Source organism: Mycolicibacterium houstonense, assembly GCF_900078665.2.
GTDB classification, from domain to species: domain Bacteria; phylum Actinomycetota; class Actinomycetes; order Mycobacteriales; family Mycobacteriaceae; genus Mycobacterium; species Mycobacterium houstonense.
Map to the genome: position 1 here is coordinate 3,721,782 of NZ_LT546207.1, position 115,343 is coordinate 3,837,124.

Here is a 115,343-nt window from a genome sequence, read left to right on the forward strand (position 1 = left end):
GCGTGGGCAAGAACGTCGTCGACGCTGCCCCGGTCGTGAACGGCGCCATAGGTCAACCAGATCGGGGCTTGCCGCGTATCAGGCAGTTGTTTCGCCAATGCATCGACGAGGGCCAGCGTGGCGGCTTTGCTCGAGAATCCCAAGACCAGGCACGCGGTGGCATGGATCTGTTCGAACGACGGAAGACCGTTGACCAGATGGCCGTCTTCCAGATCCGACATGTCGATTCTGATCGGCACCAGGTGAGGCAGACCGTTCGGCGGGTCGGCAGGTAGTGGGCGACTGGGAATCAAGTCCTGCCGGTGGGAACGGACTGCATCGAACAGATCCAGCCGAGAGCCGATGTTCTTCAGCAGCAGCGGCGTGACGCTCAACCGCGGGCGTTCTGCCGGGGAAGCGACCTGCCTGCGATGGTCCTGGACGAGTGCCGCCGCCGAAGCGACGGACACCTCGCCAGTCTCACTATCCCGCAAGACCTCTGGCACGCAGTGCTTTCGGTACTCCATCGGGGACTTGTGAAACCAGTCCACGAATGTCCGGGTGAAGTACTTGACGTCGGAGAACCCACACGCCGCGGCGATCTCCAGCATGGTGAGGTCGGTGGTCAGTAGAAGCAGCTCTGCTCGCGACACCCGAAGAAACCCGAGCAGATCACTGAAGCTGACCGCCGCGACGTCTTTGACCAGATGCGACACATACGATTTCGAGTAATGCAGCGCCGCGGCCGTCAGTTCCAGGACGTCGCGGCGGTCCACGTTGTCACGAACGAAACCGAGGATGGTGAGGAACTTTTCGCGCTGCCCCGACCGGGGCGCGGTCTCGCGGTTGTAGTAATTCTCCAGCGAGTAACCGGTGCAGAGCAGCCGCACCAGCTCATCGGCCACGGCGCGGGTCCGCTCCGGATCGATACCGGCAGATTCCGTCCCGCCCCCGATGAGATCGAGCAGCATGCCCCGCATCAACGCCTCTTGGCGACGGTAGCGCGGAAGATCGAACGATTCGCAGGCGAAGATGATCTGTTGGACAAACGGATCCACAGCGTCGAACTGTGCGAGATCGATATGCACCAGCGCGGTCACGTTGTCGGCCGATCCGCTCAGAATGTGCGGATCGCCGGCGTTGATGACCGCAAAGTCGCCGGGTTCCAGTTCGAAGGTCTCGCAACTGACCTGGACATGTAGACCGCCACGCAGCGCATAGGCGATTTCGACGACCCCGGGGTGTCTGTGCAGGTTGGTACGCCGGATCGATTGCACGCCGGTCCGCACCGCTGTGCCAGCAGCGAAGTTGACGACCGCCTCGAACATCACCGTGCCGCCCGCGCGGGGCGCCTCCATTGCCCCGGCGAGCTGCCGGGCTTCTCCGATCCGGACGACCGGAGCGCCCAGCGTATCGCCCGGACAAACCACTACCAAACGAACTGACCGTTCTCCACCGTCAGCCTGCCGTCGCAGAAGGTCAGGTAGATGTTCGAGGCGTCGTAGACGACCATGGGGTCCTCGGTCGGATCACGCCGCAACACCAGCAGGTCCGCCAGCTTGCCCGACTCCACGGTGCCGAGCACGTGAGACATTCCCACGGCCTCCGAACCCGTCAGCGTTGCCGCGGTGATGGCCTCGCTGGTGGTCAGCCCGTGTTGGACCAGGGCGCGAAATTCGAGGGCGCTGTATTCGCCGTACTTGGTGAGGGGTTCGTAAACGGTGTCGGAACCCAGCGCGATCTTGACCCCCGCGGCCTTCGCCGTCTGGAAGCTCTCGACCGCACGCTTGCTGTATTCCTCGCCGAAGGCCTCGTCGTGGTGGTGATAGTGGTCGCGGTACAAGAAGGCGTCGGGTCGCGTCTTGGGCTGGGCTGCCTCACCGACCGGGATGAAATCCCGATACCAGTTGACGATCAGTTGCAATGTCGGCACCAGGATGGTGCCCTGCTCGGCCATCTGGCGGGCGAGTTGTTCGTCGATGTCCTCGCCGTGTTCGATGGTGTCGCAGCCGGCGTCGACCGCCATCTGGATCGCCTCGCGGTTTTCGGCATGGCACAGCACGATGGTGCCCTTCTGGCGGTGTGCCTCCTCCACAGCCGCTCGCATCTCCTCCAGCGAGTAATGCACGTCCCCGTTGCGGTCGTGCGGCCAGTTGTCCCCGCCGCTCGCCCAGATCTTGATCGCGTCGGCCCCTTCGCGCAGAAGGAAGCGGACCGCCTTGACTATCTCGTCACGGCCATCGGCAACCAGGCCCCACACCCCGTTCTCCCGCACATACTCAGGGGTGAACTGGAACAGGTCGGCGTGGCCGCCGGTGCGGGTAAGGCCGGGGCCGCAGGCGATGACCTTAGGGCCGGGGATCTGCTGCTCGAAGAACAACCGTTTGAGATACAGTCCGTTCCAAGAGATGTCACGCACGGTGGTGAATCCGCGCTTGAGCAGTTGCTGCGCCTCGTACACCGAGCGCACCGCCCGCATCAACTTCGGCTCGGCGATCACCCCCAACTCTTGGTCGTCGATCTGCGCGCGGCCGCCGGACAGGTGGACATGGGCATCGATGAGCCCCGGCATCACGTAGTGACCGTCGAGGTCCAGTTCGGTGATGTCGTCGCAGCGTCGGTACTGCGCCATCGGGACGACCGAGTCGATCCGTCCATCCCGGACAACCACGGCCTGGTCCGGGACCGGATCTCCGCCGCGGCCATCGACGACGGTCACAGATAGCAGAGCGAAATTGGTGTCGACATTCACGATGTACTGGCCTCCCGTAGTGGTGTGTGGTTGTCCTCGGGGTCTTCGCGGGCGGCGTCCTCCAGACGCAACGTGACCGGAGGGTTCCGGAACCCCTTGGTGGTGAAGGCGATATAGACGACGCCCAGAGCCAGCCAGCTCAGCCCCAGCAATTTGGCCGAGTTGTCGACGTTGAGCCAGAGCAGCAGGCTCACGGCGACGCCGACGGCCGGCAGGATCAGGAAGCGCAGCATGTCCGCACCTTGGCGCCGCCGATTGCGGATGAAATAGTGACTGATCACCGAGTAGTTGACGAGCACGAACCCGGTGAGCGCACCAAAGCTCATCAAAGATGCTGCACCAGTAAGGTTGTCGGCGTATAGCACTGCGCTCAGCGCTATCACCGAGGTGAGCACGATGTTGTTGACCGGCGTGCGGAACCGCGTATTGAGCGAGCCGAAGAACCGCCGCGGCAGTGCGCCGTCCCGGCCCATTCCGTAGAGGATGCGCGACGCGGCCGCCAGTCCAGCCATGGCACAGATCAGGCTGGCCAGGTTGTCGGTTACCAGGAATACGGTGGACAACGTGGTTCCGCCGACTCTGGTGAGCAGCTCGAAGATACCGGCGTCCGGGTTCGCTATCTCCGAATTGGCAGCCGGCCAAGCGATCTGAGTGAAGTACGAGATGATGGCGAATCCGGTGCCCGCGGCGATCGGGACAATCATGATCGCTCTCGGCACCGTCCTGGCGGGGTCGACGGTCTCCTCCGCCATGGTGGACACGGCGTCGAATCCGAGGAACGACACCGCGAGGATAGACGCCGCCAACAACACGTTGCCCGAGTCGAAGGTCTGCGGATCGAACAGCGCGGCCGGGGAGAACAGCGTCCCGCTGCCTCCGCCTCGCACCACGTAGAAGCCGATCAAACCGATCAAGGCCACCGAGAACAGGACCTGGGCGGCGATGATCACGGTGTTGATGCGCCCGGTCACCTTGACGCCGACGATGTTGGTCCACGCACCGAGGGTGGCGGCGGCGACAACCCACACCCAGACCGGCACCGCAGGCATGAACTCGTTCAGGTAGATGCCGACCAGCAGATAGCAGACCATCGGCAGCAGCAGATAGTCCACCAGCATGACCCAGCCGGTGAAGAAACCGAGCCACGGGCTGACCGCTTTCTGCACATACGTGTAGGCCGAGCCGGCCACCGGGAACGCCTTGACCATGTTGGCGTAGCTATAGGCGGTGAAACACATGACGACAGTGGTGATTACGTACGCGAGGGCCATCATTCCGCCGGTGAGGCTGGTGATGATGCCGTAGTAGTTGAAGACCACCGTCGGGGCCAGATAGGCCAGTCCGAAAACGACCAGATACCGCAGCGTGAGTACGCGCTTGAGCGTTACGTTGTGCCCCTGCTGGTCTTCGTTCGCCATGTCACCTCCGCGTCGGCGCCTGATCCCTGAGTTCAGGCTGGAAATCTATGAGACTTCCCCGCCGTCGGAACATGGCTACGACGCTGGATCGACATGACGATTGCGCTCGCTGCCGGATACCGCCACTTCGCTTCAGACATGCGAACGGCGCCCCGGCCTAGTTGGTCAGGGCGCCGTCGACAATGGATCATCGTGCCGGTTCCAACACCCGCTTTCTCGGTCGCGCCGACGCTTGCCCGTTCACCGTTCCAGGCTGGCCAGCACAGTGTTGCTGGCGTCGACGATGTTCAGCTTTCGGAGCTTCGGCATCGGAATGGATGTTGCCCCTTCGACGATTCCGGCCCCGTTGGGCATTGCCGCCCAGGTGGCCGCGGGCTGCATCGCACCGCTGTCGTCCATCGTCCGCAGCGTGAATACGCCGTCGGGTGGCAACTGTTTCAGGTCGAGCAGGATGGCGGTTCCCCACGGCTTCGGCGTCAGGGTTACCGACCCGGAGGCGCCGGCGGCAGCTACCGAATGCATGGTGAAGGTGCCCGTACCCGGCGGGATCGGCTGGCCGCGCGGAATGACCAACACAAGTGCGACGACGGCGAGTACGGCGGCACACGCGGCCAGCACTACCCGGCGGCGGACGCGACGGTTCGCTGCCGCACGTCGGGCGGCGAGCATGTCGCGCAGAGCCAGTTCCGACTCCCCGTCCTCGGTCGTGTCGGTATCCAGATCTGCCGGGTCGACTTTGCCCAGGAGAGCCGGCAGCGGCGCGAAATCCGCGGCTTCGGCGCGGCACTGTGCGCATTCTTTGAGGTGCGCCTCGAACCGCCCACGTTCCTCGGCGTCGAGGCCGCCGAGGATATAAGCGCCGAGAAGAATATGAGGTTCGTCGATCACAGCAGCCCCATCTCGTCGAACACCGCTCGCAATGCGCGCACTGCGTAGTAACTGCGTGACTTCACGGTACCCACAGCAACATTGAGCCGATCCGCGGCTTCAGCAAGAGTGAGGTCGTCGAAGTACAGCGCCTTGACCACCTCGCGATGTTCTGGGGACAACCGTTGCAAGGATTCACCGATGACGATCCGCTCCAGTGACTTGTTGACGGCGTCGGCGGTAGGCAGTGCAATATCCGTGTCGACAAGCACCTCGCCTCGCCGTGACCTTCGCCGCCATTGATCGACGATGACGTTCCGGGCAACCGTGAACAGGAACGATCTGGGATTGCCTTCTGCCGCGTCGATCTGGTCGATGTTCTTCCATGCCCGCGCGAACGTCTCCTGCACGACGTCCTCACGGTGCTGTGCATCGACGACATGGCCGGCGACGAATCGCCGGACCGCCTCGCCGTGAAGGGTGTACAGCATGGTCAAGAGCCGGTCGTCAGCCGCACGTTCACGCTGTGCGGCCGACGATCGGCGACCTCGTGGACGGTTCGGCACGTTCAGTACCGCGGGAGCCCGTCAGATTGCACAATCCCCCACTTTGAGTTCCCCAATTCCTTACCGACACCGTTGTGCTGCCCCACCGCCTTGTCCTTGACGAACGTGTACAGCGGGTGTGAATTCAAGGTCAATTGGCGGGTGCCATCCGGACGTAGGTACACACCCAATACTCCGTCAACCCCTGCCACGTGCGTCGGCAAGGGATCAGGGGCGAGGACGACGGGCCACTTCTGCAGGCAGCCCTCGACGCATCCACTGCTCGCGGGAGTATCACCTTGGAACGCGTACACCGTCATTCCCCTGGCGTCGACGATGATCTCGCCCAAGTCCGATGCCTGTTTTGCGAGGATCGGTCCCGGTTTGACCGGCTCGTCGGCGTTCGCGTAGCCCGGCGCAGCGAGTCCGGCCACCACGCCCGCGGAAAATAGGGCTGCACCAACAGTTCTTCTCATCCGATTGATATCCACGGCCTTACGTACGCCGGCGAAGCTCAAGTGGTTCACCGCGCCCGAAAGTCATTCGGCGCAGCATGCCATCACGCAGTGCCAGGGTGTGTAAGAGCACCGCCGACACGTGTGCGGCGATCATCACGACCAGCGCATACGCCACGACCGAGTGGCCGTTGCGAAGCAATCCGAACAGCTCAGCGTCCACGGGGGCGATCGATGGCAGCCGAAGCGCGCCGCCCAACACGACCGGAACCCCACTCGCCGACACCATCGCCCACCCCAGCAGCGGCTGCGCCAACAGCAATACGTACATGCCGAGCTCGGAGCCGATGATCGCGACGCGCTCGACCCGGCCGACAGTCACGGGGAGGGCCGGCCCACGATCGATGAGCCTGTTGATCACGCGGATGACGAACACCACGAACACGAGTGTGCCCAGCACCTTGTGCACGCTGAGGAGCACTGCGTAGTCCGCAAGGGCGTTGGCCAGGACGAACCCGGCCAGGAGCGTGCTGAACACGAGCACTGCGGCCAACCAATGCAGAACGCGAGTCCCGGAAGCGTAGCGGGAGCCGGATCTTGGCGCCGATGCGATCACTGCTCGACCTGCTGTGCCTCGACCTGCGGGACGGCTCCGGCGACCCCGGCGCGTCGGCGAAACGACGCCGCGTACACCGCCGAGCGAGCGGGCAGCAGCGGGTCCTCCGAGGGCTCGATCCCGTCCGGCAGCACCATGGGGTCGAAGTTGACATCGCGGCCGTTCCCGGCCGCCTCTGTCGCGATGGAGTCGAGCACCACCGTCCCGGTGTCGATGGTGCGTCGATCGGCCGGCCAGGCGATGGTCGCGTCGCGCACATCGTCCTCCGGCTCACCGACCGTCACCAGTAACCGCCACCGCAGGGGCCCGGTGCGGATGTCGCGAATAACGGTGTCGAACAACATGTTCGGGTCGTTCGATGATTTGCCGGGAGGCTTCACCTCACGCATCGGGCTCAGTGACCAGCGCACGGGTGTGCGGTCGCCGTCCGCGTTCACGAAGTAGAAGGCGTTGAGCCCCCGGAAGGTGCTGTCGGCAAAGCCCGAGGTGAGCGGTTGCCGCTTGATCGCCGTCATGGCGCGCGCGGTTTCGGGATGCACGGCCAGAAAATGCGCCATAGCCTCGGGATCCGGTTTACCGGTGCCGGGCACCGGCCGAGAGGCAAGCAACCGATCGTAGAATCCCTGTACGGAATTGTCTTGGAATACCGGAAGGTTCAGCATCGCGGTACGCCATTGCCCGTCACCGGGATATCCCATGACCAGACCCAGCCCGCGCGGAGCATTGACGGTGTCGGCCACCGTGGGATTACCACCCGGCACAGAGAACCGCCCGACCAACGGGGTCCGGCCGGTACGGAAAACGGCAGCCTTCGTAACTTCCGCCCCGGCACCGTTGCTCTCGAAGAACCCGCTGACCGCAACGCCTTTCGCATGATTGAGCCGGTAGCCGGGATGGACTCCGGCGACCTCGTGGAATGCGTCGACGAACTTCTGCGGGGTTAACCGTCCCCGCGATCCGAGCGGCCCGCGGGCGTACAGCACCGCGCCGAGATCTGCAGCCAGGAAACCGCCGACGGCCGCGATACCGAGGACGACGCTCCGCCGAGTGACCACACCACTCCGCCGTGAAGGAGAAACCACCGATCTGCGAACCATGAGCGACCTACCTCTGTGTGTCGGGTCAGTACCCGTAGGAGTACGCCCAAACGCCACCGAAGGTTCACCCGATCGATGAGGGGTCTCTGGCTCGGTCGCCCGAGCGGCATGCCCAGCCCTGCCGCCAGAGTCCGGGATCCCGGGCCGACGCTGGTCAGCGTTGGTCCGGGATCAGTTTTACCTGTCGATCAACGCCAAGAGCTTCAGAGGTGCGGCAGCGATGAGGACGGCGACGAGGGCCGAGAATGCCAGCCCCAAGAACGCAGCCGTGATCGCGATGTACATGGCAGTTGCCAGCCGCTCAAAAACACCACTCATGAAGCAACCTCTACAGACGAACTGACTCTTTTGCAGTGCCGTCCCCTCAACGGGTGATCGCGCACACCGGAGACCTTAGGTGGCCCGCCCACCAGGCAAGGATTACGCAATGTAACGAATCCGGTGGAATTGTTGACACTCTGACAAGTAGGCGAGCGGCATGGCAGCGAGCAGCCGTCACGCCCGCCGGGGAACCGGGATCCGCATCAGGTCCTCGGCCGCGATCACCTCGCCGTCGAAGACGTCCGCCGCCTCGTCACGGTGGCGCCAGGCATCCTCGTACCGTTGGGAGAAGTGCGTGAGCACCAGCCGTCGCACTCCTCCAGCGGCGGCGACCTGCCCGGCCTGTCGTGCGGTCAGATGCCCGTAGCGCGAGGCCAGTTCGGCATCCGAGTCGAGGAAGGTCGCCTCGATCACCAGTAGGTCGGCATCCTCGGCCAGCGTGAAGACCGCGTCGCACAATCGGGTGTCCATGATGAAGGCGACTCGCTGTCCCCGTCGCGGCTCGCTCACCTCGGACAGCGGCACCCGCCGGCCACCGACGTTCACCTCCCCGGTCCGCTGTAATTGCCCGACGGTTGGTCCGGCGATGCCGAACCGTGCCAACAACTCGGGCACCATGCGCCGGCTGTCGGGCTCGATGAGCCGGTAGCCGATCGACGGCACCGAATGATCGAGCCGACGTGCCTCAAGCCGGCCGAAGGCGCCCTCGGCGACCGGACCGTCGGCCTCGACCGGATGCTCGCGGACGTCGAGCGTGTCGTGGAAGACGCTGGCATGCCGGAGCCGGGTGAAGTACTGCTGCCCCGAGGCCGGGTAGTACGCCCGCAGCGGATGTGGAGCGCGATCCAGCGACATACGCTGCAAGACCCCGGGAACGCCGAGGCAGTGGTCACCATGGAAGTGGGTGAGGCACAACCGGGTGACGCTGCTGGCGGCGACGCCTGCCAACAGCAGCTGTCGCTGGGTGCCCTCACCGGGGTCGAACAACAGGCCCTCGCCGTCCCAGCGCAACAGATACCCGTTGTGGTTGCGGTGGCGGGTGGGCACCTGGCTGGCGGTACCGAGCACGATCAGCTCGCGGATCGACACGTTTCCGACAGTACGGTTCGGGTCAGCTCAGGCAATCCCTTACCGCGGTACGTGCCAGGTTTGCCGGGCCGGTGTTCGGGTATGCCCCGGCGAAGCGCCGAGCAGGAGGCCAGATGGATACCGAAGATGCGGATCGCACCGGCGAGGACCCTGAATACGATCCAGATGCCGATCCCGAGATGATGCAGCCGCAGCGCCTACGGCCCCAGCCTGACCAGGCGGAGGGCGCCGACGACCCCGCCGAAACCGGTGGGCCGGGCTCCGGCGCCGACTGATACCCGAAAGCGCCGTTCAGGCACCGAGATTCGATACGGCCGAGTCCAGCTTGGCGGCCTCTTCGGCCAGCTGTTCCTCGGACAATTGCGCGCCGCGGCTCTGCTCGATCAGATCCGAACGGGCGGCCACCCGCATTGCGCCGCGGTACTCATCAGACTCGAGTTGTTCAGCGGACACCACCTCGGTGTGGCCCTGAACGAGCACCAGCACGGCGTCGGCAACATCTGAGGCCAGCAGCCGTCGCACATCGTCAGCCGAGATTGTCATGGGTGGTTCCTCACCTTCGTATGGTGTTGGCCTGCCCTACTGCTATGCCCGTTCGCGTTCTGTCCTATTCGCCGGCCCGCTCCACCTCGAAGACGGGAATGGTGCGGCGCATGGCTGCCTGGTACTCGCCGAAGAATGGGTGCTTCTCCACCAGGACAGCGAAGATCTCGTCACGTTCGTGGGTGTCCAGTTCCCGGACGGTGGCGGCGAACGACTCGCCGGCCACTTCGGCGGTCACCGAGGGGTTGGCCCGCACGTTGAAGATCCACGCCGGCGGGGTCTCCTGCCCGCCGTTCGAGCCAGCGACGTAACGGCGCCCTTGATGGTCGATGTAACCCAACGGCGTCAGCCGTTGTCTGCCCGATTTGGCCCCCTGGATCGTCAGGATCAGCACTCGCATCTCCGAATCCGGGACACCGGGAAGCACGCCGCCGTTGGCTCGGAGCGAGGCGATCATGCGGTTGTTGTGGGCTTCCACCCCATCGTGCGAAAGCTCTTTGTACGTCTCGGACGTAACCCCCTCGGTCATGCAGCCACCGTACCGAGAAAACTGGAACGTGTTCTAAAAAATTCGGATTTGTGGGCACCCGCGGCCGGACTCGAACCAGCTACCTCCTGCTTCGTAAACAGGCGCTCTCTCCGTCTGAGCTACGCGGGCATCGCGTGCCGCGCCCCTGGACGGACTCGAACCGCCAACCTTCGCCGCCGGAGGACGACGCTCTGTCCGATTGAGCTACAGGGGCATGGACACAGGTGAGGTGACGAACGGGATGCGAACCTGTCTCCCCACCCTCGTTGACCCGCCAGGATTCGAACCTGAACCGGCTGAACCAAAACCAGCCATGCTGCCAGTTACACCACGGGTCAAAGATATCAACGCTGCCCGCTCAGGATTCGAACCTGAAACCTTCTGGCTCAGAACCAGACGCAGCTACCAATTGCGCTAGCGGGCAAGGAAAGTGGTCTGCGCGGAGGGATTCGAACCCCCTGAGCCGAAGCAACTGGTTTACAGCCAGCCGTGACACGCCGTCGTCACCGCACGCAGGTAGGGGCGGGGCGGACGACTCCCGTTTGATCTGGTCGCCCGCCCCGCCGGGCGAACCGCTTGTCGATCAGGCCATCTCCGGCACGCGGTAGCGGTCTCGGTCGCGGGGCTCGTAGGGCTCCCAGAGCAGTCGCATCCCGGCCTCTTCGGGAGTGCGATTGCCCTTGCGCCCGTTGCACGGAGCGCACGCGGCGACGAGATTGAGCCACGTGTTCTGGCCACCGCGCGACTCGGGCACCACGTGGTCCAGCGTGTCACCGTGCCCACCGCAGTAGACGCAGATGTAGCCATCGCGTTCCAGCACACCTATCCGCGCCGCCCGAGCACGAGGCCGGTGCGGAACGTGGACGTATTCGCGCAGTGCGACCGACACGGGCAGTTCGATGACCGTCGACGGGCTCTGGATGTGGACCACGGGGTCGTGGCGCTCGATCACGTAGACCGAGCCCCGCAGCAGCAGCCGAACGGCCTCCTGCCAGGTCACGTGGCTCAGCACGCGGTAGTCGGCGTTGTACACCGTCACAATTCGTTGACGGCTTCTGTGTTGGCGAAAGTGCTTCATGACCGCGTGCCTCCTTTCTCGTTGTCGTCGCGGACAGGTTGTCGACGTACCCCCGGGGAGATTCGAACTCCCGCCATCCTCGTTGTAAGCGAGGCGCTCTCCCGCTGAGCTACGGGGGCCAATGTGGTCGAGATGGCACGATTCGAACGTGCAACCTCCTGGACCCAAACCAGGTGCGCTCCCAAGTTGCGCCACATCCCGTTGGCACGGACGGAGGGACTCGAACCCTCAACCTGCGGTTTTGGAGACCGCTGCTCTTCCAATTGAGCTACATCCGTCGATGTTGTGCAGAGCATGAACATCGGTGCGCCGTGAGGGTTTCGATCCCCCGTCCCCAGATTAAGAGTCTGGTGCTATCCCAACTCAGCTAACGGCGCGTGCGACTCTTCGGTGGGTCGCCCGGGACTCGAACCCGGAACTCATGGGTAAAAGCCAAGAGTGATACACGATTTCACCAACGACCCCATCCAAGTGCGCTCGGCAGGAATCGAACCTGCATGCCCGTGTGGGCACCCGGGTCTGAGCCGGGCGCGTATTCCAGTTCCGCCACGAGCGCGGATGCCATCACTATGAAGTTTTCAAGTACCGGCAGGACAAGGCATTCAGCCCCGCCACGCCGCAGTGCACGTTGGTCGTGCGCTTTGCTGGAAACAGCATGCGCCGCCGAGAAGGGGTTGTCGAGTGCATTTTTCGCCGAATCATGTTGTTTACCAACAAAATTGGGCGCGCTGAACTACAGCGACGTCAGGCGACGTCCCTGCCAGCGACAACAGCGAGGTTGAGATATTCATGAGATTGTTTTTGTGGCCCCGGCTTCCGGCCTGCGCTCACACCCATCGGTCGGGTCGAAGTCGGTCGACGAAGCGACCGGAGGAAGAACGTGGGCCATGTGACGCCTTCGGCGCCGGCCGTGCCAGCGCACGACAAACTCGCCGTGGATGCTTCCTGCATCCCGGCGAGCAGAACATAGTCGTCGCAGTGATCGGCCACGCCGTCACGGTAGTACCGCGTTAGGCCAGGTACCAGCGATTTTTGCGGCACCATGAACAACATGGACCGCGAACTGCTCGCCCGCGACGTGAACCGCGCCTGCCGCCTTCAGGGACGATTTCAGCTGCGGTCAGGCCAGATCTCGCACGAGTACTTCGACAAGTACCTGTTCGAGTCAGACCCGCGGTTACTCCGCCGCGTGTGCGAGGCCATGGTTCCGCTCATCCCCGCTGATACCGATCTGCTCGGCGGCCTGGAACTCGGCGGTGTTCCACTGGCCACAGTGCTGAGCCAACTGACTGGGATACCAACGCTGTTCGTCCGAAAAGCCGCCAAGACCTACGGCACCTGCAGGCTGGCCGAAGGCGCCGACATCGACGGAAGGACGATCACCCTCGTCGAGGACGTCATCACCACCGGCGGCGCCGTGAGGGACGCCACCGAGGCGCTGCGCCGCGAACGCGCCACCGTCTCGACCGTCATCTGTGCGATCAACCGAAGCCCCGATCCCGCCACTGTGCTGGGTGACGTCGGACTGACCGTTCACGCTGTCTTGACCAAAGCCGACCTCGACACCGCCTGACCCGGCCTGGGCGGCTGACCTCGTGAGTTAGGCAAATCACGCGTCACCGGCGACACCCGTGGCCGTGGTGGTGGGTGGCTGTCTGTCTGCCAAGGCACAATGCTTACGGCCGCCCGCCAACCGGAGCGGCCTGGTTGGAAGGGACAGCAGTGAGTTACAACGCCTCAGACATCACCGAGCTCGACGATGTCCAGCACACGCGGCTGCGGCCGGCGGTGAACCTGGGGCTTGACGTACTCAACACCGCGCTGCGTGAGCTGGTCGACAACGCCATCGAAGAGGTCGCCGACCCGAGCCACGGCGGGTCCACCGTCACCATCACCCTGCACGCCGACGGATCGGTGAGCGTCGCCGACGACGGCCGCGGTCTGCCCGTCGACTCCGACCCCGCCACCGGGAAGAACGGCATCGTCAAGACCCTCGGCACCGCGCGGGCCGGCGGCAAGTTCTCCGCCCACACCGATGCGGCCAGCACCGGCGCCGGCCTCAACGGCATCGGCGCCGCGGCGGCGGTGTTCATCTCCGCACGGACCGACGTGACGGTGCGCCGGGCCGGGAAGACGTACGTGCAGTGTTTCGGCCGGGGTTATCCCGGGACGTTCGAAGGCAAGGACTTCGACCCGGACGCCCCGTTCACGCGCGCCGACACGCAGAAACTGCGCGGCACCGGCAACCGCAAGCCCGATGCGCACGGCACCACGGTGCGCATCCTGTTCGACACGGCCGTGGTGCCGGATTCCACCGTGGACATCGGCGAGGTCCTGCTGCGGGCGCATGCCGCGGCCCGGATGTCGCCGGGCGTGCACCTGGTCGTGGTCGACGACGGCTGGCCGGGCGAGGAGATTCCGCCGGCGCTGCTGGAGCCGTTCAGCGGTCCGTGGGGCAGCGACACCNTTCCGTGGGGCAGCGACCCCTTGCTGGACCTGAGGTGCACCACCGCAGGCAAGCCGTGGCCCGTCGTGCGGGCCGTCGTGGAGGGCCGCGGCGAGTACACCACCGGCCGCGGCCCGACCCCGTTCCGCTGGTCGCTGACCGCGGGACCGGCCGAACCGGCGACCGTGGCCGCGTTCTGCAACACCGTGCGCACCCCCAACGGCGGATCGCACCTCACCGCCGCGATGAAGGGGCTGTCCGAGGCGCTGGCCGACCGCGCATCCCGGATCCGCGATCTGGGCCTGGCCAAGGGTGAGGACGGCCCAGAGCCACAGGACTTCGCCGCGGTCACCGCGCTGGCAGTGGACACCCGCGCCCCGGACGTGGCGTGGGACTCCCAGGCCAAGACCGCGGTGTCCTCGCGGTCACTGAATGTGGCGATGGCCCCGGACGTGGCGCGCAGCGTGAACATCTGGGCGGCCAACCCCGCCAACGGAGATGCGGTGTCGCTGTGGACCAAGCTGGCGCTGGAATCGGCCCGCGCCCGCCGCAGCGCCGAAGGCGCCAAGGCCCGCTCCCGCGCGGCATCCAAGGCCAAGGGACTGGGCACCAATCTGTCGCTGCCGCCGAAACTGCTGCCCAGCCGGGAGACCGGACGCGGATCGGGCGCCGAGCTGTTCCTCTGCGAGGGCGACTCCGCACTGGGCACCATCAAGGCCGCTCGCGACGCCACCTTCCAGGCGGCATTCCCGCTGAAAGGCAAGCCGCCCAACGTCTATGGCTTCGCCGTGAGCAAGGCGCGCGCCAAGGACGAATTCGATTCGATCGAGCGCATCCTGGGCTGCGGAATCCGCGACAGCTGCGACCCCGAGCAGTGCCGTTACGACCGCATCCTGTTCGCCTCCGACGCCGACCCCGACGGCGGCAACATCAACTCCAGCCTGATCTCGATGTTCCTGGATTTCTACCGCCCGCTGGTCGAGGCCGGGATGGTCTATGTGACGCTGCCGCCGCTGTTCGTCGTCAAGGACGGTACGCAGCGGATCTACTGTCAGGACGAGTCCGAGCGCGACACCGCCGTCGCCCAGCTGAAGGCCACCTCCAAGCGCAAGGTCGAGGTGCAGCGCAACAAGGGTCTGGGCGAGATGGACGCGGACGACTTCTGGAACACCGTGCTGGATCCGCAGCGCCGCACCGTCATTCGGGTGCACCCCGACGACAGTGAGAAGAAGTTGCATCACACCCTGTTCGGCGGGCCACCGGAAGGCCGGCGCACGTGGATGGCTGATGTCGCCTCCCGCGTCGACACCTCCGCACTGGACCTCACCTAGGAAGAAATACCGTGACCGCCACCCTGGACGTTCCAGAGCAGAACCAAGACCTGGTGCTCGACCAGAGCGCCGACGACTACTGGAATCACTACCAGCTGACGTTCGCGCTCTACAGCGTCAGCGACCGCGCGATCCCGTCGGCGTTCGACGGACTCAAGCCGGGCCAGCGCCGGCTGCTGTACCAGATGCACGATTCGAAGCTGTTCCCTGGCAACAAGCCGCAGAAATCGTCGAAGATCTGCTCGGCGGTGACCGGCAACCTGCATCCGCACGGCGGCGCCTCGATGTACGGCGCCGCGGCACTGATGGCGGCAGAGTTCCAGCGCGTCAAAGTCATTGACGGGCAAGGCGCTTTCCCGCGCATTCAGGGCGACATCCCGGCCGCCGACCGCTACACGGAAATGCGGCTGTCCGCACCGGGTGCGGCGCTGACCGCCGAACTCGACGATCACGCCGTGCCGATGGTCTCGACGTTCGACGGCGAATGGACCGAACCGACGATGCTGCCGGCCCAGTGGCCGGTGCTGCTGTGCAACGGTGCGGTGGGCATCGCCGAGGGCTGGGCCACCAAGGTGCCCGCGCACAACCCGCGCGAGGTGATGGCCGCCTGCCGGGCGCTGCTGAAAACCCCGAACATGACCGACGACCGGCTGGTGAAGCTCATCCCCGGCCCCGACTGGGGCTGCGGGGCCACCGTGGTCGGCACCGCCGGGCTACGGGAGTACATCACCACCGGACGTGGCCAGCTCACCGTGCGCGGCACCGTGTCCGTCGACGGTAAGAACTGCGTGATCACCGAGCTGCCGCCCGGTGTCGCGAGCAACACCGTGCAGGACCGGATCCGGGCACTGGTCGAATCAGGTGAGCTGTCGGGTGTGGCCGACATGTCGGACCTGACCGACCGCCGCAACGGGCTGCGGATCGTCGTCACCGCGAAGCGCGGCCACAGCGCCGAGACCATCCGGGAGCAACTGCTGGCGCTGACCCCGCTGGAGTCGACGTTCGCCGCCAGCCTGGTCGCGCTCGACGAGGATCGGGTGCCACGCTGGTGGAACGTGCGCGAGCTGATCGGCGCGTTCCTGCACCTGCGTGACTCGGTGGTGTTGCACCGCAGCGAGTACCGGCTGGAGAAGGTCACCGCCCGGCGCCATCTGGTGGCCGGCCTGATGAAGATCCATCTCGACATTGACAAAGCCGTCGCGATCATCCGAGCCTCCGACACCGTCGACGACGCCCGTCAGGGTCTGCAACAGCAGTTCAAGATCGACGAAGAGCAGGCCAATTACGTTCTGGCGCTGCAGCTTCGACGGCTGACCAAGCTCGATGTGATCGAGCTGCAGGCCGAGGCCGACAAACTGGACGCCGAGTTCGCCGAGCTGACCGAACTGGTGTCCAACCCGGACGCCCGCCGCACCGTGATCGACAAGGAACTGGTCGAAACCGCCAAACTGTTCAAAGGGCCCGAATTCGACCGCCGCACCGTGCTGGATGCCGAGGCCACGCCGGTGACCTCTGGCGCCGACGAGGACGGTCCGCGCGAGCGCAAGGTCAACGCCGCCTGGCGCCTCGATGACCGCGGGGTGTTCTCCGACAGCCACGGAGAGCTGCTCACCTCGGGTCTGGGGTGGGCGGTGTGGACCGACGGACGGGTCAAGTTCACCACCGGCAACGGCTTGCCGTTCAAGATCCGCGACATACCGGTGGCGCCGGATATCACCGGGCTGCTGTGCTCCGGGGTGCTCCCGGACGGCTATCACCTGGCGCTGGTGACGCGCCGCGGCAAGATCCTGCGCATCGATCCGGCCGCGGTGAACCCGCAGGGTGCGGCCGGCAACGGTGTGGCCGGGGTGAAGCTGGTGGCAGGCGATCCGGAGGACACCGTGATCGCGGCGCTGCCCGTCACATGCCAGAACGGCGAGGCCATCCTGTCGATCTCCGAAAAGGGTTGGAAGGTCACCGAAGTCGCCGATATTCCGGTCAAGGGCCGCGGCGGGGCCGGGGTGGGTTTCCACCCGTTCGTCAGCGGCGAGGATGCGCTGCTGTCCGCCACGATCTCGCCGACCGGGTTCGTGCGCGGCAAGAGGGCGGTGCGAGCCGAGAACCGGGCGAAGGCCTCGGTCAAGGGTTCCGGCGGCAATGAGGTGACGCCCGCGCCGTCGGAGTCCAGCAACTAACTGGGCCCACCGGCCGATTCCGTTTGACCTTGCCCCAAGGGGCAAGGTTTAGCGTTGTCGACATGAGCGACATGACGATCGGCGAGCTGGCGCGGCGCACCGGCGTGACCACCAAGGCTGTTCGCTACTACGAGTCGTTGGGCCTGATCAGCCCAGACCGTTTGGCGAACGGCTACCGGGTCTACGACCTCGACGACGTCCGTCTCGTCGACGAGATCAAGTCACTGCACCGGTTGGGAATCCCGGTCGAACGGACCCGGCCGTTCCTCGAATGTCTGGCTGCCGGGCGCGCGCATTCCGACGAATGCCCGTCTTCCCTGGCGAGCTATCGCGACGTCATCGACGACCTCACCGAGCGCATCGAAGAACTCTCCGCGAAACGCTCGACGTTGATCACTGCCCTGAACGTGGCAGCATCGCGGAGCGGCACCAACAGTAAAGACGCGTCCGATTATCTGACGTTGCCGGCCGATCTCCCCGTCCCCGAAGACGACCACGCCACAGACCATTTGATCGGCACCACGATGCCGGCAATCGCACTGAAGAGTACGTCCGGCAAGACCATCGGCCTGAACATGCTGGGCGACCGGCGCACCGTCATCTACATCTATCCGCTGACCGGCCGGCCGGGCACCGACCTTCCGGACGGGTGGGATTCGATCCCCGGGGCACGGGGATGCACCCCCGAATCATGCGGATTCCGCGATCACTTCCGCGATCTCCTGGAAGCCGGCGCCGGACGGGTCTTCGGGTTGTCCAGCCAGGACACCGCCTACCAATCCGAAGTGACAGAACGTCTTTCGCTCCCATTCGACATGCTGTCCGACCCCGACTTCGTTCTGGCCGACGCGCTCAGGCTGCCCACGTTCGAGGCCGGTGGCAACCGACTGTTCAAACGACTGACCCTGGTGGTCCGCGCCGGTGTGATCGAGCATGTCTTCTACCCAATCTTTCCACCGAATGAACACGCCCAACAGGTGCTCACCTGGCTGCGGGACCACCCGCAGTAGCTTCTCAGGCCTGCGCCTCCTTCGCATAAAGGTCCGCCGCGGTGTCACGGCTGGTCCTGTCGCCTCCGAACTGCCCTGTCGCTCAGCGCTTGTCAAGCTCGGCGTTGACCATCGCCTCGAAGTCGTCGCGGCCCTGGCCACCTAACGCGCCTCCGAGCGCGGACGCCAACCGGTCGAACGGGTCCTCCAGCGGCAACGCGGTCAAGTTCTCCGCCAGTTCGGGAACCGTCCAAAGTCCGGCGTCCTTGTTGATCTGCGCACCACGCGTCCAGCCGTGGTTGACCGTGATCGATCCGCCGCGCACCGACAAGACCTGGCCAGTCAGTGGGCACCCCTCGCTGACCAGATATGCAACGAGTGGAGCCACCACGATCGGGTCCTTCGGGTCCAGTTGCCCGTCTGACGGTCTCTGGTCCATGCCGGGAACCGAGTTCGTCAATCGACTGCGCACCATCGACGGGCTGACGCAGTTGACTCGGACCCCCAGCCGCCGCAGTTCCAACGCGTGCACCATGGTCATCGCCGCGACTCCAGCGTTCGCCGCCGCGTAGTTCGTCTGCGTGGGCAGCGGATTGAGCAGGCCCGAACCCGACGCAGTATTGACGATGGCGCGGTCGGCGCGCACTCCTGCATCCACCCGACTGCGCCAATACGCCGTGGCCCAGCGACTCACGGCGAAGGTGCCTTTCAGCTTGACGGCGACGACGTCGTCAAATTCGGCTTCGGACAACCTTTCCAGGCCCTTGTTCACCTCGATGGTGGCATTGTTGACGACCGCGTGCAGGTCGCCGAATTCCGCCACGGCCAGGTCGATCATGCGCCGGGCATCCGCCCAATCGGTGACGCTGCCAGTATCTGCCACCGCGCGCCCGCCCCGCGCGCGGATCTCATCGACCACCGCGGCGGCAACGCGTTCGTCGCCCCCGTGTCCATCGATTTGCACGCCCGGGTCGTTTACCACCACGTTCGCGCCGGCGGCCGCAAGATACAGCGCCTCGGACCGACCGATCCCGCGGCCCGCCCCGGTCACAAGCACTGTCCGTCCAGTCAGTTCGCCCGTCACAAGTCCCGTCTCCTCTCTGCCACCAGCGCCATCGTTACACTGAGTGTACTATTGCACTTAGTGTATTGATGGTGCGAGCGCATTATTCTGTCCTCATGCCGGACGAACTCGGACGTCGCGAACGCAAGAAGGAACTCACCCGGCAAGCACTGGTGGACGCCGCCGTCCGCCTATTCACCGAACGGGGCTACGACCAGACCGGCGTGGCCGACATCGCCGAAGCCGCCGACGTCAGCAAACGCACGTTCTTCCTGCACTTCCCCACCAAGGAGGACGTCCTGCTGGGCGACGCCGGCATGAGGACCGACCTGGCCGTGCGGGCAGTCGAGGAACGACGACCCGGCATGTCGATACGCGAGGTGCTGGAAGACGTAACCAGGACCATGATCGCCAACACGGCTAGTGGCGACCTGGTGAACGGGGTAGCTGCGCTCCGGGCCCAGCTCGTGGTGACCACGCCCGCAGTTCAATCCCGGGTATTGCACACAGTTTTCACCGCTCAGACCCGGATCGCCGCGGCGTTGCGCGACGCGTACCCGGAAACGCTCGATGACACCGTCGCCGCCAGCATCGTGGGTGCGCTGACCGGTGCCATCAGTGCTGCCGCCGTCAACAGCCTCCAACGGGGGGAATCGGCCGAGCAGACCCGCGCCGCGATGCACCGCGCAGCCGAAATCGCCCTCCAGTACGCGGAATCACTCGACACGCCCGCAACCAGCCCACATTCGGCTGTTCCGGATTCCCCGCGGAGCAAGCGGCGCTCCACGAGGTAGACAGCTCCAGCTGCGCTGCGAGACAGGCATTTTCCGCCATACTCACTGAGTCTCGGATGCGTGAGCCCGACGCACCCCAGCCAGCAGCAGACCCGATGCCACCAAGAGTATCGGCCAGGGCGTGAACGTCAGGACCACAGCGCCGACGACTGCCCAGGCCGCCAGCACCCACCCAACAAACGATGGGGGCGTGATGCCTCGGCGGTGCAGCCACAGCACCATGAGGCCGACCAACACGAGCGGAATCCCGAAGCTGTCGACGGAAAGCCAGAATGCACTGTTGGCCGCACTCATATTGGCCAGGTCGTCATGCCGCAGCGCACCACCGAACCACTCTCCCAGATAACGCGCAGCGCCTTCGATCGTCAGCGCACCCACAGTGTGCGCCGCACCGAAGAACACGATCAGCCAACCGGCCCATCTGATCATTTGGAACTCCAATGCTCGTCGCCCGTCGCCACCAGGATCTATACAGTACTGTATAACCCCTGGCCACCATCCTATGACGGGAGGGCCTGCGACGACGGCGAGGTGCATCAGTCCAGTGGGGACACTACGTACGCCACGTGAAAAGTGGATCGAGGCGGGGTTGACGATGCTGGCGGCGCATGGCGTTGACGCCGTGCGCATCGACGTGTTGGCCAAATCTCTTGGTGTGACCAGGGGCGGGTTCTACGGCTATTTCGCAGACCGCGGCGCGCTGCTGACCGAGATGCTGAGCACATGGGAGCGCGAATGCGTCGACGAGGTCATTCGCCATGTTCAGGACGGACAGGAGAACGTTCTCGACCAGGTCCGGCTGGCCGGGCAACTTACTTTCGCCACCGACCGCCTGCTTGCCATCGACCTGGCGATCCGCGATTGGGCCCGCCGTGACGAGGACGTCGCCGAACGCCTTCGACGCGTTGACAACCGGCGCATGCAGCTCCTGCGAGAGGCGATCAGCACGTTCTGCCCCGACCCCGACGAAGTCGAGGCCCGCTGCCTGCTGGCATTCTGCACGGCCATAGGCCGGCACTTGCTGGCCGCCGATCATCCCGGCCGCACTCGCGACGAGGTCGTGGCCAACGCGGCCGACCTCATCCTCGGCCGTGCACCTGAAGACCGTTCCAGCTGAACAGATCCCATACCGACGATCCCGATTAGGAGCCGTGTACGGGCTTGCCAACTTCGAAAGACGGCATGCCCTCTAGCAGCTCAACAGCATGTGGTGATTACGAAGGAGAACAGGACGTGCTCGCAATGTGGGTGCCGCGCTTGATCATCGCGACGGCCATCATTCACTGTGCCTACGGTTTGGTTCAGCCCAACGAATGGGCCAATATCATTCGCGACGGTGTTGTCGCGTCCGTTGTCGACACTGACAGCGCCGATTATTTCGCCCGTGACGCCAGCGTCTGGTTCATGATGGGCGGTATCGCATTACTGGCGATCGGGGCGCTCACACGCTACGCCGTGATAGAAACCGGTCGCATACCAGCGAGCGTCGGATGGTTCCTGGTGGCGATGGGAATTCCGTTGACACTCATCTACTTTCCAGTAACCGGCGGCTGGCTGGTGTTGGCGATCGGTGTTATCGCACTGTTGGCAGCGCGCCGCGGCTCTGGGACGGCCAAGCCGCCGACGCGTACTAGTTAGCCGATCCGATCAGGATTCCGCGGCGCATCGGCATGACTGGACTCCGTTTTCGCCCCAGGTGTAGCTCAGCGGTAGTCCGCCAGCCCGTCGGCGAGTTCTTCCGCGTCGCCGTCGCGAATCGCCGAGAGGGCATGCTGCAGAGCGAATGTGTCGCGGATCGCGGCAATACGGGCCAGCAGCGCGCGGTTTGACCAGTCACCGAGGGTCAGCACTCGATTCAGGAACTCGCGGCTGTAGCCGGCACCGATCGCCGCGAGATCCTCGGCCTGGTCGCCGAGGGTCACATCGTCCCAGTCGAGGACTCCGGCAAGGTGCGGCATGCCGTTCTGCCATACCCACACCACATTCTCGGCACCGAGGTCGCCGTGTACCACAGCTTGCGTGAGGTGTGGAAGCTTGTCGAGTGCTGCGAGTTCTCGCTGCGCCCGTAGCCGCCCACTGTGGGACATCAGCCCGAACAGCTCCGCCTTGACGCTTTCGGCGAACTGATGCCACCGGTCTTCCCGGTTCTGTGGGAGCACTGCTCGCGCTGTCGCATCGGCGCCGGCTCGGGACAGAGCCCTCAGCAGGGTGACGTATTGTGCCGCCACGGTTTCGGCCACTCGTTCGTCGTCGAGTGCGTCGTTTTCGAGGGGCTGCCCGGGGATCCGGGTGAGCACCAAGAATGGTGTCCCGTTGCCGCCGTGGGCCTCACCCTGGAGCAGGGGCTCGGGTGTGCGGAAGCCGAGGTCGAGGCCGGCAAGTGTGCGCAGTGAGGCCGCCCGCCTGGGCAACCGGCCAGCGGCTGCCCGGGTGCGGGGAAAACACACGACGCGATCTGATCCGATGACCACGGTGTGGAATTGCCCTTGGCGTACCGACAGGGCGTCGGGGTTATCGCCGGGCAGCAGACGGCTCAGCAGAGAGCGGTGTGTGGCAACGATGTTCGTCAGTGCTCTTACTCCTCGCCTCGGCCATCCACATCGCGCTGGTCGACGTCGTTGCCACGGCAGGCCGAGCTATCAGCGTGTCCCCTTCGACAGCTCCAACGCCCTGTCCATCACGGGATCTCGCAGCGCGGCCACATCGGCCTGTGTAGTCGTGATCTGCTCATCGGGCGGCAGGCCAAGCTGCTCGTAGTTCACACCGGTCGCCGTCGTGTAGCGCTCGTTGCTGAGCGAGAACAACTGTCGGTTCGGCAACATCTTCAACAACATATCTGAGAAGAAGCCAGCTGTTTGTTCACCGATCGTGACCGCCTGGTCGAGTTCGTTCAATGCCATGGTCGCGGTCTCACCCGCACTGACGGTCAGGGGGCTCGTCAGAACCACAACTTTATCCGCCGCAAGTCCGTTAGCGGCGGGTTCGATGTAGATGGACGCCGGTTCAGAGAACTCGTCATACCCGCCGACCCTTGCCTGCTTGCGATACGCGAGCTTTCGTTCGTCAGTGAAGAGGCCCGCTACCTTGATGCCGAAGAAGTCTTCGCCACCGCGGTTGAAGCGTAGGTCGACGATGAAATTCCGGCAGTTATGCAGGTCACCTACCATGTGGTTGAGCGCCTGTTCCACTTTCCGCGGATCGGAAACATCGAACTCCAGCAGATTTACATATCCTTCACCGCTTCTCGTCCGGCCATATTCGATTCGGCCGTCCAGCGTGCTCGTCAGCCCGCCCTCGATGTACTGCTCGCGAATGTTCTGGGCGATGGCATCTCGATTCTCCTGAAAAAATTGCTCTCGCAGCGATTCTGTATGCGACATGAAGACCTCGTCGCCGCTGAACAGAACACTGTGCCCGTCGTGCAACCTACGCATCATGGCCCGAAGGACTTCCTGCAATTGCTGAGCTGTGGTCGCCGGGGTGACTTGCGGACGGTATTCACGATAGATGCCTTCCCAGTCGAGTTTCACGACAGGAAAGAAGCTGAACTGTTCCTGGTAGGACTGCCAAAACACTTCGAAATTCCGGACCGGATCCTCGGAAAATCCGCTGTACTTCGTCACCGGCAGACGGTCGAGTCGACGGTAGGTCTTCGTGTACCCCAGTTGGTCGGTCATTGCCCCGTCTACGAAGCGGCCCAGGAAGAATTCTTGATCTTCCTGGTCTGCGGCGAAAGTTTGGTCTACATACAGGTCTCCGCCGTTCTCGATGTGCCCTTTCCCGAAAGGCACCAAGCTGTCCGTCGTGGAGCTGTAGATATCGACGGAATCGCCATTCACATCGAGGATGTGCCCGTATCCATTCGACTGCCAGATCTGGCGTTCAGCCACCGCATCCGTGGGCGCTGAACCGATGCCCGCTCCTCCCCAGTAAAGGATTGACACACCCGCCACCACCGTAATGATCGGAAGCGCGAGGGCTAGCGACGGCATCTTCATTTCAAATTTCTCCATATTTTCCGTCAGCGAGACATGGTGCGTCACATCGGTGGACGTGGCCCGATGCCCGACGGGACGGCGTGCCGATTCGCCCGGCAGGGCTGGCGAACGGTCGACGCGCAATCGGGAAGGGCTTGCGCATGCGGGTAGGGCACGTACCCGAGTGCCACGCTCGAAGGCCGCAGCGCATCCGTCCAGATGGTGTTGGTTGCGGGAGTCGGCAGCTTGTCAAACACCCAGTAGCCGGTACGCGATGGCGCATCGATGGTGATGCGGATGCTCGACCCGGCGCGAAACACATGCGCGAACTTGTTGATCTCGATGCGCAGCAAGGCCGGTTGCCCGGCCACCAGCGGTTGCGCCGAGGGCTCGGTGAAATCGCCCCACGGGCGTAGCTCGGTGGTGCGGGAGCGGTCGAGGCTTCGCAACGATGCGCGCAGCCACCCGCGTTGGACGAACATCTCGGTGCCGTCGGGACGCACCTCGGACACGGTCACTTGGACGTCGGTGTCCGTGGCGGTCGAGCTGAGCCACAGATCTGCCGAACCGGCACCGTAGAAGCTCAGATCAGCGGGCAACGCGGCGGTGGTGAAGGTCAGCTGCCCGTCGGATGCGCTCGGTTGCCAGCCTTCGGTGTCCGGGTCGTTGACCGCGGGTCCGTCGACGGGATACCGGTAATCGGCTGGCGCACCGGTCAGTTCGTCGGGCCGGACGTCGCTCAGGACGCCGCCTTCACGCAACCACAACCGCATCGGCGCGACCTTCACGGGCAGCCGGTCGAAGGTTGCGATCGAGGCCGGCTCGATCGACGACTCGGGATCGCCAGGGCGGACTGCCCGCATCTCCTGCAGCAGACGCACGCGCGGTTCACGCTCGAATCCGTTGCCCTCGCCTTTGACGAAGTGGGCGAGAAAACGCTGCAACATCGAGTCGATGTCGGCCGAGGTGATATCGGTGTGGTGGTCGCCGTTGGAGCTGGCCAGCCACATCGTGTCAGGGTTGATCAGCTCTTCGTAATAGCCTGCGCGGGTGCCGACTTGCTCGTCCTGCCAGGACTGCGTGCCGAAAGCCGGGACATCGATGGCAGGCACACGAAGGTATGCGCTCTTCTCGGCGTAGCGCCGGCCGTAGAAGTGGTCGGTGTTGAGCCACTGTTCGAGGTCGAAATCTGGGCGCCGTGCCTTGGCGATGTTCTGCTCGGCGATCGCGGCGCATTCGGCGTCCCCGTCGAGTGCTGCTGCCATCTCGGCGGCTCGGGTCCAAATTGCCGGAAACTCATTCCACCATCCGGCGGGGAAGCCGACGTTTTGAATGCCGCCCGGGTAGCCGACGTCGCGGTACGGGTCTGCGACGTTCTTGCTGGGGGTGATGGCTGCTAGGCCGTTGGGGTGTTGGGCGGCGGTCCACAGTTGGTTGTATCCGGAGTACGAATATCCGATCATGCCCACTCGCCCGGTCGACCACGGTTGTCTTGCAGCCCATTCCACCGCTGCGGCGCCCGCCGCGCCCACCGTGTCATCGAAGATCCTGTCGTCACCGGTCGAGCAACCCGTTCCGGGAACATTGACGCCGACGACGGCGTAACCACGCGACGTCCACCGTCGACCGATGTCGGGATCGGAACCCGCTGAGTACCCGTCATACTCAACAAGCACCGGGTGCGGACCCGCCCCGGCAGGCAACAGCACCGAATACCGCATCCGGGTACCGTCCGGCAACGGCAAGTATCCCCACTCGCGGGTTGATCCGCCTTCTGCGGCGGGCGCGGCGCAGGCCACTGATGCGGCCGCGAAGACCACGGCGGTCAACGTCACGGCGAGCGCACCGCGAACGAAGCTAACCTTCCGCATGGGGTACCGCTCCTCGGCATGATCGCAGGACGTCACCGTTCAAGAACGGTGACCGTTGCAATCAATGCTGTGTGGCGACTCCCCACTGCGCATTGTCGGCGGAATTCGAGATTTGGAAGAGTTTTGTGTCTGCGACCAACACACCGATAACCACACAGCAGCAACTGGCCGACCGATTGGCGCAGCGCACACAGGCGCTCACGGTCGAAGCGGTACAGGCGCTGTGCGCTCGCATTCCCGCCTACCAAGCGTTGCCCGACGAGGCTGTTCGGGGTGAGGTGACGGCCATCATCCGGCGCAACCTCGAGCTGATCTGGTCAAGCCTGCGTACCGGGCGCGAACCGAACCAGGTTGCGCTGGCCGAGCTCACCGCGTCGGCCGCCCGCCGAGCCGACGAACGCATCCCGCTGTCAGATATCCTGCGGGCCTATCACATCGGGGCCGAGCAATTGTGGGTCGCGATCAGTTCACACGTCGAGGAAGTCGACCTCCTCGCGTATGCCGCGGGAACGTTGCAGGCCCACCTGCGCGCCGCCACCGCCGCGGTGCTCGCCGGCTACGGTGCCGAACAGACACCGACGTACGACGAGCACGTCGCAAAACAGGCATTGCTGACCGCGCTCGTTTCCGGCACGGATCCGAATTCCACTGCGGGGCAATTAGGTATGGCGATCGCCTCGTCCTACTGGGTGGTGGCGCTGTTCGTCGACCGGCATCCCGACGAGAACCTCCCCGAGGTCGATCAGGACGTTGTCCGGTGCCGCAAGGCCCGGCGGCTGCAACGAGAACTCAACCGGCTGGCGCGCGGGCTGGCGATGTGTGAGGTCACCGCCGATGGCGGGATCGCACTCGTACCGTCGACGCCCGATGTCCCCGGCGACCGATTGCGTGAACAACTCCTCGCAATCGAGCGGACCGTCGGCGCATCCCTTCTTGCCGCATTCGCGCCGAGTACCCCCGCCGCCGTGCCGACCACCCTCGCCGAGACCCGCGAACTGCTCGCCGTCGCGCACGGTCACGGTCGACGGTGTGGTGTGGTCACCCTCGACGACATCGCCGTTGAGTTCCAGTTGTCCCGGCCCAGTGCGGCTCATGCAGTCCTGGTCGAGATTCTGCGACCGCTCTTCGAGCACGACAGCATCATGGAAACGTTTGCGGCCTACCTTGATTGCGGCTGCGATCGTTCGGTCGCGGCACAACGGCTGAACGTGCACACCAACACCGTTGGGTACCGGTTGCGCAAGGTCACCGTGCTTACCGGGCTAGATCTGACCATCCCTCGCGACATCGTCCGTGCCACCGCGGCGCTGGCCGCCTACCGCGCCGTAACCGGGCACTCAGCCGGGGCGTGAAAGGCCGCGCCGGTCATATCGTCACACTCATCGCGCACAGAGTTCTTCCCTGCACTTAGCGCTGTGGTGGTGCTGGTTGTTCGGCGAGCACGATCACCGTGCCCCAGGGATCGCGCATCTGAACTGAGCGCCGGCCCGGAGCGCCGGACAGAACATGGACAATACCGGCACCGGCGCGCGAGCAACGGTCGGCGTCACCGACGATGTCCTCGCTGAAAAGCACCAAATCCGGTCCGTCGCTCGCGGCAGACGGCTTCGGCGGGGCTGGAAACAGCCAGATCCCCGCATCACCTACGCCGGCGGAGCCGACATGGACCGATCGGAACCCGGCGAGCAGCTCCTCATCAAAGAGCACTCGGAATCCGAATGCGCGGCAATAGAAATCGATGGCCGCATTGAGATCGCCGACCCGGATGACAGCACGTCCCACGGACGGCATTACGACACCCCCAACAGGATGGTTTGTACGGAGAAACGCGAGCTACGGTACTGGCAACCGCCTCTGACCGCACAAGGTCGGGCTGCATCAGCGTTCCCGGTGTTCGATTGGGATCGTGCGCCGAACGGCAACTCCACCCCTCGCTGCCCGCGTTTGTCGTCGCCGGAATCACGCACTATGCGCTGACCCGGCTCGTCGTGCAACGTCTAGGCTTCGGAGAGTACGACTGCCGCACAATGGGGGTGCGTGATCAAGGATGGGACGGGTCATCTTCATGTGTGGTCCGGCAGGGTCCGGGAAGTCCACGATTGCCCGGCAGTACGAGCGGCAGGGGATGGTCCGGCTTTCGTTCGACGAGGAGGCGTGGTCGCGCGGCATCACCGAGATGCCTCTGCCTGAGCACGTGTGTCGCGAGATCGAACATGCGTTGCGCGAGCGACTGATCGGTCTCGTTCGGCTCGGATCGGATGTTGTTCTCGACTTCTCCTTCTGGTCGCGTCAGATGCGCGATGACTGGCGCGAACTCCTGCACCCGTTAGATGTCATCCCGGAGACCGTGTACCTGGCTACTGACAAAGCAACAGTGCTCGAACGGCTGAGAACCAGGGCCGCCCGACACCCCGACGACTTCAAGCTCAGCGCTGACCTGGCGGCGGACTACTTCGATCATTTCGAAATCCCGACAAGCGAAGAGGGGCCGCTGACCGTCATATCTGCGCCCACGTGACAATGCCTCACAATCGGCGGCTTTACGGCATCACCAACCGTCAATGTTCTCTGTCTCTCGAGACTTCGAGATCGACTACCGGGCACGCATTTTAGGCGCGCTGTGACGCTTCATGTGATGGCATACCGTAGCGGATGCCAATGAGCCGCCTCGCCTTTCAATTGCCAGGAGTGCCGTGCCAGCAGCGCTTCCAAGCGCACAGATCATCGTGCCCAAACGAGGCAAGACCCTAGCGACCTGTTTTCTGTGGAACGAGACATCCGACAAGCGCTGCCGTTGTCCGCGATGATGGTCAGGTGCCGCATTTCGTCCCCTCAGCGATGACGCAGCGTTGCCCGGCCGGCGCCGGTCGGCACACGTACAGCTGCCAAGCCACCGACTCATGACGTCCAGCGCGGTCCACGCAGTGTTGGGCTACGTGGTAGGTCGCATCAGCGATTTGCCAACTGTCGGCCCTCGTGTGGCCATCGATGGACCTGACGGTGCTGGTAAGACCCATTTTGCCGACCAGCTTGCGGCGGTGTTAGAAAGCCGGAATCGTCCGGTCGCCCGCGTATCCATCGACGATTTCCACAACGTGCGCGCTCTGCGTTATCGACAGGGTCGGGACTCTCCGATGGGCTTTTTCGAGGACTCCTATAACTACGACCGGTTTCGCAACGATGTTCTGGAGCCGTTCGGACCCGGAGGTTCACGGCAATTTCGCCGCGCGAGTTACAGCCACGCGACCGATGAAATTCTTGTCCCCGCATTTGAAACTGCCGACCCAGCATCGATTCTCATCGTCGACGGAATTTTCCTCCAACGTGCCGAGCTCAGCGCTAATTGGGATATCACTGTTTTCCTCGACGTGGATTTTACCGAAACAGCTGGTCGCATGGCGCTACGAGACGGAACGTCACCCGACCCTGACCATCCAAGCATGCATCGGTACATCGAAGGCCAGCGTGAGTACTTTCGTCATGCGCACCCGCAACAGCGGGCGACCATCCTGATCGACAACAACAACGTCCACGCCCCGAGAATCATCCGCGGTTAACAACCGAAAGCCACAACGCTCCTCCCTCAGCACATTCACCGCTGCGAACGGATCACCGCAAGGAGCTACCGACGTGCCCATGTCAGGCATCGGCGAAGATGGGAAACGACGGTTCCATTCCGGGAATGATCTGGTCAATGGTGAAGTCGGCGAGCCCGCCCTCGACAAAATGAACTGCTCGGAGATTTTGGGCGCTATCGGCATCGAATGCTTGCGTCGGCCTCGTCTGGACCTTTAGTCGTTCACACCAGGTTTTTGGCGATCAGTGACTGGGCAGTATCGAGAATGGTCTCGCTGACCGGGCGCGGTACCCAGCCCAGTACCGCCTTGGCTTTGGCGTTGCTGATCTGCGGTCGCCGACCGAGTCGCGACAGCGCCTCGCGCAACGCCGGCACCGTCTGGGCGAGCTCGCGTACTTCGGCTTCGCTGTACTCGCTGGTGGGCAGCTTCGACGCCGCAGCTCCTAGGCCTTCGCGCAGTATGCGCGCGATCCCGAGGAAACTGACTGCGGGCCCGTCAGCTGCCAGCAGGATGCGTTCGCCGGCCGCGTCGGCCACCGTGATCGCCTGGAGGTGAGCTGTAGCGACGTCGCGCACGTCGACGACGCCGAAATACTGAGGAGCTACCCGGTCGAGCGCCCCGGTGAGCATCGACTGGATGAACTTCACCGACGTAGACAGATGTGTTCCGAGGGTGGGTCCGAAGATGCCGACGGGCACCAACGTGGTCAGTTCGAGGCCACCTCCCTGCGTATCGATAAAGTCCCATGCTGCGCGCTCGGCGATGGCCTTGGACCGGATGTAGGCGGTGTTGTCGTCGGCTGGGTCGGTCCAGTCGTCCTCGGTCCAGTGCTCGGCCGCTTTGGCGGAGTATCCGACGGCCGCGAACGAGGACGTCATGACGACCCGGTGGCAGCCTGCATCGCGGGCATGGCGCAGGACGCGCAGGGTGCCTTCACCCGCGGGGACGATGATCTCGTCGTCGTTCGCGGGCGCTTCGGCCGGAAACGGTGAGGCTATGTGGAGGACGTCCGCGACTCCGTCGACCGCCTCCGGCCACCCGTCGTCGGCCGTGAGGTCGGCTGTCACGATCTCGATCAGGCGAGGGTCAAGCCCCTGCAAGGCCACGGTTTCGGAGAATTCCTGGGCCCGCGCTCGGCTGCGCAGAGCAACGCGCACCGGATAACCCCGGTCGAGCAGCTGACTGACGACGTGGCTGCCTACGTAACCGGCGGCGCCGGTCACGAGTACCAGTGACTTCTCACCCATATTCCCTCACCAATTGTTTGTCGAAGCATCTGTGTTGCAGTCTGTTTCGGTACAGCGGGTTACTCACCTCGCGAACTCCTGGACCGCCGGTGCCCGCACACGACGCGCATACCGACAGCCTGCCGACACGGCGCGCCTCAAGGACCACGGAAACCCCGTAGTTCTTGCTACCTGCAGCTTGACGCCATCGGGGCTCATCTGGTTGTCCTGCCATCGAGCGGCCCACGAACCGACGACTACGGGTTTTCCGTGGTCCCTGCCCACTCCCCTGGATGCCATCGTCGTAGGCATGACGGCTCAGCAACGACGCCAATCGAGGAGAAACAGATGAGCACCACCACCCGCGTTGTGGTTGTCGGCGGCGGGTATGCCGGCGTCCTTGCCGCCAACCGCCTGCGCCAACGCACAGACATCGACGTCACCCTGGTGAACCCGCGGCCGCAGTTCGTCGAACGGATCCGGCTGCACCAGTTGGTCGCAGGCAACGACGACGCCACTGAGGACTACTCGGCGGTGCTGGCCGACTCGGTGAAGCTTGTCGTCGACGCTGCCGAATACATCGATGCCGGCGCCAAGAAACTACGCCTGTCATCCGGCAGCACCCTCGACTACGACTACCTGGTCTATGCCGTCGGCAGCACCGCCCCGGTCCCGGCGTCCGTGCCTGGCGCCGCCGAATTCGCTTATGCGCTGGGAGAATTCGAGGCGGCACAGCGCCTGACCGCTAGACTGGCCGATGTTCCACTGCAGGCGCCGATCGTGGTGGTGGGCGGCGGTCTCACAGGTATCGAGGCCGCCTCCGAACTCGCCGAAGTCGGCCGCAGTGTCACTCTGGTGACCGGCGCCCTCGGCCCGTCACTGGCCAAGGGCGGGCGTAAGTCGGTGGCCAAGCGCTTGACGAAACTGGGTGTCACCGTGCTGGACAACGCCACCGTCACCCGCGTCGCGAAAGACCGAATCACCTTGCGCGACGGTACTGAACTGCCGAGCGCGGTCACCGTGTGGACCGCGGGTTTCGGTGTCCCGGCGCTCGCCGCCGACAGCGGTCTACGTACAGACCGGCTCGGCCGGCTGCTCACCGATGAGACCCTCACCAGCCTGGACGATCCCAGCATCATCGCTGCCGGCGATGCGGCCTCCCCCTCGGGGATCCCATTGCGGATGAGCTGCCAGCTCGCGATGCCCCTGGCCTCCCACGCCGCTGACACCCTGTTGGCTCGCCTCGACGGCACACGTCCGAAGGACCTGAACCCGATCTCGGTGGGTCAGTGCATCAGCCTGGGCCGCTACGCCGGAACCATCCAGATGTCGCACTTCGACGACGTGGCCCTGCCCATGCACCTAGGTGGTCACCTCGCCGCCACCATCAAAGAATCGGTGTGCAAAGGAACGGTGTCGTTCCTGGCCAAGGAGGCCCGCAAACCGGGCAGCTACTTCTGGCCCAAAGGCGGGAAACGGCAGAAGAATCTGAGGAAAGGGACCACTCGTGTCTGATGTGATGGACAAGCTGATGAAGGCGATGACCGTCATCCAGTCGGTCAAACCGCCGCACATTCCGGACGGCACCGACGGAATGACCGCGATCATCGAATGGGGCCCGGGCGACAGAGGCGCGCCGCCGCATCGCCATCCCGGCGGACCGTGCTTCGGTTTCGTCATCGAAGGCGAGATGCTCTTCGAGCTGGAAGGCGAAGCCCCGCGCGTCATCAGAGCCGGGGAAGCGTTCTGGGAGCCGGGCGGTGACGTTATCCACTACTCCGACGGCAACAATCGCGACGACGTCCCGCTGCGATTCCTGGTGACGATGCTCTGCCAGCCCGGAGCCGACATGTTTGTCCTCGTCGACGATGCAGAACTCGAACAGCGCAAAGACCGTCGCTTCCAGGAGGGGCAGGAATGAGAGTCACCGTGGTAGGGGCTACCGGCCAGATCGGTGCGCAGGTCGTCGAATTGCTCACCGGCACAGGTCATGACGTCATGGTCGCCTCCCGATCTACCGGGGTGGACGCCGTCAGCGGTGACGGGGTGGCGACAGCTTTCGACGGCGTCGACGCTGTTGTCGACGTCCTCAACTCCCCCACCCTGGAACCCGGCGCGGCGGAGGATTTCTTCGCCACCTCCGCCACCACCCTGCTCTCGGAAGCCAAGAAGGCCGGCGTGCAGCACTACGTGGTGCTGTCGATCGTCGGGGTCGGCAGTATCGAGGCCGACGGCTATCTGCGTGGCAAGCATCTCCAGGAACAACTGGTAGCCAACTCCGGCGTGCTGTACACCATCGTGCGGGCCACCCAGTTCCACGAGTTCACCGAGAGCATCGCCGGTTCGCTGGTCACCGAAGGTGTTGCCCATGCACCGGATGCCTTGATCCAGCCCGTCGCGGCAGCCGAAGTCGCCGGCGTGGTCGCGCGGGTCGCCACCGAAGCGCCACGCAACGATGTGCTGAATTTCGGCGGACCGGAGAAAATGTCCTTCGCCGACCTCGCCCGCACCGTTTTCGCCGCACGAGGCAAAGACCTGCCCGTCGTCGTCGATCCGCAGGCCACCTACTTCGGTGTCCCGGTGCAGCACAACAGCCTGGTGACTGGCGAGGGCGCCGTGCTGGGCACCACCCGGCTCTCCGATTGGCTGGCCCGGTGACCGAGCTCGCCGGGTGCACGGCCATGGTCACCGGGGGCACTGCCGGCATCGGCTTCGCGACGGCCCACCGGCTGGTAGAAGCGGGTGCCTCGGTGATCATCACCGGCCGTGATCCCCAACGCGGCCGCCTCGCTAGGGAAAAGCTCGGGCCGACAGCGCAATTCGTTGCCGCCGACATGGCCGACTCAGCCGATGTAGAGCGACTGTCCCGGGAATTCGAACTCGACATCCTGGTCAACAATGCGGCTCGCTTTCCGGCCGGCCTGACTGTCGACCAGAATGAGAACGGGTTCGCGCACACCTTTGCCACCAACGTGCGCGGACTTTACTTCCTGGTGGCCGCGACGGTGCCCACCATGATCCGCCGCGGTGGCGGGGCCATCGTCAACGTCACGTCCATGGTGGCGTCCAAAGGTGTTCCCGGCGCCTCGGTATACAGCGCGTCCAAAGCAGCTGTCGAGCAGTTGACCCGGACGTGGGCCGTTGAGTTCGGTCCGCACAACATCCGGGTCAACAACGTCGCGCCCGGGCCGACCGCCACCGCGGGTGTCGCGGCCGAATGGGGTAAAACCAACGATGAACTCGGCCGCGCATTACCACTCGGGCGGACCGCTGATCCCGCCGAGATCGCCGAGGCGATCTACTTCCTGGCCTCCGCACGCGCCAGTTTCATCACCGGAACCACCCTTCATGTCGACGGCGGCGGCACCGCCGTCTGAAAGGACGATCATGGACTTCGACGACGTGGTGCTCCGCCGGCACTCCTCACGAATGTTCCTGCCGGACAAGCCCGTGCCCGAGGAAATGCTGCATGAGGCGCTGATACTGGCCATGCGTGCACCCTCGAATTCCAATGTCCAACCCTGGCGGTTGTTCCTGTCTACCGGTGCACGCCGGGAACGCCTCGGCGCGGCGCTGGCCCGCCAGGTGCGCACCACCCCGCCGCCGACGCTCGGTCTGCCGGAGTCGCACAGCCATCTGCGCCGCCAGTTGGGTGCCTTGCTGTACGGCGCGATGGGCGTCGCCCGCAACGACGACGCTGGCCGCTGGACCGCGCAGCTACGCAACTGGGACTTCTTCCGCGCCCCGGTGGCCGGCATCGTGTGCATGCATCGCGACCTCGGCATGCCCGATGCCATCGGCGTGGGGATGTTCCTACAGACGTTGCTGCTGGCATTGACCGAACGCGGCCTCGACAGCTGTGTACAGGTCTCCACCGCCCTCTACCCGGACGTGGTACGCCGAGTACTCGACATCCCCGACGAATTGACTGTCCTGTGCGGTGTCTGCATCGGCTACGCCGACCCCACATTCGCCGCCAATAGCATCGACACCCCACGTAACCCGCTGATCGAGAACGTCGTCTTCCTCAAGGATTGACCTGGACGACGCGCGGTGGACCGATACCGCGGCGAAATCTGCGTGCAATCGACGGCGACACCCGCTTCATGGGGCGCGGACCGCTGGGGGCGCCTGCCCCGGCGGCTGGTTGAGCCTCTTCCTGAGGTCACGGCGCGAACGAATCCCCAACTTGGTGAACACTTTCCGCAGATGCCACTCCACGGTGTGCGCACTGATGTACAGCTGGCCGGCGATCTCCTGATTGGTCAGGCCCTGGCCGGCCAGCTCGGCGATCTGATGTTCCTGCGGGCTCAGCTCATCACCAGCGGCTGTCGGCTGCTTACGGGTCTTCTGGCCCGCGGCCAGCAGTTCGCGGCGAGCCCGTTCGGCGAAGGCCATCGACCCCATCTGGACGAGCTCCTGGTGGGCGAGACGCAGCGGCTCCCGTGCGACTGTGGCAGGGCCGTTGCGGCGCAACCATTCCCCGTAAAGCAGTCGGGCCCGGGCCAGGCGGATGCGTTGCGACGTCGCTTCGAAACGCTCGATCGACTCGAGGTACAGCGCCTCCGCCTGCTCACCGTCGCTCAGCAAGGCCCGTGATCGGGCCAGTGCGGCCAACGCCCGCGGTGACCCAGCCGCCGACGTGCGCGCCTGAAGCCGATCGAAAACCTGCTCGGCGAATCCGCGATCGTCGGCGCGGACAGCGGCTTCGATTGCCTCGACCAACAACTCGCCGTGGAACCCGAGGTCGTCATACTCGCACGCGCTGTGTGCAGCCGATCGCGCCTCCGCATACCGGCCCAGCCCGTTGTTCAGCACCACGGTGGCGTAGTACGCCAGTCCGATCACCCGGCCCTCGCCGCGGGCGCGGCCCGACTCCAGAGCTGCCGTCGCCAATCGGGTGGCCTCGGCTTCATCTCCTCGCCAGGCCGACACGATGATCCGGTAGTACTTCAGCGGGGTGTAGTCGATGGCGATGGCCAGGTCATTCGCTTCGGCGACAAGTGAACTGGCCGCGGTCAATTCGCCACGCTCGACGGCGGCACCGGCACGTGACAACAGCGCCGGCGGCAGCAGCGCCAGCGCGCCGCTGTCGGTGGCCAGCTGCGCCGTGTGCGCCGAGAAGTCACGCCACCCGTCGTCCCACGTCTCGTGGATCAGACATTCATGGACAACGGGAAACGCCCGCCAGAACCACCCGCGGCTGCCGTCCCGGGCGGCCGTCTTGAGCGCGTCCAACGCGTGGCGCATGGCGGGCATCGCGTCGACCGGACCGAACGCCAACCGCTCGGCCAGCGCATGGGTTACGAGATCGAGTGGGGTCTGCGGCTGCCGTTTCGCCAGCGCGGCGTGCGCGGTCGCTGCAACATCGGCGGCCAACCCGGCTGAGGTGCGCCCGACGTACATCGCGGCGCTCAGCGCTTCCAGGTACGCCTCGGTGGCCAGGGTGGGGTCGAGCGCCTCCAACTGCCCGGCCGCCGCAGCGAACTGTGTTACGGCGGCGACGAGCGCGTCGGCGTCACCGCCGGCGCGTGCGGAGGCAAACGTCAACCGGGTCTTCAGTTGCGCGGAGCGGGCGCGTTGCAGATCGGTCAGCGGGCCCAGATCTGCAGTGGCCAGGAGACGACGGGCGTTGCCGAACGACGCGCTCTCGCGGTGGGCCTCGGCCGCCGCGAGCGCCCGTCCGGTACGGACTGCGGGGTCAGGAGTCAACTCCGCCGCCCGGGCCAGAAATGCTGCGGCAGAGGCGGTTCCACCGCGCTGCAACGCCCGCCCGGCTGATCGCTCCAGATCCGATGCCACCTGCTCATCAAGAGAATCGGCGGCCAGGGCGCGGTGCCAGGCACGCCGGTCCGGGTCGACAGTGGGGTCGGTGACGGCCGCCAGCGCCGCGTGCGCGAATCGGCGTTGCTCGACGGTGGCCGAGCGGTATGCCACCGACCGCGCCAACGGATGGTGGAACCGCACCCGGGTGTCTATCGCGATCAGGCCAAGGTCGTACGCGGGCGTCATCACTGTGGGTTTGAGATCCAGATGTGTCAACGCACGCGACAGCAGTGCCGGGTCGCCCACCGGTTCAGCGGCTGCGACGAGCAGCAGCATCCGGATGTCGTCAGGCAGGCCAGCGATCAGCGTGCGGTAATGCTCTTCGATGCCGGCCCTGACGTTTTCGGTGTGGAAGGATGCGATGTCCTTCGGAGTCTCCAGCAGCGCCAACGGGTTTCCCCGCGCTTCGGCCACGATCCGGTCCAGGATCGCCCCGTCCAGGCGACCCGGGTACGCCGACTCCAACAACCTGCGTGCGTCACCGTCGTCGAGTCCGCCCACCGCCAGGGTGGGCAACCCCGCGGTGCCGTCGATCGGGGTACGCGTCGCGAAAACCAACCCTACGGACTCGGCCTGCACACGGCGCGCCACGAAGAACAGCGTTTGCACAGACACGTGATCCAGCCACTGCACATCGTCGACCACGCACAACACCGGTCGATCCGCAGCGGCAGCCGCGAGCAGTCCCAGGATCGCCAATCCCACCAGGAACCGATTCGGCGCTGGACCGGTGTCGCTGAGACCGAAGGCCCGCTCCAACGCCTCGCGCTGCGGTTGCGGCAGACCCGATCGGTAATCCAGCACCGGTGCGCACAACTGCTGCAGACCCGCGAAGGCCAACTCCATATCGGATTCCACACCCACCGTGGTCAACACCGTGCAGTCCGCGGCGCCCTCCCGTAGAAACGTCAGGAGCGCCGTCTTCCCGATACCGGCCTCACCCATGAGTACCCGCACCTCACTGCGCCCGGAGCGCACGGCGTCCACCATCTCGGTAAGTGCCCGGCATTCGGCGGTGCGACCCGGCAACGCCGCATTGCGTCGGTCGCGGATCGCCGTCACGATCGAGATGCCCACCCGTCTGGAGCGCCGGATGCGGCCAGGGTCTCCTGACCGCGCGGTACCGGCAAATCCTGACATGCCGACCCGCCGAATGCATGGCCACCTGTGAACTACGGGTTTTCCGTGGTCCCTGCCGGTGATCTGACTGGCACGGTTGTCGAAGTACACCGGAGGGAGGGCAGGTGCAGAGAACGCCGGGGTTTTCGGGGCGCACGGCCATGGTCACCGATGCGACCACGGAGCTGGGACGGGTGACCGCACGCCTGCTCAAAACGGCCGGCGCTCAGCTCATCATCAGCGGCCAGGACGCCGGCGCCGGACGGGCTGCGGTCGACGAACTCGGACCCGGTACCCGCTTCATCGCCGCCGACCTGGCTGACCTGGAGTCCGTCGACCACCTCGCCCGCCAGGTTCCGGCCGACATTCTTGTCAATAATGCCGAGGTGGTGGACATCGATGCATTGGCCGGTCTGTACTTTCTCGTCAGTGCCGTCGCTCCCTGCATGATCCGACACGGTGGCGGAGCGATCGTCAACGTCGTGTCGGGGGCGACAGGTGCCGCAGCCGCGCTGACGCGCTGCTGGGCAACGGAATTCGGCGCAACCGGCATCCGGATCAATACCGTGGTGGCCGGAAGCCGAGTGAATCCGCTGGGCCGCGTCGGCACACCTCTCGAAATCGCTGAAGCCATTATGTTCCTCGCCTCCAGCCGGGCAAGTTTCATCACCGGCACCACACTGCATGTCGACGGCGGAGCGAGGATCGTGTGAGCATTACGAACTGGGTCGACCCCATACGACCCTCACCTCGTTCCCCCCCTCGGTCTCGTCGTCTTCTGCCAAAGGGCATACGAGCACACGTCCTGAATTGAATAAGGGAAGCTAATGTCAATAAAGAATCATTAGCTGTACTTGATCACTACTCGTCCATAGCCTCGAACGCATGGCTTCACCCGTGCTCATCGGATTCCTCACCACGATGGCGTTGATCGCCGCGATCGGGGCGCAGAACGCGTTCGTGTTGCGGCAGGGCATCCGTGGCGAGCACGTCATCGCCGTGATCGCGGTGTGCACGGTCTCCGATCTGATCCTGATCGCCGCCGGCATTGCCGGAGTCGGCGCGGTGATCACCGCCCATCCCGACGCCATGACGGTGGTGAAGTTCGGCGGGGCGGCCTTCCTCGTCGGGTATGGCGTGCTGGCCGCGCGCCGGGCGTTTCGGCCATCGACGCTCAACCCGTCCGAGCGCACCCCGGCCCGGCTGGCCGAGGTGCTGGTCACCTGTCTGGCGTTGACCTGGCTGAATCCGCACGTCTATCTCGATACCGTGGTGCTGCTCGGGTCCCTGGCCAACGAGCACCGGGAGCAGCGGTGGCTGTTCGGTGCGGGCGCGGTGGCCGCGAGTGCGGTGTGGTTCACCGGCCTGGGCCTGGGCGCGCGCCGCCTGGCCGGGCTGTTCGCCACCCCGATGACCTGGCGCATCCTCGACGGAGTGATCGCGGTGATGATGATCGCGCTCGGCGTGGGGCTTGCGGTGTCTTGACCATCGCCCGCGGCCGACGAGGCCCGCTGCACCGGGGACCTCTCGATCACTCGTGGGGGATGCGACAGAATTGCCAGGTGAATCGCATGTTCCGGCGTGAACCGTCCCCGGCCCCACCGTCTCTTGCGAACGGCCCAGCATGGTTCACCTCGGCACTGGACCAGGCTCCGCAGCATTCGGCGATCGATGTCGAGGGATGCCCGATCCACGTCCGCACCTGGGGCGATCCCGCCAATCCCCCGCTGGTGTTCGTCCACGGCGGCGGCGCCCATTCCGGCTGGTGGGACCACATCGCACCGTTCTTCACCCGCACCCATCGCGTCATCGCCCCGGACCTCAGCGGGCACGGCGACAGCGGCACCCGCACCGAATACTCCCTCGCGATCTGGGCCCGAGAAGTCCTCGCCGCGTCGGAAGCCTCCGGATCCTCCGCGCGCCCCACGATCGTCGGCCACAGCATGGGCGGCTGGGTCGGCGCCTCGGCCGCCACCCGCTACGGCGCCCAGATCGACAGCATCCTGGTCATCGATTCACCGCTACGCGACCGCGCCCCTGAAGAGGTCCGGTTGCGCACCCGCCGGGACAGCGCCGGCTACCCGAGCGAAGAGGAGATCCTGGCCCGGTTCCGGGCCGTGCCCAAGCAAGAGGTGACGCTGCCCTACATCGGCCACCACATTGCCACCGAGTCCATCCGCAAGACCGACGCCGGCTGGGTGTGGAAGTTCGACCCGGCCATCTTCGGCGGTCAGCTCCTCGACGAAACCCCCGCCGACGAAGAGCTCCTGGAGAACACCTTCGCCCGAATCCCCTGCCGGGTCGGGTATTTGCGATGCGAGAACGGCGTGGTGCCGCCCCCGATGGCCGAGCAGATCCGCTCGATGCTGCAACTCCGGGGTCCGTTCGTCGAACTCGCCGAGGCCGGCCACCACCCCATGTTGGATCAGCCCCTGCCGCTGGTGGCGACCATCCGCACCCTGCTGGAGCTGTGGTCGATCACCTAGCTTCAGAGCACCACCTCTCCGCTAAACCGCCAGCGCATCCCCCACCGGGGCGAAGCGATCGGCCCAGGGCATCGCCTGCTCGAGCTGGGCGGCCAGCTTGAGCAGCAGCGACTCGCCGGCCAGTGGTGCCACGAATTGCACCCCGAGCGGCAGACCGTCGGCCGTCCAGTGCAGTGGCAGCGAGATCGCCGGGCGGCCGGTGATGTTTCGCCAGCTGCGTGTAGGGCACCCAGCCCAGGTTCTTGTCCACCATGTCATCGACGATCTTGGTGTAGCGCAACATGCTCGCGGTCCGGGTCTTGATCAGAACGTCCGCGGCGCGCTGCAGCGCGACCGGCAGATCGAACTCGCCGACCCGCGGAGGCGGGGTGGCCAGGGTGGGCGTCAACAGCAGGTCGTACGACTCGAAGTACGTGCTCAGCCGCCGGGTGTGCTCGTGGCGGCGCTGCACCGCGTCCAGGTAGTCGACACTGCTCGTGGCGCGACCGATAGCCGCCATGATGAGCGTGTCCCGTTCGAACGCGTCGTCACCCGCGCCGGTCAGCCGCTTGGCCTCGGCGAGCTCCCATGCGCTGTAGACGAACCAGGTCAACAGGAAGTCGCGGGCAAGCGCGGCGTCGTCGAAGGGCGCTCGGGGCAGTTCCTCGACATGGTGGCCGAGTTCGGTCAGCGCGGCAGCCGTTGCCTCGACGGCGGCGAACGCCTCCCGGTGGGGTGTCGGGTTGATCGCCGTCGGCACCCGCAGCCCGATCCGCAGCTTTCCGGGGTCCGCTCCCACACAGGACGCGAACGACTCGGNGCGGCCGCCGATCCTCCCGAGCTCCCGCCCGGCGACCTGGCCAGATCCCAGGGGTTGCGCGCCGGCCCCCACGCGTCGGGCTCGGTGATCCCCTTCGCCCCAAACTCCGGTGTGTTGGTTTTCCCGAAAATGACCAGGCCGGCGTCGAGCCACCGCTGGACGACCGTGGCGTGCTCGGGGGCGATCAGCGACATCTGCGCACGTGAACCGGCCGAGGTCGGCAAACCCGCATAGTCCTGCGCAAGGTCCTTGATCAGGAATGGCACCCCGGCGAACGGACCGGTCAGGTCCTCCGACGGCGAAGCGGGGACGTCGCGGATGATCGCGTTGATCTTCGGGTTCACCGCCGCCGCGCGCTCCCGGGCGGTGGCGAGCAGCTCAGCCGCCGAAACCTGCTTGTCGGCAACCAGTTTCGCCAGGGATGTGGCGTCGTGCGTCCGGTACTCGTCGAAGTCCATCCCACGAACCTAGACCGCGTCGACTTTGCGCGGTGATCTACCGCCACCACGGAGCACTGTGACCTGCGGTGAGAGGGGGTCGATGACGGGGCGTGGCCCTCGTTGGGCAAGCTGAACACCAACTGACCCGAGGAGGACACCGTGGACTTCACCACGATCCGGCACCAGCTCGACGACGGGATCCTCACCGTCGTCCTCGATCGCCCGGACAATCTCAATGCCTTCACCGTCGAAATGGCCGACGAGTTGGAGCAGACCTTCGTCGCGGTCAACGACGACGACGCGGTACGGGCGGTCATCGTGACCGGCGAGGGCCGGGCGTTCTGCGCCGGCATGGACCTGTCGAGCCAAGGCAATGTGTTCGGCCTCGACGAGTCGAAATCGCCGAGCCTGGCCGACATGGCCGACCTCGACGATCCCGAGCTGCGCCGGGTCCGGGACACCGGCGGCCGGGTGACACTGGCGATCTACGCCTGCCGCAAACCCGTGATCGCCGCCATCAACGGCGCCGCGGTCGGGATCGGCGCGACGATGACGCTGGCCATGGACGCCCGGCTGATGTCGACGAAGGCCCGCTTCGGGTTGGTCTTCGGGAAGCTCGGCATCACTCCGGAAGCGTGTTCGACCTGGTTCCTGCCCCGGATCGTCGGTTTGCCAACGGCTTTGGATCTGGTGTACCGGTCGGACATTCTCACCGCCGACGCCGCGCGCGAGATCGGACTGGCACAGGCCGTGTACGAACCGGACGCCCTCATCACCGAGGCACGTGCGCTGGCCGACGCGTGGACCCGCGACCGCTCCCCGGTGTCGGTCGCGCTCATGCGGCAGATGCTCTACCGAAACGCCGCCGAGCCGCATCCGGTCGACGCGCACCGGGTGGACTCACTGGCGATGTTCTACACGAGCATCGGCGACGGGCACGACGGTGTGCGGGCGTTCCTCGAAAAGCGGCCACCGCAGTTCTCCGGCCACGCCTCCGAGATGCCCCCGTTCTACGAGGAGTGGATCGCAGGCGGCGCTCCACCACAGTGACGCGGACGTTTGGCGCGCCCGCAAAGCGGCTACCGACAACGCATGTCTCAACCGAACCCCGACAGCCGCATCGACGACGTAGCCCCGGGTGACCTCATCGGCCTGGGCACCGGCGAACCGGCCTGCAAGGTCGTGCACAAGGAGGCGGCGGAGTCCGGCTTCCTGGTGACCTTCGAGGGCAACGACGGTGCGACTTTTCAGCGCGAGTTCGCCGCCGGCACCCCGGTCACGCGGTCATTGGAGTCCAAGTGGGAATCCCCCCAGAGCCCGACCCGACATTCCAAGCCGTGAGCGGAGGCGCGCTGAACGTCACTGGTCGTCACCGGATTCGACGAAACGGCAACCTATTCGAAGCGCTCCGCGGATCGTTCGTGTGACGGCGGGTGGCCCGTCCACCTGATATAGGCCCGGCGAAATTCTCGGGCGTCTTCAAAGCCGACTTCGGCCGCGATCTGATGGATCGGCATGCCGGTCTCGCGGATGAGTCGCTTCGCGTGTTCGCTGCGGAGCCTGTCGCGGAGCGCGCTGAATCGCTCACCGCTCGAACCGAGTCGGCGGCGCAACGTCCGCTCGGTCATGTTCAGGCGCGTGGCCACCTCCGACATGGTCGGCGGCTGCCGCAGGCTGTCGCGCAGCATCGTCTCCACCACGAACACGAGATCGTCACGTGCCTCGGTTCGCTCGAGCATGTCCCGGCACGCGGCCACCGCTACCGCGTGCGTGGACGGGTCATGCCGTGGCAGGGGAAGGCTCAACAGTCGTTGCGGGAATGCCAGCCGGTTCCCATCCGCATTGAACAAGACCGGACAGCCGAAGAACTCGCGGTACAAGTGCGCGTATCGCGGGGCTGGATAGCTGAACTGGGCATATTCCGGAGCCGGACGAGAGTCTTCCAACACCGACCGCATCATCACGAGGACACTGCAGAACAGCTCTTCACACAGGAACGGCAGGATCGTGGGCTCCGGGTGACGCTCATGTGCACGCAGAGTCCAGATTTCGTCGAGGAACTGGACATCGACATCCATCAGGCTTCCCGTGGTCCGCTGCAGTTCCAAGCCGATATCCATTGCCGCAGAGAGGTTTTCCGCGGACCGGATGGCTAGCCCGAGCACCCCGAACGAAAGATACATGTCACGCGAGCCCACTTCGATGCCCAGGCCGCGATCCGGCATCGCCTCGACGGCACGCCGCAGGAAGTCCGCGGCCTGCCGAAAAGACACCCGGGCATCGGGCGAACGCAGGTGAACCTCGCCCAGGCCGGCCGCCGCGAGCCAACGCTGCACCGGCAGACTCCGGCGCTCGGCGACCTCGACCACGTTGACGAGCACCGAGGTGGGTATCGAGGCCGTGCTACCGAGGCTCGTCGGCACCGAACGATTCACGCAACCCCCTCACCGCATTGTCCGGTTTGCCCCCCATTGTGGTCACGATAACCCTCGCTCGCACATGTCTCTGTCGGGTTAGCTCCCCAACCATGTCGATCGATCTCTCCGCATCGCCTGAGCGCCCCGGCCCGTGGGAGGCACCGGACGAATACTGGCCGCTACTGGCCGAAGCCACCGTCGATCTGGATCCGCCATTGGCAGTACTGGATCTGGACGCCTTGGCGTACAACGCGCACGACTTGCGCCGGCGCGCCGGAGCGACCCCGATCCGGGTGGCGTCGAAGTCGGTGCGATCACGCGCCGTCCTGGCCGCCGTGCTCGCGTTGGACGGCTACGCCGGGGTACTCGCCTACACATTGCCCGAGGCATTGTGGCTGGCCGCAGGCGATGACTTGTATCCGCCCATCGGTGATGTCGTGGTGGCGTATCCGAGCGTCGATCGGGCAGCCATCGCCCGTCTCGCGCGGTCGCCGGAGCTTGCCGCCCGCGTCACGCTCATGGTGGATTCCGTTGACCAACTCGATCTCGTGGACCGGGTGGCGGCGGCGTCATCGCGGGAGACGTTGCGTGTGTGCCTCGACCTCGATGCGTCATGGAAGGCGCCTGGCCTCGGGCATCTCGGGGTGCGGCGGTCGCCGGTACATTCCGCGGAACAGGCCAGGGCACTCGCCGAAACCGTTGCCTCGCGTCAGGGGTTCACGCTCGTCGGCCTGATGGCGTATGAGGCTCAGATCGCCGGCGTCGGTGACGCCGTACGGGGGCGCAGGGTCCGATCCGGGATCGTCCGATTGATCCAGCGGCAATCCAAGGAAGAGTTGCTCGAACGTCGTGGCAGCGCAGTGGCCGCGGTGCGTGAGGTCGCGGACCTGGAGTTCGTCAACGGTGGCGGCACCGGCTCGCTTGAGTTCACATCTTCCGACCCGTCGGTGACCGAAGTAGCCGCGGGCAGCGGACTTTTCGGTTCGCATCTGTTCGACTCCTACCGTGCCTTCAGTCCCGCGCCCGCGGCGGCGTTCGCACTCCCCGTCGTCCGCAAGGCTGCACCTCAGATAGCAACGCTGCTCGGTGGAGGCTGGATCGCCTCGGGGCCACCCGGAAATGACCGTGTCCCCCTGCCGGTTTGGCCCCAGGGCTTGCGCCTGTTGCCCGCGGAGATGGCCGGCGAGGTCCAGACGCCGGTGGCCGGCCGGCCCGCGGCAGCGCTGCGCGTCGGTGATCGAGTGTGGTTCCGCCACAGCAAGGCCGGTGAGCTCAGCGAGCACGTCGACGGGTTCAACGTGATTCATCGCGGGCACGCGGTGGACGAGATCCCGACCTATCGCGGCGAGGGGAAGGTCTTCCTGTGACACGGCACGGGTGGTCCAACTGGGGCCGGACTCAGTCGGCCCGACCGGCGCAGGTGATTCAGCCCAGCACCGCCGAGAACGTCTCGAAGGCCGTCACGAGGGCGACCGCCACCGGTCACCGCGTGAAGGCCGTCGGGTCCGGCCACAGCTTCTCGGCGATCGCAGTCGCCCCGGAGATCCAGATCGACCTGCACCAGCTCAGCGGAATCCTGCACGTCGACACCCACCGCAGGCGGGTGAGAGTTGGTGGCGGAACACGGCTGTGGCAACTCTCGCGGCTGTTGGCGCCGTACGGGCTGGCCCTGGAGAACATGGGCGACATCGACCGGCAGACCATCTCGGGCGCCATCTCGACCGGAACGCATGGAACCGGCGCCACCTTCGGCGGTCTGGCCACCCAGGTGGTCGGCCTCACCCTGGTGGCGGGCGACGGACAGGTGGTGCACATCGACGAGCTTCGCAACGCCGAGTTACTGCCCGCGGCCCGCGTCGGCCTCGGCGCGCTCGGCGTCATCGTCGAGGTGACCCTGCAGTGCGTCCCCAGTTTCGCGATTCGTGCCGTGGAGAAGGTCGAACCATTGCACGACGTCCTCGACTCATTCGACCAACGTATGACCCAGGCCGACCATTTCGAGTTCTTCTGGCTTCCGCACACCGATGTCGCCCTGACCAAGACCAACACCCGACTGCCCGCCCAGAGTTCTGCCAACCGCGCGGGGCAGCTGCGGCATCGGATCGAACAGGAACTGCTCGAGAACGGTGTCCTCGGTGCGGTCTGCGCGCTCGGCAGCGCGGCGCCGGCCACGGTTCCTGTCCTGAACAGGGCCGTCATCAGATGCGCCGGTGAACGCGAACACATCCAGCAGTCCGATCGTGTCTTCACCTCACCGCGGCGGGTGCGGTTCCGGGAGATGGAATACGCGATCCCCTACGAGTCGGCAGTCGACGCCTTCGAGGAAGTCAGGCGGTTGATCGCCGAACGAGGTTGGCGCATCGGCTTTCCGATCGAAGTACGCGCATCCGCCGCCGATGAGAACTGGTTGTCGATGGCCTACGGTCGGCGCAGCGCCTACATCGCCGTGCACCGATACGTTCGTGACGATCCGGCCGAATACTTCTGCGCCGTCGAACAAATCATGCGCCGCTACGACGGAAGGCCCCACTGGGGCAAGATGCACAACCGAACCGCGCTCGACCTCAAGGGCAGCTATCCGCGGTTCGACGACTTCCTGACCGCCCGCGATCAGCTCGATCCCCAGCGGGTATTCGCCAACGACTACCTGCGATCAGTTCTCGGAGCCTAGGACCGCACAACTAATGTACGTTAGTACATTAGTTGTGAACACCGGGAGGAAACGTGCCTTCGGCCAAGAAGACACCAGCTCGGCGTGTGTCGCCGGCCCCAGAGAAGCGCCGTCGCCAGATTGTCCAAGCCGCAGCGGAATTGATCGTCGAGACCGGCTCGATCGAACTCACCCACCGCAAGATCGCGGCTAAGGCACAGGTTCCGTTGGGTTCGACAACTCAGTATTTTGCGACCCTGGACGACATCCGCTCGGCCGCCATGCAGTACCTCGCCGACAAGGTCGACGACGATATCGCCGAGTTCCAGAAGGCTCTCGACAGCCACGGCCCGTCGGCGGCCGCCTTCGCCGACAAGTACCTTCCACAACTGCACGATCGCCAGACCGCCCGTGCCGAGACCGCGTTGATCTGCGCCGCGGTTACCAACAACGACCTGCGGGTACACGCGCTGCGCTGGTACGAGGGCCTCGTGGCGGCCCTCGAACCACACATCGGCCGCGAAAACGCCACGGCTGTCGGAATTTTCGCCGACGGGGTGACTGTGCACGCGGCACTCAACGACGCCCCGATCGATCGCGACCTGCTGATCAACTCATTGAACGCACTCATGCACCGTTGAAGCGGTCAACGCCGCGTGGCAGCGTCCATGAGCTGCTGCAGCATTGTGCCGCGCGGGTCACCCTCCAGCGCCAGTTCGGTATTGCAAACCACCGCCGCGCCTACTCCGCGCTGCAGATCCAGCATCACATACGACGCCGTGCCGAACTCGCTGCCGGCGTGCTGCCAGACTCCCTCGGCGTCGCCGTCCACCCGATGCCATGCGAAACCCTGGGAGATCATCGGCAGCGGCGCGTCGGATGCGGCCAGGATTTCGGGCGAGACCTGATCGGACAACGCGGCAACCGCCCAGCGCTTCTCCAGCACCTCCGTGCCGTCAATCGTGCCCTGCCCAAGCCACATTCTCGCCCAGCGAGCCAGATCGAACGCGTTCGACCGCAGGCCGCCGTCGGCAAGCAGACAACTCGTGTACGGCGCGTACTCGACGTGACCGGTGAAATCGTCGGGGATGTCATGCGGGATGAGATTGCGGTAATCCGGCCACATCCCCCTCTTGACACCGTTGTCAAACCAGGCGTGCGGGTGTGCCCGGTCCGACTCGGCCAGGTGATCCCGGTTGAAGTCCGAACGGTTCATGCCCGCCGGGCGAAGAATCGAATCTCGGCAGTAGTCCGCGAAGTACTGACCCGTGACGGCTTGGACAATGTGTCCGGCCAGGTCGTATGCGATGTCGGAGTACAGATGCGCCTGCCCCGGAACAGCTTTCGTGAAGTTGTCGCCGGAGTACGTCCAACCCCGTGGTGTCGGCGTCAGGAAGTCGTGCAGCCACCGCCCCATCTCGGCAGGGTCTGCCACCGGCCCCACCCGGTACGAATACCCGTAGGGACCCGGTTCAATTGGGCTGTCGATCGGCGTCAGATGCGTGATGAGGTGCCGAACCGTGATCGGAGCATCGGGATGATGCGGGCTACGTACGCTCGCGGGCCCATACATACGGCTATGCGCGAGAACGTCGTTGACGTCGGCATCCAAATCGAGTCGGCCCGCTGCAATCAACTGAAGCACCGCGGTGGCAGTCACCGTCTTGGTCACCGACCCGATATTCAACGTGCTGGCCGGCGTCATCACCAACCCGTCGCGCGCCAGCCCCCACGCATCGGCGAAGACGGTGCCTTCGCGCGTGACGGCCGCGACGCTGCATCCCCGCACCTTCTGCGCATCTGTCAAGCCACGGAAGTCGTTTCGCATCGCCTCGGGGAGCGGTGGCACGTCATCCACTGGACCGGACGCCCCGGCGTCATCGTTCGATGAGCATGCAGCAACACCCACCATCGCAGCGGCGGCCGCCGCACCCAGCATGACCTGTCGTCGAGTCGGTTCACCCACGTCGATCCGTTCCCTTCTGAACATCGGCCGCTACACAGCAGTCATCAAGCCGTTCCGGCGGGCAGGCACCCGGCCAGACGTGAATGTACATTTGTACATTCATGTCGGCAAACCAATAGATTCACTACAGCGTGATCCTGGGCCCGGGCGAGGCCGCGGAGTTCGACAGCCGCACGCCGCACTGGTTCGGCAGCGTGGGCGGTCAGGTCGAGATTCTCAGTCTTCGGGCCACATGGCCAGCGCCTGCACGTGCGCGCGAAAACGACCTAGCTGCGATCTCCGTGGAGGCTGGCCCGTCGCTATCGGCGAGCTGCCCGCAGGCCTCCACCACCCTCTTGTCACATAACGCTACGGCGCGTAGCGTAACGCCGCGTGACCCGGAGCTTTCACGTCGGCCAGCCGTTCACCACGTCCGACGTCGACATCGCGGCGGCATTAGAGCAGGTCAGTATCCCGACGCTGCTGCTTTCGCTCGTGCACATCACCGGCGACCCGCGCTTCATCCGCGAGTTCAAACAGGCCGGGTTGTTCCTCAACGAGGTCCAGGGCTTCATGAGCGAGGAGGACAAGGCGCGGGCCCGCGAGGTGGCGCTGCCGGTGATCGCCGACTACCGCGACCGCGGTTGCCCGGTCCCCGATCCGCTACCCGCCGAGGTGGTCCGGGAGATGATGGACTGGGCGGCTTGCGAGCCGGTGGATGACGACAACGTGCCGCTGATGCTCGAAGAACTCGATCTCGAAGGCGTCGACCCGCGCCGGCCCGCCACCCTGGAGAACACCGACGGTTTCCGCGTCGTCGTCATCGGCTGCGGCGAGTCCGGGGTACTGGCCGGGGTGCGCCTCAAGCAGGCCGATATCGATTTCACCATCGTCGAGAAGAACGCCGGGCCGGGCGGAACCTGGTGGGAGAACAGCTATCCCGGCGCCCGAGTGGACGTGGCCAACCACTTCTACTGTTACAGCTTCGAACCCAGCAACCACTGGGATCACTTCTTCGCCGAACAGCCCGAGCTGCGCCAGTACTTCCGCGACGTGGTGGACCGCCACCATCTGGAACCGCACATCCGGTGGAACACCGAGGTGCTCTCGGCCGCGTGGGACGGCGACATGTGGAACGTCACCGTGCGCTCGGCGACCGGCACGGAGACCCTCAAGGCCAACGCGGTGATCACCGCCGTCGGCCAGCTGAACCGGCCCCAGATTCCCGACTTTCCCGGCGCGGAAACCTTTGCCGGACCGGCATTTCACTCCGCGGCGTGGGATCACGACGTGGATGTCACGGGCAAGCGGGTGGCACTGATCGGCGCCGGCGCCAGTGGCTTCCAGATCGCCCCGGCCATTGCCGACAAGGTCGAGCACCTCACCGTCTTCCAGCGCACCGCCCAGTGGATGTTCCCCAATCCGATGTACCACGAGCCGGTCGCCGACGGCGTGCGCTGGGCGATGGAACACCTCCCGTATTACGGCCGCTGGTACCGCTTCCTATTGCTGTGGCCCGGAGCCGACAAGGGTCTGGACGCCGCGCGGGTCGACCCGGCCTACAACGATCAGGACAACGCGGTCAGCGAGATCAACGCCATCGCCCGCATCATGTTCACCGACTGGATCACCACCCAGGTCGGCGACGACGCCGACCTTCTGGCCAAGGTGCTGCCGGACTATCCGGCCACCGGCAAGCGCACGCTGCAGGACAACGGCAGCTGGCTCGGCACCCTCAAACGCGACAACGTCGACCTGATCCGCACCCCGATCGAACGCATCACCCCGACCGGCGTCGTCACCGCCGACGGCGAGACGTACGACGCCGATATCATCGTGTACGCCACCGGGTTTCGGGCCACCGATGTGCTGTTCCCGATGACGATCACCGGGCGCGACGGCGTCGACCTGCACGAGGCCTGGGGTCAGCGGCCCTACGCCTACCGGGGCATCACGGTTCCTGGGTTCCCGAACTTCTTCATGACCTACGGCCCGGGAACACACCTGGCCCACGGCGGCAGCCTGATCCTCAATTCCGAGCTGCAGATGCGCTACATCAACCAGTGCCTGGAACATCTGATCACCACGGGCGCCAAGACCATGGAACCGCTGCCCGAGCCGACGAAAGAATGGCACCAGCGGTCGCAGGAACAGATCCGACAGACCGTGTGGGCACATCCCTCGGTCAAGCATTCGTACTTCAAGAACCCCGACGGCGAGATTCACACCGTGAGCCCGTGGCGGCTGAGCGAATACCGCTCGGCCGTCAACGAACCCGTCTGGTCCGACTTCACAGTGCAGGAGGCATGATATGCGCGCAGTCGTCGTGGACAGCGCCGGAAAGATTCACGTCGAGAACCGGCCGGACCCGGTCCTGCCCGGCCCCGACGGCGCCATCGTCCGGGTCGAGGCCGCCTCGATCTGCGGATCGGACCTGCACTTCCTGGAGGGCCACTATCCGATCGCCGATCCGGTGTCGGTCGGGCACGAGGCCGTCGGCACCATCGTCGAATTGGGCACTGAGGTCACCGGTTTCGCCGTCGGCGACCGGGTATTGGTGTCCTCGGTGGCCGGCTGCGGGCACTGCGCCGGTTGCGCCACCAGCGACCCGATCCGCTGCGTGCAGGGCCCGCAGATCTTCGGTACCGGATTCCTCGGCGGTGCGCAGGCCGAACTTCTCGCGGTACCGGCCGCCAACTTCCAGCTGTTGAAGATGCCGGAGCACATCAGCACCGAACAGGCGCTGCTGCTGACCGACAACCTGGCCACCGGCTGGGCGGCGGCCAAACGCGCCGACATCCCGATCGGTGGTTCCGTCGCGGTGATCGGCCTGGGCGCGGTCGGCATGTGCGCCCTGCGCAGCGCGATCACCCTCGGTGCGGCAAAGGTTTTCGCCGTCGACCCGGTGGAGGCTAGGCGCAACCGCGCGGCCGCATCGGGCGCGATCACCTTCGCCCCGCCCTCGGCGCAGGCCATCCGCGAGGCCACCGGCGGCCTCGGCGTGGACTCCGTCATCGACGCGGTGGGCATGGACGCCTCGATCAACGACGCCATCGACGCGGTCCGCGCCGGCGGCACGGTGTCGATCGTCGGAGTACACGACCTGCAGCCGTACCCGATGCCCGCGCTGGCCTGCCTGCTGCGCAGCCTCACCATCCGGTTGACCACGGCGCCGGTTCAGCAGACGTGGCCCGAGCTGATCCCGCTGTTGCAGGCCGGCCGGCTCGACGTCGACGGGATCTTCACCACCACACTGTCACTGGATGACGCCGCCGACGGCTACGCCAAGGCATTCTCCCGCTCGGGTGAGCACCTGAAGGTCCAGCTCAAGCCGTAGCGAGGTTTCGTTCTGCACTCAGGGCGCGGGGCACTCGCACCTTCACGCCCTGGACGCAGAGTCGACGGCCGCCTGCATGTACTCACGCAGGTTGTCCCGCAGCGCGGAGACACCGCGCTGCATGGTCGCGAGTTCTTCCATCGACAGGCCGGTGGCCGCCACCAACTCGGTTTCCAGAGCCTCCTCCCGGAGTTCGCGGCCGGCATCGGTCAGGCTGACGATCACCTGGCGTTCGTCACCTGGATCACGTCGTCGCGTCACGAATCCCAGCGTTTCGAGCTTCTTCAGGATCGGGGTCAAGGTGTTGGATTCCAGGAACAACTTCTCGCCCAGACCGCCCACCGTCTGATGGTCCTGCTCTGACAGCGCGACGATGGCGATGTACTGCGTGTAGGTAATGCCATGCCGGTCCAGGATCTGCTTGTAGGCCTTCCCATAGGCAAGGTTCGCCGAGTAGATCGCGAAGCACAGGAAGTCCGTCAGTTTGGGCGCCTTGGAGGACATGCCTAATTATATCGGACCCGATTCAATCGGACGGGATGGAATTCGGGACTCCCGGCGTTCATCTCTGACGCATCCAATTGGACGGACCCGTCCTCTCACGAAGGAGAACCGCAATGACCACCAGCGACACCGGCAACGTGCTCTACACCGCCCAGACCCACACCACCGGCGGTCGCCAGGGCGAGTCCTACAGCTCCGACGGCAACCTCGACATCCAGCTCACGCCCCCGGGAGGCCAGGGCACCGGCACCAATCCCGAACAGCTGTTCGCGGCCGGCTGGTCGGCATGTTTCCTCAGCGCCATGGGCCTGACCGCGGGCCGGCACAATGTGAAGCTGCCCGCCGAGACCGCGGTGGACGCCGAGGTCGACCTGCTCAACACCGACGGGGCGTTCTCCCTGCGGGCGCGACTGAACGTCAGCATCCCAGGTGTCGACCGGGAGACCGCCCAGGCCATCGCCGACGACGCGCACCAAGTCTGCCCGTACTCGAAGGCGACTCGCGGCAACATCGACGTCACCATCAGCGTGGCCTGACCCCCGGCCGGGGTCACTCCTTCAGGTCCAGCACCGGCGTCGGCCGTTGGAAACCGCGAGTGACCCCGGCCAACCACACGAATCCCGCCGCCAACCAAGCCAACCCGATGATCAACGTGACCCCGGACAGGCTGGTCCACAACCACACGGTGAGCAGGAAGCCGATCAACGGTAGGACCAGGTTGTTGACCACACCCGCCCCGGCACGCTCCCCGCGGTCGACGAAGTAGTGCTTGATGACGGACAGGTTGACCGCCGAGAACGCCACCAGCGCACCGAAACTGATCAGCGAAGCCAGGGTGGACAACGAGATCACCATCGCCAGCAGCGACACCGCCGAAACCGCCAGGATCGCGTACACCGGGGTGGCGAACCGTGGCGAGACGTGACCGAAGAACTGCCGCGGCAGGATGCCGTCGCGGCCCATCGCGAACAGGATTCGGGCCACCGAAGCCTGCGAGGTGATGGCGGATCCGAGCGCACCGGCGACATAGGCCGCCGTGAAGAAGGTCTGCAGGAACTGCCCGCCCGCGGCCAGCATCAGATCCAGCGATCCGGACTCGACATCGGCGAACTGATTGGACGGGAACACCAGCTGGCCGAGGTAGGACAGCACGACGAATATCACCCCAGAAACCAGCGTCGCGATCATGATCGCCTGCGGCACAGACCGTTTGGGCTCCTTGGCCTCCTCCGACAATGTTGACACCGCGTCGAAGCCCAGGAACGACAGACACAGGATCGCCGCGCCGGCCAGCACCGGGCTGAAGCCGTCGGCGCTGCCGTCACCGTGGAACGGCGCCATCAGATCGAGCGTGCCCAGGCTCAACACCTTGGAGCAGGCCAGCACCAGGAACGTCCCGATGAAGATCGCCTGCACCGCGATGATGACGAAGTTGGCCCTGGCCACCGACACGATGCCGACGACATTGAGCACCGTCACCACGGCGATGGACAGTAGGACGAACACCCAAGCCGGAATCGCCGGCAGCGCCGCATTCAGATAGATCCCGATCACCAGGTAATTGATCATCGGTAGGAACAGGTAATCCAGCAGCAGCGACCATCCGGCGAGGAACCCGACCGGAGCGCCGAACGTCTTCTGCGTGTACGTGTATGCCGAGCCCGCGACCGGATAGGCGACGGCCATCACGGCGTACGACCTGGCGGTGAACACCATGGCGGCCAGCGTCACCAGGTACGCGACCGACAGCCGGCCGCCGGTGGTCTGGGTGACGATGCCGTAGGTGGTGAACACCGTGAGCGGCACCATGTAGACCAGTCCGAACAACACCAACGACGGCAATCCGAGAGCCCGGCGCAGCCGTCCCTCCGCGACGTCAGTCACATCGGCCATGACAGTTCCTTTCACTTCGCGGCCGAATAGACCTGCGTACCTTGCAAATAAGTGGCGCGTACTTGCACCGTCGGCAAATCGGGCGGGGAGACGTACCGCGGATCGCGGTCCAACCACACCAGATCAGCACTCGCCCCGGGGGCGATGTGGCCCCATTCCTTTTCCGCGAAAGCCTGATACGCCACCGCGCCGGTGTACGACGACAGGGCCGGCTCGATCGGGAGAATCTCCTGGGGCGTCCAGCCACCCGCGGGCGCCCCCTCTGAGGTGCAGCGTGAGATGGCGACTGCGATCCCGTCCAGCGGCGCGCCCGAGGACACCGGCCAGTCCGATCCGAATGCCAATGCCGCACCGGAGTTCTCCAATGTGCGCATCCGGTACTGCCGGTCGGCCCGCTCGGCGCCGAGCCGGGGAATGGTCAGCACCGTCATGAGGGCGTCCATCTGCGCCCACAACGGCTGCATGTTCGGAATTACCCCGAGTTCGGCGAACCGGCCCAGGTCGGCGTCGTCCACCAACTGGGCATGGGCGATCACCGGGCGCCGGTCCCGCGGGCCATTGTGCCGCGCAACGTATTCGATGGCGTCCAAAGCCTGACGGACCGCGGCATCGCCGATGGCGTGGATATGGATCTGAAAACCAAGGGCGTCGACTTTCCTGGCGGCCTCGGCCAGTGCATCGCCCTCCCACAATTGCATGCCGTGCGAATGCAGCCCCGAGCAGTAGGGCTCGAGCAGCGCGCCGGTTTCGTTCTCCACCACCCCGTCGGCGAAGAACTTCACCGTCTGCGCGGTCAGCAGCGGCGAACCTGCCGCCTCGACCCGATCCCTGGCGGCGGCGTATTGCGTTACCTGCGTGTCGAAGTGGCGTGGATCGGCGTAGAACGCCAGATTGAACCGCATCCGCAGCGCGCCTTGCCCGGCAGCCGCAAGGTAGGTGTCGAGCTCGGCCGGTTCCACCCAGGCGTCTTGAACCCAGGTGACACCGCGGGCCAGGTAGTAGTCGGCAGCCGTACTCAGCGCGGCGATTCGCACCGCCTCGTCGCGGGGCGGCATCACCGCGGTGACCAGGTCGGTGGCGCCCCACTCACGCAGCGTGCCCAGGGGGGAGCCGTCCTCGCGCCGCGGGATCTCACCGAGCACCGGATCGGGTGTGTCGGCGGTGATCCCGGCGCGCTGCAGCGCAACCGAATTCACCCACATGGTGTGATAGTCCCAGGCCCGCAGCACCACCGGCCGGTCCGGAACCGCGGCGTCCAACCATCGCGCGTCGAACAATCCGCCCGGGGCCAGGCTTCCGTCGTACGAGGCACCGACGATCCACTCCTGATCGGGGTTCGCATCCGCGAATTCTTTTACCGCTGAAACAATCTGGTCGATCGATCGGCAGGGCCGCACCGCGGGGCCCGCCGATTCCAAACCACCGAACAGGGGGTGGGCGTGGCCGTCACCGAACGACGGCATCAGGAAACCGCCCTCGAGGTCGACGTTCCGGTCGGCGGTCGAAGCCAGCGCATCGGCTCCGAGTGCCCGCACCACGCCGTCGGCGACCAGCAGCGCATCGGTGGTCCCTGACGGAGCCCAGATTGTCCCGCCGTGGAACAGAGTTGCCGTCGTGTCGAGCACGGTCACGCGCTTACCTCCCGGTAGATCGGAGATGGTTGTTGTTGGGTGATGCAATGAATTCCGCCGCCACGCTCGAACAGTGGGCGGGCATCGACTGTGACTACTTCGCGTCCGGGGTACTGCTCGGCCAGGATCGCCACCGCATCCGCATCATGCGGATCGTCGAACGCACAGGCGATCACACCGCCGTTGACCACCAGGTGGTTGATGTAGCTGTAGTCGACGAAGCCGTCGGCATCGGTAAGGGTGGCCGGCGCGGGCATCTCGACGACCTCGAACCTGCCCGCCAGCGATGACCGAATCTCCTTACAGACCAGGTTGTCCGGGTGCGATTCGGCGTTCTGCGTGTGTAGGAGCACTCGCCCCGGGGCGGTGATCGCCGCGACGATGTCCACGTGGCCGCGGGTGCCGTAGCGCTCGTTGTCACGGGTCAGTCCGCGCGGCAGCCACACCACCTCGGTGGCGCCGATGGTGCGAGCCAGTTCGGCTTCGACAGAGGCCTTGGTCGCACCGGGATTTCGGCCGGGATCGAGTTGCACGGTCTCGGTGACCAGCACCGTACCCTGCCCGTCGGCCTGAATACCGCCACCCTCGTTGACAAGTGCGGACGGCACGACGGTGACGCCCGCCAACTCGCCCACGATGGTCCCGACCTTGGCGTCACGATCCCAACGGGCCCAGTCCTGCGCGCCCCAACCGTTGAATGTCCAGTCGACGGCGGCCACCGAACCATCGTCGGCGTGCACGAACGTGGGCCCGATGTCACGCATCCAGGCATCGTTCAACGGCACCTCGACGAGCTCGACATCGTGCGACACATAGCGTTTCGCGACCGCCAGCTCGGCGGGGTCGACGAGCATCGTCACCGGTTCGAACTGCGCCACGGCATGAGCCACGGCTGCCCAGGTCGACCGGGCCTCGTGGCGCGCCTGATCGGCATCGCCCAGCGAGTAGCCCTCGCACGGAAAGGCCATCCAGACACGATCTTGCGGCACGCCCTCGGCGGGCATGAGGTATGAGGTCACCGACGGTGCCTATTTCACGACGGGCGTCGCGGCATGGCCGGCGCCGTACGGGTGGGCGGGATCGACCGGAGCGGTCAACGGGCCATAGCTGTCGGGGCGGCGAGTGACCAGGAACGGGAACAGCTCCAGCCAGTCCCGGCGCTGGTCCAGGTCGAGATCGGCGACGAGCACCGCTTCCTCGTCGCGTGGCGCCTGAACCAGCACCCGGCCGTACGGGTCGGAGATGAACGATGAGCCGTAGAACGAGAGGGTGCCCTCGTCCCCGGTCCGGTTGGGCACCACCATGAACAATCCGCTGCCGATGCCGTTGGCGACGATGACCTGCTGCCACAGCGGCTGGGTGTCGAACGCGGGAAAGACCGGCTCCGATCCGATCGCTGTCGGATAGACGACCACCTCGGCGCCGGCCAGCGAATAGCTGCGGGCCACCTCGGGGAACCACTCATCCCAGCAGGTGGGCAGGCCGATCCGCGCGCCCAGCCCTTCGGGGTTGTACACCGGGTATGGGTCACCATCCGCCGAGGACGGTCCCGGACGGAAGTAGGTGTCCTCGTAATAGCCCGCCGAAATCGGGATGTGCATCTTGCGGGTGCGCCCGACCAGCTCGCCGGACGGCGACACCAGGATCGCCGTGTTGTAGCCCAGGCCGTCCGCCGCGGGGGCCTTCTCGTACAGCGACGCATGCACGAAGATCCCGTTGGCCTGTGCCGCCTCGGCTGCCAGTGCAAACGTCGGGCCACCCGTCAGATCCTCGGCCTGGTCCCCCGGGTTGGGCCCCGCCGGGGTGTCGGCCGGATAGCGCAGCAGGGTGATCTCGGGCAGGAACACGGCCGTCGCGCCGGCACCGGCGGCGCGGTCGATGCCCTCACGCAGCACCTTGGTGAGTTTGTCGACGTCAGGGCGCCAGCGGTGCTGCACCAACCCCACCCGCAGGGGCGGTCGCCCCGACTCGGTGCTGCGCGACAGCGGCTCGGCTGCGGCCGCGGTGAGCGTGATCATGTGACTCCTAAAACGAATATGATTCGTTTTATTCTGTGATGCAGGCCACCATTTGTAAAGATCAAAGTTCGAACAAGGGGGGAACAGGCCATGGGACGTCCACCGACACCGATTCTGTCGATAGACCGGATCACCAGTGCGGCAATGGATCTCGTCTGCACAACAGGCGGATTCACCATCCCCGAACTGGCCCGCAAGCTCAAGGTCAGCCCGTCATCTCTGTACAACCACGTTTCGGGGCGCGAGCAGATCATCGAGCTGCTCCGCGAACGCGCGATGTCAGAAGTCCACCTGCCAGATCTCGATACCGACCTGCCTTGGATCGACATCCTGGCCGACATCATGCGCTCCTACCGCAGCAGCTTCGCCCGCTATCCGCAGCTGATTCCCTTGCTCACGGCGCACGCCGTCAACAGCACCCAGGCGCTGACCATGTACAACGCGATCGCCGTCACCTTGGCCCGGGCCGGGTTCAGCCCCGCGGACACGCTGCGAACCATCACCCTGGTGGACAACTACGTGCTGGGGTCCGCGCTGGACCTCACCGCCCCCGACCGGCCGTGGGAGGCCGGCGCCGAAGTCGGCCCGGAACTGAGCGCCGCGTTGGACACCGGCGCGCCTCGGCCCGCGCGTGCCGATGACGCGTTCGAGTACGGACTGGCAGTGCTGCTGCGGGGGCTGGTTCAGCCGTAGGCCGGCTACCCGCCGCAGCGGTTGCGGAAATCGATCGCAGGTTGCCGGATCCCCGTCAGTTCAGCGCGGATCTGCGGCTTGTCCTCGAGGTAGACCCGCACGCTTTCGGCCATCTCGTCGTTCGTCTGTCCCTTGAGGCTGGTGAAGAACGCGTTGACGTCGGGATGGGTGAACAGATACGCCGAGGTGGACGCGCGCACCCCGGCCATCACCCCGGCCAGGTCGGCGGCGGTGCAGTTCGGCTCTTCTGCCGCGGCGACAGGCGCCCCAACAGCCAAGAGCCCCAGGCTGATTGCGCCGGTGGCGATCACACGGGAAAACATCGTGGCTCCTAAGTCGACTCGGTTGACCATGGCTCACGGACGTCCTGGCCGCCAGCCCCCGCCATCGGGTGGCCGCGGGTCCAGGTTGATCTCCAAGCCCCAGTCACCGCAGTACCAGTCGTTGGCACAGGGGTACGGGTAGTAAGGGCCTGCCTTCGGCGGCGTCGGTCCGCCACCGCGAACGGCGCCCTGCGCGCACACCGTAGAGCCCCCGGCGTCGATGCATTCTGCCGCGGCGGGCGGGGCCGCGACGATGGCCATCGGGAGCGCCAAGCCGGTGAATCCGAGCAACACCGGATACCACGTGATCCTCATGGTCACTCCTCGATCGGTTCCCCCGTTGACCCGAGAATATGCCCAGGGGAGGCGCAATATGCGGGATCGACAATAACCGCTCGACATCCATTGCGCAGGCCGGCAACAGCGGATACGTAACCGGTTGTATTCGCGACGATCGCAACGCTTCCCGGGCCAGATCGGGGTTCTTACCGTGACGCGCGTGAACGAAGACTGGCTGGCCGTGATCGTCGGCCTCACGTTGCTGACCCTCGTGCTCGTCGGCGCCATTCCCGGAAGCCTGATCCCGTGACCGACACCGAGGCGCGCACCGACCCGCGGTCGTCCAACGTCGGCTACGCGATCGCCGGAGTGTTTGTGGTCATCACGCTCGGCGCGGCAACGCGATTCCTGGAGACCCAGGTGCCGCACTGGGCCGCGGGCACGCCGCTGGCGAAGATCGCCAAGTCAGTCGAATTCCCGGTCTACGCAATCGCTCTCGGTCTGATCGGCAACGCCGTGCTGGCCAAGCTGGCGCTTCGGGAAACCCTGGCTCACGGCTTCCGCACCGAGTTCTTCATCAAGACCGGCCTGGTGCTGCTCGGTGCCTCGATCAACCTGAAGGTGCTCGCCTCCGCAGCCGGCCCCGCGATAATCCAAGCCCTGTTGCTGATCTCGATCGTCTTCGGGTTCACCTGGTGGCTGGGCGGTCGGCTCGGCCTCGACGACAAACTGCGGGCCCTATTGGCCTCGGCCGTCTCCATCTGCGGGGTGAGCGCAGCCATCGCCGCCGCCGGCGCGGTTCAGGCCCGACGAGAACAGCTGGCCTACGCCGCGTCTCTGGTCATCGTCTTCGCCCTGCCGTCGATCTTCCTGTTGCCCTGGTTGGCCGACGTGTTCGGGCTGTCCGACGCGGTTGCCGGCGCCTGGATCGGCGGCAACATCGACACCACCGCGGCCGTGGCCGCCGCGGGCACGATCGCCGGCGAACAGGCACTGCAGATCGCCACGATCGTCAAGACCACGCAGAACGCGCTGATCGGCATCGTCGCCATCGCCCTCACCGCCTACTTCGCGCTCAAGGTCGAACGGCACTCCCCCGGCTCCGACGCCGCGGTGGCGCGGCCGTCGATCCGCGAATTCTGGGACCGTTTCCCGAAATTCGTGCTCGGCTTCATCGCCGCCTCGGTGATCGGCACGCTGTACCTGCAGTTCGCGGCCGACGGCAAGGCCGCGATCGCGACCGTGAACGACCTGAGGACGTGGTTCCTGATCTTCGCGTTCGTGGCGATCGGACTGGAATTCTCGCTGCGCGGCCTCAAAGAGGCCGGGTGGCGGCCCATTCTGCTGTTCGCCGCGGCCACCGTGGTCAACATCGTGGTGGCGCTGGCGCTGGCCTCCGTCCTGTTCGGTGGGCTGCTGGGCACGTTCTCCACCGGGTAGCGGTTACCCTGGCTAAGTGCCGACAACCTTGTCACGGCGAGGGTTCTTCGCGGTCACCGCCGCGATGGCCCTGGTCGCCGCGTGCAGCACGCAAAAGCCCGGCGAAGTCGCCAAAGACGGTTCGGTGACCGTCCGCCACCTCTTCGGCGACACCACCATTCCCGGACCGCCGCAGCGGGTGGTCAGCGCGGGTTTCACCGAGCAGGACGATCTGCTGGCCCTCGGCGTCGTCCCGATCGCCATCACCGAATGGTTCGGCGGCGAGCCGTTCGCGGTGTGGCCATGGGCGCAACCGCGGCTCGGCGGCGCCCAGCCCACCGTGCTCGCCCTGACCGACGGGATACAGGTAGACGCGATCGCAGCGCTCAAACCCGACCTCATCGTGGCCACCAACGCCGGACTCGACGCCGACACCTACGCCAAACTGTCCGAGATCGCCCCGACCATCGCGCAGTCCGGACCGGACGCGTTCTTCGAGCCGTGGCGTGACCAGGCCACCCTCATCGGCCAGGCGGTGTTCCAGAAGGACGCAATGGCCGGGCTGATCGCCGGGGTGGACGAGAAGTTCAAGACGGTGGCAACCAACCACCCGCATTTCGCCGGGAAGAAGGCCATGCTGCTGGGCGGCACGCTGTTCCGCGACAGCGTGCAGACCCGGACGGGCTGGCGCACCGAGTTCCTCACCCAGATGGGCCTCACCGTGCCCGAGACACCGGAGCTCATCCCGCGCGCAGACCTCGCCTCGGTGCTCGACGCCGCCGACGTGCTGATCTGGACGACCGAGAGCGATCAGGAGCGGGACGCGCTGTTGGCCGATCCGACGATCACCGAACTCCGGGCAACCGCCCGCCAGCACCACGTGTTCACCACCAAGGAACTGGCCGGGGCCATCGCCTTCGCCTCACCGCTGTCCTACCCGGTGGTGGCCGACCAGTTGCCACCGCTGCTCAACCAGGTCTTGACCTGACAAGATGACCGGGTGACAAGCACCCAGGAAAACCACGAGCACCGCGGCACCGCCATCGTCGGCTCGGCCTACTATCCGGTGCTCGTCGCGGTCTTCACGGCGCTGGTGATCATCTCCAACGTCACCGCCACCAAGGGCGTCGCCTTCGGGCCGATCATCACCGACGGCGGATTCATCGTCTTCCCGCTCACCTACGTGATCGGCGACGTGCTCTCCGAGGTGTACGGATTCAAGGCCGCACGTCGCGCGATCTTCCTGGGCTTCTCGATGAATGCCCTGGCCGCACTGGCGTTCTGGATCACCATCTACCTGCCTGCCGCCGACTTCTACACCAACCAGGAGCACTTCGAGAACGTCGTCGGCGCCTACACCCAGCTGATCGTCGCGGGCCTGGCCGGGTTCATCGTCGGGCAGACCATCAACGCCTGGGTCGTGGTCGCCATCAAGGAACGGACCAAGGAGAAGCACCTGTGGGCCCGGCTGGTCGGATCGACTTTCGCCGGCCAGCTCGGCGACACCCTGGTGTTCTGCGCCATCGCGGCCGGCGCGATCGGCATCAGCACGTTCGGCGACTTCGTCACCTACACCGCCCTGGGCTGGGTCTACAAGACCGCGGTCGAGGTGATCATGCTGCCGATCACCTATCGCGTGATCGGGGCGATCAAGCGCCGAGAGCCCACATATCAGCTCGCCGTGTGAGGCTTCGATAAGGCAGCTCTGGCAAGGTTCATAGAGCTGGAGCTTTCTTAGCTACCCGCGGGTAGCTTCAGGTCATGAGTGTGACATCAGAAGTGATGGACGCGGGACCGAGCCTCAACCCCGGCACGGCCCGCGACTATGGCGATCAGGCTCTGCTGCTCGAGTTCGACAGCACTGCCGATGTTTTGGCGTGGACCGCCACGCTCACCGCGGCCCAACTGCTCGGCGTGGTCGATATCGTGCCCGCGTCGCGCACGATCTTGATCAAGCTGGCCGATCCCCGCTATCAGGCGCCTACCCGGCAACGGCTGAGCAAATTGCGATTACAACCCGGTTCGGCCCCGGTCCGCCCCGCAGGCGGCCGGGCAGATGTGACCATCGACGTCGTCTACGACGGCGCCGACCTGCAGGAGGTCGCGACGCTGACCGGGATGACCCCGACCCAGGTGATCGCGGCCCACACCGGCAGCCCGTGGCAGGTCGGGTTCATGGGCTTCGCACCCGGATTCGCCTACCTCATCGGCGGTGACGAGCGCCTGCAGGTGCCGCGCCGGGCCGAGCCGCGCACCAGCGTTCCCGCCGGCGCCGTGGCGCTGGCCGGTGAGTTCAGCGGCGTCTATCCGCGACAGTCGCCAGGCGGCTGGCAGTTGATCGGGCACACCGACGCGGTGCTGTTCGACGTCCATCGGGAACCCCCTGCGCTGCTCACCCCCGGTACGTGGGTGCAGTTCCGGGCCATCGGCTAGCCGGCGAAGGAGACACCATGACCACTACATCGAACCCCGGGTCGCTGCGCTCCTGCCCGCCGAGCCTGGAGGTTCTGCGGACCGGACCGCTGGCCCTGGTCGAGGATCTCGGCCGTCCCGGCATGGCGCACCTCGGCGTCACCCGCTCAGGTGCCGCGGACCGTCGCGCGCACGCGCTGGCCAACCGACTGGTCGCCAACCCCGGCGAACACGCCACCATCGAGGTGATGTTCGGCGGATTCACCGCGCGCGTGCGCGGCGGCGACGTGTCCATCGCGGTCACCGGCGCCGACACCGACCCAGCCGTCAACGGAATTCCATTCGGCACCAACAGCATTCACCATGTACATGAGGGTGAGGTGATCTCGCTGGGCGCCCCGCACTCCGGGCTGCGCAGCTATCTGGCGGTGCGCGGCGGTATCGCCGTCGAACCCGTGCTGGGCTCACGGAGCTACGACGTGATGTCGGCCATCGGCCCGGCACCGCTGCAACCCGGCGACATCCTGCCGATCGGGGAGCACACCGCCGAGCTGCCCGAGACCGACCAGGCCCCGGTCGCGGCCATCACCGACGAGGTGGTGGAGCTCAACGTGGTGCCCGGCCCGCGCGACGACTGGTTCGTCGACCCCGACGTGCTGGTGCGCACCAACTGGCTGGTGACCACCCGCAGCGACCGGGTCGGCATGCGCCTGGTCGGCATGCCGCTGGACTACCGCTGGCCGGACCGCCAGCTGCCCAGCGAAGGTGCCACCCGCGGCGCAATCCAGATACCGCCCAACGGTTTTCCGGTGATCCTCGGGCCCGACCACCCGGTCACCGGTGGCTACCCGGTGATCGGCGTGGTGACCGACGAGGACATCGACAAGCTGGGCCAGGTGCGGCCGGGACAGACCGTGCGGCTGCACTGGGCCCACCCGCGTCAACCGTTCGGCGACTAGACGGCCGGCAACGTAGAGACACCGGCGCGCGGCGCTGGTAGAACAAGGGTGTGCCCATCCAGGATGTCAGTGCACCGCGCGTCAGTGGCGGGATCCTGCACACCGCACGGTTGATCCATACCTCCGACCTCGATCACGAGACCCGCGAGGGCGCCAGACGGATGGTCTTCGAGGCCTTCGACGGCATGTTCAGCGAGGCCGACTGGGAGCACGCGCTCGGCGGTATGCACGCGCTGATCTGCCAGCACGGCGCGCTGATCGCTCACGCCTCGGTGGTTCAGCGGCGGCTGATCTACCGCGACACCGCGTTGCGCTGCGGATATGTGGAAGCTGTGGCGGTGCGCGAGGATTGGCGGGGCCAAGGCCTCGGCACCGCCGTCATGGACGCCGTGGAGCAGGTGCTGCGCGGGGCCTATCAGCTGGGCGCGCTGAGCTCGGGGGACGACCCCGCCCGGCAGATGTACCTCTCGCGCGGCTGGCTGCCCTGGCAGGGCCCCACCTCGGTGTTGCGGCCCACCGGAATCACCCGCACACCCGAGGAAGACGATTCGGTGTTCGTGATGCCGGTCGGTCTACCCGCGGGCATGGAACTGGACACCTCGGCGGAGATCACCTGCGACTGGCGCGACGGCGACGTCTGGTAACCGCCAGAAAAGCACCGGCTCACATTCGTGCCGGGGAGCAGGTGAGCGGAAGTTCACGGCCGGGTCATCGCGGGCAGCTTTCGGGCAATAAACGCTTCCTAGCGTTGCGCCATGCCCACTCTGCTGAAGTCGAAACGCATCACCAACTGGGATCCCGAGGACACGCTGGCCTGGGAGGCCGGGAACAAGTACATCGCGCGCCGCAACCTGATCTGGTCGGTGGTGGCCGAGCACGTCGGCTTCTCCATCTGGTCCATCTGGTCGGTGATGGTCCTGTTCATGCCCGAGGCCGTGTACGGCTTCTCGGCGGGCGACAAATTCCTGCTCGGCGCCACCGCCACCCTGGTCGGCGGCTGCCTGCGGATCCCCTACACGCTGGCCACCGCCACGTTCGGCGGCCGCAACTGGACCGTCTTCTCGGCCTTCGTGCTGCTGATCCCCACGGTCGGCACCATGGTGCTGCTGGCCAATCCCGGTCTGCCGCTGTGGCCTTACCTGTTGTGTGCGGCGCTGGCCGGTTTCGGCGGCGGCAACTTCGCGTCGTCGATGACCAACATCAACGCGTTCTACCCGCAACGGCTCAAGGGCTGGGCCTTGGGGCTGAACGCCGGCGGCGGCAACATCGGCGTCCCGATGATCCAGCTGGTCGGCCTGCTGGTGATCGCCACCGCGGGTAACCGCTCCCCCTACTGGGTGTGCGCCATCTACCTGGTGGCACTGGCCGTCGCCGGGATCGGCGCCGCGCTGTACATGGACAACCTGGAACAGCACAAGATCGACCTGGGCGCGATGAAAGCCATTCTGACAGAACGCGATACCTGGGTGATCTCGCTGCTCTACATCGGGACCTTCGGCTCGTTCATCGGCTTCGCGTTCGCCTTCGGGCAGGTGCTGCAGATCAACTTCGCCGCAGGCGGCCAGACCGCGGCACAGGCCTCACTGCACGCCGCACAGATCGCCTTCCTCGGCCCGCTGCTCGGTTCGCTGTCGCGGGTGTACGGCGGCAAGCTGGCCGACCGGATCGGTGGTGGCCGGGTGACCCTGGCGGTGTTCGGCGGCATGATCCTGGCGGCCGGGCTGCTGGTCTCGATCAGCATGTACGACGATCACGCCGCCGGTGCGGCCAACGGCCTGATGATGATCGGCTACGTGATCGGGTTCATCGCGCTGTTCCTGCTCAGCGGGCTGGGCAACGGCTCGGTCTACAAGATGATCCCGTCCATCTTCGAGGCGCGCAGCCACTCCCTCGACATCAGCGAGGAGGAGCGGCAGCGGTGGTCGCTGTCCATGTCCGGGGCGCTGATCGGGTTCGCCGGTGCCATCGGTGCCCTGGGTGGTGTGGGCATCAACCTGGCCCTGCGCCAGTCCTACCTGTCCAGCGGATCTGCCACCGCGGCCTTCTGCATCTTCCTGGCGTTCTACGTAGTGGCCTCGGCCGTCACCTGGATGCGGTACGTGCGGCGCCCGGTTGCGACGCAGGTCACGGAGGGCGAGGCAGACCGACACGCCTCAGCAATGGTTGGTTAACACCTTGGAAACACCTCCTGCCTACACAGGACACATGAGTGATCCCGACTGGGCACCGCTCACCGGCTTTCGGGTGGCGGTGACCTCCTCCCGACGCGCCGACGAGCTCAGTGCCCTACTCCGCAGGCGCGGTGCGACCGTGACCAGCGCTGCCGCGATCACCATGGTGCCGCTGCCCGACGACGACGAACTGCGCAGCCACACCGCAGCGCTGATCGACGTACCGCCGGACATCGTGGTGGCCACCACCGGGATCGGGTTTCGCGGGTGGATGGCCGCCGCGGACGGTTGGGGCCTCGACGGCGATCTGACCGCAGCCCTCGGCAAGGCCCGCATCGTGTCCCGTGGCCCGAAGGCCACCGGGGCGCTGCGGGCCGCGGGCCTGCCCGAGGAATGGTCGCCGGAATCGGAGTCCTCCCGGGAGGTGTTGCGCTATCTGCTCGAGCAGGGCGTCTCGGGGCAGCGGATCGCCGTGCAGTTGCACGGAGCCACCGACGAGTGGGATCCGTTCCCCGAGTTCCTCGACGAGATGCGGGCCGCCGGCGCCGACGTGGTGCCGATCAGGGTGTACCGCTGGCATCCCGCGCCGCGGGACGGCGAGTTCGACCAGATGGTCACAGGTATCGCCGAACGACGTTTCGACGCAGTCAGTTTCACCTCGGCCATGGCGGTCGCCTCGGTACTGATGCGGGCCGCCGAGATGGGCCTGGCCGAGCGTGTGGTGACGGCGCTGCGCACCGATGTCCACGCGATGTGCGTCGGCCCGGTCACCGCGCGGCCGCTGGTTCGCCTCGGGGTGCCGACCTCGGCGCCGGAGCGAATGCGATTGGGCGCCTTGGCCCGTCATATCACCGACGAACTACCGCTGCTGCAGGCCCGGACGGTTCGGGTCGCCGGGCACACGCTGGAGATCCGGGGCACCTGCGTGCTGGTCGACGGAGCGGTGAAATCGCTGTCCCCGGCCGGGATGGCGACCATCCGGGCGCTGGCCCACCGGCCGGGCGCGGTGGTGTCGAGGTTCGACCTGCTCAGCGCCCTGCCCGGCAGCGGCACCGACACCCACGCCGTGGAGACCGCCGTGCTGCGGCTGCGAACTGCCCTGGGCGACAAGAACATCGTGTCGACGGTCGTCAAGCGGGGCTACCGGTTGGCCGTCGACGATTCCGAGATGGCGCGCGCGCTGTGAGCCTGGTCCTGGTCGCCCACGGCACCCGCAAGCCGGGCGGCGTCGCGATGATCGGTGACCTGGCCGCGCGAGTGTCGGACCTGTTGAGCCGGCCGGTGCACGTCTCGTTCGTCGACGTGGTGGGGCCGACACCGCACGAGGTGCTGGCGTCGCTGCCGACCGATTGTCCCGCGGTGGTGGTGCCGGCGTTCCTCGCCGCCGGATATCACGTCCGGGTCGATGTGCCCGCGCACGTGGCGGCCAGTGCCCACCCGGCCGTCACCGTCACGAAACCACTGGGTCCCTGCCCCGGCACGGTCCGGGTGCTGGCGGACCGGCTCATCGAATCGGGCTGGCGCCCGGGCGATTCAGTGGTCCTGGCCGCAGCCGGAACCTCAGACCCCAGCGCACAATCCGACCTGCGGCGCACCGCCGCACTGTTGTCAGCGGTAACCGGCGACCGCGTAGAACTGGCCTTCGCCGCCACCGGGACGCCGACCGTCGCGGAAGCCGTCGCCGCGCAGCGCCGCCGCAGCCATCGCCGCGTAGCTGTGGCGTCCTACCTGCTCGCCGACGGACTTTTCCAGGATCGGCTGCGTGAATCCGGCGCCGACCTCGTGAGCGAGCCCCTCGGCACCCACCCTGGCATGGTGCGGCTGATAGCGAACCGGTTCCGCCGCGCGGGCGTGCTGAGCCTGCCTGCCGCGGCGTGAGGACAGCGACCGCACGATGAGTGGGCCGGCGAAGCTCATCAACACCAGTGCACCGCCGGCACCGGCGACCGTGAAGGCCGCCGTCCGGCGTCCGGTGACGAGTGCCGAACATTGCTCGACGTAATCGCTTGCCATGAACCCGGGGCCCGCGAGCGTGTGCTGGTCCAGATTCAGCCGATCCTGCTGGGCGGCGACCTCGTAGTTCGGGTTGACCCCGCTACCGCACGGGATGGGTTGGCCGGCGCGATCCACGGCATTCAAACCCAGCGGCAGCAGCGCTGCCCCGAGTGCGCCCAGCATCGCCGCCGCCCCCACTAGATTCAAAACCGATCGTGCAAACATCCCTTGTCAGCCCCTCTTGAAGCGTTCCCTGACTCGGAGTCTAAACACACCCAGCGAACTATTCTAGTTAGCCAGAGAGATCCGCCTCACGCCTTAGGAGACATGTCGCCACCATGCAGTTCTGGCAAATTTCCAACGGAAATACCCTCTGTACAGGTGGTTGACCCAGTTAACGAGCGCGTCAATCGTTTGCCGGACCCGGTGGATGGCAAAAGGACGCCGAATACTCAGCTATCGTTATCCGGTTCGTCGACGATTCGTAAGGAGTGCGGATAAAGGTGCAGGTGACAACACCGCTGGACACTGAGCGCCGAGACGGCGCGCAGGGCCGTGCGACCCGGTGACCGGGTCCCGGCCGAACGTCTGCGTCAGCACCTGCTAAACGCCCTGGAACGGACGTCACGGCCGATGACCACCGCACAGCTACGCGACGACATGCACGAGCATTTCCGCGCGCCCGTCGTCATCGAATCGGTGTATCGCAACCTGACCGTGCTGGAACGGCGCGGTGACGTCGAACGCTGCAAGCTCCAGGGGCGCGATGCCCACTGGAGCCGGACGACCGATCAGGCCGCGATCTGAACAAACCCACCCGGAGTGACCCGGGTGCGGTAGACCGGAATGGACACCGCGCCGTCGTCCAGGCAGCTGCCGTCGTCGAGCGCGAAGGCCTGTTTCTTGATCGGCGACTGCACCGCCGCCCGGCCGCCGCGGTCCCCCACGATGCCCCGGGACATCACCGCTGCGCCGCTGAACGGATCGATGTTGCCCACCGCGTGCAGGGAGCCGTCATCGAGACGGAACAACGCCGCCTGAGCGCCGTCCGGCAGCAGCACGGCGACGCCACGGCAGGGCATCAGGAAGTCGTAGCGGCAGGCCGTCGTCCACTCCGACAGCGGACGGTCGTAGAGGTCTGTGCCATCGTCGAGCAGGGTCATTTCGCCTCCTGGAATCCTCGGACCTTGGGCATGCCGATGTCTGTCGCGCCGGGCACCTTCCGGCCGGCCCGCTCGGTGAACGTGATGGTCGGGTCGTCCACGTCGGGTGCGTTGACGAACGAGACGAAGCGCGAGAGCTTCTCCGGGTCCTCCAGCACGCCCTTCCATTCACAGGCGTAGCCGGCGACATGGCGTTCCATGGCCGCCTCGAATTCGGCTGCCAGGCCCAGGGAGTCGTTGCACACAACCTCGCGGAGGTGGTCCAGGCCGCCATCGAGAGCCTCCAACCAGGGGGCCGTCCTTTGCAGGCGATCCGCGGTGCGGATGTAGAACATCAGGAACCGGTCGATGTAGCGGATCAGCGTCTCGTCGTCGAGATCGCCGGCCAGCAGCTGGGCGTGCCGCGGTGACATCCCGCCGTTGCCGCACACGTAGAGATTCCAGCCCTGTTCGGTGGCGATGATGCCGACGTCCTTGCTCTGCGCTTCCGCGCATTCCCTGGCGCAGCCCGAGACGGCCATCTTGATCTTGTGCGGGGCCCGCAGGCCGCGGTACCGCTTCTCGATCTCGACGGCCATGTTCACCGAATCCTGCTGGCCGTACCGGCACCAGGTGCTGCCGACGCAGCTCTTCACGGTGCGCAGCGACTTGCCGTAGGCATGGCCGGATTCCATGCCACCCTCGACCAGGCGCGCCCAGATCTGCGGCAGCTGCTCGACCCGCGCCCCGAACATGTCGATGCGCTGCCCGCCGGTGATCTTGGTGTAGAGATCGAAATCCCTTGCGATCTCGCCGATCAGGATCAACTGCTCGGGGGTGATCTCGCCGCCGGGTGACCGCGGCACCACCGAGTAGCTGCCGTTCTTCTGGATGTTGGCCAGGAAGTGGTCGTTGGAATCCTGCAGCGAGGCCTGTTCGCCGGCCAGGATGTGGTCCGAACTGGTGGACGCCAGGATCGAGGCGATCGTGGGTTTGCAGATGTCGCAACCTTTTCCGGTGCCGAACTTCTCGATCAGCCCGGAGAAGGTGCGGATCTCGGTGGCGCTGATGATCTCGAACAGCTCGGCGCGCGACTGGGTGAAGTGCTCGCACAGCGCCTTGGACTGCTCGACGCCCTCTGACTCCAGCAGTTGCTTGAGCAGCGGGACGCAGGAACCACACGACGTGCCGGCCAGCGTGCACTTCTTCAGGCCGGCCACATCGTCGCAACCACCGCAGATCGCTTCCTTCAGATCACCTTTCGTGACGTTGTTGCACGAGCAGATCTGCGCGATGTCGGGCAGCGCGGCCACGCCGAGAGCAGCGCCACCGGCTCCATCTTCCGAGACCGGGGCGATCAACGCCAGCGGGTCACCGGGCAACTCGCTGGCGACCATGGGCCGCAGCACCCCGTAGGCCGACGCGTCGCCGACCAGGATGCCGCCGAGCAGCGTCTTGGCATCGTCGGACAGCACCAGCTTGGCGTAGGTCTGCTTGACCGGGTCGTTGACCACGACCTCCAACGAGTTCGGCGTATTGCCTTTGGCATCACCGAAACTGGCCACGTCGACACCGAGCAGCTTGAGCTTGGTGGACATGTCGGCACCGGGGAACTCGGCCGCACCCCCCAAGAGGCGGTCGGCCACCACCTCGGCAGTGGTGTACCCCGGTGCCACCAGCCCGTAGCAGCGGCCGTCGATGGCGGCCACCTCGCCGATCGCGTAGATGTTGGGATCGCTTGTCACACAAGTCAGGTCGGTGAGCACGCCACCGCGTTGCGCCATGTCCAGACCGGCGGCCCGGGCCAGTTCGTCCCGCGGGCGCACACCGGCGGCAAAGATGACGACGCCGGCGTCGATGGTGGTGCCGTCGTTGAGCGACACCCGCATCGAGTCATCGACGGCGGACTTCCGCAGGGGCTTGTTCTTCTGCACCGGTTGGATGCTGTCGGTGCTGACCGCGGTGTGCACCTCGATGCCGAGACCCCGCATCATCCGGTTCAGCATGGTGCCGCCGGCCTCGTCGAGCTGGGCCGACATCAGATGCGGCGACATCTCCAGCACGTGCGTGGTCAACCCGAACTGACGCAGCGCGTTGGCCGCTTCCAGACCGAGCAGGCCGCCGCCGATGACCACACCGACCGGCGACTTGGAGTCCAGCGCACTCTTCGCGCTGGCCCGGATGGCGTCGAGGTCATCCAGCGTGCGGTAGACGTGGACGCCCGGCAGGTCACGCCCGGGCACCGGCGGCACGAACGCGTACGACCCGGTGGCCAGCACCAAGGCGTCGTAGGCGAAGGTCTCGCCGCCGACGGCGCGCACCGTCTTGGCCTCCCGGTCGATCTCGGCGACCGCACAGCCCAGCCGCAGGTCGACACGGTCGTCGCCGGCATAGTCGTTACCGGGCAGGGCCAATTGCGCGCGGTCCCAGTGCTCGGTGTAACCGGTCAGCCCGACCCGGTCATAGGCGGCATCGGCTTCCTCGGACAGGATGGTGACCCGCCAGGTGCCCTCGGCGTCACGCGACCGCAACGCCTCGACGAAGCGGTGGCCCACCATGCCGTGTCCGACGACCACGACGTTCTGTGTTGACGACATACGGCGAGGTTAGGAACCCGAGATTGCCGAAATGTCGCGCCGTGTGAAGCGCCCGTCACGGTGTCCTCACGGTTCCCGCCGCGGATGTGTGAGATCGCGCGGCTACCGCGATCGGGCTATCCCAGCTGGCCGGCCAGCGCCCGGCCGATGATCCGCGCGCCCTCGGCGAAGCGTTGCGGATCGGGTCCACAGAAGTTGAGCCGCAGGTACGGCCCCGAGGGTTCGGCCGGAAACCACTCGTTGCCCGCCGCCACCAGTACCGATTCGGCCTCGCAATCGCGCACCAGACGCTGCAGGTTGGTCGCATCGGGCAGGCGCAGCCACAGGTGGAGCCCACCGCGGGGGACCTGCTCCAACCGCGCACCGGGCGCATGCTCGGCCACCGCGGCGATCAACAGGTCACGCCTGACCCGCAATTGCTGCCGAAGACCACGCAGGTGGGTCCGCCAGGCCGGCTGGGTGACCACATCGAGCGCGGCGGCCTGCAGCAACCCGCTGACATACATCGACTCCGCACCACGGTCGGCCAGGAGCCGATCGCGCGCGGGGCCCCTGACCACCATCGCGGCCACCCGGATGGACGGCGACACACTCTTGGTCAGCGATCTCAGATAGATGACGTGGCCGGCATCGTCGGATGCCGCGACCGGCCGCGCCGTGCTGTCGATGCCGAAGTCATGCGCCCAGTCGTCCTCGATCAGGAAGGCGCCGTGGCTGCGCACCACCTCGAGAATCTGGGCGGCGAGGTCGGGATGCCATTGCGCCCCGGTCGGATTCGCGAAATTGGGCTGCGCGTAGAACACGCGCGCACCGGTTTCGGCGAAGGCTCGCGAAAGCTCTTCGGGCTCGGGTCCGTGCGGCCCGCTGGGCACCGGCACCAGTCGCACCCCACACTGGGCCGCAGCCAGGATCGCCCCCCAGTAACTGGGCGACTCGATCAACATCGGCTGCCCGAATCCGACCAGCGCGCGAAAGATCGAGCTCAGCCCGCTCTGACTGCCGGGCAGCACGATCACCTCGCGCGCGGTCGGCGCCGTCACGCCGCCTCCGAACGTCTCGGCTAGTTCCTGAGCAAACCACGCCTGCAGGTCAGGACGGCCGGGTGCGGGTGCCGGATTCACCGCAGCCTCCCCGCGCGCGGCACGGGTCAGTGCGCTGCGGACCAGGCGCTCGGGCAGCAGATCCCCGACGGGATAACCGGAGTGCAGGGCGATCACGTCGGGTGCGACGCTGCGCAGCGGCGTCGACAAGGCCGGGATCCGCGCGTGCGGGGATCGCAGCGCGGCCGTCTGCCAGCCGTAATCCGGCAGCCGGTCCGTGCGCACCGCGCGCACGAAAGTGCCTACGCCGGTGCGGCTTTCCACCAGCCCGAGGCCGCGCAGCGTGCGCATGGCCTTAGCGACGGTGACCGGACTGGCCGCATATTCGGCCACCAGGGCGCGGTTGGACGGCAGCTGCGCCCCGGGTGGCGCGGTGGCGATCCATTTCCGCAGCCCGGACACGATGCGGTCAGTGCTATCGTTATCCATGTTGATACAGAGTAGCGCTACTGTGCAGAAGTCGTCAGCGCTATCCCACTCGGGGCTGTGGTGGGGACTGCTGGGTGTCACGGCTTTCTCGTTCACGATCGTGTTCACCAAGGTCGCCACCGGTGGGCTGTCCGCGCTGTTCATCGGCGCCGGCCGCGCCGTCGTCGCCGCCGCCATCGCGGGGGTAGCCCTGGCCCTGACCCGGCAATCGCGGCCGACCGCCCGGCAATGGGCCCGGCTCACGGTCGTCGCGGCCGGCGTCGTTGCGGGGTTCCCGCTACTGACGTCGTATGCACTCACCGTGGTTCCGGCCAGCCACGGCGCCATCGTGGTCGCGCTGCTTCCGGCCGCCACCGCGGTGTGCGCCGTGGTGCGTGGCCACGAGCGACCGCCCGTCGCCTTCTGGGTGATGGCGGCGGCCGGCGCGATTGCCGCGGTGGTGTTCGCCATGGTGCACGGCTCCGGTTTCGGCCACCTGAGCTGGGCTGACCTGCTGCTCTTCGGTGCCGTGCTGGCCGCCGCGGTCGGGTACGCCGAGGGCGGGTTGTTGGCCAGGGAGCTGGGCGCCTGGCAGACGGTGTCGTGGGCCCTGGTGGTCGCCGCACCGGTGATGCTGGCCCTCACGGCACTGGCGGTGGTGCAGCAGCCGCCGGAGGCGACGCCGGCCCAGTGGGCCGCGTTCGGCTACCTGGCGGTCGTCAGCATGTACCTGGGTTTCTTCGCGTGGTACCGCGGGTTGGCGATCGGGCCGATGACCCAGGTGAGTCAGGTACAGCTGATCCAGCCGGTGATGACGATCGCCTGGGCGGCCCTGTTACTGCATGAGGGGCTGACCTGGACGACGGTACTCGGCGGTGCCGTCGTGATCGGGTGCGCCGCCCTGGCCGTCCGCATCCGGCTGCGATGACCGGCTAAGGGTTGGTGGAATCCGTTGGGTTCCACCAACCCTCGCAGTTCAGATCTTCGCCAGGAAGTCCGAGCTGTACACGTCGCCGCGGATACGCCCCGGCGGCGGCGGCCCCTCGACCACCACGTAGGCCTCGGTCGCGTCGGCGAGGGCAGGCCCGGAGACCGTGACGGTCGCGGTGCCGCTGGCGTCGGTATGCAGCACACCGCTGGACACCCCCGGGTCGCCCGGGTTACAGGTGGCCGCACCCGAACGGGGCATCTGAATGAGCCGGACCCGGTAGGCGGCGCCGGGCCAGGCCGTCTGCATGTGGACCTGGGCGCGCACCTCGGACCCGTCACTGCCGATATCGGCCCAGCCCGAGCCGGGCCCGGAACCCACGCCGTCGAGGAACAGCGGCGCGACGAAGTCGCAGTTCCGGATCTGAATCGACAACGGCACGAACGTCGACGCCGCGGCCGGGGCCACCCCGAGCCCACTCAGCGCCACCGTGCCGGTCGCCGCCAGCGTCACCGTGTGTTTTGTGCGCCAAACCATCGCCCGCATCCCGCCTGCTCGACGTGCCAGTGCGTCATTATTGGCACACCGGGCACGTCGAGAAGCGGCACTTCGCACAAATTGGCCGAACGGTTCGGCGGCCCCTGGGCCGGCCTAGCGCCAGCGCCCCAGGATCTCCTTGGCCCGAGCACCCAGCGACCACTGCAGGAACGGCCCGAAGGTTATGCGCCCCACACCGATCGCCGCCAGCTCCGCACGGTCGGCGGTGTCGGCCGGAACCGTCACACTGACCGGGAGCGGCACCTCGGAAACGAAGCGCGCCAACCCTTCCGGGTCGCGGAGGCCGGCCGGGAACAGCGAGTCGGCACCCGCGGCCGCCGCTTCGGACAGCCGGGCGATGGCCCGGTCCACCCGGTCGGCGTCTTCGCCGTCATTGCGCAGGAACAGGTCGGTACGCGCGTTGATGACCACATGGACACCGGCGGAGTCGGCAGCCGCACGCAGCTGCCCCACCAGTTCGGCGTGCTCGGCCGGGCTGCGCAGCCGCTTGTTCTCCCGGTGCACGGTGTCCTCCAGGTTGAAGCCGACCGCGCCGACGTCGAGCAGGCCTTCGATCACGCGCTGCGGCGCCTCGCCATAGCCGGACTCGATGTCGACCGACACCGGCACGTCGACCGCGTCGGTGATCTGCCGTACCCGGGCCAGCAGGTCGTCGAACGACATCACCTCGCCGTCGGCCTTGCCGATTGAATCGGCGACCGGATGGCTACCCACGGTCAGTGCGGAGAACCCCTCGTCGACGGCCAGCCGGGCCGACCAGGCGTCCCAGACCGTGGGCAGCACAACAGGGTTACCGGGTTGATGCAGCGCCAACAGCGCCGCGGCACGATCCTGCAACGTCGACTCACTCATGCGTTCCTCCAGGCGCTCAGATGTCCCTTGACCGGCCGCGAAGCCAGCGAAAACAACACTACGGGTCGGGCCTCGACGGCTCGTTCGGGCGGCCCGGGCCCCACCTTTCGGACGTGATGCGCATCACGTTCCGATCGTGATGTGGCTAGCATTGGGTGTCGTACTGTGAGCCCTGACACCCTTCAGCCCGAGGAGGTCACTTGTCCACCACCACCGAGTTCACCGAACTGCACAATCTGATCGGCGACATGCGCCGGTGCGTCACCACGTTGGCGGCGAAGTACGGGGATTCCCCCGCCATGCGCCGTGTGGTCAACGACGCCGAGCGAATCCTCAACGACATCGAGCGGTTGGACATCGACGCCGAAGAGTTGGAGATGCGTCACGGCGTGACACGCCAACAACCGGCCCGCGAAAAGATCGGGATCCCCGACACCCAATACGGCAGCGAGTTCTGGCAGGACGTCGCTGACGAGGGTCTCGGCGGATACCGCTGAGCTCGCGGGCCTTTGCCGCCCGCGAACAATTGAACTGAAGAAAGGGAACCGTGAGCGCACCCACCGCTGACCGTCGCGCGACCGGGGTCTTCTCGTCCACACGAGCGCAGATCCCTCAACGCACCCTACGGACCGATCGGTGGTGGCAGGCACCACTATTGACCAACCTGGGGCTTGCGGCGTTCGTCATCTACGCGACGATCCGGGCATTCTGGGGCAGCGCGTACTGGGTGGAGGACTACCACTACCTGACGCCCTTCTATTCACCCTGCGTCAGCACCGCGTGCGCGCCGGGGGCCAGCCACTTCGGCCAGTGGGTCGGGGAACTGCCCTGGTTCATCCCGATGGCGTTCATCTCACTGCCGTTCCTGTTGGCCTTCCGGCTGACGTGTTACTACTACCGCAAGGCGTACTACCGGTCGGTGTGGCAGTCACCGACCGCCTGCGCGGTCGCCGAACCGCACGCGAAATACACTGGTGAGACCAAGCTTCCGCTGATCATGCAGAACCTGCACCGGTACTTCTTCTATGCCGCGGTGCTCATCTCGTTGGTCAACACCTATGACGCGATCGTCGCGTTCCACTCGCCGTCCGGATTCGGGTTCGGCCTCGGCAACGTCATCCTGACGGTCAACGTCATCCTGCTGTGGGTCTACACGGTGTCCTGCCATTCGTGCCGGCACGTCACCGGCGGCCGGCTCAAGCATTTCTCCAAACACCCTGTCCGCTACTGGATGTGGACACAGGTGAGCAAGCTCAACACCCGCCACATGCTTTTCGCCTGGATCACGCTGGGCACCCTGGTCCTCACCGACTTCTACATCATGTTGGTGGCCAGCGGCACCATCTCCGATCTCAGGTTCATCGGCTGAGTCGGCGAGCCGACTTTCTTTGGCCGACAAGTACGTACACGCAAGAAGGCGAGTGGGGATTTTCATGGGCGAGTTGGAACGGCACAGCTACGACGTAGTCGTGATCGGTGCCGGCGGGGCAGGTCTACGCGCGGTGATCGAGGCCCGCGAACGCGGTCTGCGAGTGGCCGTGGTGACCAAGTCGTTGTTCGGCAAGGCCCACACCGTGATGGCCGAGGGCGGCTGTGCGGCCGCGATGCGCAACGTCAACACCAAGGACTCCTGGCAGGTGCACTTCGGTGACACCATGCGCGGCGGCAAGTTCCTCAACAACTGGCGGATGGCCGAACTGCACGCCCAGGAAGCCCCCGACCGGGTGTGGGAACTGGAGAGCTACGGCGCGCTGTTCGACCGGACCAAGGACGGCCGGATCAGCCAGCGCAACTTCGGCGGGCACACCTATCCGCGGCTGGCCCACGTCGGCGACCGCACCGGCCTGGAGATCATCCGGACGCTCCAGCAGAAGATCGTCTCGCTGCAGCAGGAGGACAAGGCCGAGCTCGGCGACTACGAGGCCCGGATCCGGGTCTTCCACGAGTGCTCGATCACCGAGCTGATCAAAGACGGTGACCGGATCGCCGGCGCATTCGGGTACTACCGCGAGACCGGCAATTTCGTGCTGTTCGAGGCGCCCGCGATCGTGCTGGCCACCGGCGGCATCGGCAAGTCCTTCAAGGTGTCGTCGAACTCGTGGGAGTACACCGGCGACGGCCATGCCCTGGCCCTGCGCGCCGGGTCCGGCCTGATCAACATGGAGTTCATCCAGTTCCACCCCACCGGCATGGTCTGGCCGCTGTCGGTGAAAGGCATCCTGGTCACCGAGGGCGTGCGCGGCGACGGCGGAGTGCTCAAGAACTCCGAGGGCAAGCGGTTCATGTTCGACTACATCCCCCCGGTGTTCAAAGGCCAGTACGCCGAGACCGAGGAAGAAGCCGATCAATGGCTCAAGGACAACGACTCCGCCCGGCGCACCCCTGACCTGCTCCCCCGCGACGAGGTGGCCCGGGCCATCAACTCCGAGGTGAAGGCGGGCCGCGGCTCACCGCATGGCGGCGTGTACCTCGACATCGCCTCGCGCATGCCGACCGAGGAGATCAAGCGCCGGCTGCCGTCGATGTACCACCAGTTCATGGAGCTGGCCGAGGTCGACATCACCAAGGACGAGATGGAAGTCGGCCCCACCTGTCACTACGTGATGGGCGGCATCGAGGTGGATCCCGACACCGGTGGCGCGGCCACCCCCGGTCTGTTCGCGGCAGGTGAGTGCTCGGGCGGTATGCACGGCTCCAATCGTCTTGGCGGCAACTCACTTTCGGACCTGCTGGTGTTCGGACGACGGGCCGGGCTCGGTGCGGCCGACTATGTGGCGGCGCTGCCGGAGCGGCCAAAGGTTTCGGAGGCCGCGATCATCGAGGCGACCGAGCTGGCGCTGGCCCCCTTCGAATCGCACGCCAACCCGGAGAACCCGTACACCCTGCACGCCGAACTCCAGCAGTGCATGAACGACCTCGTCGGCATCATCCGCAAGGCCGAGGAGATCGAGGAAGCCCTGGCCAAGCTCGCCGAGTTGCGGACCCGCATCCACAACGTCACCGTCGAGGGCGGTCGCGTGTTCAACCCGGGCTGGCACCTGGCCATCGACATGCGCAACATGCTGCTGGTCAGCGAATGCGTGGCCAAGGCCGCCCTGGCCAGGACCGAGAGTCGCGGCGGGCACACCCGCGACGACTACCCGGACATGGACGCCAACTGGCGCAACACGCTGCTGGTGTGCCGTACGGCCGGCGATGATCAGGTGGTGCCGGACGTGACGGTCACGCCGGAGTCCCAGCTGCCGATGCGGGCGGACCTGTTGGCCACCTTCGAACTGTCCGAGCTCGAAAAGTATTACACCGAACAAGAACTGGCCGAGCACCCCGATCGGAAGGGCTGATATGGCGGCGTACGACGCGAACCTGCGAGTCTGGCGGGGCGATGACACCGGTGGCGAGTTGCAGGACTACACCGTCGAGGTGAACGACGGTGAGGTGGTGCTCGACATCATCCACCGGCTGCAGGCCACCCAGACCCCCGACCTGGCCGTGCGTTGGAACTGCAAGGCAGGCAAGTGTGGGTCCTGCTCGGCGGAGATCAATGGCCGGCCACGGCTGATGTGCATGACCCGGATGTCGACGTTCGACCCGTCCGAAACGGTGACCGTGACTCCGCTGCGGACGTTCCCGGTGATGCGCGACTTGGTGACCGACGTGTCGTTCAACTACGAAAAGGCGCGTCAGATCCCGTCGTTCACACCGCCCAAGGATCTGCAGCCCGGCGAATACCGGATGCAGCAGGAGGATGTGAACCGCAGCCAGGAGTTCCGCAAGTGCATCGAGTGCTTCCTGTGCCAGAACGTCTGTCACGTGGTGCGCGATCACGAGGAGAACAAGGAGGCGTTCGCCGGGCCGCGGTTCCACATGCGGATCGCGGAGTTGGACATGCACCCGCTCGATGTCCTGGACCGCAAGGACATGGCTCAGGACGAGTTCGGGCTGGGCTACTGCAACATCACCAAGTGCTGCACCGAGGTGTGCCCGGAGAACATCAAGATTACCGACAACGCTCTGATCCCGATGAAGGAACGGGTGGCCGACCGCAAGTATGACCCGATCGTGTGGTTGGGCAACAAGCTGTTTCGGAGGTAGTTCTCCGCACCGACATCAACGAAATGGTCGTTCCCAACCGCCGGGAACGACCATTTCGTTGTTTTGAGCGTGCTGAACGCCGGGTGGCCCGATCGGATGCGCGCGTAGGCTCGAGGCACAGCAGCCAATCAGCGTCGAAAGGCAGCTTCATGACCATGGGACACACGCACAGCATCACCGAAATCCGGACCGCGATCCGCGAACTGTCGCTCCGGGCCGACCTGGCCCGCAAAGAGGGCCGTCCGGACGATGCCGGCGAGATCGAACAACGCATCGCCATATACCGCGAAGAACTGGCCGCACGACCCTGAGTCGGGCCTTCCGCAGCAGGCGGGCGCCGTGAGGTCAGGCGCCGAGCTTGCGGAAGGTGCTGCGGTGGAAAACGATCGGTGCGACGTCGGCGTTGACCGTGATGTCGCTGACTCGCAGCACCACGATGGTGTGGTCGCCGGCTTCCACCAGTTGCTCGATGGAGCTCTCCAGCCACACGCTGGTTCCGTGGATGAACACCGCACCCGACTCACGTGACTCGGTCTCCAGCCCGGCGAACCGATCGCCGGTCTTGGCGGCCAGCGTGCGGGCCGCGGCATCATGAGACTCGCCGAGCACGCTGATCCCCAGTGACGGCCGATCCTTCAGCTTGGGCCAGGTGGTCGAGGAGTTCTGGACGCAGAACGACACCAGCGGCGGATCGAGCGACACCGGCACGAAGGTGCTGGCGGCCAATCCGACCAGGGTGCCCTCCACCTCGGCAGCGATCGCGATGACACCGGACGGGAAATGGCCGAACGCTTCACGCAGCGACGTCGGGCTCAGTTCTGTTGCGCTCATAACATCTCCATCTTCACACAGCACCTCGTCACTCCTGCTTCGCCCGCCCATAGCCGTGAGCGGCGGCCACGTCCGGGTGGGCCCGGATCCGGCTCTTCCACGCATTGCGCCCGTAGACCGAATAGATCTGCTCGTTGGACGGGTCGGCAGTGACGCCGCGGGCATGCGCGGCGAGGTCGTCGGGCAGGGTCAGCACCGGCAGCTCGGCGTCCAGCCGCGGGTTGAAGAAGTACGGCACCGAGATACGCTCCGCCGAGCCGACCCGCACCCGGTGTTCGGTGGCCCGCAGGTAGCCGCCGCTGGCGATCTCCAGCAGTTCACCGATGTTCACGATGAACGCCCCGGGCAACGGATCGACGTCGATGAACGTGCCGTCGCCGCCACGCACCTGCAGGCCACGACTCCCGGGGTCGGCCAGCAGCAGCGTCAGCACCCCGGCGTCGCGGTGCGCACCGACACCCTGGGCGGTCTCGGCCTGAGCCGGGTATCGCACGATCTTGATCAGCGTGGCCGGCGCCTCGGCGAACGCCGCGTCGAACACACTGGGATCGGCACCCAATCCGACCGCCCAGCGCTGCAACAGGTTTCGGCCGACGCGGGCCAACTCGGCATCCCACTGCGCGATGATCTCGGGTAGGTCCGGCAGACCGTCAGGCCACTGGTTCGGCCCCTGCAGCCGCAGATAGCCCGGCTCAGGATCGCGCACCGGAGCGCGTTCGGGACCGATATCGATCTGCTCACGCCAGTCGACCCGTCCGCCGGTGAACTCCCCGCCCAGCCGGGTATAGCCCCGGAAATGCGGGCTGTTGGTCATCGCGATCGCGTCCTTGGCCTCCTGGGGCAACGCGAAGAACCGCCGCGCGGCGTCCAGCAGCTGGTACGACAGCGTGTCCGGGACCCCATGACCGGTCAGATAGAAAAAGCCGACATCGTGGGCAACCTGGCGCAGCCGCTCGGGCTCGTCGTTCAGATCGACGACCGGCAGGGCCGTCCGCACAGACGTCACGCGCTCCATCATCGTCGCGACCGGCGACATCGGCCAGGGTCACGATCACGCCGAACACAACTGCTGACCCGGACGGTAAGTTGGCGGCCATCATGTGGATCGCTCTCCTGGTGATGGCCGCCGCCGTCAGCCTGGAGCCGTTCCGGATCGGGATGACGGTCCTGATGCTCAATCGCCCCCGGCCGCTGTTGCAGCTGTTGGCCTTCCTCACCGGCGGTTTCGCGATGGGCACCACGGTGGGCATGATCGTGCTGTTCATCCTGCGCCCGGCTCTCGGGTCGGCCCACTTCACCCTGCCCCGGGTGCAGGTGGCGGTGGGGGCCCTGGCGCTCGTGGTGGCGGCGGTCGTCGCCACCGGCAAGCTGTCCGGCCTCCGCGGGCCGAGACCCGACCGGGAACCGGGACCGCTCGCGACGCGCATGCGTCAACTGCTGCGCGGTCACTCGCTGTGGACGGCAGGTGCAGCGGGTCTCGGCATCGCCCTGCCGTCCATCGACTACCTCGCGGCGCTCGCGCTCATCGTCGCCTCCGGAGCCGCGGCCGCCACCCAGGTCGGGGCCTTATTGCTGTTCAACGTGGTGGCGTTCGGGCTCGTGGAGATCCCGCTGATCTCCTACCTGGTGGCCCCGGACCGCACCCGCGCAACCTTGGCCGCCCTGCAGGACTGGCTGCAGACGGACCGGCACCGCAAACTCGCGGCGGTGGTCGCCACGGTCGGCGCCGTGTTGCTCGTCGTCGGGCTCGTCGGCCTGTAAGCCCGGCTACACCAGGTTTGCTCAGGCGTCCAACCGAGTGAACTCGTCCTGCCGGTACTGCTCGACACAGGCTGCGCGCCGGACCTTGCCGCTCGTCGTCGTGGGAATCGAGCCGGGAGACACCAGGACGAGATCGCCGACGTTCAACCCGTGCGCATTGGATATCGCCGAGGTGACGTCGCTCTTGATCTCCTTGAGCCAGTGCTCTGCCTCGACGGTGGACTCGCCCCGCTTCTTGATCTCGACGACGGTCACCAGTTTCTCGGTGGCGTTCACCGGAACCGAGATCGCCGCGACCCGGCCCCCGGTGATCTGCTGGACCGTCGCCTCGATGTCCTCGGGATAGTGGTTACGCCCGCGGATGATCAACAGGTCCTTGATGCGCCCGACGATGAACAGAGCGCCCTCGGAGACGAAGCCGAGATCGCCGGTCTTGAGCCAAGGGCCGTCAGGTGTTCCCGGCGACGCGTCGACGAGAGTGGCGCCGAAGCACTGCTGTTCCTCCGGCGATCTGCTCCAGTAGCCGGCCGCGACGTTGTCGCCGTGCACCCAGATCTCACCGACCACGTCCGGCGCGCATTCCCGGTTGGTGTCGGCATCGACGATTCGCACCGCCGGTGACTGCGGCACCGCGTATTTGACGAGCGCCGAACCCTTTCCGGCCGCACACCGCCGGACCCGGCCGGCGGACAGTTCGTCGGCATCGAAGTGCACGGTCTCCGAGGATTCGCTCCAGGTGCCCGTCGCCACGAACACGGTGGCCTCCGCCAGTCCGTACGAGGGGCGCAGCATGTCCTCACGAAAATTGAAGTGGGCGAACCGGTCTGCGAAGCGCTCCAACGTAGCCGGCTCGACGCGCTCGGCACCGTTGATGATGCCGATCACCCCGCCGAGGTCGAGTCCGGCGAGGTCGGAGTCCTTGGTCTTGCGGGCGGCCAGGTCGAACGCGAAGTTGGGGGCCGCGGAGAAGGCGCGCGGATTCTCGGCGAGCGCCCGGATCCAGCGGGACGGTTGCTCGAGGAACGCCACCGGGCTCGTCAGCGCGGCGCGATAGCCACTCAGGATCGGAGCGCACACGCCCAGCACCAGCCCCATGTCGTGGTAGAAGGGCAGCCACGACACGATGGTCGCGTCGTTGGCGGTTTTCACCTGGGCATCCGCGAAGAACCCCCGCATCAGCTGCTCGAAGTTCGCCTGCACGTTGCGGTGCGAGATCATGACGCCGGTGGGCAGCCGGGTCGAACCGGAGCTGTACTGCAGATACGCCGTCGTCGGGAACTCGGCGGCCAGGGCGGCCCCGTCGAGACCACCTGAACCGTCGTCGGCGTCCAGATTCAACGAGTCGATCGCGACGATCTTCGGGGCGGTGTTCATCCGGGACTGGTCGACGTAGTCTCCGACATCCTCGGCGACGGCGGATGTCGTCAGGACCAGCGACGGCTTCGTATCGACGAAGACCGCACTCACCCGGTCATGGCTCGAGCCGCGGTGCGGCATGGGCAGCGGCACCGCGATCAGCCCGGCCTGCATGGAACCCAGGAACGCCAGGATGTACTCCAGGCCTTGCGGGGCCAGGATCACCGCCCGGTCACCGACCGACCCGTGCAGGCTGATCTCGCGGGCCACGTTCATCGTCCGGCGCGACAACTGCGACCACGTCAGGGTCTCGGTGATACCCGCCGGATCGGTGCCGTATTCGGTGAACGTGAAGGCGACGTCGTCAGGGCGCAGGGTCGCACGTCCGTGCAGCATCGAGAGAATCGTCGACTGCGGAGTGGACATCAGCCCGCACCGTTGGGGTTGAGCACGGACATCGCCGCGTCGACGAGCTCCGACATCGGGTCGCCGCCACCGCCGAACGTCGCCTCGTTGGCCGGTGCGGTGACTTCCAGGGGGTCGAAGCCGTTCACCGGGTCCACCGTGACCGGGGCCGTTGCCGGATCATCGTTTCGCGAGTAGCCCGCGTCGACCATGGGCAGCAGGACCGCGTCCAGCCTGTTGAGCGTGTCCTTGTCGTAGCCGAGGTACTTGAAGGGCAACACCAGGGGAAGGTGTTCTTCTGGCACCAGGTACGTCGTCGTCGTCGCACCCTTGGAGTTGACCGTCGTCCTGATGTTCTGCGGCGGAACGTTACTCGGGTTGGTGAACGCGATGGCGGTGTGACCCGAGGCCAGCCCCGCGATGGCGTTGATGACGCTCATCCAGTTGTCGGGCCGGTCCGGCCAGTCGGCGATGCTGTCGTAGGCCGAGATGAACTGGTCGGTGTGGTACTGGCTCTCCACCGGGGCCGGGATGCGGTAGTCCATGAACGGCACGACGCTGCCGACGGGGAAGTTCTGGGTCAGGAAGCTCTCACCGAAGGGATGCTTGGCGATCGGATCGCCGAAGGTGGCGAAGGACAGTTGGTCCGGGGGCGGCGCCGTCGGATCGTTGGCCAGCCGGGCCTTCACGGCGTTGAGCACGAGCGCGCCCTCGGACAGTCCCATCGCAGTTCCCTTGCCGCCGTTGCGGATGGCGGCGTCGAGGTTGCCTTCACCCTCGTCGACCGATTCGCCGATGCTGGGACCGTCGAGTCCCAGGCCGGGATAGATCCGCTCGCCGACCGCGCCGATACCGGGAAAGAGACGTTCGAGGGTGTGTCCCTGAACCTGCCCGGCCGGGTAGTCGACCTTGACCCGCTTCATGCCGGGGAACCAGTGCTCGCCCGTCATCCGGATGTACTCGTCGTAGGGGATTCCGAGGACGTGGGCGCCGCCGAGCGCGTACGCGGTCCCGGGGCCTGAGGTACCCGGAGCCGGCGGGGCCGGCGCAGGCCCAGGTGGTGGCGGCTCCTCGGCCCACGCATGCACGGGCACACCCAACGATCCGGTGACGCCCGCAGTCATCAATACCGCAAGTCCTGCAAGGAGTTTCTTCATACCCACTCCTGATCGCCCCGCTTCGTTTCGTAGTCTCACACACATCGCGCCCGCGCGCTCATCCGTCATTCCGTGCGCAACTTCCGCCTTGCCGCTCATGTGAGCACCTTCCTTCCGGCGGCACGCGACGGCCACCAATTCGCCTTGCCGACCAGGGCAGCGATGGCGGGCACGGTGATCGTGCGGACCAGGAAGGTATCCAGCAGGATGCCCACCCCGATCACGAATCCGCCCTGGATCACGATGCCGATGCTGGAGAACAGCAGGCCGGCCATCGAGGCCGCGAAGATCAGGCCCGCCGCGGTGATCACCCCGCCCGTCGAACTCAGGGTGCGGATGACGCCATACCGGGTGCTGTGCGGCGACTCATCCCGTAATCGCGATACGAGCAGCATGTTGTAGTCCGCACCCACCGCGATCAGCACCACGAACGCCAATGGCGGCACGCTCCAATGCAATTGCTGGCCCAGGATCGATTGGAACACCAGGACACCGATGCCGACCGCGGCGAAGTACGAGACCACCACCGACCCCACCAGGTACAGCGGTGCCACCAGCGAGCGCAGCAGCAACATCAGGATCAGGAGCACCACGATGAGCGTCGCGATGATGATGAACCGGATGTCCTGCTGGTAGTAGTCACGGGTGTCCCGCAGCGCGGCGGGGTATCCGCCCATCGATATCGAGGCGTCGGCCAGCGTGGTGTTCGGCTGTGCTCCCCGCGCGACGTCCTGGATCTGATTGACCTGATCCATCGCCTCGGGGCTGAACGGGTCGAGTTTGGTCTGAACCAGGTACCGCACCGAGCGACCGTCCGGCGAGACATAGGCCGCGGACGCCTTCTTGAACTCCGCGAGATCCAGGACCTCGGGGGGAATGTTGAACCCGGCCTGTGCCGGATCGGCGGCGTCGGTGCGCATCGACAGCAGGAACGACGAGGCCTGGTTCAACCCGGCCGAGATGACCTTGACCTGCTTGACGAGTTCGTCGACGCCGCCGGCCACTTCCCGGCTGCCACCGGCCAGGCGGTTGGCCCCCTGCTGCAGATCCTTCACACCGGACTTCGCGCCGCCGGGCTTGTTCAGCCCCATGGCCTTGACCGCCTTGTTGACGCCGGCCAGTGCACTGTTCAGCTTGGTGATCGTCGTGTTGAGGCTCTGGTTGTCATCGCCGGCCCCCTGCAACTGGTGCGCGAGATCGTTGATGCGGTCCAGACTTCCGTCGTTATTGGCATCCATCAGTCGCTGAAACTGCAGACGGGTGTCGCTGCACGACGGGTTGGAATCGCAGACCGGGTTGTTCTGGAGCGCCGCGAGCACCGGGCCGATCCAGGCGAAGATGTTCTTGACGGCGGCGAAGTTGACACCCATCGAGTTGGCCAGCGCGTTGATGCTCTGCACGAGCTTGGCCGCCACCTCGACGTCGCGCACCAGCTTGTCGCCACCGTATTCACTTCGCGCCGAGGAGAACGTGTCGACCAGGTTCTGGATGCTCGGCGCGATCTGGTTGATCTGGGTGCGGACGTCGGCGAGGCTGTCCGCCAAGGTGTTCGCCCCGGCCGACAGCCGGTTGAGGTCACCGGAGCGCTGGTCGATCTGGGCGGAACCGTCGGCCAATCTGGTGCCGACGATGCCCGCCTGGAACGTCGCCCGGAATTCGGCGGGCACCTCCCCGAGTGGCCGGGTGATCCCGCTGACCAGACCGACGTCCGGAAGTTGAGCCACCCGCGACGCCAGCTGCTCCAGATCGGCCAGGCCTCTCGGGGTGCGCAGATCGTGCGGCGACTGGATCAGGATGTACTCGGGAATGGACTGGCTGATCGGGAAATGACGTTCCAGTGCGGCGTAGCCGATCGAGCTCGGCGCCGACGCCGACACCACCTTGCGATCGTCGTAGTTGTACTGGGCGAAGATCGCGGCGCCGGCCAGCAGCGCCAGCACGAGCAGGCTCGCGACCAGATGCGGCACGGGCCGGCGCACGATGCGGATTCCCGATCGCCGCCAGAACCGGGAGGTCAGCTCACGCCGCGGCTTGACCCACCCGCGTGGGCCGGCCAACACCAGGATGGCCGGCAGCAGAGTCAACCCGGCAAGGTAGGCGACGCCGATCCCGATCGCGGCCGACACTCCGACGGTTCGGAACACACCCATCTTGGTGAAGCTCAACAACAGGAAGGTGATGCCCACCGTCGCGGCCGACGCGGTGATGACCTTGCCGATCGACAGCATGGCCGCCCGGACCGCCTGGTCGAACTCCTTACCCGACCGCAGATAGTCGTGGTAACGGCTGATCAGGAACACCGCGTAATCGGTGCCCGCCCCGGCCATGATCGCGCTCAGGAACACGATGGACTGGTTCGAGACCCCAGCACCGGTCAGCTGCGAGAAGCCCGCCACCAGTGACTGCGCGATGAGCAGGGACGACCCGATGGTCACCAGCGGCAGCAGCATCGTCACCACGCTGCGATAGACCAGCAACAGCACCGCCAGGACCAGAACGGCGATCGCGATCTCGATCGGTAGCCGGTCGCGTTCGCCTGCCACGGTGAGATCGGCAGCCGTGGCCGCGGGGCCGGTGAGGTGCACCTCCAGTGCGCTACCGGCGGTGCTGCGTTCGACGATGTCGGAAACCCGGTTGAACGACTCGATCGCCCGCGGCGTGCCCAACTCGCCCGTGAGTCCAACCGGAAGCACCCAGGTGGTCTTGTCCTTGCTGGTCAGGAACTGTCGCAGCTGCGGGGTGCTGACGAAATCCTGCACGCTGACGACGTCGGCCTGGTCGTCGCGCAGCGTGTCCACCAGCTTGCGGTAGGTCGCCTCATCGGCAGGGCCCAACCCACCCTCGTTGATCAGCGTCACCAACAGCAGGTCGTCGTTGGCCGATTCGTGGAACGCCTCGGTCATCTTCTTCGCGGTGACGCTGGACGGTGCATCGGCAGGCAAAATCGCGAGCGGATGCTTCTGCGCCATCTCGCCGAGCGAGGGGAACGTCAGAGGTAGGGCCACCAGCATCGCGGCCCAGACGCCGATCACCGCCCACGGCCACCGCACAACGAAGTCGGCTATTCGTCGCATGTCGCCCTCACCTTCACCCCGGCGTCGGGGTACCGCGGAAAATCCATGACCATCGTTTGCTCTCCGCTAGGCGACGCGGCCCCAGTGCCCGCTGTCAGCAACTCGTGAGGAGACCGCTTTCATCGCGCCCAGGTAGCGGGCGATCGATTTCTCGGCGACCGGGTTGTCGGGATGCATGATCGCCATGACCGTGCCCTCGCCGTACCGGAAGATGTAGATCGTCAATTGGTAGGAGAACCGATCGTCCGGATACATTCCGATGTTGTTGGCGAGGCCCATGTCGCCCGCCGCGAGTATGGCGTTGAGTGGCGCGGCGCCGCCGTGCAGAAAGTTCGATACCGGGAAGTTCGGCCGCGGCCAGTTCAACCACGGCGCCAACTCCAACACGCGGTAGTACGGCACTCTGGCCATGTCCAGGCCGGAATCGAAAGACGCCTGCGCCGCCCAGGCCGCATCGCTGAAAGAGGTCGCCGCCACCGGGACCGTGATCGGGATCAACCCGGTGAACCAGCCCTGTGTCATGAAATTGTCGCTCGCGGTGCGCGAATCCCTCGGCGTGAGGCCGTAATACGTGAGTGCGCCGGTGAACTCGTGTTCAACCAGCCCGAGGCAGGCGAACAGCCCACCGACGAATCGTGCGCCGGCCGCCGAACACGCCGCATCGAACCGTTCCGTTTGCGCCGGATCCAGCAGCACCTCGGACGACCAGGCGCTGCTCATCGTCTCGTTCGGGTTTCCCAGCGGCAAAGGAAACTCCGGAAAACCATCACTGTTGTTCTCGGCGAAGTCAATCCACGCGCGAACACCGGGAGAATCCAGGGTTAACGCCGAGGTGTATTCACGTTCGCGGATACAGAAGTCGTCGAAGCTACCGGCCTCCGGAAGCGTGAGGGCCTGACCGCTGCCGCTCATCGCCGAATACATTCCGTTGGCTTCCATCATGGTCGTGCCGATCAATGTCGCATCCCCGTGCACGTGATCCATGGCCGCGAAGAAAGTGAAGTGGCCGTCGCCCTGGATGATGCCGAACGTAAAACAGCCCCATTCCAGGGGATTCGGAATCGACACGACGTGCCGACGAATTTCGTCGACGGTCATCACACCCTGATCGACCGGGGCGAACTCGATATCGGCCGGATCTTCGATTGCATGCCTTACGAATTCGCCGTCGCCAACCTTTTCGAACCAACTTCTGAATGTGTCGTGCCGGCGCAGATAAGTGTTCACCGCGTGATCCATCGCAGCGATATCACATTGCCCAGCAACCTCACAGCTGGCGATGATCTGCCGGGAGAAGTTCAACCCCGCCGCTTTGCGCTCGGTGTAATTACGCAGATGTTGGCTCTGCATGTAGCTAACCGGCACCGCGCTCACCGGAGCGCGCCTCGCAGTTTCCTGAGCCGCCGCGGTTGGATGCCAGGATGTCACCGCGCCAGGACTCAAAGACCATTCATCAAGTGCGCCAACAGTTATCTTGCCGATCCGCAAATCCTGGCCCTCCCAGTAGTGATCCCAACGCAGCCGCTTGCCCGAGCACGCGGAACCCCCCGCGGCTCAACATACCCGTGCTCCCACGGCGAACGCTCGGAAGAAATTGACGCGGCAAGGGGAGCCGCGCGGTTCACAGCTTCGCATGCGATAGTGGTTCGAAGTTGATCTCCATGCGCTTCGGGGGGGCGCGGAGGTGCGATTCTGCACGCCGATGCGAGGAGGACAACGGCATGGGATCCGTTGTGAATCAAAGTGAACCACCGATGCGCTTTGCTGTCGTCGGCTACGCGGCGCGCTTTCCTGGCGCCCCGGATGCCGAGAGCTACTGGGACCTCTTGAGCGCAGGTCGCGATGCGATTTCGGAGGTTCCGAAGGACCGCTGGGACGTCGAAGAATTCTTCGACCCGGAGCCGGGGGCGGTCGGCAAGGTCGTCACCCGTCGCGCGGGGTTCGTCGATGACGTGACCGGGTTCGACGCGCCGTTCTTCGGGATGTCGACGCGCGAGGTCAGGCTGATGGACCCGCAGCATCGCCTGCTGCTCGAGACCGCCTGGCGCGCTGTGGAACACTCGGGTACCGCACCAACGGCCCTGGCCAACACCAACACTGGCGTGTTCGTCGGCCTGGCCACCCACGACTACCTCGGCATGGCGTCCGACGAGCTGACGTATCCTGAGATCGAGGCCTACATGGCCATCGGCACGTCGAACGCCGCCGCAGCGGGCCGGATCAGTTATCGACTGGGCCTGCAGGGCCCTTCCGTCGCCGTCGACACGGCGTGCAGCTCGTCGCTGGTGGCGATCCATCAAGCGTGCCAAGCACTTCGCTTGGGAGAGTGCGACCTGGCCCTGGCCGGCGGGGCGAATGTCCTGCTCACACCCGCCACCATGATCACCTTCTCCAGCGCGCATATGCTGGCACCTGACGGTCGCTGCAAAACCTTTGACGCGGCCGCAGATGGTTATGTTCGCGGCGAGGGCTGCGGCGTCATCGTCATCAAACGACTCGACGACGCGATCCGCGACGGTGACCGGATTCGGGCCGTGATCCGCGGCAGCGCGATCAACCAGGACGGCGCATCGGGCGGTTTGACGGTGCCGAACGGCGTCGCCCAGCAGCGTGTCATCGCCGATGCGCTGAAGCGGTCCGGCCTCGAACCCAGCGACGTCGGATACCTGGAGGCACACGGCACCGGAACTTCACTCGGCGACCCGATCGAGGCCCAGGCCGCAGGCGAGGTGCTCGGCGCCGGGCGTGGAGCCGACCAGCCACTGTTGATCGGCTCGGCGAAGACGAACATCGGCCACCTGGAGGCAGCGGCGGGTATCGCCGGCGTGGTCAAGGTGATCCTGTCGCTCGAGAACGAGACCCTGCCGAAGCACCTCCACTTCGAGAACCCGTCGCCGCACATCCCCTGGGACCGGCTCGCGCTCGAGGTCGTCAAGGAGTCCACGCCCTGGGAGCGCAACGGACGGCCGCGGATCGCCGGGGTCAGCTCGTTCGGCTTCGCCGGCACCAACGCGCACGTCATCCTCGAAGAGGCTCCCGAGCCGTCCGCGCAGCCGACTCCGGCAGAGCAACCCGCGGACGGACGATTCGGCATCCTGCCGCTGTCGGCTCGCACCCCGGCCGCCCTGGTGCAGGTGGCCGACCAATACCGCAGCTGGCTGAGCGCGCATCCCGAAGCTTCCCTGGCCGACGTGTGCTTCACGGCGGGCGTGGGGCGAGCGCACCTGGAGCACCGGGCCGCGCTGGTGGTCAACTCGCGGGAAGCCGCCGTCGAGCTGCTCGGCGCCCTCGCGGAGGACCGGCCGGCACCCGGCCTGGTCCGCGGAGAATCCCACGAGCCGCCGAAGACCGCGTGGCTGTTCACCGGTCAGGGCAGCCAGTACCCCGGCATGGCCCGCGAGTTGTTCGACACCGAGCCGGTGTTTGCCGAGACCCTGACGCGGTGCGCGGCCGCGGTCGCCGATGTTCTCGAAAAGCCTTTGCTGGACGTCATTTTTGATACGTCGGCCGACGCCGAGGAAACGCTGCGGCAAACCTCCTACGCCCAGCCCGCACTGTTCGCGGTCGAAATGGGGCTGGCCCGGCTCTGGCAGTCGTGGGGATTCGAACCGGACGTGGTGCTGGGGCACAGCGTCGGCCAGTACACGGCGGCGTGCGTCGCGGGCGTGTTCGGACTCGAGGACGGCACGCGACTGATCGCCGAACGCGGTCGCCTGTTCGGCAGCCTGCCTGCCGGCGGCCGGATGGTCGCGGTGTTCACCACCGCCGAGCGCGCCGAGAATCTCACCGACGAGTTCCCCAGCCTGTCGGTGGCCGCCTACAACGGCGCCAACACCGTGCTGTCGGGACCGGCGGAGGATTTGGAGCGCGCGGTGGCCGGCCTCGCGGCCGACGGCGTCCGCTGCGATTGGCTGGACACCAGCCATGCGTTCCACTCGGCGCTGCTGGATCCCATCCTCGACGAGTTCGAGTCGTTTGCGGACGGATTCACATTCGCGGCACCGCAACGGATCCTGATCGACAACCGCACCGGGGCGGCGCTGGGCAGAAGCGTCAAGATCGACGGGGCCTACTGGCGCCGCCACGCCCGCCAACCGGTGGAGTTCGCCAAGAGCGTCCACACCCTGGCCGATCTCAACTGCAAGCTACTGGTCGAGATCGGCCCACGGCCGGTGCTCACCGCCGCGGCCCTGAGTGCCTGGCCCGACTCGGCCACCGCACCGCGGGTGATCGCCTCGCTGCGACGCAACAGCACCGATCAGCGACAGATCACCGAGGCCGTCGCCGACGCTTACGTTCACGGGCATCTGCCCCGATTCAGCGCCCTCCGGCAGCCTCACGCCAAGAAGCTCGACCTGCCGACCTATCCGTTCGAGCACCGCCAGTACTGGTATCTCGACAACCGCGAGCGCCCGAACAGCCTGCAGCACACCAGCGCCCCGCGCAGCCAGGCCATGGGGCTGCTGGAGGACGGCCGGATCGAGGAACTCGCCACGCTGCTCGACGGCGCGAACTCCGACCCGCAGACCCTCGACGTACTGACCAGGCTTGCGGCACAGCACAACCGGCAGCGCTCCAGGCAGTCCATCGCCGATGACCGCTACGAGTTCCGGTGGGATCAGGTGCCCGCGCCGGTCTCAGGGACAGACACCACGTGGCTGCTCATCGGTGAGGATTCCCCGTCCGCCCAACCACTGGTCGAGGCCCTGACCACCCGCGGACAACAGCACCGGTTCGTCGGGTTGCCGACGTCCGACGCCGATGAGGCGCAGCTCGCGGACAGCTTGCGGGTCGCGGCAGCAGACGCCGCGGCGGCCGAAACCGGTCTCCGCATTGTGCTTTTGGCCTCCCCCGATACCGACGCCGGCCCCACGGGCACGCCGTCCATGCAGTCGCTGTTGCGGATGCAGCACCGCATCCTGAACGGCAGCAGGCGACTGCTGCGCGCCGCGATCGCGGCCGAGGTGCGCGCACCCGTCTGGTTTGTCACCCGCAAGGCACAGCGCGCCACCGACGCGGACATCGTGGCTCCCGAGCAGAGTGCCCTGTGGGGGTTCGGCCGCGCCGCCGCGCTCGAGCTGCCGCAGCTGTGGGGTGGGCTGGCCGATCTGTCCGACGGCTCGGCCGCCGAATACTCACGGCTCATCGACATGGTCGCGGCAGTCCCCGGCTCGGGGGCTCGGGAAGACCAGATCGCGTTGCGCGATCAGACGGTCTACGTCCCCCGGCTGGTACGACGCGAAGGAGCGCCCAGCGGCGATGCGCTCGACCTGCGCGGCGATGCAACGTATCTGGTGACCGGTGGCCTCGGTTCGATCGGGCTGGAGATCGCCGGCTACCTGGCCGCCAACGGTGCCAGGCACCTGGCCCTGACCAGCAGGCGCGCACCCGGCGAGACCGCAACCCAGCGCATCGANCGGCTGCGACACCCGGGTGGTCACCGCCGATGTCGCCGACGCGCACGACGTCGCGCGACTGCTGGCCGGGCTGCGGTCCGACATGCCGCCGCTGGCGGGCATCGTCCACGCGGCCGGTGAGAACGGCACCACACCGCTGACCGAACCCGACATCGCCGCTCAGCAAGCTGAACTGGACCGGGTGTTCACCGGGAAGGTCTGGGGCGCCTGGCATTTGAGCGAGGCCGCGGCCGGGGAGAAGCTGGACTTCTTCATCAGCACCTCGTCGATCGCCTCGGTGTGGGGCGGGTACGGCCAGACCGCCTACAGCGCGGCGAACGCATTCCTGGACGGGATCGCCTGGCGTCTGCGCGAGCAGGGCATCGCCGCAGCCAGCGTGAACTTCGGCCCTTGGTCGGCGGGCATGGCCGACGCGGAATCCCGGGCCCGACTCGAACAGCGCGGTATCCAGACCCTGCCGCCCGCCGATGCACTGGCCGGGCTGTCCGATGTCATGGCGATGTCGGGCGCGCAGGGACTCGCCCAAGGGGTGATCGCCCGGATCGACTGGGCGCGCTTCCTTCCGCTCTACCAGCAGGCGGGGCGGAGAGCGTTCCTGGCCGAACTCGAAAAGGCCCTTCCCGTTTCGGCGGAGGCACCGGTGTTGACGCGGTCGGGCAAGACCCGGTTGGTCGAGCAGCTCGAGAGCGCACCGGTGCAGCAGCGTAAGAAGCTGCTGACCGATTATCTGCGCGATGCGGTCGCGGACGTCACCCGCGTCGACACCGCCGAGATCCGCGAGGACGCGGGCTTTTTCGATCTCGGCATGGATTCCCTGATGGCCGTCGAACTGCGCCGCCGCATCGAGCAGGGCGTGGGCCACGAAATCCCCATCACCCTGGTGATGGACCACCCACGCCTGTCCGACGTGGCCGACTATCTGCTCGGCGACGTGCTCGAACTCAATGCCCAGGCTCCGGCCAAATCGGCCACCACACCGTCGGTTACCCGCGCGGACGACCCGATCGCCATCGTCGCCGTGTCCTGCCGCTTCCCCGGCGCACCCGACCCAGAGGCGTTCTGGGACTTGCTCGCCGGCGGAGTCGATGCGATCCGTGAGGTCCCCGAGGACCGCTTCGACATCGACGAGTTCTACGACCCGGATCCAGACGTGCCGGGCAAGACGTACACCCGCTTCGGCGGATTCCTGGACGGTATCGACGGATTCGACCCCGAGTTCTTCGGTATCTCCCCACGCGAGGCCGTCTGGATCGAGCCGCAGCAGCGCCTGATGCTCGAAACCGTGTGGGAGGGCCTCGAAAGGGCCGGCTACGCGCCGTCCGCATTGCGCGGCAGCCGAACCGGCATCTTCACCGGCGTGGCCGCCAACGAGTACGCGCACCTGCTCTCGGCCGAGCCGATCGACAAGATCGAACCCCACTTCATCACCGGCAACGCCCTCAACGCCATCTCCGGTCGAGTCGCCTTCGCGCTGGGCTTCGAGGGGCCGGCCGTGGCGATCGACACGGCATGCAGCTCGGCGTTGGTCGCGATCCATCAGGCCTGCCAGGCCCTGCGCGCCGGTGACTGCGACATGGCCCTGGCCGGTGGCGTCAACGTGCTGCTGAGCCCGGTGACGGTGGTCGCCGCATCGCGCGCCAGGATGCTGTCACCCGTCGGGCGCTGCAAGACGTTCGACTCCTCGGCCGACGGTTATGTCCGCAGCGAAGGCTGCGGCATCCTCGTGCTCAAGCGACTCAGCGACGCCGAGCGTGACGGCGACCGGGTCTGCGCGATCATCCCGGCCAGTGCGGTGAACCAGGACGGCGCCTCCAGCGGCCTGACGGTGCCCAATGGCGGTGCTCAGCAGCGGCTGATCGGATCGGTGCTGAATCGCGCCGGATTGACCGGTGCGGACGTCGACTACCTCGAGGCACACGGCACCGGCACCCCGCTGGGTGATCCGATCGAAGTTCAGGCGGCCGCGGCCGCTTACGGCGGGGCGCGCGAGGCGGACCGCCCGCTGCTGATGGGATCGGTGAAGACCAACATCGGCCATACCGAATCGGCTTCGGGCGCAGCGGGTCTGATCAAGGTGGTGCTGTCACTGCAGCACGAGATGCTGCCGCAGAGCCTGCATTTCGATAACCCCTCGCCGCACATCCCGTGGGACTCACTGCCGGTGAAGGTGGTGGACAAGGCGACTCCGTGGCGAACCAACGGCAAGCCGCGCCGCGCCGGCGTCAGCTCGTTCGGGTTCACCGGCACCAACGCGCACGTGCTCATCGAGGAGGCACCGGCCCCACCGGTCACCGTCGATGCCGATGCCGATGCCACTGCCGCCCCCGAGACCGACGGCCAGCAGCAATCCGCGACGAGCGTGCTGGCACTGTCGGCACGCTCGCCGGAGGCGCTCGTGGCCCTGGCGCAGCGCTATGAGGCCTGGCTCAGCGCCCATCCGGACGCCGACCTGGCCGGCGTGTGCCTCACCGCCGGAACCGGTCGATCGCATTTCGAGCATCGCGCCGCCCTGGTCGTCGACTCGATCGAGGACGCCCGCCTTGGTCTGGCCGACCTGGCCGAGAACCGCACCCGCCCCGGCGTGGTGCGCGGCGAACACACTCACCATCCGACGACGGCCTGGCTGTTCACCGGTCAGGGCAGCCAGTATCCCGGGATGGCCCGCGAATTGTTCGACACCGAGCCGGTTTTCGCCGAAACGGTGACGCGCTGCGCCGAGGCCGTCAAGGACATCCTGCCGCGGCCGTTGCTGGAGGTGATCTTCGCCTCGGGCCCGGACGCCGCGAACACCCTGCGGGACACCTCATTTGCTCAACCGGCGCTGTTCGCCGTTGAGATGGGCCTGGCCCGGCTGTGGCAGTCCTGGGGGATCCAGCCCGACGTGGTGCTGGGGCACAGCGTCGGCCAGTACGCGGCGGCATGTGTCGCCGGGGTGTTCAGCCTCGAAGACGGCGCCCGGCTGATGGCCGAGCGCGGCCGGTTGTTCGGCAGCCTGCCCGAGGGCGGGCGGATGGTGGCGGTGTTCGCCGACGCCAAGCAAGTCGAGGAGATGGCCGGCGCGCTCCCGCGGGTGTCGGTCGGCGCCTACAACGGTCCCAACACCGTGTTGTCCGGTCCCGGTGAGGATCTGGAGCAGGCTGTCGCCAAGTTCGAGAGCGACGGGATCCGCTGCACGTGGCTGCAGACCAGCCACGCCTTCCATTCGGAGCTGCTGGATCCGGTGCTCGACGATTTCGAGTCGTACGCATCGCGGATCGAGTACGCCGTGCCGACGCTACCTCTGATCTGCAACCGCACCGGCGCCGTGCTGACCGCCCAGACCCCGCTCGACGCGCTGTACTGGCGGCGACATTCCCGTCAGCCGGTGCAGTTCGCCGAAAGCGTGCGCACCGCTGCGGCACTGGGCTGCTCGGTGCTCATGGAGATCGGCCCGCAACCGGCGCTCTCCGGCACCGCGGTGCAGGTCTGGCCGGAGCATATGGCCGCGCCGCGGGCGATCGTCTCGCTGCGCAAGGGCGTGGCGGACCGGCGCCAGATCGCCGATGCGCTGGCCGCGGCCTACGTCGGCGGGCACCGTCCGGACTTCGCCGCGCTGTACGGGCAGGCGCACCGGCGCGTCGAGTTGCCGACCTACCCGTTCCAGCGCCGACGGTTCTGGCCCAAGGGCGCGGCGATGACCGGCACCGATCTGCACGGCGCCGCCGGTACCGGAATCCTCGGCAGTGCAAAGGATCTGGCGTCCGGAGATTCGGTCTACACCAGCCGGTTGTCCGTCAAATCCCAGCCGTGGCTGTCCGACCACGTCATCTACGGCACCGTCGTCGTCCCCGGCGCGACCTACGCCGCGATGGCACTGGCCGCCGTCGGCACTCCGGCACATGCGAAGGACGTCTTCTTCTACGAGCCGATCATCCTGCCCGAGAAGAGTTCTCGCGAGGTACAGCTGACGTTGCATCCGCTGGACGGCGGCGAGGGCTGGAAGTTCCAGGTGCACAGCCGGCCGTACGGTGAACGCGGCGCCGACTGGTCACTGAACGCCGAGGGCACCGTCGTCGCCGGTGTGTCCGCTGACGAGGAGGAGCCGGCCCAGCCGTCGGATCCGGTCGACGAGGCGATCGAGCGGCTCGAACGCATGCGGCCGCAGGAGTTGTTCGAGACCTTTGCCGACCTCGAACTGGCCTGGGGCCCAAACTGGTCGGGCTCGTTGAAGTCACTCTGGCTCGGCGAGGGCGAGGCGATCGGCGACATCCTGGTCGGCGCGGAACTCGCCGAACAACTCGGAGCCGAACCGATGCACCCCGTGTTGATGGACCTGTGCACCGGCATCGCCTTCCCGGCGTTCCCCGCGCTTCTCGCGGCCGAGCAGGGCGTGAACGATCTGTTCCTGCCGCTGCGGTACGGCCAGGTGACGTTGAAGGAGAAGATGCCCCGGCGCTTCTACTGCCGCGCACGGTGGCATGAGAGCGCACTCGACAGCGAGACACAGGTCTTCGATCTCGAATACCTCGATCGGGACGGTCGTCACCTGGGCGGCGTCCGCGAGTTCACCGTCAAACGCGCACCTCGTGAGGCACTCTTGCGCGGCCTCGGCGGCGACGCCACCCGGCTGCTGTACACCCTTGGGTGGCATGAGGTTCCGCCGCTGCCGGCCGCCGAAGAGGCCGGGCAGGTCAGCGGCACCTGGCTGATCGCCGGGTTCGACGAACTGGCCGCGAAGATACCGGGCTGCATTCCGTTCGACCGCAACACCGATCCGGAGCTTCTGGGTCAGGTGCTGGCGCAGGCCCACGAGCGCGGCCTGGGGTTCTCGGGTGTCGTCTGGCGCAGCAGCGGGCCGGGCGCATCGGCGGACGCCGAGGGACGCCTCGAGGCCGAGATCGCCAACCTGCTCAGCGCGGTGCATACGGTGCAGGACGGCTCGGTGAAGTTGCCGAACGGGCTGTGGATCGTCACCGAGCGAGCCGTCGCCACCGAGTCGGGCGAGCCGGTCGACCCGGTGCAGGCGGCACTGTGGGGCTTCGGGCGCACCACGATCAACGAGGAACCCGCGCTGCGGGCCAAGCTGGTCGACTGCGACGGGTCGGACGAGGCCGTGCAGGCGCTGGCCAAGCTGTTGGCCACGCCGGTCGATGAGCCGGAACTGGCTGTGCGCCAAGGAAAGCTGCTGGCATCCCGATTGTTGCCGTGGTCGCGCAGCGGGCATCTGACGGTGCCCCGCGGCGGCGACTACGTCCTGGCCCCCACCGAACGTGGTGCGATCGACAACCTGCGGCTGACCGAGAAGGACGTACCCCCGCCGGACGAGGGCTACGTACAGGTGCGGGTGGAGGCCGCGGGTCTCAACTTCCGCGACGTGCTCAACGTCCTCGGGCTCTACCCGGGCGATCCGGGACCGATCGGCGGTGACTTCGCCGGCGTCGTCACGCAGTTGGGTGAGGGCGTCACCGGCGTCGAGGTGGGACAGCGGGTCTACGGCTCCATGCAGGGTGCGTTCTCCAGTCGGTTCAACGCGCCTGAGCAGTTCCTGGCACCGATCCCGGACGGCGTGAGCGCGGTCGAGGCCGCGACCATTCCCGCTGCGGCGCTGACGGTGCGGCTGTCGTTCGACTGGGCGCAGCTGAAGCCGGGCGACAAGGTGCTGATCCACGCCGCCAGCGGCGGCGTCGGACTGGCGGCGATCCAGATGGCCCAGCAGTTCGGGGCCGAGGTGTTCGCCACGGCCAGCACGTTCAAACGGGCCACCCTGCGCAAGCTGGGCGTGAAGTACGTCTACGACTCGCGGACAACCGATTTCGCCGATCAGATCCTGGCGGACACCGGCGGTCAGGGCGTGGACGTGGTACTCAACAGCCTGACGAGCGAGGGCTTCATCGAGGCGACGCTGAAGGCCACCGCCCAGAACGGCCGCTTCGCCGAGATCGCCAAGCGCGACATCTGGTCGCCCGAGCAGATGGCCGAGGCCCGACCCGACATCGCCTACGAGATCGTCGCCCTGGACACGGTGATGTTCACCGAACCCGAACGCATCCGGCGCCTCCTGACCGAGGTGTCGGAGGGCTTGGTCAAGGAAGAGTGGAAGCCGCTGCCGGCCGAGATCTACCCGCTGACCGAAGCAAGGACCGCGTTCCGGCGTATGCAGCAGGCCCGGCACATCGGCAAGATCGTGGTGCAGATCCCGACCCCGCTGCAGCCGCGACCGGACCGCAGCTACCTGATCACCGGCGGACTCGGCGCGATCGGCCTGCACACCGCGGCCTACCTGGCCCAACTCGGAGCAGGCGACCTGGTGTTGACGAGCCGGCGCACGCCTGATGCGGACGCGCAGAAGGCGATCGATGAGATCACCGAGCGGTACAAGACCCGCGTCCACGTCTTCACCGCCGATGTCGGCGACGAGGCCGAGGTGGCCAAGCTCGTGGACCGGATCCGTGCGGAGTTGCCCCCGCTGGCCGGTGTGGCACATCTGGCGGGCGTGCTCGACGATGCGCTGCTGGGTCAACAGAGCGTCGATCGGTTCCGAACCACGTTGGCGCCCAAGGCATACGGTGCCTGCCATCTGGATCGGCTGACCAAGGACGACGAGCTGGACTTCTTCATCGTGTCCTCCTCGGTGTCAAGCCTGTTCGGTTCACCCGGGCAGGCCAACTACGCCACCGCCAACGCGCTGCTCGACGGGCTGATCGCGCAGCGTCGAGCGCAGGGCCTGCCGGCCACGGGAATCAACTTCGGTCCGTGGGCCCAGGGCGGCATGGCGTCCTCCGATGCCGCGACCGCGAATATCAGTGCGCAGGGCCTGATTCCGCTCGATCCGTCGGCGGCGCTGGCCGCACTGGCCGAGGTCGTCGCCAACGGCACCGGACAGGCCACGGTCCTCAAGGCCAACTGGCAGCGGGCCGCCAAGGTGCTGGGCAGTCAGCGTCCGCCGATCCTCGATCTGGTGTTGCCGAGCGCCGCGGGTGAGGTCGTCGGCGACAGCGAGGTGCTCAAGCAGCTGCTGGAGATCCCGGTGCCGCAGCGGGCCGGGTTCGTGACCGAGTTCCTGCAGAAGGAAGTGCAGAACTTCCTGCGGCTGGCTTCACCGCCGGCCGCGACCAGCCGCTTCCTGGATCTGGGTACGGACTCGCTGATGGCGATCGAACTCCGCAACCGGCTGCACACTCAGTTCGGCGGCAAGTTCACGCTCAACGCGACCGCGGTGTTCGACTATCCGACCATCGGCGGGCTCGCCGAGTATCTGGTGGCGCAGCTGCCCGATGCTGAACCCGAGGACTAACCCGTCGAGTGGCCAGTTGTGACACGCCTTTTCGCGTTTCGCGTGTGATAACTGGCCGCTCGGCTTTCTTGGGTGAAGGTCAGACCCAGCGGGTGGCCTCGACCTCGGCGGGCAGTGGCGGGTGCAGCGGCACGTCGAGGCCGTCGTAGATGCCGGGCTTCTGGGTGGCCAGCCAGTCGATCGCGCCGAGCAGCCGGTTGGCGGCGGTGGTGTTGCCGCCGTCGGCGCGGGTGCCGCCCGGCACGTCGGCGCGGACCACGATGTTCAGCTGCGGGTCACCGTCGACGATCACGCGATGGTCGCCGACGCCTTCGTCCGGCTTGGGCCAGTCCGGGGCGCAGGACGGGTCGATACGGGTGATGTGTTCGATGATGACCCGCTCGACGCCACCGGCCCAGCCGATGACCTGGAGCCGGAAGGCGCCCTGCGTGCCTGCCTCGAACCGGCCCATGACGTTGTCGACGGACTCAGTGAGCGGCAGCCGCTCCACCGTTTCGGTGATGTCGTCGATCTCCAGACCCAGCCCACGGCCGATGAGCCGGACGTTGCCGCCCCACACCATGGTCGGGATCGAGGGCAGCAGCATCATCGGCGTCTCGTCCATCGACCCGCCGAAGCCGCAGAGCACCCGCACCGAATGCGGCTGGTTATAGGTGGAGTAGTCGAAGATCTCCTGACACCGGATGGTCTTGATCCGGGTGCACAGCCCGGCGGCGATGACCGCCAGTGCGTCGTTACCCCAGCCGGGGTCGACGCCGCTGACCAGCAGCGCGGAGTTGCCGGCGGCCGCGGCTTCGGTGAGCCGCTCGACCCACTCGGCGGGCGCCGAGGCCGGGTCGTACAGCGAGTACAGCGACGGGGTCACCACCTGTTTGCCGGCGCGCAGGCACCGCTCGATCTCGGCGAGCGCCTCCTCCGGCCGGATGTCGCCGGAGGACATGTAGGCCACGGCGTCGCACTGTGCGAGTGCGGCGGCGACGTCGGTGGTCGCGGCGACACCGGTCGGGGTGTCGAGCTTGGCGAAGGTCGCGGCATCGAGGCCGGCCTTATCAGGTGATGACGTGATGACGGCAGCCAGTTGCAGGCCCGGAAACCCCGTGGCCGATCTGATTGCCGTCGAACCCATGTTTCCGGTGCCCCACACCGCGATTCGACGCATCCGCCCACCTTAGTGGGCATATTCGTGAGGATCGTCACATTGAGCGAAACCCGCAGGTCAAGCGATTTTCTGAGGCAAGGTACAAAGTCCGATCAACCACTGGGTTGGTTAGCCATCAGAAATTGCTCAGAGTTTCTTTGCGTTGAAGTTACTGAACGGTATAGTTGGCCGCAGTTACTGGTGGGTAACTTATCCGGAGTACCCAACCTCAAGTGGCATTCTCACGAGGAGGAAAAGTGAGCCACTACAAGAGCAATGTCCGTGACCAGGTCTTTAACCTGTTCGACGTCTTCGGCCTCGACAAGGCCCTGGGGACCGGCGACTACAGCGACCTGGATGCCGACACCGCCCGCGAGATGCTCAGCGAAATGGCTCGCCTGGCCGAGGGCCCGATCGGCGACTCGTTCGCCGACGGTGACCGCAACCCGCCGGTGTTCGACCCCAAGACCCACACCGTCACCCTGCCCGAGCCCTTCAAGAAGTCGGTGCGCGCGGCGATCGACGGCGGCTGGGACAAGGTCGGCCTCTACGAAGAGCTCGGTGGCGTGCCCGCCCCCAAGGCGCTGCTGTGGGCGCTCAACGAGCACATCCTCGGCGCCAACCCCGCCGTGTGGATGTACGCCGGCGGTGCCGCCTTCGCGCAGATCTTCTACGACAACGCCACCGAAGAGCAGAAGAAGTGGGCCGTGTTGGCCTCCGAGCGCGGCTGGGGCGCCACCATGGTGCTCACCGAGCCCGACGCCGGTTCTGACGTCGGCGCCGGCCGCACCAAGGCGGTCAAGCAGGACGACGGCTCCTGGCACATCGACGGCGTGAAGCGGTTCATCACCTCCGCCGACTCCGATGACCTGTTCGAGAACATCTTCCACCTGGTGCTGGCCCGCCCCGAGGGCGCAGGCCCGGGCACCAAGGGTCTGTCGCTGTTCTTCGTACCGAAGTTCCTGTTCGACTTCGAGACCGGCGAGCTGGGCGAGCGCAACGGCGTCTACGTCACCAACGTCGAGCACAAGATGGGCCTCAAGGTTTCGGCCACCTGTGAGCTGACCTTCGGCCAGCACGACAAGCCCGCCAAGGGCTGGCTGGTCGGCGAGGTGCACAACGGCATCGCGCAGATGTTCGACGTCATCGAGCAGGCTCGAATGATGGTGGGCACCAAGGCCATCGCCACCCTGTCGACCGGTTACCTCAACGCTCTGGAGTACGCCAAGGAGCGCGTGCAGGGTGCCGACCTGACCCAGATGATGGACAAGACCGCCCCGCGCGTCACCATCACCCATCACCCCGACGTCCGTCGCAGCCTGATGACCCAGAAGTCCTACGCCGAGGGCATGCGCGCGCTGTACCTGTACACCGCGACCTTCCAGGACAAGGACGTCGCCAAGGCGCTGCACGGCGTCGACGGCGAGCTGGCGCACAAGGTCAACGACCTGCTGCTGCCGGTGGTCAAGGGCTTCGGCTCGGAGCAGGCCTACGCCAAGCTGACCGAGAGCCTGCAGACCCTGGGCGGTTCCGGCTTCCTGCAGGACTACCCGATCGAGCAGTACATCCGCGACGCCAAGATCGACTCGCTGTACGAGGGCACCACCGCCATCCAGGCGCAGGACTTCTTCTTCCGCAAGATCGTCCGCGACAAGGGCCAGGCCCTGGCGTTCGTGGCCGGCGAGATCGAGCAGTTCATCAAGAACGAGTCGGGCAACGGCCGGCTGAAGACCGAGCGGGCCCTGCTGGCCACCGCGCTGGAGGATGTCCAGGGCATGGCCGCGACCCTGACCGGCTACCTGATGGCCGCGCAGGAAGATGCCGCGAGCATCTACAAGGTCGGCCTCGGTTCGGTGCGCTTCCTGCTGTCGGTCGGCGACCTGCTGCTCGGCTGGCTGCTGGCCCGCCAGGCCGCGGTGGCGATCGAGAAGCTCGACGCCGGCGCCACCGGTGAGGACCGTGCCTACCTCGAGGGCAAGATCGGCGCCGCATCGTTCTTCGCCAAGAACATGCTGCCGCTGCTCACCAGCACCCGTCAGGTCATCGAGACCATCGACAACGAGGTGATGGAGCTCGACGAGGCCGCGTTCTAAGAATCGCGCAGTCAAACGCCCCCGGGTCATCCCGGGGGCGTTTGCTTTTGATGCACCGGGTGCAGACGCGACCGCCATGGGGTACTCCCGGACGGTGCCCGACGAGTTGACGAATTGGTTCCTCACCACGGAGGAACGCGACAATCCGGACACCTCGTTGCCGGACTGGTGTACCGGTAACCGGGTCGAACCGCTGATCCACGGCGCGACCTACTTCGACCGGCTGGCCGCCGACGTGGCCGAGATGCGCCGAGGCGACCAGCTGTTCTTCACCGACTGGCGCGGCGATCCCGACGAGCGGATGCGCGACGACGGACCCACCATCGCCGAACTGTTCTGCGAGGCCGCAGAACGTGGCGTCGTCGTCAAGGGCCTGATGTGGCGCTCGCACCTGGACCGCTTCGCCTACAGCGAGGAGGAGAACCGGCATCTCGGTGACGTGATCGAGGCGGCAGGCGGGGAGGTGTTGCTCGACCAACGGGTGCGCATCGGCGGCTCCCATCACCAAAAGCTCGTCGTGCTACGCCATCCCGGCGCATCCGAACGCGACGTCGCGTTCGCCGGCGGTATCGACCTGTGCCACTCGCGTCGCGACGACGCCGGCCATCACGGTGACNCCGCCGCGCCCGCCCCCACCGGGGGCCCCAACGGCCGTGGGGGGGGCCCCGCCAGTACGGCGAACACCCGCCGTGGCACGACATCCAGCTACGCATCCAAGGACCGGCGGTCGGCGCCCTGGACTTCACGTTCCGGGAGCGCTGGACCGACCCGGCACCATTGGACATGCTGTCGCCGATCGCCTGGATCACCGACAAGCTGCGCCGTGCCGACCTGAGCGCAGGCACATTGCCGCCGCAGCCGCCCGATCCCGCACCGTGCGGCCGACAGGCGGTGCAAGTCCTGCGGACCTATCCCGATGCCCACTTCGAGTACGCGTTTGCCCCGCGCGGCGAGCGCAGCGTGGCACGTGGCTACACGAAAGCCGTGCAGCGGGCCACGAGCCTGATCTACCTCGAAGACCAGTACTTGTGGTCCAAACAGGTTTCGCAGTTGTTCGCCGACGCGTTGGCGAACAACCCTGACCTGCACCTGATCGCGGTAGTGCCGCGACACCCCGACGTCGATGGCCGCTTGGCCCTGCCGCCCAACCAGGTGGGCCGCCAGCAGGCCATCGAGACATGCCGCGCCGCCGACCCACGGCGGGTACATATCTTCGACATCGAAAACGACATGGGGACACCGGTTTACGTCCATGCGAAAGTGTGTGTGGTCGACGACGTCTGGGCCTGCGTGGGCAGCGACAACTTCAGNCGGCCCGCGCCCGCCCGGGCGCCTCCGGCCGCATCAACCCGAGCGCCTCGGCCGGCTCACCCGGGCGTGGGCCAAACCGGTGTACCGCGCCGTCTACGACCCCGACGGGCGTTCGTACCGCGACCGGCTGCACCAGCGCTGGTAGCCCTGACCAGCGCCCAACGTTGGGTTGTGTCCCAAGTTCGGCCGAAATATGGGACACAAGCCGACATTCGGCGGATGACAAACTGAACCCATGACCGAAGCCCGCGGCATCCTGCTGGTCGTCTCCCTGATGGCGACGACGGCGTTGACCCTCGCGCTGGGCATCACCGACCCGGCCGCCCCGATGTCGTATCCGACCAAGTTTCTGGTGTGGAATCTGTTTCTGGCCTGGATCCCGATGATCTTCGCGATCGCCGTCGATCTGGTGGAACGCCGGCTGTGGCTGCTGCCACTGGGCCTGGGCTGGCTGGCCTTCCTGCCGAATGCGCCCTATCTGGTCACCGACCTGGTCCACCTCGGCGAGGGCTACGAACTGTGGCGGCACGTGCTGCAGTACGGGTTCGCCGCGTGGACGGGCATCCTGCTCGGGGTCGTATCGCTGCTGCTGGTACACCAGCGCCTGGACGACGAATTCGGCCGGTTCTGGGGCTGGTTGGCCGTCGTGCTGTCCGTGGCGTTGTGCGCGGTCGGGGTGGTGATCGGCCGGTTCCAGCGGTGGAACTCCTGGGATCTGGTGACGCGCCCCGACGCGGTGGTGGCGGCGACGTTCGAATGGGTGCGCTCACCACTTGCCTACGTGCAGTCGACGGGTGTCGCGATCGCCGTCGCGGCGTTCTTCGGGTTGGCCTATCTGACGATCTGGGCGATACGCGGATTACGTTGACGGACCTGGTCGCTCAGACCGGAGATTCGTCGGTCAGGGCCTGGTAACCCTTGGCGCTCGCCCGATCGACGGCGGCGCGCACCAGGCCGAACACCAACCCTTGGATGGCCGCCGCCGTCAGTGCCTTGGCCGCGGAGCGGTCGAGATCCTTGGGGTCGGGCGGCTCCAGGTTGGGTTCGTCGATGCGCTTCCAGATCTGGGTGAACACCGCGCTGGCCAGCAGCCCTCCGCCCACACTCGCCGCCATCGACAGCGGCATGTACAACACCTTGGAGCGTCGGCTCACGGGTCCTCCTCGCATCGGCGACCGCCCGACGGAAGCGGTTGTCGGGCTGACACTTGCGGATACCCCGATCCGGACGGTTGTAACGGGGAAACCGGCCGCTCGAAGGTTTCGCCAGGCCACGCGTCGGGCACTGCTGTGGGAGTAGTAGTACGCCTGGGGAAAGGCCCATCGATGACTACCCAACCAAAACCCACGAGCGAAGCGTCCACCGTTCAACTCCTCGGTCAGCTGTCGGAACAGACGACCCGGCTGGTGCGTGACGAGGTGCGGTTGGCGCAGCGAGAGTTTCAGGAGTCCGCGCGCCACGCCGGCATCGGCGCCGGGCTGATCAGTGCCGCCGGCCTGCTGGCGGTGCTGGGGCTCATGACGGCCATCGCCGCCGCGGTCGCCGCGATCTCCCTGGCCCTGCCGGTCTGGGCCGCCGCGATCATCGTCGCCGCGGTGTTGTTCGTCGCGGCCGGAGTGGCCGCACTAATCAGCCGCAGCCAGGTCCGGCAGGTCCCGCCGCCGGCCGCCGAGTCGGCAGACAGCCTCAAGCACGACCTCGACGAGCTCAAGGAGGCACGACATGGCCACCGCTGACCGTCTTCCCCCGGAACCGGGACCGGACGCCGGAATCGACGAGCTTCAGTCCGATATCGACAAGACCCGCAGCGAGCTCGGCGAGACCGTCGCCGCGCTGTCCGACAAACTCGACGTCAAGGGCCGTGCGCAGGACAAGGCGGCCGAAACCAGAGAGGCCGTCGTCGACCGGGCCCACGCCGCCACGGACGCGGCGAAATCGAAACCGGCCATTCCGGCGGCGGCGGTGATCGGCGTCATCGCGGTGATCGGCCTGCTCTGGTGGTGGCGCCGCCGCTGATGGCGGGCGCCCGCGGTCAGAGCCGGGTCAGGCTCGGCATCAAGACGTCGTCCACCAACGCCTGAACCGTGTCCTCGCTGGGCGGGCGCCCCGGTATCAGCGACCGGAACACCAAATAGCCCGGCAGCACATCCCAGAGCTCCGGGTGAATGGCTGCTGCGTCGATCTCGCCCCGGTTGACGGCGTCGGTCAGGATCTCGGTCATCAACTTCTTGCGTTGGAGAACGAACTGATTCTGCAGCGCCGCACTCAATTCCGGACTGTGCGCGATCTCGCTCATGATCGCGGTCATGGTGCTGGCGTGCGTGCGCGCCTGCTCGCACACCGAGGCACCGATACGCAGCAGATCGGTGCGCAGCGATCCGGTCCGGGGCGGAACCAGCTGCACCCGCGTGCCCTCGATGAACGCCGCCAGGACCAGCTCGGTCTTCGACGGCCACCGGCGGTAGATGGTGGCCTTGCTGGATTTGGCCTCGGTCGCCACGGCCTCCACGGTCAATCGGTCGTAGCCGTGCTGCTGCAACAACCGCAGCGTCACCGCCAGCAACTCCGACTCACGCTCGGTCCATGGCGAGGCCGAAATATCGTGTGCCGCAGCTGCTGAAGTGGAAGTCACTGAGAACCTTTCGAATCCGGGACGCCGTCGCCGCCGTGCGCAGGCCTTGCCCTATTCGAAACTGTACCGTACGGTACCGATCAGGTGCTTGGAACGGCCGAAGACTCTCGCCGATGGCGTGTGGTGTGCTTGTTCTCGAAAGGCTCTGAGATGCAGGGGATCTCGGTTGGCAGCCTGATCAGGCGGCGCTGGACGGTGATCGTGGCCGTCATCGTGGTGGCTGTCGTGGCCTTCACCGTCGACCGGCTGCACGGCATATTCGGTTCCGACAATCAGGTGTCGCGCCCGAGTGCCGACACCCTGGAGAACACCGGCTACAACCCCAAGCGGGTCCTCTTCGAGGTGTTCGGGCCACCGGGCTCGACCGCCACCATCAACTACCTCGACATCGACGCCCAACCCCAACGGGCCGAGGATGTCGCCCTGCCGTGGTCACAGCTGCTGGTCACCGATGACCCGACGCTGTTCGCCGATCTCAGGGCCCAGGGCGACGGCGATTACATCGGCTGCCGCATCACCGTCAATGGTCTGGTCAAGGACGAAAGGTCCACCGACAACGTGAACGGCTACATCGCCTGTCTGGACAAGTCCGCATGACCGGCCAACACACCGGCGACGCGGTCGCCGGTTCGCGGACCGCCCGCACCATCCGGGTGCTTGCCGTGCCGATCCTGCTGATCTGGGTCGCCGTCGCCGCCCTGACGAACATCTTCGTGCCTCAGCTCGAGGTCGTCGGTGCGGAGCGCTCGGTCGGATTGAACGCGCCCGATGCGCCGTCGACCCAGGCGATGCGCCACATCGGCCAGGTCTTCGACGAGTTCGACTCCGACAGCGCGGCCATGATCGTGCTCGAAGGCGACCAGCCGCTGGGCGACGAAGCCCACCGCTTCTACGACACCCTGGTTCAGCGACTGGCCGAGGACACCAAGCACGTCGAGCACATTCAGGACTTCTGGGGCGATCCGCTGACCGCGGGCGGTTCGCAGAGCAAGGACGGCAAGGCGGCGCTGGTGCAGGTGTACCTGGCCGGCAACCAGGGCGAGGCGTTGTCCAACCAGTCCGTCAACGCCGTGCGAGACATCGTGGCCAGCATTCCCCCACCGCCCGGGGTGAAGGCCTATGTCACCGGCGCGGCGCCGCTGATCACCGACAACTTCGAGGTGGGCAGCGAAGGCACCGAGAAGGTGACCCTCCTGACCTTCGCGGTGATCGCGGTGATGCTGCTGGCCGTCTACCGCTCCATACTCACCATGCTGATCATGCTCGTCGTCGTTCTGATCGAGCTGGCCGCCGCCCGCGGTGTGGTCTCCGCACTGGCGCATTCGGGGATCATCGGCCTGTCCACCTACTCGACGAACCTGCTCACCCTGCTGGCGATCGCCGCCGGCACCGACTACGCCATCTTCATCGTCGGCCGCTACCACGAGGCCCGCGGCAAAGGGATGGACCGAGAAGCCGCCTATCACGACATGTTTCGCGGCACGGTGCACGTGATCGTCGGCTCCGGGCTGACCATCGCCGGCGCGGTGGCCTGCCTGCACTTCACCCGCCTGCCCTACTTCCAGACGTTGGGCATACCGGCCGCCCTCGGCGTGCTCGTGACGCTGGCGGCGGCGCTGACGCTGGGCCCCGCCGTGCTGACCATCTGCACCCGGTTCGGCCTGTTGGAACCGAAACGCAAAGTGCGGGCGCAGAACTGGCGGCGCATCGGCACCGCCATCGTCCGCTGGCCCGGGCCGATCCTGGTGGTGTCGTGTGCGATCGCACTGATCGGCCTGCTCGCCCTGCCGGGGTACGAGACCAGTTACGACGGCCGGCCCTACCTACCCGAATCAGCGCCGGCGAACGTCGGCTACGAGGCCGCCTCACGCCACTTCTCGGAGGCCAGGCTCAACCCCGAGCTGTTGATGGTCGAAACCGATCACGACATGCGCAACCCCGCGGACATGCTGGTGCTCGAACGTATCGCCAAGGCCGTACTGCACACTCGCGGCGTGTCCCTGGTGCAGTCGATCACCCGACCGCTGGGCACCCCGATCAAGCACAGCTCGATCCCATTTCAGATCAGCGCGCAAAGCGCCAGCCAGATCATGAATCTGGGCTATCAGCAGGATCGCGCGGCCGATCTGCTCAAACAGGCCAACGAGATCTCCAACACCATCAACATCCTCAAGCAACAGGTCGCGCTACAACAGGCCAGTGCTGCCGCCACCCACGAGCAGACGCAGGCGTTCCACGACACCGTGGCGATCGTGAACGAGTTGCGCGACAAGATCGCCGATTTCGACGATCAGTTCCGGCCGATTCGCAACTACTTCTACTGGGAGCCACACTGCTTCGACATCCCGATGTGTGCGGCGTTCCGCTCGGTGTTCGACGCCCTCGACGGGATCGACAAGCTCAGCGATCAATTCGGGCAGATCACCGCGAGTCTGGACAAGCTCGACGCGCTGCAACCACAACTCCTGGCGTTGTTGCCACCGCAGATCGCCATCCAGGAGCGCAACCGCGATCTGACCCTGTCCAACTACGCCACCACCGCGGGCACCAACGCCCAGTCCGAGGAGGCGCTGCGCAACGCGACCGCGATGGGGCAGGCGTTCGACTCCGCCAAGAACGACGACTCGTTCTACCTACCACCGGAAGCGTTCGACAATCCCGACTTCAAGCGCGGCCTGAAGCTGTTCCTCTCCCCCGACGGCAAGGCCGCCCGCATGATCATCACTCATGAGGGCAATCCCGCCACACCCGAAGGCATCTCGCACATCGACGCGATCAGGGACTCCGCGTTCGACGCGATCAAGGCCACCCCGCTGTCCGACGCCAAGATCTTCGTCGCCGGAACCGCCTCGGCGTACAAGGATATTCAGGACGGCGCCAAGTACGACCTGATCATCGCCGCGCTGGCCGCGATGGCGCTGATCCTGCTCATCATGATGTTCATCACCCGCAGTCTGGTCGCCGCGTTCGTCATCGTCGGCACAGTGGCGCTGTCGTTGGGCGCGTCCTTCGGCCTGTCGGTCCTGGTGTGGCAGTACATCTTCGGAATACCGCTGTACTGGATCGTGCTGGCGCTGGCCATCATCCTGCTGCTGGCGGTCGGCGCCGACTACAACCTGTTGTTGATATCGCGGTTCCAGGAGGAGATCGACGCCGGGCTGAAAACCGGCGTGATCCGCGCCATGGCCGGCACCGGCAAGGTGGTGACCGCCGCCGGGCTGGTGTTCGCCGCCACGATGTCGTCGTTCATCTTCAGCGATCTCATCGTCCTCGGCCAGATCGGCACCACCATCGGCCTCGGCCTGCTCTTCGACACGTTGATCGTCCGATCGTTCATGACACCGTCGATCGCCGCACTGCTCGGCCGGTGGTTCTGGTGGCCACAGATCGTGCGCCCCCGGCCCGCCAGCCGGATGTTGCGTCCGTACGGGTCACGCACCTCGGTTCGCGAACTGCTCGAGCCAGAGCCCGGGCCTAGGAGTTCAGGTATGTGACCACCGCCAGCACGCGGCGGTGGTGCGCGCCTGACGGCGGTAGATCGAGCTTGGTGAAGATGCCGCCGATGTGTTTCTCCACGGCCCGCTCCGAAATCGAAAGGTGTTCGGCCAGAGCACTGTTGGAATGCCCCTCGGCCATCAGGGCGAGCACCTCGCGTTCCCGGGGCGTCAGCCGGGCCAGCGCATCGCCGCTGCGCCGGGTCCCCATCAGCTGGCGCACCACCTCCGGATCGAGTGCGGTGCCGCCGGCCGCGACCCGCCGCACCGCGGCGTCGAACTCGCCGATATCGGCCACCCGGTCCTTGAGCAGATATCCCACCCCTTCCGGGTTCCCGGCCAACAACTCGGTGGCATAACGGGTCTCGACCCACTGCGAGAACACCAGCACACCCACCTCAGGGTGCGATCGGCGCAACGACACCGCCGCGATCAGGCCCTCGTCGGTGAACGTCGGCGGCATCCGGATGTCGATCACGAAGACCTCAGGGCGCAGTGTCTCGGCGATCTCCCGCACCTGGTCGGCGGTGCCCACCTTGGCCACCACCTCGTGCCCGCGCTCGATCAGCAACTGAGTGAGCCCGTCGCGCAAGATGGCGTTGTCCTCGGCGATCGCCAACCGGGTCACCGCGGCGCCCCCGCCGGGACGACCACGGTGACCGTGGTGGGGCCACCGGCCGGGCTGTCGATGTCCAGATGGCCGTCGACCATCCGCAGCCGATCCGCCAACCCCGTCAGCCCCGAGCCGTTGGCCGGATCCACACCGCCGGAACCGTTGTCGTTGACCATGATCCGCAGTTCGTCAGGATCGCTGTGCAGCCGCACCGTGGCCTCCGTGGCACCCGAATGCCGGGACACGTTCGCCAGCAGCTCGGCGACGCAGAAATAGGCCAGTGTCTCCACCCCCAACGAGGGCCGCACGCTGATGTCGTCGACCAGTTCGACCGGGACGGGGTTACGGGCCACCAGCGTCTGCACGGCCGGCACCAGCCCCAGATCCAATGCCGGAGGCCGGATCCCACGCACCAGATCGCGTAGTTCGGCCAGGGTGTCCTTGGTGTTGGCGAGGGCGTCCGAGACCAGTCGCCGGGCCCGGTCGGCCTGGTCAGGATCGGCCAACTGCTCCTCGGCGCGGGCCAGCGTCATCGCCACGGCGATCAACCGGGCCTGGGTTCCGTCGTGCAGGTCGCGCTCCACGCGGCGCAGCGTCACCGCAGAATCGTCGACCACATCGGCACGGGCCCGCTCCAGTTCACCGACCCTGCGTTCGCGGTCGGTCGGTGCCAGCAGGGCTGCGGCCAACCAGAGATGGGCACGCCCGATCCCGAGCATGGCCCACGCCAACAGGTACACGCCGATCAACCCGCCCAACGCCAGCAGCAGGTACGCGCCGAGCGAGTCCACGGGTTCATCGAAGCTGACGGTCGTGATCCCGGCGGCCCAGAGCACCGGCGAGACGGTCAGCACCACCGAGATCAAGACACCGATCACGATCCCGTATCCGAGCGGCGTCATCACGATGCTCTGCAGCAGTAGAAACCCCAGACTGCGCCAGCCGACGGCGTCGGTCAGCGCCGCGGCGAGGGTATTCGGCCAACTGGCCCGCCGGACGAACGGGGCCGGTGGTTCGATGACGACGCCGACCAGGCGGGCCAGTGCCCGGTACAGCGCGTTCCACCAGCGACCCGACAGCACCACGAGGGCCAGCAACGGAATGCCGACCAGGGTGACCAGCAGCACCCCGGAGGTCAGCCCGGTCACGAACAGGTACACCACGCCAACTACCGCCAGCACACTGACGAGCAGAAAGTACAGATAGCCGCGCCAGGCCGCCGAGGTGAACGGGGTACGCAGGGTTCGACTCCGGTCGGCACGTACCGAGGCGGGGACGGTCGCAGTGGTAGTCACGGTCACCACGTTGCCGGATGTGGCGGGCAACAGGCGATGGTGCTGTCCGGCCGATGTGGGGTGTGGCCACCCACACCGTCAGCCATCGAGGGAGCGCAACAGCGCCCTGGTGCGGGCCCGATTCTCGGCCGACGCATCGAATACCACCCCGACGTACTCGTCGACACCGACCGCGCCGAGAGACCGAATACGTTCTGCCACGGTGCTTTCGTCCCCGATGATCGCGGCGTCCTCGGGACCGGCGTAGCCCTCCCGGTCCAGCATCGCCCGGTAGGACGGCAGGTGCCCGTACATCGCGAACTGTTTGGCGGCCTGGGCGCGGGCGCCCTCCACATCATCGGTGACGGTAACCGGCAGCGCGGCGACCACCCGTACCGGACGATCCCCCGCGGCTTCCCGCAATGTGGGGCCAACATGCTCGGCCAACGTGGTCGGGCCGGTCATCCAGGTCACGGTCCCGGCGGTCCGGCGGCCTGCGAGCTTGAGCAGTTGCGGCCCCAGCGCGGCGATGTAGATGTCGGGCGCCGATGCCCCCGCGATCTGCAGTGCACCGCGGGTGGTGACGGTCTCTCCGGGTGCGTCGGCAGCCTCACCGGCCAGCAGTGGCTGCAGTCCGTCCAGGTACTCACGCAGTCGTCGCACCGGCTTGTCCCACGGGATCCCCCACATGCCCTCGGTAACCGCCGCGTGCGTCATGCCGAGACCGAGCAGGAATCGGCCGCCGCTGATCAGGCTGAGCGTGAGTGCGCGCTGCGCCAGCAGCATCGGATGCTGGTTCTGGATCGGGATGACACCGGTGCCCACCTCGATGTCGTCGACCTCGCGGAACGCCACCGCCAGCACGGTCAGCAGATCGGGTTCGTAGGGCATCTGCGTCATCCAGACGCGCCGGAAACCCTCGCCGCGCAGTTGCGCCAGGGTCTCCACGGTGGCGTCGATCGGAGAGCGGCCGCCGGTGTCACTGAGGGAAGCGAGAATGCTGATCTGCATGGCCCCACGGTAGGTGGCCGAAAGCCCGAACGGGCAAAAAAGGGCGGGTTCGGGAGGACACTTGGGGGCGTCTCAATTCGACTCACGCAGTCGGTCTTTCACCCCTGTACCGACTCTTTGGATCAGTCACTCCCGAACCCGTCGTAGGGTCGATCGTACGCCTCGGGCACCCCTCAAACCAGAGAAAAATACGGCCGAATTTCACCAGAATTTCAGGACTGGTTCAGAGCTTAGGGTCGCCCCGTGTTGCCGTCGGGTCGGGGGGTCAGACGGCAACACGGAGCTACCCGTGTATCGACCTCTAGGCCGCCCCCGTTACACATCCGCGAAACAAACTTTTCGGATGTTTTCTCGGCGACAGTCCGGCCTGGTCAGCCGGGCTCAAGCCGCCGGTCCAACGGTCGGGCTCCGCAAGCTACGCCTCCGGTCCAACGGTCGGGCTCCGCAAGCTACGCCTCCAAAATCGCCGCGACGCCCTGCCCACCCGCCGCACAGATCGAGATGAGCCCGCGGACCGGCTGACCGGTCTGCTTCTTCTTCTCGGCCAGCTGCTTGGCGAGCTGGGCCACGATGCGGCCGCCCGTGGCCGCGAACGGATGACCGGCCGCGAGCGAGGAGCCGTTGACGTTGAGCTTGGAGCGATCGATCGTGCCGAGGGCCTTGTCCAGCCCGAGCCGTTCCTTGCAGTACTCGTCGGAATCCCAGGCCGCCAGGGTGGCCAGTACCACCGAGGCGAATGCCTCGTGGATCTCGTAGAAGTCGAAATCCTGCA

Annotated in this window: 99 protein-coding genes, 11 tRNA genes and 5 pseudogenes (2 of these 115 cut by a window edge); 55 read left to right on the forward strand and 60 right to left on the reverse strand. The window is 66.3% G+C overall.

Going from position 1 to position 115,343, the window contains the following annotated elements:
• From BN4332_RS18570 to BN4332_RS18610, 10 genes are all read right to left on the reverse strand, one after another.
• Positions 1 to 1,337: the 5' portion of a helix-turn-helix domain-containing protein gene (locus BN4332_RS18570; RefSeq protein WP_066900449.1), read on the reverse strand. 46 nt of this gene lie to the left of the window's left edge; only the first 1,337 of its 1,383 coding nucleotides appear in the window; its start codon is at positions 1,335 to 1,337; the stop codon falls past the left edge of the window.
• 71 nt (positions 1,338 to 1,408) lie between these two features.
• On the reverse strand, positions 1,409 to 2,698 hold the full coding sequence (locus BN4332_RS18575; RefSeq protein ID WP_066900451.1) for a metal-dependent hydrolase family protein: 1,290 nt from the start codon (positions 2,696 to 2,698) through the stop codon (positions 1,409 to 1,411).
• A 29-nt stretch (positions 2,699 to 2,727) separates the two neighbouring features.
• Positions 2,728 to 4,149 carry an APC family permease gene (locus BN4332_RS18580; RefSeq protein ID WP_066900453.1) on the reverse strand — a complete coding sequence of 474 codons (1,422 nt, stop codon included), beginning with the start codon at positions 4,147 to 4,149 and terminating at the stop codon, positions 2,728 to 2,730.
• Positions 4,150 to 4,389: 240 nt separating this feature from the next.
• Positions 4,390 to 5,037: a zf-HC2 domain-containing protein gene (locus BN4332_RS18585; RefSeq protein ID WP_066900455.1), complete on the reverse strand. Its 648-nt coding sequence runs from the start codon at positions 5,035 to 5,037 to the stop codon at positions 4,390 to 4,392.
• Positions 5,034 to 5,582: a sigma-70 family RNA polymerase sigma factor gene (locus BN4332_RS18590; protein WP_264077797.1), complete on the reverse strand. Its 549-nt coding sequence runs from the start codon at positions 5,580 to 5,582 to the stop codon at positions 5,034 to 5,036. The genes BN4332_RS18585 and BN4332_RS18590 overlap by 4 nt, the downstream gene beginning before the upstream one ends.
• Before the next feature lie 2 nt (positions 5,583 to 5,584).
• Entirely contained in the window at positions 5,585 to 6,037 is a 453-nt protein-coding gene (locus BN4332_RS18595) for a COG4315 family predicted lipoprotein (RefSeq protein ID WP_084459323.1), read from the reverse strand.
• Positions 6,038 to 6,056: 19 nt separating this feature from the next.
• Positions 6,057 to 6,632 carry a cytochrome b gene (locus tag BN4332_RS18600; protein ID WP_066900461.1) on the reverse strand — a complete coding sequence of 192 codons (576 nt, stop codon included), beginning with the start codon at positions 6,630 to 6,632 and terminating at the stop codon, positions 6,057 to 6,059.
• Entirely contained in the window at positions 6,629 to 7,687 is a 1,059-nt protein-coding gene (locus BN4332_RS18605) for a catalase family peroxidase (RefSeq protein ID WP_308208439.1), read from the reverse strand. Before BN4332_RS18605 ends, BN4332_RS18600 begins: the two co-directional genes overlap by 4 nt.
• A gap of 219 nt (positions 7,688 to 7,906) precedes the next feature.
• A complete protein-coding gene (locus BN4332_RS33265; protein ID WP_160110884.1) occupies positions 7,907 to 8,047 on the reverse strand; it encodes a hypothetical protein in 141 nt (46 codons plus the stop codon).
• A 177-nt stretch (positions 8,048 to 8,224) separates the two neighbouring features.
• Positions 8,225 to 9,139 carry a ribonuclease Z gene (locus BN4332_RS18610; RefSeq protein ID WP_066900465.1) on the reverse strand — a complete coding sequence of 305 codons (915 nt, stop codon included), beginning with the start codon at positions 9,137 to 9,139 and terminating at the stop codon, positions 8,225 to 8,227.
• A gap of 113 nt (positions 9,140 to 9,252) precedes the next feature.
• On the opposite strand from BN4332_RS18610, the gene BN4332_RS33725 reads away from it, so the two are divergent.
• A complete protein-coding gene (locus BN4332_RS33725) occupies positions 9,253 to 9,414 on the forward strand; it encodes a hypothetical protein (protein ID WP_096866940.1) in 162 nt (53 codons plus the stop codon).
• A 16-nt stretch (positions 9,415 to 9,430) separates the two neighbouring features.
• Here BN4332_RS33725 and BN4332_RS18620 read toward each other — a convergent pair whose 3' ends face one another.
• From BN4332_RS18620 to BN4332_RS18680, 14 genes are all read right to left on the reverse strand, one after another.
• Positions 9,431 to 9,682 carry a hypothetical protein gene (locus BN4332_RS18620; RefSeq protein ID WP_066900467.1) on the reverse strand — a complete coding sequence of 84 codons (252 nt, stop codon included), beginning with the start codon at positions 9,680 to 9,682 and terminating at the stop codon, positions 9,431 to 9,433.
• Positions 9,683 to 9,746: 64 nt separating this feature from the next.
• Positions 9,747 to 10,211: a nitroreductase family deazaflavin-dependent oxidoreductase gene (locus BN4332_RS18625; protein WP_066900469.1), complete on the reverse strand. Its 465-nt coding sequence runs from the start codon at positions 10,209 to 10,211 to the stop codon at positions 9,747 to 9,749.
• A 55-nt stretch (positions 10,212 to 10,266) separates the two neighbouring features.
• Positions 10,267 to 10,340 (reverse strand) — tRNA-Arg (locus tag BN4332_RS18630).
• 11 nt (positions 10,341 to 10,351) lie between these two features.
• Positions 10,352 to 10,425 (reverse strand) — tRNA-Arg (locus BN4332_RS18635).
• 52 nt (positions 10,426 to 10,477) lie between these two features.
• A tRNA-Gln gene (locus tag BN4332_RS18640) sits at positions 10,478 to 10,549 on the reverse strand.
• A 12-nt stretch (positions 10,550 to 10,561) separates the two neighbouring features.
• Positions 10,562 to 10,635, reverse strand: a tRNA-Gln gene (locus BN4332_RS18645).
• A 7-nt stretch (positions 10,636 to 10,642) separates the two neighbouring features.
• Positions 10,643 to 10,727, reverse strand: a tRNA-Tyr gene (locus BN4332_RS33270).
• A 67-nt stretch (positions 10,728 to 10,794) separates the two neighbouring features.
• On the reverse strand, positions 10,795 to 11,289 hold the full coding sequence (locus BN4332_RS18650) for an HNH endonuclease (protein ID WP_066900471.1): 495 nt from the start codon (positions 11,287 to 11,289) through the stop codon (positions 10,795 to 10,797).
• Between the two features lie 47 nt (positions 11,290 to 11,336).
• Positions 11,337 to 11,408 (reverse strand) — tRNA-Val (locus BN4332_RS18655).
• A gap of 5 nt (positions 11,409 to 11,413) precedes the next feature.
• Positions 11,414 to 11,490: transfer RNA gene (locus BN4332_RS18660), tRNA-Pro, on the reverse strand.
• 1 nt (position 11,491) lies between these two features.
• A tRNA-Trp gene (locus tag BN4332_RS18665) sits at positions 11,492 to 11,567 on the reverse strand.
• Positions 11,568 to 11,594: 27 nt separating this feature from the next.
• Positions 11,595 to 11,666, reverse strand: a tRNA-Lys gene (locus BN4332_RS18670).
• A 14-nt stretch (positions 11,667 to 11,680) separates the two neighbouring features.
• Positions 11,681 to 11,753 (reverse strand) — tRNA-Lys (locus BN4332_RS18675).
• An 8-nt stretch (positions 11,754 to 11,761) separates the two neighbouring features.
• A tRNA-Leu gene (locus BN4332_RS18680) sits at positions 11,762 to 11,845 on the reverse strand.
• Between the two features lie 495 nt (positions 11,846 to 12,340).
• Between BN4332_RS18680 and BN4332_RS18685 the strand changes: the two genes are divergently transcribed.
• From BN4332_RS18685 to BN4332_RS18700, 4 genes are all read left to right on the forward strand, one after another.
• Positions 12,341 to 12,862: an orotate phosphoribosyltransferase gene (locus BN4332_RS18685; RefSeq protein WP_066900676.1), complete on the forward strand. Its 522-nt coding sequence runs from the start codon at positions 12,341 to 12,343 to the stop codon at positions 12,860 to 12,862.
• Positions 12,863 to 13,011: 149 nt separating this feature from the next.
• A complete protein-coding gene (locus BN4332_RS18690; protein ID WP_066900473.1) occupies positions 13,012 to 15,066 on the forward strand; it encodes a toprim domain-containing protein in 2,055 nt (684 codons plus the stop codon).
• Positions 15,067 to 15,077: 11 nt separating this feature from the next.
• Positions 15,078 to 17,240 (forward strand): DNA gyrase subunit A, encoded by a 2,163-nt coding sequence (locus BN4332_RS18695; protein ID WP_066900475.1) that lies wholly within the window; start codon positions 15,078 to 15,080, stop codon positions 17,238 to 17,240.
• Between the two features lie 71 nt (positions 17,241 to 17,311).
• Complete coding sequence (locus tag BN4332_RS18700) at positions 17,312 to 18,250, forward strand: MerR family DNA-binding transcriptional regulator (protein WP_066900678.1); 939 nt, start codon at positions 17,312 to 17,314, stop codon at positions 18,248 to 18,250.
• Positions 18,251 to 18,332: 82 nt separating this feature from the next.
• Here the strand turns inward: BN4332_RS18700 and BN4332_RS18705 are convergent, their stop codons facing one another.
• On the reverse strand, positions 18,333 to 19,313 hold the full coding sequence (locus BN4332_RS18705) for an SDR family NAD(P)-dependent oxidoreductase (protein ID WP_066900477.1): 981 nt from the start codon (positions 19,311 to 19,313) through the stop codon (positions 18,333 to 18,335).
• Positions 19,314 to 19,408: 95 nt separating this feature from the next.
• On the opposite strand from BN4332_RS18705, the gene BN4332_RS18710 reads away from it, so the two are divergent.
• Positions 19,409 to 20,086 carry a TetR/AcrR family transcriptional regulator gene (locus tag BN4332_RS18710; RefSeq protein ID WP_066900479.1) on the forward strand — a complete coding sequence of 226 codons (678 nt, stop codon included), beginning with the start codon at positions 19,409 to 19,411 and terminating at the stop codon, positions 20,084 to 20,086.
• Between the two features lie 42 nt (positions 20,087 to 20,128).
• On the opposite strand, the gene BN4332_RS18715 is transcribed toward BN4332_RS18710, so the two are convergent.
• Entirely contained in the window at positions 20,129 to 20,515 is a 387-nt protein-coding gene (locus tag BN4332_RS18715) for a DUF6463 family protein (protein ID WP_066900481.1), read from the reverse strand.
• 73 nt (positions 20,516 to 20,588) lie between these two features.
• Here BN4332_RS18715 and BN4332_RS18720 point away from each other — a divergent pair, with 73 nt between their 5' ends.
• Entirely contained in the window at positions 20,589 to 21,203 is a 615-nt protein-coding gene (locus BN4332_RS18720) for a TetR/AcrR family transcriptional regulator (protein WP_200820314.1), read from the forward strand.
• A gap of 125 nt (positions 21,204 to 21,328) precedes the next feature.
• Positions 21,329 to 21,724, forward strand: a complete 396-nt coding sequence (locus BN4332_RS18725) for a DUF6463 family protein (RefSeq protein ID WP_066900485.1) — start codon at positions 21,329 to 21,331, stop codon at positions 21,722 to 21,724.
• A 65-nt stretch (positions 21,725 to 21,789) separates the two neighbouring features.
• On the opposite strand, the gene BN4332_RS18730 is transcribed toward BN4332_RS18725, so the two are convergent.
• The 3 genes from BN4332_RS18730 to BN4332_RS18740 form a co-directional block, all read right to left on the reverse strand.
• On the reverse strand, positions 21,790 to 22,647 hold the full coding sequence (locus tag BN4332_RS18730) for a phosphotransferase family protein (protein WP_074133112.1): 858 nt from the start codon (positions 22,645 to 22,647) through the stop codon (positions 21,790 to 21,792).
• A 78-nt stretch (positions 22,648 to 22,725) separates the two neighbouring features.
• Complete coding sequence (locus BN4332_RS18735) at positions 22,726 to 24,129, reverse strand: S41 family peptidase (protein ID WP_066900489.1); 1,404 nt, start codon at positions 24,127 to 24,129, stop codon at positions 22,726 to 22,728.
• Positions 24,126 to 25,934 (reverse strand): CocE/NonD family hydrolase, encoded by a 1,809-nt coding sequence (locus tag BN4332_RS18740; RefSeq protein WP_066900682.1) that lies wholly within the window; start codon positions 25,932 to 25,934, stop codon positions 24,126 to 24,128. The genes BN4332_RS18735 and BN4332_RS18740 overlap by 4 nt, the downstream gene beginning before the upstream one ends.
• Positions 25,935 to 26,059: 125 nt before the next feature.
• On the opposite strand from BN4332_RS18740, the gene BN4332_RS18745 reads away from it, so the two are divergent.
• Positions 26,060 to 27,286 carry a PucR family transcriptional regulator gene (locus BN4332_RS18745; RefSeq protein ID WP_160110886.1) on the forward strand — a complete coding sequence of 409 codons (1,227 nt, stop codon included), beginning with the start codon at positions 26,060 to 26,062 and terminating at the stop codon, positions 27,284 to 27,286.
• Between the two features lie 55 nt (positions 27,287 to 27,341).
• On the opposite strand, the gene BN4332_RS18750 is transcribed toward BN4332_RS18745, so the two are convergent.
• Positions 27,342 to 27,716, reverse strand: coding sequence for a VOC family protein (locus BN4332_RS18750; protein ID WP_220096859.1), 375 nt, complete (start codon positions 27,714 to 27,716; stop codon positions 27,342 to 27,344).
• A gap of 265 nt (positions 27,717 to 27,981) precedes the next feature.
• Here BN4332_RS18750 and BN4332_RS18755 point away from each other — a divergent pair, with 265 nt between their 5' ends.
• Positions 27,982 to 28,452, forward strand: a complete 471-nt coding sequence (locus BN4332_RS18755) for a P-loop nucleotide/nucleoside kinase family protein (RefSeq protein ID WP_235654138.1) — start codon at positions 27,982 to 27,984, stop codon at positions 28,450 to 28,452.
• Between the two features lie 406 nt (positions 28,453 to 28,858).
• Entirely contained in the window at positions 28,859 to 29,491 is a 633-nt protein-coding gene (locus tag BN4332_RS18760; protein ID WP_235654139.1) for a nucleoside/nucleotide kinase family protein, read from the forward strand.
• Positions 29,492 to 29,733: 242 nt separating this feature from the next.
• On the opposite strand, the gene BN4332_RS18765 is transcribed toward BN4332_RS18760, so the two are convergent.
• Complete coding sequence (locus tag BN4332_RS18765) at positions 29,734 to 30,759, reverse strand: NAD-dependent epimerase/dehydratase family protein (RefSeq protein ID WP_066900493.1); 1,026 nt, start codon at positions 30,757 to 30,759, stop codon at positions 29,734 to 29,736.
• 327 nt (positions 30,760 to 31,086) lie between these two features.
• Between BN4332_RS18765 and BN4332_RS18770 the strand changes: the two genes are divergently transcribed.
• Genes BN4332_RS18770 through BN4332_RS18790 form a run of 5 tightly spaced genes read left to right on the forward strand, consistent with a single transcriptional unit; the run spans position 31,087 to position 34,776 of the window.
• Positions 31,087 to 32,253: an NAD(P)/FAD-dependent oxidoreductase gene (locus tag BN4332_RS18770; RefSeq protein WP_066900495.1), complete on the forward strand. Its 1,167-nt coding sequence runs from the start codon at positions 31,087 to 31,089 to the stop codon at positions 32,251 to 32,253.
• A gap of 4 nt (positions 32,254 to 32,257) precedes the next feature.
• Positions 32,258 to 32,659 (forward strand): cupin domain-containing protein, encoded by a 402-nt coding sequence (locus tag BN4332_RS18775; protein ID WP_066900497.1) that lies wholly within the window; start codon positions 32,258 to 32,260, stop codon positions 32,657 to 32,659.
• Positions 32,656 to 33,396, forward strand: coding sequence for an SDR family oxidoreductase (locus BN4332_RS18780; RefSeq protein WP_066900499.1), 741 nt, complete (start codon positions 32,656 to 32,658; stop codon positions 33,394 to 33,396). The genes BN4332_RS18775 and BN4332_RS18780 overlap by 4 nt, the downstream gene beginning before the upstream one ends.
• Positions 33,397 to 33,419: 23 nt before the next feature.
• Positions 33,420 to 34,115 (forward strand): SDR family NAD(P)-dependent oxidoreductase, encoded by a 696-nt coding sequence (locus tag BN4332_RS18785; RefSeq protein WP_066900689.1) that lies wholly within the window; start codon positions 33,420 to 33,422, stop codon positions 34,113 to 34,115.
• Positions 34,116 to 34,125: 10 nt separating this feature from the next.
• Positions 34,126 to 34,776, forward strand: coding sequence for a nitroreductase (locus tag BN4332_RS18790; RefSeq protein WP_066900501.1), 651 nt, complete (start codon positions 34,126 to 34,128; stop codon positions 34,774 to 34,776).
• 66 nt (positions 34,777 to 34,842) lie between these two features.
• Here BN4332_RS18790 and BN4332_RS18795 read toward each other — a convergent pair whose 3' ends face one another.
• The gene (locus BN4332_RS18795) at positions 34,843 to 37,704 is read right to left on the reverse strand and encodes a helix-turn-helix transcriptional regulator (protein ID WP_084459325.1); all 2,862 of its coding nucleotides are present in this window, start codon (positions 37,702 to 37,704) and stop codon (positions 34,843 to 34,845) included.
• A 140-nt stretch (positions 37,705 to 37,844) separates the two neighbouring features.
• On the opposite strand from BN4332_RS18795, the gene BN4332_RS18800 reads away from it, so the two are divergent.
• From BN4332_RS18800 to BN4332_RS18810, 3 genes are all read left to right on the forward strand, one after another.
• Positions 37,845 to 38,396, forward strand: a complete 552-nt coding sequence (locus BN4332_RS18800; protein ID WP_066900503.1) for an SDR family NAD(P)-dependent oxidoreductase — start codon at positions 37,845 to 37,847, stop codon at positions 38,394 to 38,396.
• 172 nt (positions 38,397 to 38,568) lie between these two features.
• Positions 38,569 to 39,168 carry an L-lysine exporter gene (gene lysE, locus BN4332_RS18805; RefSeq protein WP_066900505.1) on the forward strand — a complete coding sequence of 200 codons (600 nt, stop codon included), beginning with the start codon at positions 38,569 to 38,571 and terminating at the stop codon, positions 39,166 to 39,168.
• Positions 39,169 to 39,254: 86 nt separating this feature from the next.
• Positions 39,255 to 40,169 (forward strand): alpha/beta fold hydrolase, encoded by a 915-nt coding sequence (locus tag BN4332_RS18810; protein ID WP_066900693.1) that lies wholly within the window; start codon positions 39,255 to 39,257, stop codon positions 40,167 to 40,169.
• Positions 40,170 to 40,190: 21 nt separating this feature from the next.
• On the opposite strand, the pseudogene BN4332_RS35090 reads toward BN4332_RS18810, so the two are convergent.
• Positions 40,191 to 41,426 (reverse strand): annotated as a pseudogene (locus BN4332_RS35090) (amidase).
• Between the two features lie 141 nt (positions 41,427 to 41,567).
• Here BN4332_RS35090 and BN4332_RS18820 point away from each other — a divergent pair.
• Together BN4332_RS18820 and BN4332_RS18825 are read left to right on the forward strand one after the other, a co-directional pair.
• On the forward strand, positions 41,568 to 42,458 hold the full coding sequence (locus BN4332_RS18820; RefSeq protein ID WP_066900507.1) for a crotonase/enoyl-CoA hydratase family protein: 891 nt from the start codon (positions 41,568 to 41,570) through the stop codon (positions 42,456 to 42,458).
• Positions 42,459 to 42,500: 42 nt separating this feature from the next.
• Positions 42,501 to 42,749, forward strand: coding sequence for a hypothetical protein (locus BN4332_RS18825; protein ID WP_066900509.1), 249 nt, complete (start codon positions 42,501 to 42,503; stop codon positions 42,747 to 42,749).
• Positions 42,750 to 42,802: 53 nt separating this feature from the next.
• Here BN4332_RS18825 and BN4332_RS18830 read toward each other — a convergent pair whose 3' ends face one another.
• Positions 42,803 to 43,777, reverse strand: coding sequence for an AraC family transcriptional regulator (locus BN4332_RS18830; protein ID WP_235654140.1), 975 nt, complete (start codon positions 43,775 to 43,777; stop codon positions 42,803 to 42,805).
• A 158-nt stretch (positions 43,778 to 43,935) separates the two neighbouring features.
• Here BN4332_RS18830 and BN4332_RS18835 point away from each other — a divergent pair, with 158 nt between their 5' ends.
• The 3 genes from BN4332_RS18835 (at position 43,936) to BN4332_RS18845 (ending at position 47,116) form a co-directional block, all read left to right on the forward strand.
• A complete protein-coding gene (locus BN4332_RS18835; RefSeq protein WP_096866943.1) occupies positions 43,936 to 45,192 on the forward strand; it encodes an amino acid deaminase/aldolase in 1,257 nt (418 codons plus the stop codon).
• Positions 45,189 to 46,496, forward strand: a complete 1,308-nt coding sequence (locus BN4332_RS18840) for an FAD-linked oxidoreductase, L-gulonolactone oxidase family (protein ID WP_066900512.1) — start codon at positions 45,189 to 45,191, stop codon at positions 46,494 to 46,496. Before BN4332_RS18835 ends, BN4332_RS18840 begins: the two co-directional genes overlap by 4 nt.
• Positions 46,497 to 46,582: 86 nt before the next feature.
• Positions 46,583 to 47,116 (forward strand): TetR/AcrR family transcriptional regulator, encoded by a 534-nt coding sequence (locus BN4332_RS18845; protein ID WP_066900514.1) that lies wholly within the window; start codon positions 46,583 to 46,585, stop codon positions 47,114 to 47,116.
• Between the two features lie 5 nt (positions 47,117 to 47,121).
• On the opposite strand, the gene BN4332_RS18850 is transcribed toward BN4332_RS18845, so the two are convergent.
• Positions 47,122 to 48,414, reverse strand: coding sequence for a serine hydrolase (locus BN4332_RS18850; RefSeq protein WP_066900516.1), 1,293 nt, complete (start codon positions 48,412 to 48,414; stop codon positions 47,122 to 47,124).
• A 164-nt stretch (positions 48,415 to 48,578) separates the two neighbouring features.
• Here BN4332_RS18850 and BN4332_RS35540 point away from each other — a divergent pair.
• The 3 genes and pseudogenes from BN4332_RS35540 to BN4332_RS18865 all read left to right on the forward strand — a co-directional run.
• Positions 48,579 to 48,711 (forward strand): annotated as a pseudogene (locus BN4332_RS35540) (XRE family transcriptional regulator); the annotation flags it as partial.
• A 102-nt stretch (positions 48,712 to 48,813) separates the two neighbouring features.
• Complete coding sequence (locus BN4332_RS18860; protein WP_066900518.1) at positions 48,814 to 50,730, forward strand: flavin-containing monooxygenase; 1,917 nt, start codon at positions 48,814 to 48,816, stop codon at positions 50,728 to 50,730.
• Position 50,731: 1 nt separating this feature from the next.
• Positions 50,732 to 51,757, forward strand: a complete 1,026-nt coding sequence (locus BN4332_RS18865; RefSeq protein WP_066900520.1) for an alcohol dehydrogenase catalytic domain-containing protein — start codon at positions 50,732 to 50,734, stop codon at positions 51,755 to 51,757.
• Positions 51,758 to 51,799: 42 nt separating this feature from the next.
• Here BN4332_RS18865 and BN4332_RS18870 read toward each other — a convergent pair whose 3' ends face one another.
• A complete protein-coding gene (locus BN4332_RS18870; RefSeq protein ID WP_066900522.1) occupies positions 51,800 to 52,261 on the reverse strand; it encodes a MarR family winged helix-turn-helix transcriptional regulator in 462 nt (153 codons plus the stop codon).
• A 113-nt stretch (positions 52,262 to 52,374) separates the two neighbouring features.
• Between BN4332_RS18870 and BN4332_RS18875 the strand changes: the two genes are divergently transcribed.
• Complete coding sequence (locus BN4332_RS18875) at positions 52,375 to 52,797, forward strand: organic hydroperoxide resistance protein (RefSeq protein WP_066900524.1); 423 nt, start codon at positions 52,375 to 52,377, stop codon at positions 52,795 to 52,797.
• Positions 52,798 to 52,810: 13 nt separating this feature from the next.
• On the opposite strand, the gene BN4332_RS18880 is transcribed toward BN4332_RS18875, so the two are convergent.
• From BN4332_RS18880 to BN4332_RS18895, 4 genes are read right to left on the reverse strand one after another with little or no spacing between them, the layout of a single operon-like run.
• A complete protein-coding gene (locus BN4332_RS18880; RefSeq protein WP_066900526.1) occupies positions 52,811 to 54,154 on the reverse strand; it encodes an APC family permease in 1,344 nt (447 codons plus the stop codon).
• Positions 54,155 to 54,165: 11 nt separating this feature from the next.
• On the reverse strand, positions 54,166 to 55,785 hold the full coding sequence (locus BN4332_RS18885) for an amidohydrolase (protein ID WP_084459327.1): 1,620 nt from the start codon (positions 55,783 to 55,785) through the stop codon (positions 54,166 to 54,168).
• The gene (locus tag BN4332_RS18890) at positions 55,782 to 56,789 is read right to left on the reverse strand and encodes an agmatine deiminase family protein (RefSeq protein ID WP_200820423.1); all 1,008 of its coding nucleotides are present in this window, start codon (positions 56,787 to 56,789) and stop codon (positions 55,782 to 55,784) included. Before BN4332_RS18890 ends, BN4332_RS18885 begins: the two co-directional genes overlap by 4 nt.
• A gap of 24 nt (positions 56,790 to 56,813) precedes the next feature.
• Positions 56,814 to 57,803: a nitrilase-related carbon-nitrogen hydrolase gene (locus BN4332_RS18895; protein WP_066900530.1), complete on the reverse strand. Its 990-nt coding sequence runs from the start codon at positions 57,801 to 57,803 to the stop codon at positions 56,814 to 56,816.
• 90 nt (positions 57,804 to 57,893) lie between these two features.
• On the opposite strand from BN4332_RS18895, the gene BN4332_RS18900 reads away from it, so the two are divergent.
• On the forward strand, positions 57,894 to 58,496 hold the full coding sequence (locus tag BN4332_RS18900) for a TetR/AcrR family transcriptional regulator C-terminal domain-containing protein (protein WP_066900532.1): 603 nt from the start codon (positions 57,894 to 57,896) through the stop codon (positions 58,494 to 58,496).
• 5 nt (positions 58,497 to 58,501) lie between these two features.
• Here BN4332_RS18900 and BN4332_RS18905 read toward each other — a convergent pair whose 3' ends face one another.
• Both BN4332_RS18905 and BN4332_RS18910 read right to left on the reverse strand, forming a co-directional pair.
• Positions 58,502 to 58,819: a heme-binding protein gene (locus BN4332_RS18905; RefSeq protein WP_066900534.1), complete on the reverse strand. Its 318-nt coding sequence runs from the start codon at positions 58,817 to 58,819 to the stop codon at positions 58,502 to 58,504.
• A 33-nt stretch (positions 58,820 to 58,852) separates the two neighbouring features.
• Positions 58,853 to 59,134, reverse strand: coding sequence for a hypothetical protein (locus tag BN4332_RS18910; protein WP_066900536.1), 282 nt, complete (start codon positions 59,132 to 59,134; stop codon positions 58,853 to 58,855).
• Positions 59,135 to 59,404: 270 nt separating this feature from the next.
• Here BN4332_RS18910 and BN4332_RS18920 point away from each other — a divergent pair, with 270 nt between their 5' ends.
• From BN4332_RS18920 to BN4332_RS18965, 10 genes are all read left to right on the forward strand, one after another.
• Entirely contained in the window at positions 59,405 to 60,538 is a 1,134-nt protein-coding gene (locus tag BN4332_RS18920) for a YeiH family protein (RefSeq protein WP_066900537.1), read from the forward strand.
• Positions 60,539 to 60,554: 16 nt separating this feature from the next.
• Positions 60,555 to 61,505: an ABC transporter substrate-binding protein gene (locus BN4332_RS18925; protein ID WP_066900539.1), complete on the forward strand. Its 951-nt coding sequence runs from the start codon at positions 60,555 to 60,557 to the stop codon at positions 61,503 to 61,505.
• Between the two features lie 12 nt (positions 61,506 to 61,517).
• On the forward strand, positions 61,518 to 62,204 hold the full coding sequence (locus BN4332_RS18930; protein ID WP_066900542.1) for a queuosine precursor transporter: 687 nt from the start codon (positions 61,518 to 61,520) through the stop codon (positions 62,202 to 62,204).
• 74 nt (positions 62,205 to 62,278) lie between these two features.
• Positions 62,279 to 62,950 carry a 5-oxoprolinase subunit B family protein gene (locus tag BN4332_RS18935; protein ID WP_066900543.1) on the forward strand — a complete coding sequence of 224 codons (672 nt, stop codon included), beginning with the start codon at positions 62,279 to 62,281 and terminating at the stop codon, positions 62,948 to 62,950.
• Positions 62,951 to 62,967: 17 nt separating this feature from the next.
• Entirely contained in the window at positions 62,968 to 63,888 is a 921-nt protein-coding gene (locus BN4332_RS18940; protein ID WP_066900545.1) for a 5-oxoprolinase/urea amidolyase family protein, read from the forward strand.
• Positions 63,889 to 63,938: 50 nt separating this feature from the next.
• Positions 63,939 to 64,532, forward strand: a complete 594-nt coding sequence (locus tag BN4332_RS18945; RefSeq protein WP_074133115.1) for a GNAT family N-acetyltransferase — start codon at positions 63,939 to 63,941, stop codon at positions 64,530 to 64,532.
• A gap of 111 nt (positions 64,533 to 64,643) precedes the next feature.
• Positions 64,644 to 66,059 (forward strand): nitrate/nitrite transporter, encoded by a 1,416-nt coding sequence (locus BN4332_RS18950; protein ID WP_066900547.1) that lies wholly within the window; start codon positions 64,644 to 64,646, stop codon positions 66,057 to 66,059.
• 34 nt (positions 66,060 to 66,093) lie between these two features.
• Positions 66,094 to 67,245: a uroporphyrinogen-III synthase gene (locus tag BN4332_RS18955; protein WP_066900549.1), complete on the forward strand. Its 1,152-nt coding sequence runs from the start codon at positions 66,094 to 66,096 to the stop codon at positions 67,243 to 67,245.
• On the forward strand, positions 67,242 to 67,937 hold the full coding sequence (locus BN4332_RS18960) for a sirohydrochlorin chelatase (protein ID WP_066900551.1): 696 nt from the start codon (positions 67,242 to 67,244) through the stop codon (positions 67,935 to 67,937). Before BN4332_RS18955 ends, BN4332_RS18960 begins: the two co-directional genes overlap by 4 nt.
• Positions 67,938 to 68,687: 750 nt before the next feature.
• Positions 68,688 to 68,861: a hypothetical protein gene (locus tag BN4332_RS18965; protein WP_235654141.1), complete on the forward strand. Its 174-nt coding sequence runs from the start codon at positions 68,688 to 68,690 to the stop codon at positions 68,859 to 68,861.
• On the opposite strand, the gene nirD is transcribed toward BN4332_RS18965, so the two are convergent.
• The 3 genes from nirD to BN4332_RS18980 form a co-directional block, all read right to left on the reverse strand.
• Positions 68,846 to 69,217, reverse strand: coding sequence for a nitrite reductase small subunit NirD (nirD, locus tag BN4332_RS18970; RefSeq protein ID WP_066900555.1), 372 nt, complete (start codon positions 69,215 to 69,217; stop codon positions 68,846 to 68,848). The genes BN4332_RS18965 and nirD overlap by 16 nt on opposite strands.
• Positions 69,214 to 71,793 (reverse strand): nitrite reductase large subunit NirB, encoded by a 2,580-nt coding sequence (nirB, locus tag BN4332_RS18975; protein ID WP_066900556.1) that lies wholly within the window; start codon positions 71,791 to 71,793, stop codon positions 69,214 to 69,216. Before nirB ends, nirD begins: the two co-directional genes overlap by 4 nt.
• A gap of 116 nt (positions 71,794 to 71,909) precedes the next feature.
• Entirely contained in the window at positions 71,910 to 73,322 is a 1,413-nt protein-coding gene (locus BN4332_RS18980; RefSeq protein WP_074133116.1) for an aminotransferase-like domain-containing protein, read from the reverse strand.
• On the opposite strand from BN4332_RS18980, the gene BN4332_RS18985 reads away from it, so the two are divergent.
• A complete protein-coding gene (locus BN4332_RS18985) occupies positions 73,321 to 74,229 on the forward strand; it encodes a DMT family transporter (protein ID WP_066900558.1) in 909 nt (302 codons plus the stop codon). The two genes, BN4332_RS18980 and BN4332_RS18985, sit on opposite strands and share 2 nt — an antisense overlap.
• Positions 74,230 to 74,277: 48 nt before the next feature.
• Here the strand turns inward: BN4332_RS18985 and BN4332_RS18990 are convergent, their stop codons facing one another.
• Together BN4332_RS18990 and BN4332_RS18995 are read right to left on the reverse strand one after the other, a co-directional pair.
• Positions 74,278 to 74,742, reverse strand: coding sequence for a hypothetical protein (locus BN4332_RS18990; protein ID WP_235654142.1), 465 nt, complete (start codon positions 74,740 to 74,742; stop codon positions 74,278 to 74,280).
• 138 nt (positions 74,743 to 74,880) lie between these two features.
• Positions 74,881 to 75,639 carry an isocitrate lyase/PEP mutase family protein gene (locus BN4332_RS18995; protein ID WP_066900560.1) on the reverse strand — a complete coding sequence of 253 codons (759 nt, stop codon included), beginning with the start codon at positions 75,637 to 75,639 and terminating at the stop codon, positions 74,881 to 74,883.
• Between the two features lie 200 nt (positions 75,640 to 75,839).
• Here BN4332_RS18995 and BN4332_RS19000 point away from each other — a divergent pair, with 200 nt between their 5' ends.
• From BN4332_RS19000 to BN4332_RS19020, 5 genes are all read left to right on the forward strand, one after another.
• Entirely contained in the window at positions 75,840 to 76,136 is a 297-nt protein-coding gene (locus tag BN4332_RS19000) for an Rv0250c family protein (RefSeq protein WP_066900562.1), read from the forward strand.
• A gap of 50 nt (positions 76,137 to 76,186) precedes the next feature.
• Positions 76,187 to 77,008: a succinate dehydrogenase subunit SdhC gene (gene sdhC / locus BN4332_RS19005; protein WP_066900565.1), complete on the forward strand. Its 822-nt coding sequence runs from the start codon at positions 76,187 to 76,189 to the stop codon at positions 77,006 to 77,008.
• Positions 77,009 to 77,072: 64 nt separating this feature from the next.
• Complete coding sequence (locus BN4332_RS19010) at positions 77,073 to 78,980, forward strand: fumarate reductase/succinate dehydrogenase flavoprotein subunit (protein ID WP_066900707.1); 1,908 nt, start codon at positions 77,073 to 77,075, stop codon at positions 78,978 to 78,980.
• Between the two features lies 1 nt (position 78,981).
• A complete protein-coding gene (locus tag BN4332_RS19015; protein ID WP_066900567.1) occupies positions 78,982 to 79,731 on the forward strand; it encodes a succinate dehydrogenase/fumarate reductase iron-sulfur subunit in 750 nt (249 codons plus the stop codon).
• Positions 79,732 to 79,880: 149 nt separating this feature from the next.
• On the forward strand, positions 79,881 to 80,042 hold the full coding sequence (locus BN4332_RS19020) for a hypothetical protein (protein WP_096866946.1): 162 nt from the start codon (positions 79,881 to 79,883) through the stop codon (positions 80,040 to 80,042).
• Positions 80,043 to 80,076: 34 nt separating this feature from the next.
• On the opposite strand, the gene BN4332_RS19025 is transcribed toward BN4332_RS19020, so the two are convergent.
• Together BN4332_RS19025 and BN4332_RS19030 are read right to left on the reverse strand one after the other, a co-directional pair.
• The gene (locus tag BN4332_RS19025; RefSeq protein ID WP_066900569.1) at positions 80,077 to 80,562 is read right to left on the reverse strand and encodes a flavin reductase family protein; all 486 of its coding nucleotides are present in this window, start codon (positions 80,560 to 80,562) and stop codon (positions 80,077 to 80,079) included.
• 28 nt (positions 80,563 to 80,590) lie between these two features.
• Entirely contained in the window at positions 80,591 to 81,568 is a 978-nt protein-coding gene (locus BN4332_RS19030) for an isopenicillin N synthase family dioxygenase (RefSeq protein WP_435405166.1), read from the reverse strand.
• Positions 81,569 to 81,660: 92 nt separating this feature from the next.
• Here BN4332_RS19030 and BN4332_RS19035 point away from each other — a divergent pair, with 92 nt between their 5' ends.
• Positions 81,661 to 82,323 (forward strand): GAP family protein, encoded by a 663-nt coding sequence (locus BN4332_RS19035; protein ID WP_066900573.1) that lies wholly within the window; start codon positions 81,661 to 81,663, stop codon positions 82,321 to 82,323.
• A gap of 21 nt (positions 82,324 to 82,344) precedes the next feature.
• Here BN4332_RS19035 and BN4332_RS19040 read toward each other — a convergent pair whose 3' ends face one another.
• The 4 genes from BN4332_RS19040 to BN4332_RS19055 form a co-directional block, all read right to left on the reverse strand.
• The gene (locus BN4332_RS19040) at positions 82,345 to 84,105 is read right to left on the reverse strand and encodes an AMP-binding protein (RefSeq protein WP_074133117.1); all 1,761 of its coding nucleotides are present in this window, start codon (positions 84,103 to 84,105) and stop codon (positions 82,345 to 82,347) included.
• Positions 84,105 to 85,241 (reverse strand): acyltransferase PE, encoded by a 1,137-nt coding sequence (pe, locus tag BN4332_RS19045; RefSeq protein WP_066900575.1) that lies wholly within the window; start codon positions 85,239 to 85,241, stop codon positions 84,105 to 84,107. The genes BN4332_RS19040 and pe overlap by 1 nt, the downstream gene beginning before the upstream one ends.
• Positions 85,242 to 85,336: 95 nt before the next feature.
• A complete protein-coding gene (locus BN4332_RS19050) occupies positions 85,337 to 88,315 on the reverse strand; it encodes an MMPL/RND family transporter (protein WP_066900576.1) in 2,979 nt (992 codons plus the stop codon).
• A gap of 66 nt (positions 88,316 to 88,381) precedes the next feature.
• Entirely contained in the window at positions 88,382 to 89,803 is a 1,422-nt protein-coding gene (locus BN4332_RS19055) for a condensation domain-containing protein (protein WP_066900578.1), read from the reverse strand.
• 266 nt (positions 89,804 to 90,069) lie between these two features.
• On the opposite strand from BN4332_RS19055, the pseudogene BN4332_RS35545 reads away from it, so the two are divergent.
• Positions 90,070 to 92,553 (forward strand): annotated as a pseudogene (locus BN4332_RS35545) (type I polyketide synthase); the annotation flags it as partial.
• Between the two features lie 453 nt (positions 92,554 to 93,006).
• A pseudogene (locus tag BN4332_RS19060) lies at positions 93,007 to 101,005 on the forward strand (SDR family NAD(P)-dependent oxidoreductase); the annotation flags it as partial.
• 79 nt (positions 101,006 to 101,084) lie between these two features.
• Here the strand turns inward: BN4332_RS19060 and BN4332_RS19065 are convergent.
• The gene (locus BN4332_RS19065) at positions 101,085 to 102,164 is read right to left on the reverse strand and encodes an NAD(P)H-dependent amine dehydrogenase family protein (RefSeq protein WP_066900580.1); all 1,080 of its coding nucleotides are present in this window, start codon (positions 102,162 to 102,164) and stop codon (positions 101,085 to 101,087) included.
• Between the two features lie 236 nt (positions 102,165 to 102,400).
• Between BN4332_RS19065 and BN4332_RS19070 the strand changes: the two genes are divergently transcribed.
• From BN4332_RS19070 to BN4332_RS19080, 3 genes and pseudogenes are all read left to right on the forward strand, one after another.
• Positions 102,401 to 104,236: an acyl-CoA dehydrogenase gene (locus tag BN4332_RS19070; RefSeq protein WP_066900582.1), complete on the forward strand. Its 1,836-nt coding sequence runs from the start codon at positions 102,401 to 102,403 to the stop codon at positions 104,234 to 104,236.
• A 76-nt stretch (positions 104,237 to 104,312) separates the two neighbouring features.
• Positions 104,313 to 105,692 (forward strand): annotated as a pseudogene (locus tag BN4332_RS19075) (phospholipase D family protein).
• Positions 105,693 to 105,782: 90 nt separating this feature from the next.
• Positions 105,783 to 106,415 carry a DUF1361 domain-containing protein gene (locus BN4332_RS19080; RefSeq protein WP_066900584.1) on the forward strand — a complete coding sequence of 211 codons (633 nt, stop codon included), beginning with the start codon at positions 105,783 to 105,785 and terminating at the stop codon, positions 106,413 to 106,415.
• A 13-nt stretch (positions 106,416 to 106,428) separates the two neighbouring features.
• Here the strand turns inward: BN4332_RS19080 and BN4332_RS19085 are convergent, their stop codons facing one another.
• On the reverse strand, positions 106,429 to 106,701 hold the full coding sequence (locus BN4332_RS19085; RefSeq protein WP_066900586.1) for a DUF4235 domain-containing protein: 273 nt from the start codon (positions 106,699 to 106,701) through the stop codon (positions 106,429 to 106,431).
• A 171-nt stretch (positions 106,702 to 106,872) separates the two neighbouring features.
• On the opposite strand from BN4332_RS19085, the gene BN4332_RS19090 reads away from it, so the two are divergent.
• Together BN4332_RS19090 and BN4332_RS19095 are read left to right on the forward strand one after the other, a co-directional pair.
• The gene (locus BN4332_RS19090; protein ID WP_066900588.1) at positions 106,873 to 107,283 is read left to right on the forward strand and encodes a phage holin family protein; all 411 of its coding nucleotides are present in this window, start codon (positions 106,873 to 106,875) and stop codon (positions 107,281 to 107,283) included.
• The gene (locus BN4332_RS19095; RefSeq protein ID WP_066900590.1) at positions 107,270 to 107,563 is read left to right on the forward strand and encodes a DUF3618 domain-containing protein; all 294 of its coding nucleotides are present in this window, start codon (positions 107,270 to 107,272) and stop codon (positions 107,561 to 107,563) included. Before BN4332_RS19090 ends, BN4332_RS19095 begins: the two co-directional genes overlap by 14 nt.
• Positions 107,564 to 107,579: 16 nt before the next feature.
• Here BN4332_RS19095 and BN4332_RS19100 read toward each other — a convergent pair whose 3' ends face one another.
• Complete coding sequence (locus BN4332_RS19100; protein ID WP_066900592.1) at positions 107,580 to 108,179, reverse strand: TetR/AcrR family transcriptional regulator; 600 nt, start codon at positions 108,177 to 108,179, stop codon at positions 107,580 to 107,582.
• A 150-nt stretch (positions 108,180 to 108,329) separates the two neighbouring features.
• On the opposite strand from BN4332_RS19100, the gene BN4332_RS19105 reads away from it, so the two are divergent.
• Positions 108,330 to 108,776 (forward strand): MmpS family transport accessory protein, encoded by a 447-nt coding sequence (locus BN4332_RS19105; RefSeq protein ID WP_066900711.1) that lies wholly within the window; start codon positions 108,330 to 108,332, stop codon positions 108,774 to 108,776.
• On the forward strand, positions 108,773 to 111,673 hold the full coding sequence (locus BN4332_RS19110; RefSeq protein ID WP_066900595.1) for an MMPL/RND family transporter: 2,901 nt from the start codon (positions 108,773 to 108,775) through the stop codon (positions 111,671 to 111,673). The genes BN4332_RS19105 and BN4332_RS19110 overlap by 4 nt, the downstream gene beginning before the upstream one ends.
• Here the strand turns inward: BN4332_RS19110 and BN4332_RS19115 are convergent.
• The 4 genes from BN4332_RS19115 to BN4332_RS19130 all read right to left on the reverse strand — a co-directional run.
• Positions 111,654 to 112,301 carry a LuxR C-terminal-related transcriptional regulator gene (locus tag BN4332_RS19115; protein ID WP_066900597.1) on the reverse strand — a complete coding sequence of 216 codons (648 nt, stop codon included), beginning with the start codon at positions 112,299 to 112,301 and terminating at the stop codon, positions 111,654 to 111,656. The genes BN4332_RS19110 and BN4332_RS19115 overlap by 20 nt on opposite strands.
• On the reverse strand, positions 112,298 to 113,581 hold the full coding sequence (locus BN4332_RS19120; RefSeq protein ID WP_066900713.1) for a sensor histidine kinase: 1,284 nt from the start codon (positions 113,579 to 113,581) through the stop codon (positions 112,298 to 112,300). Before BN4332_RS19120 ends, BN4332_RS19115 begins: the two co-directional genes overlap by 4 nt.
• A gap of 78 nt (positions 113,582 to 113,659) precedes the next feature.
• The gene (locus BN4332_RS19125) at positions 113,660 to 114,571 is read right to left on the reverse strand and encodes a TIGR03564 family F420-dependent LLM class oxidoreductase (protein ID WP_066900599.1); all 912 of its coding nucleotides are present in this window, start codon (positions 114,569 to 114,571) and stop codon (positions 113,660 to 113,662) included.
• Positions 114,572 to 115,020: 449 nt separating this feature from the next.
• Positions 115,021 to 115,343 carry the end of an acetyl-CoA C-acetyltransferase gene (locus BN4332_RS19130; RefSeq protein ID WP_435405167.1) on the reverse strand. 1,015 nt of this gene lie beyond the right edge of the window, so 323 of the gene's 1,338 nt are visible here — the last part of the coding sequence; its start codon lies beyond the right edge, outside the window; it ends in the stop codon at positions 115,021 to 115,023.

Excerpts from the sequence above, each read along its gene's own strand:
- BN4332_RS18580 (WP_066900453.1), bottom strand. The coding sequence starts at position 4,149 with ATGGCGAACGAAGACCAGCAGGGGCACAACGTAACGCTCAAGCGCGTA.
- BN4332_RS18595 (WP_084459323.1), bottom strand. The coding sequence starts at position 6,037 with ATGAGAAGAACTGTTGGTGCAGCCCTATTTTCCGCGGGCGTGGTGGCC.
- BN4332_RS33265 (WP_160110884.1), bottom strand. The coding sequence starts at position 8,047 with ATGAGTGGTGTTTTTGAGCGGCTGGCAACTGCCATGTACATCGCGATC.
- BN4332_RS33725 (WP_096866940.1), top strand. The coding sequence starts at position 9,253 with ATGGATACCGAAGATGCGGATCGCACCGGCGAGGACCCTGAATACGAT.
- BN4332_RS18620 (WP_066900467.1), bottom strand. The coding sequence starts at position 9,682 with ATGACAATCTCGGCTGACGATGTGCGACGGCTGCTGGCCTCAGATGTT.
- BN4332_RS18625 (WP_066900469.1), bottom strand. The coding sequence starts at position 10,211 with ATGACCGAGGGGGTTACGTCCGAGACGTACAAAGAGCTTTCGCACGAT.
- BN4332_RS18650 (WP_066900471.1), bottom strand. The coding sequence starts at position 11,289 with ATGAAGCACTTTCGCCAACACAGAAGCCGTCAACGAATTGTGACGGTG.
- BN4332_RS18685 (WP_066900676.1), top strand. The coding sequence starts at position 12,341 with ATGGACCGCGAACTGCTCGCCCGCGACGTGAACCGCGCCTGCCGCCTT.
- BN4332_RS18700 (WP_066900678.1), top strand. The coding sequence starts at position 17,312 with ATGACGATCGGCGAGCTGGCGCGGCGCACCGGCGTGACCACCAAGGCT.
- BN4332_RS18710 (WP_066900479.1), top strand. The coding sequence starts at position 19,409 with ATGCCGGACGAACTCGGACGTCGCGAACGCAAGAAGGAACTCACCCGG.
- BN4332_RS18715 (WP_066900481.1), bottom strand. The coding sequence starts at position 20,515 with ATGATCAGATGGGCCGGTTGGCTGATCGTGTTCTTCGGTGCGGCGCAC.
- BN4332_RS18720 (WP_200820314.1), top strand. The coding sequence starts at position 20,589 with ATGACGGGAGGGCCTGCGACGACGGCGAGGTGCATCAGTCCAGTGGGG.
- BN4332_RS18725 (WP_066900485.1), top strand. The coding sequence starts at position 21,329 with ATGTGGGTGCCGCGCTTGATCATCGCGACGGCCATCATTCACTGTGCC.
- BN4332_RS18740 (WP_066900682.1), bottom strand. The coding sequence starts at position 25,934 with ATGCGGAAGGTTAGCTTCGTTCGCGGTGCGCTCGCCGTGACGTTGACC.
- BN4332_RS18755 (WP_235654138.1), top strand. The coding sequence starts at position 27,982 with ATGGGACGGGTCATCTTCATGTGTGGTCCGGCAGGGTCCGGGAAGTCC.
- BN4332_RS18765 (WP_066900493.1), bottom strand. The coding sequence starts at position 30,759 with ATGGGTGAGAAGTCACTGGTACTCGTGACCGGCGCCGCCGGTTACGTA.
- BN4332_RS18770 (WP_066900495.1), top strand. The coding sequence starts at position 31,087 with ATGAGCACCACCACCCGCGTTGTGGTTGTCGGCGGCGGGTATGCCGGC.
- BN4332_RS18775 (WP_066900497.1), top strand. The coding sequence starts at position 32,258 with ATGGACAAGCTGATGAAGGCGATGACCGTCATCCAGTCGGTCAAACCG.
- BN4332_RS18780 (WP_066900499.1), top strand. The coding sequence starts at position 32,656 with ATGAGAGTCACCGTGGTAGGGGCTACCGGCCAGATCGGTGCGCAGGTC.
- BN4332_RS18785 (WP_066900689.1), top strand. The coding sequence starts at position 33,420 with ATGGTCACCGGGGGCACTGCCGGCATCGGCTTCGCGACGGCCCACCGG.
- BN4332_RS18790 (WP_066900501.1), top strand. The coding sequence starts at position 34,126 with ATGGACTTCGACGACGTGGTGCTCCGCCGGCACTCCTCACGAATGTTC.
- BN4332_RS18795 (WP_084459325.1), bottom strand. The coding sequence starts at position 37,704 with ATGTCAGGATTTGCCGGTACCGCGCGGTCAGGAGACCCTGGCCGCATC.
- BN4332_RS18800 (WP_066900503.1), top strand. The coding sequence starts at position 37,845 with ATGGTCACCGATGCGACCACGGAGCTGGGACGGGTGACCGCACGCCTG.
- lysE (WP_066900505.1), top strand. The coding sequence starts at position 38,569 with ATGGCTTCACCCGTGCTCATCGGATTCCTCACCACGATGGCGTTGATC.
- BN4332_RS18810 (WP_066900693.1), top strand. The coding sequence starts at position 39,255 with ATGTTCCGGCGTGAACCGTCCCCGGCCCCACCGTCTCTTGCGAACGGC.
- BN4332_RS18825 (WP_066900509.1), top strand. The coding sequence starts at position 42,501 with ATGTCTCAACCGAACCCCGACAGCCGCATCGACGACGTAGCCCCGGGT.
- BN4332_RS18835 (WP_096866943.1), top strand. The coding sequence starts at position 43,936 with ATGTCGATCGATCTCTCCGCATCGCCTGAGCGCCCCGGCCCGTGGGAG.
- BN4332_RS18850 (WP_066900516.1), bottom strand. The coding sequence starts at position 48,414 with ATGCTGGGTGCGGCGGCCGCCGCTGCGATGGTGGGTGTTGCTGCATGC.
- BN4332_RS18865 (WP_066900520.1), top strand. The coding sequence starts at position 50,732 with ATGCGCGCAGTCGTCGTGGACAGCGCCGGAAAGATTCACGTCGAGAAC.
- BN4332_RS18870 (WP_066900522.1), bottom strand. The coding sequence starts at position 52,261 with ATGTCCTCCAAGGCGCCCAAACTGACGGACTTCCTGTGCTTCGCGATC.
- BN4332_RS18875 (WP_066900524.1), top strand. The coding sequence starts at position 52,375 with ATGACCACCAGCGACACCGGCAACGTGCTCTACACCGCCCAGACCCAC.
- BN4332_RS18880 (WP_066900526.1), bottom strand. The coding sequence starts at position 54,154 with ATGGCCGATGTGACTGACGTCGCGGAGGGACGGCTGCGCCGGGCTCTC.
- BN4332_RS18890 (WP_200820423.1), bottom strand. The coding sequence starts at position 56,789 with ATGCCCGCCGAGGGCGTGCCGCAAGATCGTGTCTGGATGGCCTTTCCG.
- BN4332_RS18895 (WP_066900530.1), bottom strand. The coding sequence starts at position 57,803 with ATGATCACGCTCACCGCGGCCGCAGCCGAGCCGCTGTCGCGCAGCACC.
- BN4332_RS18900 (WP_066900532.1), top strand. The coding sequence starts at position 57,894 with ATGGGACGTCCACCGACACCGATTCTGTCGATAGACCGGATCACCAGT.
- BN4332_RS18905 (WP_066900534.1), bottom strand. The coding sequence starts at position 58,819 with ATGTTTTCCCGTGTGATCGCCACCGGCGCAATCAGCCTGGGGCTCTTG.
- BN4332_RS18910 (WP_066900536.1), bottom strand. The coding sequence starts at position 59,134 with ATGAGGATCACGTGGTATCCGGTGTTGCTCGGATTCACCGGCTTGGCG.
- BN4332_RS18935 (WP_066900543.1), top strand. The coding sequence starts at position 62,279 with ATGAGTGTGACATCAGAAGTGATGGACGCGGGACCGAGCCTCAACCCC.
- BN4332_RS18940 (WP_066900545.1), top strand. The coding sequence starts at position 62,968 with ATGACCACTACATCGAACCCCGGGTCGCTGCGCTCCTGCCCGCCGAGC.
- BN4332_RS18950 (WP_066900547.1), top strand. The coding sequence starts at position 64,644 with ATGCCCACTCTGCTGAAGTCGAAACGCATCACCAACTGGGATCCCGAG.
- BN4332_RS18955 (WP_066900549.1), top strand. The coding sequence starts at position 66,094 with ATGAGTGATCCCGACTGGGCACCGCTCACCGGCTTTCGGGTGGCGGTG.
- BN4332_RS18965 (WP_235654141.1), top strand. The coding sequence starts at position 68,688 with ATGACCACCGCACAGCTACGCGACGACATGCACGAGCATTTCCGCGCG.
- nirD (WP_066900555.1), bottom strand. The coding sequence starts at position 69,217 with ATGACCCTGCTCGACGATGGCACAGACCTCTACGACCGTCCGCTGTCG.
- nirB (WP_066900556.1), bottom strand. The coding sequence starts at position 71,793 with ATGTCGTCAACACAGAACGTCGTGGTCGTCGGACACGGCATGGTGGGC.
- BN4332_RS18985 (WP_066900558.1), top strand. The coding sequence starts at position 73,321 with ATGTTGATACAGAGTAGCGCTACTGTGCAGAAGTCGTCAGCGCTATCC.
- BN4332_RS18980 (WP_074133116.1), bottom strand. The coding sequence starts at position 73,322 with ATGGATAACGATAGCACTGACCGCATCGTGTCCGGGCTGCGGAAATGG.
- BN4332_RS18995 (WP_066900560.1), bottom strand. The coding sequence starts at position 75,639 with ATGAGTGAGTCGACGTTGCAGGATCGTGCCGCGGCGCTGTTGGCGCTG.
- BN4332_RS19010 (WP_066900707.1), top strand. The coding sequence starts at position 77,073 with ATGGGCGAGTTGGAACGGCACAGCTACGACGTAGTCGTGATCGGTGCC.
- BN4332_RS19015 (WP_066900567.1), top strand. The coding sequence starts at position 78,982 with ATGGCGGCGTACGACGCGAACCTGCGAGTCTGGCGGGGCGATGACACC.
- BN4332_RS19020 (WP_096866946.1), top strand. The coding sequence starts at position 79,881 with ATGACCATGGGACACACGCACAGCATCACCGAAATCCGGACCGCGATC.
- BN4332_RS19025 (WP_066900569.1), bottom strand. The coding sequence starts at position 80,562 with ATGAGCGCAACAGAACTGAGCCCGACGTCGCTGCGTGAAGCGTTCGGC.
- BN4332_RS19035 (WP_066900573.1), top strand. The coding sequence starts at position 81,661 with ATGTGGATCGCTCTCCTGGTGATGGCCGCCGCCGTCAGCCTGGAGCCG.
- BN4332_RS19040 (WP_074133117.1), bottom strand. The coding sequence starts at position 84,105 with ATGTCCACTCCGCAGTCGACGATTCTCTCGATGCTGCACGGACGTGCG.
- pe (WP_066900575.1), bottom strand. The coding sequence starts at position 85,241 with ATGAAGAAACTCCTTGCAGGACTTGCGGTATTGATGACTGCGGGCGTC.
- BN4332_RS19050 (WP_066900576.1), bottom strand. The coding sequence starts at position 88,315 with ATGCGACGAATAGCCGACTTCGTTGTGCGGTGGCCGTGGGCGGTGATC.
- BN4332_RS19065 (WP_066900580.1), bottom strand. The coding sequence starts at position 102,164 with ATGCGTCGAATCGCGGTGTGGGGCACCGGAAACATGGGTTCGACGGCA.
- BN4332_RS19080 (WP_066900584.1), top strand. The coding sequence starts at position 105,783 with ATGACCGAAGCCCGCGGCATCCTGCTGGTCGTCTCCCTGATGGCGACG.
- BN4332_RS19090 (WP_066900588.1), top strand. The coding sequence starts at position 106,873 with ATGACTACCCAACCAAAACCCACGAGCGAAGCGTCCACCGTTCAACTC.
- BN4332_RS19095 (WP_066900590.1), top strand. The coding sequence starts at position 107,270 with ATGGCCACCGCTGACCGTCTTCCCCCGGAACCGGGACCGGACGCCGGA.
- BN4332_RS19105 (WP_066900711.1), top strand. The coding sequence starts at position 108,330 with ATGCAGGGGATCTCGGTTGGCAGCCTGATCAGGCGGCGCTGGACGGTG.
- BN4332_RS19110 (WP_066900595.1), top strand. The coding sequence starts at position 108,773 with ATGACCGGCCAACACACCGGCGACGCGGTCGCCGGTTCGCGGACCGCC.
- BN4332_RS19125 (WP_066900599.1), bottom strand. The coding sequence starts at position 114,571 with ATGCAGATCAGCATTCTCGCTTCCCTCAGTGACACCGGCGGCCGCTCT.